Source organism: Pseudoalteromonas sp. SR44-8, from assembly GCF_014163635.1.
Classification (GTDB): domain Bacteria; phylum Pseudomonadota; class Gammaproteobacteria; order Enterobacterales; family Alteromonadaceae; genus Pseudoalteromonas; species Pseudoalteromonas rhizosphaerae.
The window spans coordinates 1-88,523 of sequence record NZ_JACJDS010000020.1 but is presented as its reverse complement, the minus strand read 5'-3'; the positions used below and the strand labels follow the sequence as shown (position 1 = coordinate 88,523).

At 40.6% G+C, this 88,523-nt stretch carries 78 protein-coding genes and 1 riboswitch; of the genes, 26 read left to right on the top strand and 52 right to left on the bottom strand.

The window, feature by feature from the left end; all coding sequences use genetic code 11:
• Positions 1-185: 185 nt before the first annotated feature.
• The 4 genes from H5183_RS11905 to H5183_RS11890 all read right to left on the bottom strand — a co-directional run bounded on the left by H5183_RS11905 (position 186) and on the right by H5183_RS11890 (position 5,027).
• Positions 186-593, bottom strand: coding sequence for a diacylglycerol kinase (locus H5183_RS11905; RefSeq protein ID WP_182731772.1), 408 nt, complete (start codon positions 591-593; stop codon positions 186-188).
• Positions 594-650: 57 nt separating this feature from the next.
• Positions 651-2,639 carry an LTA synthase family protein gene (locus tag H5183_RS11900; RefSeq protein WP_182731771.1) on the bottom strand — a complete coding sequence of 663 codons (1,989 nt, stop codon included), beginning with the start codon at positions 2,637-2,639 and terminating at the stop codon, positions 651-653.
• 164 nt (positions 2,640-2,803) lie between these two features.
• On the bottom strand, positions 2,804-3,475 hold the full coding sequence (locus H5183_RS11895; RefSeq protein WP_182731770.1) for an START domain-containing protein: 672 nt from the start codon (positions 3,473-3,475) through the stop codon (positions 2,804-2,806).
• 31 nt (positions 3,476-3,506) lie between these two features.
• Complete coding sequence (locus tag H5183_RS11890) at positions 3,507-5,027, bottom strand: CYTH and CHAD domain-containing protein (protein ID WP_182731769.1); 1,521 nt, start codon at positions 5,025-5,027, stop codon at positions 3,507-3,509.
• A gap of 214 nt (positions 5,028-5,241) precedes the next feature.
• Here H5183_RS11890 and H5183_RS11885 point away from each other — a divergent pair, with 214 nt between their 5' ends.
• Positions 5,242-5,841 (top strand): TIGR04211 family SH3 domain-containing protein, encoded by a 600-nt coding sequence (locus H5183_RS11885; RefSeq protein WP_145235175.1) that lies wholly within the window; start codon positions 5,242-5,244, stop codon positions 5,839-5,841.
• Between the two features lie 484 nt (positions 5,842-6,325).
• Here the strand turns inward: H5183_RS11885 and H5183_RS11880 are convergent, their stop codons facing one another.
• Positions 6,326-6,808, bottom strand: coding sequence for a winged helix-turn-helix transcriptional regulator (locus H5183_RS11880; RefSeq protein ID WP_145235173.1), 483 nt, complete (start codon positions 6,806-6,808; stop codon positions 6,326-6,328).
• A gap of 170 nt (positions 6,809-6,978) precedes the next feature.
• On the opposite strand from H5183_RS11880, the gene putA reads away from it, so the two are divergent.
• Together putA and H5183_RS11870 are read left to right on the top strand one after the other, a co-directional pair.
• Complete coding sequence (gene putA, locus H5183_RS11875) at positions 6,979-10,782, top strand: bifunctional proline dehydrogenase/L-glutamate gamma-semialdehyde dehydrogenase PutA (RefSeq protein ID WP_145235170.1); 3,804 nt, start codon at positions 6,979-6,981, stop codon at positions 10,780-10,782.
• Positions 10,783-10,890: 108 nt separating this feature from the next.
• Entirely contained in the window at positions 10,891-12,087 is a 1,197-nt protein-coding gene (locus tag H5183_RS11870) for an HD-GYP domain-containing protein (RefSeq protein ID WP_182731768.1), read from the top strand.
• A 47-nt stretch (positions 12,088-12,134) separates the two neighbouring features.
• Here the strand turns inward: H5183_RS11870 and H5183_RS11865 are convergent, their stop codons facing one another.
• Complete coding sequence (locus H5183_RS11865) at positions 12,135-13,160, bottom strand: general secretion pathway protein GspB (RefSeq protein WP_182731767.1); 1,026 nt, start codon at positions 13,158-13,160, stop codon at positions 12,135-12,137.
• Between the two features lie 13 nt (positions 13,161-13,173).
• The gene (locus H5183_RS11860; RefSeq protein WP_145235164.1) at positions 13,174-14,091 is read right to left on the bottom strand and encodes an ExeA family protein; all 918 of its coding nucleotides are present in this window, start codon (positions 14,089-14,091) and stop codon (positions 13,174-13,176) included.
• Positions 14,092-14,219: 128 nt separating this feature from the next.
• Here H5183_RS11860 and H5183_RS11855 point away from each other — a divergent pair, with 128 nt between their 5' ends.
• Complete coding sequence (locus H5183_RS11855) at positions 14,220-15,326, top strand: tRNA nucleotidyltransferase (RefSeq protein WP_182731766.1); 1,107 nt, start codon at positions 14,220-14,222, stop codon at positions 15,324-15,326.
• A 9-nt stretch (positions 15,327-15,335) separates the two neighbouring features.
• Here the strand turns inward: H5183_RS11855 and H5183_RS11850 are convergent, their stop codons facing one another.
• The 4 genes from H5183_RS11850 to H5183_RS11835 all read right to left on the bottom strand — a co-directional run bounded on the left by H5183_RS11850 (position 15,336) and on the right by H5183_RS11835 (position 18,697).
• Complete coding sequence (locus H5183_RS11850; protein WP_145235161.1) at positions 15,336-15,845, bottom strand: DUF1566 domain-containing protein; 510 nt, start codon at positions 15,843-15,845, stop codon at positions 15,336-15,338.
• Positions 15,842-17,515, bottom strand: a complete 1,674-nt coding sequence (locus tag H5183_RS11845) for a DUF1566 domain-containing protein (protein ID WP_145235158.1) — start codon at positions 17,513-17,515, stop codon at positions 15,842-15,844. The genes H5183_RS11850 and H5183_RS11845 overlap by 4 nt, the downstream gene beginning before the upstream one ends.
• Positions 17,516-17,619: 104 nt before the next feature.
• Positions 17,620-17,952 carry a hypothetical protein gene (locus H5183_RS11840; RefSeq protein WP_145235156.1) on the bottom strand — a complete coding sequence of 111 codons (333 nt, stop codon included), beginning with the start codon at positions 17,950-17,952 and terminating at the stop codon, positions 17,620-17,622.
• 16 nt (positions 17,953-17,968) lie between these two features.
• A complete protein-coding gene (locus H5183_RS11835) occupies positions 17,969-18,697 on the bottom strand; it encodes a DUF2982 domain-containing protein (protein ID WP_145235154.1) in 729 nt (242 codons plus the stop codon).
• A 246-nt stretch (positions 18,698-18,943) separates the two neighbouring features.
• On the opposite strand from H5183_RS11835, the gene H5183_RS11830 reads away from it, so the two are divergent.
• The 3 genes from H5183_RS11830 (at position 18,944) to msrA (ending at position 23,785) form a co-directional block, all read left to right on the top strand.
• The gene (locus H5183_RS11830) at positions 18,944-19,996 is read left to right on the top strand and encodes an efflux RND transporter periplasmic adaptor subunit (RefSeq protein WP_182731765.1); all 1,053 of its coding nucleotides are present in this window, start codon (positions 18,944-18,946) and stop codon (positions 19,994-19,996) included.
• 3 nt (positions 19,997-19,999) lie between these two features.
• Complete coding sequence (locus tag H5183_RS11825; RefSeq protein ID WP_145235151.1) at positions 20,000-23,098, top strand: efflux RND transporter permease subunit; 3,099 nt, start codon at positions 20,000-20,002, stop codon at positions 23,096-23,098.
• A 150-nt stretch (positions 23,099-23,248) separates the two neighbouring features.
• Complete coding sequence (msrA, locus tag H5183_RS11820) at positions 23,249-23,785, top strand: peptide-methionine (S)-S-oxide reductase MsrA (protein WP_145235150.1); 537 nt, start codon at positions 23,249-23,251, stop codon at positions 23,783-23,785.
• A gap of 88 nt (positions 23,786-23,873) precedes the next feature.
• Here the strand turns inward: msrA and H5183_RS11815 are convergent, their stop codons facing one another.
• Together H5183_RS11815 and H5183_RS11810 are read right to left on the bottom strand one after the other, a co-directional pair.
• Positions 23,874-25,715: a TonB-dependent receptor domain-containing protein gene (locus tag H5183_RS11815; protein WP_182731764.1), complete on the bottom strand. Its 1,842-nt coding sequence runs from the start codon at positions 25,713-25,715 to the stop codon at positions 23,874-23,876.
• Positions 25,716-25,748: 33 nt separating this feature from the next.
• A riboswitch (cobalamin riboswitch) is annotated at positions 25,749-25,927 on the bottom strand.
• Positions 25,928-26,100: 173 nt separating this feature from the next.
• Complete coding sequence (locus H5183_RS11810; protein WP_182731763.1) at positions 26,101-26,583, bottom strand: YajQ family cyclic di-GMP-binding protein; 483 nt, start codon at positions 26,581-26,583, stop codon at positions 26,101-26,103.
• A 161-nt stretch (positions 26,584-26,744) separates the two neighbouring features.
• On the opposite strand from H5183_RS11810, the gene H5183_RS11805 reads away from it, so the two are divergent.
• Complete coding sequence (locus H5183_RS11805; RefSeq protein WP_145235143.1) at positions 26,745-27,098, top strand: VanZ family protein; 354 nt, start codon at positions 26,745-26,747, stop codon at positions 27,096-27,098.
• The gene (locus tag H5183_RS11800) at positions 27,091-27,993 is read left to right on the top strand and encodes a ketopantoate reductase family protein (protein ID WP_182731762.1); all 903 of its coding nucleotides are present in this window, start codon (positions 27,091-27,093) and stop codon (positions 27,991-27,993) included. The genes H5183_RS11805 and H5183_RS11800 overlap by 8 nt, the downstream gene beginning before the upstream one ends.
• Positions 27,994-28,022: 29 nt before the next feature.
• On the opposite strand, the gene thiI is transcribed toward H5183_RS11800, so the two are convergent.
• Both thiI and H5183_RS11790 read right to left on the bottom strand, forming a co-directional pair.
• Entirely contained in the window at positions 28,023-29,480 is a 1,458-nt protein-coding gene (gene thiI, locus H5183_RS11795) for a tRNA uracil 4-sulfurtransferase ThiI (RefSeq protein WP_182731761.1), read from the bottom strand.
• Between the two features lie 104 nt (positions 29,481-29,584).
• A complete protein-coding gene (locus H5183_RS11790; RefSeq protein ID WP_182731760.1) occupies positions 29,585-30,235 on the bottom strand; it encodes a TetR/AcrR family transcriptional regulator in 651 nt (216 codons plus the stop codon).
• Positions 30,236-30,485: 250 nt separating this feature from the next.
• Here H5183_RS11790 and coaD point away from each other — a divergent pair, with 250 nt between their 5' ends.
• Complete coding sequence (gene coaD / locus H5183_RS11785; RefSeq protein WP_145235133.1) at positions 30,486-30,968, top strand: pantetheine-phosphate adenylyltransferase; 483 nt, start codon at positions 30,486-30,488, stop codon at positions 30,966-30,968.
• Positions 30,965-32,359: a capsule assembly Wzi family protein gene (locus H5183_RS11780; RefSeq protein WP_182731759.1), complete on the top strand. Its 1,395-nt coding sequence runs from the start codon at positions 30,965-30,967 to the stop codon at positions 32,357-32,359. Before coaD ends, H5183_RS11780 begins: the two co-directional genes overlap by 4 nt.
• Positions 32,360-32,375: 16 nt before the next feature.
• Here H5183_RS11780 and H5183_RS11775 read toward each other — a convergent pair whose 3' ends face one another.
• The 8 genes from H5183_RS11775 to argC form a co-directional block, all read right to left on the bottom strand.
• Positions 32,376-32,903 carry a hypothetical protein gene (locus H5183_RS11775; protein ID WP_182731758.1) on the bottom strand — a complete coding sequence of 176 codons (528 nt, stop codon included), beginning with the start codon at positions 32,901-32,903 and terminating at the stop codon, positions 32,376-32,378.
• A 521-nt stretch (positions 32,904-33,424) separates the two neighbouring features.
• The gene (locus tag H5183_RS11770; protein ID WP_182731757.1) at positions 33,425-33,958 is read right to left on the bottom strand and encodes a hypothetical protein; all 534 of its coding nucleotides are present in this window, start codon (positions 33,956-33,958) and stop codon (positions 33,425-33,427) included.
• Positions 33,959-33,972: 14 nt separating this feature from the next.
• Complete coding sequence (locus H5183_RS11765) at positions 33,973-34,185, bottom strand: hypothetical protein (RefSeq protein ID WP_182731756.1); 213 nt, start codon at positions 34,183-34,185, stop codon at positions 33,973-33,975.
• A 272-nt stretch (positions 34,186-34,457) separates the two neighbouring features.
• Positions 34,458-36,323 carry an argininosuccinate lyase gene (gene argH / locus H5183_RS11760; protein ID WP_182731755.1) on the bottom strand — a complete coding sequence of 622 codons (1,866 nt, stop codon included), beginning with the start codon at positions 36,321-36,323 and terminating at the stop codon, positions 34,458-34,460.
• A gap of 57 nt (positions 36,324-36,380) precedes the next feature.
• Complete coding sequence (locus H5183_RS11755) at positions 36,381-37,583, bottom strand: argininosuccinate synthase (RefSeq protein ID WP_182731754.1); 1,203 nt, start codon at positions 37,581-37,583, stop codon at positions 36,381-36,383.
• 10 nt (positions 37,584-37,593) lie between these two features.
• On the bottom strand, positions 37,594-38,514 hold the full coding sequence (locus tag H5183_RS11750) for an ornithine carbamoyltransferase (RefSeq protein ID WP_182731753.1): 921 nt from the start codon (positions 38,512-38,514) through the stop codon (positions 37,594-37,596).
• Positions 38,515-38,521: 7 nt separating this feature from the next.
• Complete coding sequence (gene argB / locus H5183_RS11745; protein WP_145235118.1) at positions 38,522-39,283, bottom strand: acetylglutamate kinase; 762 nt, start codon at positions 39,281-39,283, stop codon at positions 38,522-38,524.
• 6 nt (positions 39,284-39,289) lie between these two features.
• Entirely contained in the window at positions 39,290-40,294 is a 1,005-nt protein-coding gene (gene argC, locus H5183_RS11740; protein WP_182718377.1) for an N-acetyl-gamma-glutamyl-phosphate reductase, read from the bottom strand.
• Between the two features lie 214 nt (positions 40,295-40,508).
• Between argC and argE the strand changes: the two genes are divergently transcribed.
• The gene (gene argE / locus H5183_RS11735; RefSeq protein ID WP_182718378.1) at positions 40,509-41,657 is read left to right on the top strand and encodes an acetylornithine deacetylase; all 1,149 of its coding nucleotides are present in this window, start codon (positions 40,509-40,511) and stop codon (positions 41,655-41,657) included.
• A gap of 60 nt (positions 41,658-41,717) precedes the next feature.
• On the opposite strand, the gene panP is transcribed toward argE, so the two are convergent.
• Complete coding sequence (gene panP / locus H5183_RS11730) at positions 41,718-43,346, bottom strand: pyridoxal-dependent aspartate 1-decarboxylase PanP (RefSeq protein ID WP_182731752.1); 1,629 nt, start codon at positions 43,344-43,346, stop codon at positions 41,718-41,720.
• A gap of 273 nt (positions 43,347-43,619) precedes the next feature.
• On the opposite strand from panP, the gene H5183_RS11725 reads away from it, so the two are divergent.
• Positions 43,620-45,503, top strand: a complete 1,884-nt coding sequence (locus tag H5183_RS11725; protein WP_145235110.1) for a bifunctional diguanylate cyclase/phosphodiesterase — start codon at positions 43,620-43,622, stop codon at positions 45,501-45,503.
• 55 nt (positions 45,504-45,558) lie between these two features.
• Here the strand turns inward: H5183_RS11725 and H5183_RS11720 are convergent, their stop codons facing one another.
• From H5183_RS11720 to mpl, 5 genes are read right to left on the bottom strand one after another with little or no spacing between them, the layout of a single operon-like run.
• Positions 45,559-46,239, bottom strand: coding sequence for a tRNA (guanosine(46)-N(7))-methyltransferase TrmB (locus H5183_RS11720; protein ID WP_145235108.1), 681 nt, complete (start codon positions 46,237-46,239; stop codon positions 45,559-45,561).
• Positions 46,239-47,006: an ABC transporter permease gene (locus tag H5183_RS11715; RefSeq protein ID WP_145235106.1), complete on the bottom strand. Its 768-nt coding sequence runs from the start codon at positions 47,004-47,006 to the stop codon at positions 46,239-46,241. Before H5183_RS11715 ends, H5183_RS11720 begins: the two co-directional genes overlap by 1 nt.
• Positions 47,007-47,939 (bottom strand): ABC transporter ATP-binding protein, encoded by a 933-nt coding sequence (locus H5183_RS11710; protein WP_145235104.1) that lies wholly within the window; start codon positions 47,937-47,939, stop codon positions 47,007-47,009.
• Entirely contained in the window at positions 47,936-48,559 is a 624-nt protein-coding gene (locus H5183_RS11705; protein ID WP_145235103.1) for a flavin prenyltransferase UbiX, read from the bottom strand. Before H5183_RS11705 ends, H5183_RS11710 begins: the two co-directional genes overlap by 4 nt.
• Positions 48,560-48,571: 12 nt before the next feature.
• A complete protein-coding gene (gene mpl, locus H5183_RS11700; protein WP_182731751.1) occupies positions 48,572-49,927 on the bottom strand; it encodes a UDP-N-acetylmuramate:L-alanyl-gamma-D-glutamyl-meso-diaminopimelate ligase in 1,356 nt (451 codons plus the stop codon).
• Positions 49,928-50,517: 590 nt separating this feature from the next.
• On the opposite strand from mpl, the gene H5183_RS11695 reads away from it, so the two are divergent.
• Positions 50,518-53,430, top strand: a complete 2,913-nt coding sequence (locus tag H5183_RS11695) for a TonB-dependent receptor domain-containing protein (protein WP_182731750.1) — start codon at positions 50,518-50,520, stop codon at positions 53,428-53,430.
• A gap of 81 nt (positions 53,431-53,511) precedes the next feature.
• Here H5183_RS11695 and H5183_RS11690 read toward each other — a convergent pair whose 3' ends face one another.
• The 3 genes from H5183_RS11690 to folB are packed head-to-tail and all read right to left on the bottom strand — an operon-like array spanning position 53,512 to position 55,155.
• On the bottom strand, positions 53,512-54,312 hold the full coding sequence (locus H5183_RS11690; RefSeq protein ID WP_145235097.1) for an undecaprenyl-diphosphate phosphatase: 801 nt from the start codon (positions 54,310-54,312) through the stop codon (positions 53,512-53,514).
• Positions 54,309-54,797 carry a 2-amino-4-hydroxy-6-hydroxymethyldihydropteridine diphosphokinase gene (gene folK / locus H5183_RS11685; protein ID WP_145235095.1) on the bottom strand — a complete coding sequence of 163 codons (489 nt, stop codon included), beginning with the start codon at positions 54,795-54,797 and terminating at the stop codon, positions 54,309-54,311. Before folK ends, H5183_RS11690 begins: the two co-directional genes overlap by 4 nt.
• A gap of 1 nt (position 54,798) precedes the next feature.
• A complete protein-coding gene (gene folB, locus H5183_RS11680; protein WP_145235093.1) occupies positions 54,799-55,155 on the bottom strand; it encodes a dihydroneopterin aldolase in 357 nt (118 codons plus the stop codon).
• Positions 55,156-55,424: 269 nt separating this feature from the next.
• On the opposite strand from folB, the gene plsY reads away from it, so the two are divergent.
• Entirely contained in the window at positions 55,425-56,039 is a 615-nt protein-coding gene (gene plsY, locus H5183_RS11675; RefSeq protein WP_145235091.1) for a glycerol-3-phosphate 1-O-acyltransferase PlsY, read from the top strand.
• 2 nt (positions 56,040-56,041) lie between these two features.
• Here plsY and tsaD read toward each other — a convergent pair whose 3' ends face one another.
• From tsaD to H5183_RS11660, 3 genes are all read right to left on the bottom strand, one after another.
• On the bottom strand, positions 56,042-57,055 hold the full coding sequence (tsaD, locus tag H5183_RS11670) for a tRNA (adenosine(37)-N6)-threonylcarbamoyltransferase complex transferase subunit TsaD (protein ID WP_145235089.1): 1,014 nt from the start codon (positions 57,053-57,055) through the stop codon (positions 56,042-56,044).
• A gap of 72 nt (positions 57,056-57,127) precedes the next feature.
• On the bottom strand, positions 57,128-57,718 hold the full coding sequence (locus H5183_RS11665) for a YjaG family protein (protein WP_145235087.1): 591 nt from the start codon (positions 57,716-57,718) through the stop codon (positions 57,128-57,130).
• Positions 57,711-58,067, bottom strand: coding sequence for a DUF2007 domain-containing protein (locus H5183_RS11660; protein ID WP_145235085.1), 357 nt, complete (start codon positions 58,065-58,067; stop codon positions 57,711-57,713). The genes H5183_RS11665 and H5183_RS11660 overlap by 8 nt, the downstream gene beginning before the upstream one ends.
• A 76-nt stretch (positions 58,068-58,143) precedes the next feature.
• On the opposite strand from H5183_RS11660, the gene H5183_RS11655 reads away from it, so the two are divergent.
• The 4 genes from H5183_RS11655 (at position 58,144) to H5183_RS11640 (ending at position 61,872) form a co-directional block, all read left to right on the top strand.
• On the top strand, positions 58,144-58,551 hold the full coding sequence (locus tag H5183_RS11655; RefSeq protein ID WP_145235083.1) for a DUF2721 domain-containing protein: 408 nt from the start codon (positions 58,144-58,146) through the stop codon (positions 58,549-58,551).
• 50 nt (positions 58,552-58,601) lie between these two features.
• Positions 58,602-60,125, top strand: coding sequence for a DUF3369 domain-containing protein (locus tag H5183_RS11650; RefSeq protein ID WP_145235080.1), 1,524 nt, complete (start codon positions 58,602-58,604; stop codon positions 60,123-60,125).
• 120 nt (positions 60,126-60,245) lie between these two features.
• Entirely contained in the window at positions 60,246-61,133 is an 888-nt protein-coding gene (locus H5183_RS11645; RefSeq protein ID WP_182731749.1) for a LysR family transcriptional regulator, read from the top strand.
• Between the two features lie 118 nt (positions 61,134-61,251).
• The gene (locus H5183_RS11640) at positions 61,252-61,872 is read left to right on the top strand and encodes a 2OG-Fe(II) oxygenase (RefSeq protein ID WP_145235076.1); all 621 of its coding nucleotides are present in this window, start codon (positions 61,252-61,254) and stop codon (positions 61,870-61,872) included.
• A 2-nt stretch (positions 61,873-61,874) separates the two neighbouring features.
• Here H5183_RS11640 and ubiA read toward each other — a convergent pair whose 3' ends face one another.
• Entirely contained in the window at positions 61,875-62,753 is an 879-nt protein-coding gene (ubiA, locus tag H5183_RS11635; protein ID WP_145235074.1) for a 4-hydroxybenzoate octaprenyltransferase, read from the bottom strand.
• Entirely contained in the window at positions 62,750-63,295 is a 546-nt protein-coding gene (locus H5183_RS11630; protein WP_182731748.1) for a chorismate lyase, read from the bottom strand. Before H5183_RS11630 ends, ubiA begins: the two co-directional genes overlap by 4 nt.
• Positions 63,296-63,449: 154 nt before the next feature.
• Here H5183_RS11630 and H5183_RS11625 point away from each other — a divergent pair, with 154 nt between their 5' ends.
• The gene (locus tag H5183_RS11625; RefSeq protein ID WP_145235070.1) at positions 63,450-63,857 is read left to right on the top strand and encodes a flagellar basal body-associated protein FliL; all 408 of its coding nucleotides are present in this window, start codon (positions 63,450-63,452) and stop codon (positions 63,855-63,857) included.
• A 21-nt stretch (positions 63,858-63,878) separates the two neighbouring features.
• Here H5183_RS11625 and glpG read toward each other — a convergent pair whose 3' ends face one another.
• The 6 genes from glpG to H5183_RS11595 all read right to left on the bottom strand — a co-directional run bounded on the left by glpG (position 63,879) and on the right by H5183_RS11595 (position 69,139).
• On the bottom strand, positions 63,879-64,700 hold the full coding sequence (glpG, locus tag H5183_RS11620; RefSeq protein WP_182731773.1) for a rhomboid family intramembrane serine protease GlpG: 822 nt from the start codon (positions 64,698-64,700) through the stop codon (positions 63,879-63,881).
• Positions 64,697-65,014, bottom strand: coding sequence for a thiosulfate sulfurtransferase GlpE (glpE, locus tag H5183_RS11615; protein WP_145235068.1), 318 nt, complete (start codon positions 65,012-65,014; stop codon positions 64,697-64,699). Before glpE ends, glpG begins: the two co-directional genes overlap by 4 nt.
• Before the next feature lie 66 nt (positions 65,015-65,080).
• Positions 65,081-66,106 carry an L-threonine 3-dehydrogenase gene (gene tdh / locus H5183_RS11610; protein WP_182718390.1) on the bottom strand — a complete coding sequence of 342 codons (1,026 nt, stop codon included), beginning with the start codon at positions 66,104-66,106 and terminating at the stop codon, positions 65,081-65,083.
• A 54-nt stretch (positions 66,107-66,160) separates the two neighbouring features.
• Positions 66,161-67,357, bottom strand: a complete 1,197-nt coding sequence (locus H5183_RS11605; RefSeq protein ID WP_145235063.1) for a glycine C-acetyltransferase — start codon at positions 67,355-67,357, stop codon at positions 66,161-66,163.
• Positions 67,358-67,511: 154 nt separating this feature from the next.
• On the bottom strand, positions 67,512-68,066 hold the full coding sequence (gmhB, locus tag H5183_RS11600; protein ID WP_182731747.1) for a D-glycero-beta-D-manno-heptose 1,7-bisphosphate 7-phosphatase: 555 nt from the start codon (positions 68,064-68,066) through the stop codon (positions 67,512-67,514).
• Complete coding sequence (locus tag H5183_RS11595; protein ID WP_182731746.1) at positions 68,063-69,139, bottom strand: glycosyltransferase family 9 protein; 1,077 nt, start codon at positions 69,137-69,139, stop codon at positions 68,063-68,065. The genes gmhB and H5183_RS11595 overlap by 4 nt, the downstream gene beginning before the upstream one ends.
• Before the next feature lie 110 nt (positions 69,140-69,249).
• Between H5183_RS11595 and H5183_RS11590 the strand changes: the two genes are divergently transcribed.
• Positions 69,250-69,972 (top strand): 3-deoxy-D-manno-octulosonic acid kinase, encoded by a 723-nt coding sequence (locus H5183_RS11590; RefSeq protein WP_145235056.1) that lies wholly within the window; start codon positions 69,250-69,252, stop codon positions 69,970-69,972.
• A 3-nt stretch (positions 69,973-69,975) separates the two neighbouring features.
• Here H5183_RS11590 and hldE read toward each other — a convergent pair whose 3' ends face one another.
• The 3 genes from hldE to H5183_RS11575 are packed head-to-tail and all read right to left on the bottom strand — an operon-like array spanning position 69,976 to position 73,493.
• Positions 69,976-71,415 (bottom strand): bifunctional D-glycero-beta-D-manno-heptose-7-phosphate kinase/D-glycero-beta-D-manno-heptose 1-phosphate adenylyltransferase HldE, encoded by a 1,440-nt coding sequence (gene hldE, locus H5183_RS11585; RefSeq protein ID WP_145235054.1) that lies wholly within the window; start codon positions 71,413-71,415, stop codon positions 69,976-69,978.
• Positions 71,415-72,005: an SIS domain-containing protein gene (locus tag H5183_RS11580; protein WP_145235052.1), complete on the bottom strand. Its 591-nt coding sequence runs from the start codon at positions 72,003-72,005 to the stop codon at positions 71,415-71,417. The genes hldE and H5183_RS11580 overlap by 1 nt, the downstream gene beginning before the upstream one ends.
• 33 nt (positions 72,006-72,038) lie before the next feature.
• Complete coding sequence (locus H5183_RS11575) at positions 72,039-73,493, bottom strand: capsule assembly Wzi family protein (RefSeq protein ID WP_182731745.1); 1,455 nt, start codon at positions 73,491-73,493, stop codon at positions 72,039-72,041.
• Between the two features lie 153 nt (positions 73,494-73,646).
• On the opposite strand from H5183_RS11575, the gene waaA reads away from it, so the two are divergent.
• Positions 73,647-74,945, top strand: coding sequence for a lipid IV(A) 3-deoxy-D-manno-octulosonic acid transferase (gene waaA / locus H5183_RS11570; protein WP_182731744.1), 1,299 nt, complete (start codon positions 73,647-73,649; stop codon positions 74,943-74,945).
• On the top strand, positions 74,938-75,501 hold the full coding sequence (locus tag H5183_RS11565) for a DUF1415 domain-containing protein (RefSeq protein WP_145235046.1): 564 nt from the start codon (positions 74,938-74,940) through the stop codon (positions 75,499-75,501). Before waaA ends, H5183_RS11565 begins: the two co-directional genes overlap by 8 nt.
• Positions 75,502-75,528: 27 nt before the next feature.
• Here the strand turns inward: H5183_RS11565 and H5183_RS11560 are convergent, their stop codons facing one another.
• The 4 genes from H5183_RS11560 to purL all read right to left on the bottom strand — a co-directional run bounded on the left by H5183_RS11560 (position 75,529) and on the right by purL (position 82,526).
• A complete protein-coding gene (locus tag H5183_RS11560; RefSeq protein WP_145235043.1) occupies positions 75,529-75,864 on the bottom strand; it encodes a YdbL family protein in 336 nt (111 codons plus the stop codon).
• Positions 75,865-75,873: 9 nt separating this feature from the next.
• Entirely contained in the window at positions 75,874-76,056 is a 183-nt protein-coding gene (locus tag H5183_RS11555; RefSeq protein WP_145235041.1) for a YnbE family lipoprotein, read from the bottom strand.
• Positions 76,049-78,511 carry a YdbH domain-containing protein gene (locus H5183_RS11550; protein WP_182731743.1) on the bottom strand — a complete coding sequence of 821 codons (2,463 nt, stop codon included), beginning with the start codon at positions 78,509-78,511 and terminating at the stop codon, positions 76,049-76,051. The genes H5183_RS11555 and H5183_RS11550 overlap by 8 nt, the downstream gene beginning before the upstream one ends.
• Positions 78,512-78,641: 130 nt before the next feature.
• Complete coding sequence (gene purL / locus H5183_RS11545) at positions 78,642-82,526, bottom strand: phosphoribosylformylglycinamidine synthase (RefSeq protein ID WP_182731742.1); 3,885 nt, start codon at positions 82,524-82,526, stop codon at positions 78,642-78,644.
• A gap of 253 nt (positions 82,527-82,779) precedes the next feature.
• On the opposite strand from purL, the gene mltF reads away from it, so the two are divergent.
• Both mltF and H5183_RS11535 read left to right on the top strand, forming a co-directional pair.
• A complete protein-coding gene (gene mltF / locus H5183_RS11540; protein WP_259397229.1) occupies positions 82,780-84,300 on the top strand; it encodes a membrane-bound lytic murein transglycosylase MltF in 1,521 nt (506 codons plus the stop codon).
• Between the two features lie 134 nt (positions 84,301-84,434).
• Positions 84,435-84,602 (top strand): hypothetical protein, encoded by a 168-nt coding sequence (locus H5183_RS11535; RefSeq protein ID WP_169020230.1) that lies wholly within the window; start codon positions 84,435-84,437, stop codon positions 84,600-84,602.
• Here the strand turns inward: H5183_RS11535 and tadA are convergent.
• Complete coding sequence (gene tadA / locus H5183_RS11530; RefSeq protein ID WP_182731741.1) at positions 84,599-85,102, bottom strand: tRNA adenosine(34) deaminase TadA; 504 nt, start codon at positions 85,100-85,102, stop codon at positions 84,599-84,601. The two genes, H5183_RS11535 and tadA, sit on opposite strands and share 4 nt — an antisense overlap.
• A gap of 179 nt (positions 85,103-85,281) precedes the next feature.
• Here tadA and H5183_RS11525 point away from each other — a divergent pair, with 179 nt between their 5' ends.
• Positions 85,282-86,586, top strand: a complete 1,305-nt coding sequence (locus H5183_RS11525; RefSeq protein WP_145235032.1) for an inosine/guanosine kinase — start codon at positions 85,282-85,284, stop codon at positions 86,584-86,586.
• A gap of 20 nt (positions 86,587-86,606) precedes the next feature.
• On the opposite strand, the gene glsB is transcribed toward H5183_RS11525, so the two are convergent.
• Entirely contained in the window at positions 86,607-87,530 is a 924-nt protein-coding gene (glsB, locus tag H5183_RS11520) for a glutaminase B (protein ID WP_145235030.1), read from the bottom strand.
• Positions 87,531-88,523: the final 993 nt, after the last annotated feature.

Genomic DNA, 88,523 nt, shown 5'->3' with positions numbered 1-88,523 from the left:
ATAAATACAGTGATAACAAGGCGTAAATTTTGACATGTAGTTGTTCTACTTGAAAAAATTATAACGCAGTTAGCGCTTTATTTAGCTCGCTAGAATGGTTAAATATTTAAGTCGATTGGTATAACTAGGAGCTTGGGTGTATTCGAAGCTTGTCGCTCAAAGCCAGTGACGTTTTACCTAACTTCCTAACCTATCAATGTAAGTATCTTTTCATACCCAGCCACAGCCCATACAATAAACAACACTATCAGTGCTAATGTTACAGCCGCTGAAGCGATATCTTTCGCACGCCCTGATAGCACGTGGTATTCAACACCTACTCGATCTGTTAATGCTTCAATTGCTGAGTTTAGCAACTCAACAATCAACAATAACAAAAAGCTGATTACAAGAAGTGCCCAGTGCTGCAATGATTGTGCTAGCCAAAATGATAACGGCAATAATACTAGCCCTAGCGCAAGCTCAGTGCGAAAGGCCGATTCTTCCTTAAATGCAGCTTTAAAACCTTTAATTGAGCACTTGGTTGCTTTAAAAATGCGCCCAATCCCTATGCCGTTGGGTTTGTTTACTAAATTAATTTCTGGTTTAGTCATTTTATGATCTTTAGCGTATAGCTTTTGCTTATCGGGTGATGGGCCAAACACATTACCTTAATCCATGCCTTGAGTTAATAACTGCCAGGCTGTCGCCATATACTGGGTATATGCTTGCTCTGCCTGCGCATCAACTTCGACAAATTGCGGTGGTGTTGTCGGTAAAAGCTGAGTTTTATCCCGCTCATTGACCCTATAATACTCATAAAGTGCCGATAAATCACCACGCCAAAGCTGCTCATTGTGACGTATTGTTTGAAAACCAAATACCCTTCGATCTGGCGCTGCATTAAATAATGATTGTCCCATGCTATAAAACTGAGTATTTGCTGGCGCAATTAAATCTAATAATGTTGGAGCGATATCCATATGGCTTGCCACTTGTTGTGCTGGCACTAAATCTGCGCTAACACCTTTGCCATAAATCACTATCGGCACATGGGTTAACTCATATAAATTTGGACGCTTGTGAAAGTTACGACGACTATAATGATCCCCTGTAATGACAAATAATGCATCTGGATAGCGTTGCTCCATCTTAGCCACAAACTCACCCAGCATTTTATCTGCATACCACAAGTGCCCTAATACATACGGATCTAATAACTCCCCTTCTAATCTATTTATCTCTGCAGGGTAATCTGCAGCCGACTTATAAGGGTAGTTATATTTGTCTAAATCGAGATTAAACGGGCCATGATAACTACCAGAGAGAATCACATTAAAACTTTTCTGTGTGGTTTTTTCTGCCACTAAATCAAATAACTGACCATCATCAATGCCCCAGACTCCTGCACTACCTTTACCGCCAGCATCGGTAGCTGAATAGACCTTATCAGCACCTTGAGATAGAACGTACTCACCGACATTCTGCCATGATAATAAACCACCATAAAAAAACTGGCTGGTGTACCCTAAATGCTCTAATTGATTAAATAACGATAACTTGCTGCTTGGTTTTTGTGGCCCAATCAAACTCATATTAACCCCTGCATAAGGGATCCCAGATACAATACTGGATAGCGAATTCATAGTACTGCTAGCTGCAGGTAAAACGTTATCTAGGTAAATACCTTTACTAGCTAGATTTTTTAACTGATTGGTTAAATTAAGCGAAGCATACTTCTGTTGTAACGGCCAAGAATCATAGCTTTCCATAACAATCACGAACACGTGTGACGGTGCAGCTAACAAAGGTGCTGTAGTATATTGACTCAATGCGTTTAAAGGTAAGACATCAAGCACTGAGTTATGATTTAAATATGGATTTTCGCCGTCTACGCCATGACTTTGTAGATCGTTGTAATCTTTAATGGCATATAAAAAGCTGCGAAATGGATTGATCACTAAATTATTAATAAATGGGTCCGGCGTTACCGCAGACCACTTCCGTGAAGCCGGACGTGACTCAAAAGAACCTCGAATAGCACAGATAAATAACACCACTATGATGCTAATTAACAACGTACGCTTCCATTTACAGTCAGTAAAAATGCGCTGTAAAAAGCTATTCGACTGCTTATCAACGCGATGACATAACTTAAATGCAACCACTAACAGTGTAAATAACCCCAGTAAACTTCCCCATGGCCGATATTGTTCAATCACGGTTAAAGCAATTGCTTGCTGATCATCGTGCAACCCTTCAAACATAAAATAATTGAATTGACTGCCGTACTCTGAAATATACGTAATACTAGTTATACAGAGTAAAATAGCGACTACAAAAAAGAGTTTACCTGTAAAGTTACGCACCATTCTTACCCAATGACCTAAGCGCATCGGCTGTAAAATACAATTTAATAAAAAGGGGATGCTAAAACACACACCACTGGCTGCTGAGTCAAAAGCAAATCCTGTTTCTAAGGTGTTTAAAATGACATCAAGATCTATTGGTGCAGTGATTCGGTCATGAAAGTAGACTAAAAAGAAAATCCGAAAGCTCATAAACAATAAAACACCCGCTAGCCATAATGTAGCGATGCGCCAACTTTCGTTAACAAATGAAAACCAACGGCTTGAGCCTGCAAGTGATGAAGCTAACACTATACTGTCCTTAAAGTAGTATGTTCCCAGGGTGGGAATATTACCGATTTAAGTTACAGTAACAATATTTTTTTTGTAATTATTTGTAATAAATATTTAATAAAAAAACAGTAACAAGAAATTAACTAGCCATCTAGATTATGTCGATTGTTAGCATTAATACGCTATTGTTTATTGGTATGACTACAATTGCCAACTTGGCTTACTTGCTGATCTGTTTGATAGGTTTTATTGATTAAGCGTAATTTAAGAGCAAGCAAGGTATGCATCGCACTTTTTAATCCCACTTTATTGCTTAGCCAATAAGGAATTGCACCACCAGGGTTGGCGTATATTTCATATGTTATGGTTAACAATGATTGCCCTTCACTGCTATGCTGGGTTAATAACCAATGTGCTTTTAGATCTGTGATACGGATCACAGCTTGGCGCTTTGCAAGCTCCCCTGTTTTTGCTGCAATCGTTAACTTCGTCTGAGTGTCGTTCAGTTGTTGGTAGCATGAGTAACTCACCATATCGCGATCAGCGAGCGGCCACGGCGAGTCAAACTCGGTATGTACAATAGTTTCTGAGGGGCTTACTCGTTCCAACACTTTCACATGGGTAACATTATCAATCCATAACGGCGCGCTGTCAGTATCACTTAGCAATGTCATAAAGTCATTGGCCGTGACGCCTTCAACAGTGATCTCTGCCTGCACTTCAAAAATACCATTGTCATGTTTTTTGTAGTACACACTTGCACCATCACGCTGTTTCCAGAGTTGCCAATGCTGAACATCACTGATCGCATCAGCACTAAAGAGCAGAATTAGTAATAATACCCGCCGTACCATGTGTATTCCCTATGTACTGGCTTAAAGGCGATTACTGCCAGTAAGGTGATATTTTATATGAAGCTAAGCGGCTTTGTTCCATTGCGTCGACCAAGAATTCAGACTTTCTTTCAAGCCAGCTTTGAATTTTTGCCAGCTCTTCATCATCTTGTCCTGCACATAACTGCTTTAGATACTCAAGCGTGCTGAGCTCGTACATGCCGTGTGAAATATCTAACCATGGAATACGAAACTCACTGCGTTCATCTTTTTCAAATAACGAACCTAAACAGTTACCACTGAGTAAGCTGTTTTCTAAACGCATGCGTAAATCCAAGTAATCCTTAACTGTCAGTGTTTTTTGTTCTGGAAGTAATTGATGAAGGTCTTGCCAATCTTTTTCAAATAATCGATTAGCAATCTCAGCGACTGGTTTTTCAGCTGCTTGAAACTGTACTTGTCCCCAACTTTTACGCCATTGCTTATCCACCAGCCAGGTGGTTAAAGATAATAATAAGCGGTTATAGCGAGCGCTATGAAACAACCGATTAATATCATCAATACTTGGCTGTAGCTCTTTTAAGTCATTAATAACTTGCGTTAACTCAGGTGCACTGTTGATTTTTTTATAGTATGCGTGGCGCTTAGAAGTATATGTTTTTAGTTGAATCGCGTTTTCAACCCATGCTAACTCACTTAACAGCCATTTTAGCTCGGTGCGTAATAGCTCGGTGGTGCTTTTATCAACAATATCGTCAAACAACCAGAACGTATGACGGATTAAACTAATACCATCGGTCACTCGTTTCAGAGTTTTTAAACTCGGTTTATCGAAATAACACTGTTCATGTTTTTGTACAAAACGAATACCAAAGCCAATTGCGGCTACAAGTGCTTGCTCTTGTGTTGCATATTTAGGTAACGATACAAAGCCAATTGATTTACTTGGCTTAAGTGGTTTTTCATCCGCAAGGCGATAACCACGAGCCGCTTTAGAATATAACCCTAAACGAATATTACTTTGACTCACTAACTTATCAGCTAAAGCAAATAATTCATCGCGGCTGCCTTCAACCAGTTCAATTTCAAGCTCACAAATTGGCTCCATCAAACCCGATGCAGATACTTCGCCTTTATCTAACACTACCTCAATTTTAGCGCCACTGTCGGTTTCAATAAGCCAAGTACGACGAATAAAGTTAGTACTAAAAATAGGATAAAGATTAGCGGAAATTGCACTTATTTGCATACCATGCGGCCAAATACTGGCATCAAATGCAGTTATATTTGGTCGGCTACTTTCCAGCGGTAAATTATATTCAGGTCGTTGATGCAACCCGCCCATAACTTCTCCAGCAAGCTTGATAGTTTGCTCACATTGATTATCAGCACAGCGGGTACGAAAACCGATATCGAGCGCTCTTAATTCACGGCTTGGCGTGTCAAAATAAGCATTTTGTAAACTACGCGAAGGTTTATTAGTAACCGTTTTTGCAAATTGAGTAATTAACGCGGGGATCAGTGGGATTACGGCGTCTGACACCAAAAACTTCAGTTCTATCTCAGTATCCATTAGGCTTGAGGATTACCTTTAAAATAAATAAGAGCTCAAAATAAACAAAGCTGCTCAACATTGCAAATTTTTTAGCTTATTTGAATCATGAAACAGCAGCCATGATTACAATATCAGTCTTGCTATTAGGGCGCTAAATCCATACTATCTCAATACTTAACTATGAATAATACGATTGCTGTCCCACAGACGGTTACATTAACAGGGTAGATTGATGTTTAAACATTCTTTATTAGCTTTGCTATTCGCGGCGGCCGCATTTATGAGTCACGCAGAAGAAAGCAATTCAGCTAGCGATGCAAACACCGCTTATATAGTCGATAATCTTTATACATTTATGCACTCTGGCGCGAGTAAAAATTACCGCATTGTTGGCTCTGTTGATGCTGGTACAAAATTAACCCAGCTATCTGCTGAAGAAAATGGCTTTGTTAAAGTTATTGATGATAAAGAACGAGAAGGCTGGGTAGAAGCTAAATTTGTTTCTAAAACTCCTGGTATTCACCAACAATATCGCACGCTCAGTGCTGAAATGGCATCAATGCAAGAGCAACTTCGTCAAGCACAAATTGAATTGCCGCAGCTGCAAGAGCAAAGCCAAACTTTAACTGACCAAAATAGTGCTCTATCAGAGCAGATTACTAAATTAAAAAGTACCTTAGAAGTTGAACGCACTGAAAAACAACAAGCCGGTGCAAAAGAAAAACGTCAGCTACTAACTTATGGCGGAGCAATTGCCTTCATAGGTCTATTTTTAGGTATTATTTTGACTATCGTATTATCGCGCCGTAAACGTTACGACGGCTGGGCTTAATCGATAACCGCTATATTTGATATTAAAAAAGCACCCTTGGGTGCTTTTTTAATGCGTGGGGTAAACCCGCGCCTACGTATTGGTAGCAGCGAGTTTACCTCGCGACTGTTTATACCTTTACACAAACAAACCTATTTAACCACCGAGGGCACAAAGGCGCTGCGCGCTACACAGAAAAACCAAAGTAAAAAATCACTTATTTCTTCTCTGTGAACTCTGTGTTCTCGGTGGTGAATTAATCACTGACAGAACTTGAATCTATTGCGCGGGGTAAACCCGCGCCTACGCATTGGTAGCTGCGAGTTTACCTCGCGATAAAGCCCATTATTTACCACTGAGGGCACAGAGGCGCTACGCGCTACACAGAGAAACCAAAGTAAAAATCACTTATTTCTTCTCGGTGGTGAATTAATCTCTGAAAGAACTTTAATCTAATTGCGTGGGGTAAACCCGCGCCTACGTATTGGTAGCAGCGAGTTTAAATTTAAGTATCGAGTCTGAGCCCAGTGTCTTGTTTAATTTTTTCGATCACCATATAAGTGTGGTGCGTACCAACTCCCGGTATATCGACTAAATCACCAAGCACTTGACGGTATTCATCCATATCCGAAACCCGAATCTTTAATAGGTAATCATAGCCACCAGCAACCATGTCGCACTCAACAACTTGCTTGATTTTTAAAATATGTTCACGGAACACTTTAAATACCGCAGTATTTGACGTCACTAACGACACTTGCACATGCGCGACTAAGCTTTGATTAAGTTTGGCTTCGCTCAACTTGGCAAAGTAACCTTCGATATAACCTTCTTGTTCAAGCCGTTTTACTCGATCAAGACACGGGCTGGGACTTAAGTTAACCTGCTTTGCGAGGTTAACATTAGAAATTCTGCCGTTTTTTTGCAGAACGTCTAAAATTGCTAAATCGATACGATCGAGCATGCGTAATCTATTCGGACTTGTCATAACAGAATTTTATGCGGATAAGTTTAAAGTATGCCCTGTAAATTATCGTAAAACGCTAAATTTAACCAGCATATTCTGCTGGATTTTAATTAGAATGCACGCATTACGTACATAAAAATCGGGCAGCGAAATTTTTTAGCTGCAAGACTCCATACACCAGAGGGTTGCTTATGTTATTTGACGGCGATTTGACAACAACGTGTCCAATCAGACAAAAAATCCGTGACTTTTATCGCATTGACGAAAATGCTGTAATTGATCATATTTTACCGCTTGCTGAAGTAGGCGTAAAAGCTCGCAGCCGTGCTTGGGAACGTGCTCGCCAGATAGTTCACACTATTCGTCGCGATCAAGATGGTCAAAGCGGTGTTGATGCACTACTTAATGAGTTCTCACTCTCTAGTGAAGAAGGTGTGGTATTGATGTGCTTAGCTGAAGCATTGCTTCGCGTGCCAGATAAAGCCACTCAAGACACGCTAATTCGCGATAAGTTAGCCAAAGGCGACTGGAGCTCTCACTTAGGCAGCAGCGACTCACTATTCGTTAATGCGTCATCTTGGGGTCTATTAGTGACCGGTAAAATGGTTAACTACACTGATAAAACCAAAGAACAGCAGTTTGGTGTACTGAAAAAAACCATTGGTCGTTTAGGCGAGCCGGTTATTCGTAAGTCAGTAAACTTTGCCATGAAGATCATGGGTAAGCAGTTTGTTATGGGTCGTACAATTAACGAAGCCATCGAACGCGCTGCAGAAAAAGAGCAAAAAGGCTATGTATATTCATACGATATGCTTGGCGAAGGCGCTCGCACCATGAAAGATGCACAGCGTTACTTTAATAGCTATATGAATGCGATTCATGCTATTGGTAAAGCGGCAAATGGCCGTGGCCCAATTAAGAGCCCTGGTATTTCAGTGAAACTGTCTGCGATCCATCCTCGTTATGAGTTCACTCATAAAGAACGTGTCATGAACGAAATTGTGCCTAAGCTTAAAGAGCTGGCCATGGCAGCTAAAAGCTACGATATTGGCTTTACTGTTGATGCTGAAGAAGCTGATCGCCTTGATATTTCACTTGATGTAATCGAAGCAGTATTTAGTGATGATGACCTAGCTGGTTGGCATGGTTTTGGTTTAGCTGTGCAAGCGTATCAAAAACGCGCAATTTTTGTGATTGAATGGTTAACTGAGCTTGCCAGCCGTGTTGGTCGTAAAATGATGGTGCGTTTAGTTAAAGGTGCCTACTGGGATACCGAAATCAAAACCACACAACAAGATGGTTTAGAGCACTTCCCAGTATTTACTCGTAAGGCAACAACCGACGTATCTTACAAAGCATGTGCTATCAAAATGCTAGAAGCACGTGATGTACTTTATCCACAGTTTGCAACCCACAATGCCTACACTGCGGCAACAATTTTAGAAGTTGCTAAAGGTGATAACCAAGGTTTTGAATTCCAACGCCTGCACGGTATGGGTGAATCATTATTCGACCAAATCGTAACTGAAGAAAAAATTCAGTGTCGTGTTTATGCCCCTGTAGGTCAGCACGAAGATTTATTGGCTTATTTAGTGCGTCGTTTACTTGAAAACGGTGCTAACTCATCGTTTGTTAACGCCATTGTTGATACCACTAAACCTGTTGAATCGTTATTACCGGATCCGGTAGAAACACTGCAAGGTTTGCGTAACAAGTACAACACGCAAATTAAGATGCCAATTGATTTATACGGCGCTGAACGTGCTAACTCAAAAGGTATGGATTTAACCGATATCAATGTGATCACGCCATTCAAGGAAAATCTTGATAACTGGTTTGCAGAGCACCGTATTAGTGAAAGCGATATTCCTGAAGGTTCAATTGCAGTTAAAAACCCTGCCAATCATCAAGAGATTATCGGTCATATCAAGCTACAAAATAGCGATGATATGCTCACTCTACTAAGCAATGCAGAAACCGCCTTTGAGTCGTGGTCACAAACGCCAGTTAAAGAGCGCGCAAACCTATTACGCCGCATTGCTGATATTCTAGAACGTCATCACGACGAACTTGTGGCTATCTGTATCAAAGAAGCCGGCAAAGTAGCACAAGATGGTATTGACGAAGTACGTGAAGCGGTTGATTTTTGTCGCTACTACGCTGCTCGCGCCGAAGAGCTAAGTGAAGATGAGCGTTTTGAAGCCCGTGGTGTGATTTTATGTATCAGCCCATGGAACTTCCCACTAGCAATCTTCTTAGGTCAAGTTGCTGCAGCAATCGTAACTGGTAACACTGTTATTGCAAAGCCAGCTGAACAAACTAGCTATATTGCACTGCGTACTATTGAGCTTATGTTATCTGTTGGTTTACCAGAGCATGTGGTACAGCCTGTTATCGCACGTGGTAGTGAAGTAGGAAAAACCATTGTTCCTGATGAACGCATTCAAGCGGTTATGTTCACAGGCTCTACTGAGACCGGTACCATCATTTCTCAAACACTTGCTGCACGTAATGATCTTCAAGTACCGTTGATTGCCGAAACAGGCGGTCAGAACTGTATGATCGTAGATTCAACAGCACTGCCAGAGCAAGTCGTTGACGATGTGATCAGCTCTGGTTTCCAAAGTGCTGGTCAACGTTGTTCTGCACTGCGTGTATTGTTCATTCAAGAAGATATCGCAGATAGCGTAATTGAAATGATCAAAGGCGCGTTAAAAGAGCTACACATTGGCGATCCATCATTACTATCAACCGATATCGGCCCTGTAATTGATGAAAAAGCCTTGAAGAACTTAAACGAACACGTTGAGTACTTAAAAGGCAACGCAACACTGCATTATGAGTGTGATATTCCAGATAACAGCGAAAACGGAGCGTATTTCTTTGCGCCACGTTTATATGAAATCAAAGATCTATCTGTACTGAAACGTGAAGTATTTGGCCCATGTGTGCATATCATTCGCTTTAAAGGCACAGAACTTGATAACGTGATTGACCAAATAAATAACACTGGGTTTGGTTTAACCATGGGTATCCATTCACGCATCGAAGAGCGTTGTGAATACTTAGCAAAAATGTCGCGTGCCGGGAACGTCTACGTTAACCGTAATATGATTGGCGCGATTGTTGGCGTACAACCGTTTGGTGGTCGTGGTTTATCTGGCACCGGACCTAAAGCAGGTGGCCCTAACTACTTAACTCGTTTAGTTAAAGAAAAAGCATCGCCTGAAAACGTGCAAATGACTAACTTGACGCCAGACGAGCTTGACACTCACCACTATTCAGGTGCTGCTGAGCAAGTCGAGAAGTTAATGGCAAATTCAATGCGCGATGAAAAAATTTGGCGCGCAACACCACTGAACGATCGTGTTTCAGCGGTACGTCAGCTATTAGCTAAAGTTGCCACAGTCGATATTATCGATGAACTAGCCGACGATTTAGCATTAACACTTGCCGATGCACGTGCCCAGCTTAATCGCCTTGAAAAGCACATGCGTAAGTTTACTACTTTGCCGGGGCCAACAGGTGAATCAAACACCCTTCACCTTGAAGCGCGTGGTTGTGTGGTTTGTTATGCAGATAAGAGTACCTCGTTTAACTTCTGGGCTATTTCGATCATCACAGCTCTTGCTGCTGGTAATACCGTGATCACCGTAGCATCTGAGTTATTCTATGACGAAGCGGTAGCCTTTAAAGATAAATTTATCTCAACTGGTATTGCTGAAGGGGTATTCCAAGTAGCTAAGCCGAATCAGTTACAAGCTATTTTGGCGCACCCTCATTTAGCAGGTGCTGTTGTTGCAGCGCGCTCATCGCGCTTAGGTTACTTCAGTCAACAGCTGGCACAACGTAAAGGAGCTATTTTGCCAGTGATCAGTGCTGAGTACTACGACACGCTAATCAAACGCTTAGTAACAGAAAAGACCATAAGTATTGATACAACTGCTTCGGGCGGTAATACATCACTAATGACTTTAGTTGAAGATGACGAGTAGAGTTTAAGTAGATATTAACAAAGGGCGCTAATTAGCGCCCTTTTTACTACTTATCCAGTAAAAAGTTTGCTAGTTTTGTAGTACGTTATTTATTATGAAGTAAATACATTGAAAATTATCCCAATCGATCAGCTTATGCCAGGTATGTTTGTGCATAGCGTAACTAAACAAACTGGTAAAATTAAAATCAAAAACCAAGGTTGGGTAAAAACGCAAGCAGGCGTGCAGCAGCTTATAAAAGCCGGTATCTTAGAAATCGAAATTGATCCTGATAAAACCATCGTTGAACTCACTCCTATAGCCACAACAAACGATATAAAGGTTGAACCGCCTAAACAACGTGATCCTTGGTCTACAACACACAGTGTTGAGCAAGAGATGGACAAAGCATTTAAGCTCTACAGCGAAGCAAAACAACTGCAAAGCAAAGCATTTACCGATATAAAAGCCGGTAACACTATAGATATTGCCCCCTTTAAAGAATTAGCTAGCGGCTTTATTGATTCGGTATTTCGTAATCAAGATGCCCTAGCATGCATCACCCGTATGCGTGAAAAAGACGCCTACCTACTAGAACACTCGATCAACGTCTCGATCTTAATCAGTATTTTTGCCAAACACTTAGGTTTTGAACGAGCGCTTATTGAAGAACTTGCCACCGGTGCGCTGTTACATGATATTGGTAAAATTCAGATACCGGATGACATTCTTAATAAGCCGGGTAAGTTAACCGATCAAGAATATAAAGTGATTCAGGATCATGCGCGCTTTAGTAAAGAAATTTTAGAACTGGCGGGCCTTAAAGGCATTGCTGTCGATATTGCAAGCTTTCATCATGAGCGACTAGATGGCACGGGTTACCCGTTTGGCAAGCGAGCTGATGAAATAAGCCAGTACGTGCGTATGGCATCGATTGTTGATGTCTATGACGCACTTACCGCAGAGCGTGTTTATAAGGCCGGCATGGAGCCAATCAAGGCCTTTAAAATACTCAAAGACGGTTGTCCAGATAGCTTTGATGGCGAGTTACTGACTAAATTTATTCAGTGTATTGGCGTTCATCCAGTTGGCACGTTAGTTAAACTGTCGAGTCAAAAAGTCGGCCTAGTGACCAAAAGCAACCCTAGCAGCCCTCTTAAACCTCAAGTGAAAACTTTTTACAATGCAAAACACGCTCACTACACACAAGTTCAAGATATAGATCTGGCGCACAACCGAACTCAAGATTCGTTAGAATCCGCCATTAAACCAGCGGATTTCAACATTGATTTAATTAGATTTTTCAAAAATTCAATTTTGCCGTAATAATCGCCGAAAACGAAATTGGCCTGCGCGAAGTAGCTATCTAATCTTCACTCGGGCCAATCTTGCAGCGCTTTTAAGCTAAATTCATAATCATCAAAGCTCAGCACCGTTTGCTCTGGAGTGATCTCTAATACTCTTAAGTCCCCAATGCTATCCCCCTCATACAACTCCCGATTATTGAGCTTAACCCAACGTTTATCAGGTGATGATGAGTAAATATGCGCTTGGTATTTAATTTCTGGCATCAATGCCAACAAAGCATCAGGTAGTAACTCAATCGGCTCAGCATAAGATGAATTTTTAGTGCCTTGCGTTACTTGATGAGATTGGGTGCTTTGAGTATCTTCGATAGCGCGAGCAAAGGCATTTTTAAGCGCCGTTGGCACAGTTTCAAGTTCTTCATCGCTTACCGTTGCAACCGGCTTTGATTTCTCACTAGTCGGTTCGCCAAGAGGCTTCCCTAATACTTTGTATTTACTCATATCGATATTGCTAGCGCTATTGTTAATCATTGGCTGCATTTGCACTGCATTAGGATTATATTGCTGCTGAGGCGCTGCATATACTTGCTGATAACCATTAGGTGTTTGCACCAGTATTGGCTGACCTTGCGGATAAGCTGGTGCAGTATTTACTGGCACTTGCACCCACTGATATTGCCCTGTTGCTTGTTGGTATTGCTGAGGTTGAACAAATTGCGGCTGAGACATCGGCTGCGTGCTAGCAACTTGCGCTGGGCTAGTTTGTACTGGATTTGTTTGCACAGGTATCGATTGCTCAGGCTTCACTGTGGCAGGCACAGGTGTTTTGTCACCAACAGGCTCCACTGATTGATCCTGAACACTCGTTACCATTTGTTCAGGGGTATTTAAATGATTTTTTTGTAACCATTTACCAATTGAAAACCCTGCCATCAAGGTCAGTAAAAAAGCAACCAACAAGCCAAGCGAAATCGCAATAAAACGATAACGCTGTAGTTCTTGCTGCTGTTTTAATTGCTCAGCGTTTCTGTCATGTGCTGACGCTTCATCATGTTGTTCTGATTGTTTTAAGGCATCTAATAAATACGACATATATGACCATTAATTAAAGAATGAACGACAAACCAATACCCAGACTGAGCACAGTTAAAAATGCCAACGGATAGAGCCAATTAAACGACGACTGCTGCTCTATGCTAACGGAACTTAATGCACTCGGCGGTAACGCTTCTTGTGCTGAGCGCATTACTATATCACTATCAATCATCGTTAGCTGCTTAGAAAAAGCTCCCATTAAACAGCGTTCACATAATAAATTTACTAAACGCGGAATACCTGCAGTAACTAAGTGAATCGTTTTTAACGCATCATTTGAGAATAGTCCCCGATCACAACCTGCAACATACAAACGATGTTTAACGTAAGCAAAAGTTTGTCCTTCAGTTAACGGTAGTAAATGATAACGAGCAGTGATCCGCTGCGCTAACTGACGCAACTCATTACGCTTTAATAAAGCCTGTAATTCTGGCTGACCAACCAATACTATTTGTAGTAATTTTTTATGATTTGTTTCTATGTTAGTTAATAAACGAAGCTGTTCTAGTACGTCAGGGGCTAAAAGCTGAGCTTCATCAATAATCAAAATAGTGTGGCCACCAGCTTGATGATTTGCTTCAAGATGCTTTTTAATTGCATCAGTTAAGGTTTTTAACGTCGCATTTTGCTCGTCATAAACAATATGAAATTCATCGCAAATACTCGCTAACAGTTCCAATTGTGACAGTGCTGGATTATGGATCAACGCCACTTGTGTGTTTTCAGGTAACTGCTCTTGCAAACTGCGGGTTAAGGTCGTTTTCCCTGTTCCCACCTCACCGGTTAACAATACAAACCCACCGGCTTCACCTAAGCCATAAGTTAAATGCGCCAACGCCTCTTTATGGCGTTCGCTTAAAAATAAGTACTGTGGATTTGGCGCGATTGAAAACGGTTTCTCTGACAAGCCAAAATAGCTTAAATACACCCTAAATTTCCTTACTGATTAAATCACGGCCTATAATGGCAAAAAAACAGCGTAAGTGAAAACCTTGTTAGCGTTTTATTAGCTAAATAACGTAAAATAGTTTGCACAGTTAATATTCAGGGGAAATTATGCAAGTTTATTTGGTCGGTGGAGCAGTTCGTGATGAGCTATTAGGGCGAATCATCAAAGAGCGCGATTATGTGGTGGTCGGTGCAACTCCTGAGCAACTGATCAAACAAGGCTATCAACAAGTTGGTAAAGACTTTCCCGTTTTTTTACACCCAAAAACTAAAGAAGAATACGCACTAGCTCGTACCGAGCGAAAACAAGGCCAAGGTTACACGGGCTTTGTCTGCGAGTTTTCAGCAGATGTTACCTTAGAAGACGACTTACGCCGCCGCGATTTAACCGTTAACGCTATTGCAAAAGCACAAGATGGCAACTTAATTGATCCTTATGGCGGCAAGCAAGATTTAGACAACCGCATTTTGCGCCATGTATCTGACGCATTTAGCGAAGATCCACTACGTATATTACGCGTTGCCCGTTTTGCAGCTCGTTATCATTATCTTGGTTTTACGATTGCCGAAGAAACCCAGCAATTGCTAACACAGATGATCAACCAAGGTGAGTTACAAACACTCACCGCAGAACGCATTTGGCTAGAATGTGAAAAATCATTAACGGATGGCGCATTTGCTGAGTTTTTGAATATTTTAGCGCAGTTAGGCGCGCTTAGTGCAATCAGCCCTGCCTTAGCAGGTAACTGGAGCGATGAGTTATATCAACAACTAAAAAACCGTTACGCTTACGCACAAAGCCAAAATATAACCGATCAGGCATTATTGTTTGCACAAGCCACTGCATCATTGACGCAAGAAGAGATTAAAATTCTCAGTCAAACTATTCGTTTACCAAATGACGTACGCGATTTGGCATTACAACTTAATGCCCACCAAGCAACCTTAAGTAGCCAAACAATCACCGCACAGCAACTACTCCGTTGCTGCAATCAACTCGATTTATGGCGCCGCCCTGAACGGTTCGAGGCAGTTCTTAAAGCCGTTGAGATTAACCAATCAGCATCACTGGCTAATCAAAAATTATTAACAGCAACCAAAGCAGCTAAAGCAATTAACCCGCAGCAATTTATTACGCAAGGCATTAAGGGCGCAGCAATAAAAACCGCGCTAGAACAAGCGCGGTTAGAGATATTGCAGCAGTATTTCAATTAACTAAGCTAGCTACTTTTCATAACGTACTAGACGTAGGTACACAAATGAGGTTTTATCGTGCAAACTGTTAAGGCCTCTGTCAAAGGTGTATACCCAAGCTGAAGTTTTATCGGCAATACCTGAAGTATTTGTCCAATAGTTTTCACTTTTATTACCTAAAAATACAGACTGATTAATACTTGGGGTAACACAGCTGTGCTCTAAAATACTAGCAAGCTCTTTATTATTAGGTACTTGCCAATCTGTATATGCACCTGTTCGGTCATTCACTGCGGCTCTTAGCGCCTCTTGCCAATTTACTTTTACAGCACTATTAATACAGCTGTTGGTGGCAACATCATAACCTTGTCCATAACTACAGGTTTGCCACATTAGCCCGGTTACACTGTCGCTAACGGTGCCATCAACACTAACTGTAAAACGGGTTGCGGGTGTTGTTTCGGTCACACCAGTGTAGCAAGTCTGCACAGCCATCACGGCAGGACTAAGTAGCAGTAAGCCAACTAATAATGATTTCATTGCGATGCTCCTGCAGTTCTAACCAAGCGCACAAAGGCGGTATTACCTTTTGGATAAGCCAGATCATTGCCGTTACTCATATCAAAAACATACGCTTGCGATAAACTGGTACCATCGGCCGAAGTTTGTGAGGTCCAATAAATTAGTCCATCCTCTAATAAGTTGCTATTAGGCGTATTAGGAAAATAATTCTCATCAAGCAATATTGATTGTCCATGCTTGCCATAATTAAGTAGCGTTAATAACTCTGTGTAAGTAGGCACTCGCCAGTTGGTACCACCACAATAATCGAGTGTATTGACGGCATTAATATACACCTGCAAATTACAGTTACTACTACTTGGGCAAGTACTATTCGGTGTCCCTTGTACACTCCCCGTTTGTACGCCATCGCCACTATTTAAATACCATGTGTAGTGATTTTGACCTTCACGCAACGCCGTATTTGGCAAAGTGCCTGTATTAGGGCTTTTTACTTCCCAAATCAAACCCGTTACGTTATCGCGAATACAACTAAAGTTGCTTGCAGAATCACTCAGTTCATCTGCGAACTCATTTAATTTAGTAAAATCAAAAGCCAATTCACCTTTACCGACTTTTTCTATATGTGTAGTTGCGACGCTGTCACGACCCAAAACAGCATCTTGGCGAGGAAAGTCAGGGCTCGTACAGGCTATTTCTTGGGTGTTGTTGTAACATTTATCCATACCGGTATCATTGAGCAAACCAAGCGGTTTTGATTTAACCACGATATTGACGGTGTCTGTATCTGTGCGCCCTTTGCTATCAGTCACGGTTACTTCAAAGGTATGCGTGTTAACCGCTTCGGTCGCTGGTGCAGTAAAAGAGGTAATGCATTGTTGCTGATTATCAAGTATTGCATTGCCAGATATTTGTTGCCAATAGCATTTAAAGGTGTCTGTTACTGTTTCTGAACCTGTAGCATCTAAGGTCACTTTTTCCAGCTCAATAGCACTCTGATCAATACCAGCATTGGCAATAATCACATCGCTGGTTTTATTTAAGGTATGTGAATATTGCGTGCTTGCTTCTCCCCCCTCATCATCGACAACTGTTAACAGCCAAGTGATCTGCGTGTTGGTATCAAGTAACGGATGAGTGAAACTAATTGTTGCATTGCTATTACTATCTACAGCAAGCGTTGGCCCTGCAATTTGTTGCCAGTTATAGCTATTAATTTGGCCATTTTCATCCGGATCAACTGAACTGGCGCCACTTAAGGTAATTGTATCTTTATAATCAGAAGGCAGTGTTTCGGGTGAAGTTTGAGTAACAATAACCTGAGGAAGCTGATTATTTGACTCAATTTCGATCAGTAAGTCATCACTTACTAATTGACCATCTGTGGTTTGATAACTAACACGCAATAATAATTCGCTGTTTGCTTTAATATCGGGGGCGGTAATTGTTTGTAGTGCACCATCAAGGGGGAAACTGTCAATAATTGGTCCACTTACTCGCTGCCACGTAAAAGTACCATCAACAGGCGAACCTTTGGCTTCAATAGTAAATTCACTTTTTTCAATAATGCGCTGATCATCGCCAGCAAAAACGGATGCTGCAACCACGGGATTATCGTTGCCGCCTCCGCCGCCACCGCATGCTGTCAATACAGCTAATAACGGTAAAACTATCAAGGGGGATTTCATGCACTGATTCCTCATTTAAAACTGAAATTACATAGCCTTAATGTTAATAGCCACGCCAATCAATAAATTAAGCAACAACAATGCCAGATACAAAAGAGAGGATGTTATAAATAGCTATCTTGGTGAATACGGACAAATAACTTTGTGCCTATTTTACTATAATCTATCTTATACTCACGGCCATCTAACGCCTGAATAAACAGTAAACGCTTCTCTTCACCAAATACGTCTACACTGCCAACATAGACCATTTCTAAATAGCGTTCTTTAGCTTCACGACGGTTTTTTGGCAACTCTTCTTTGAATGGTTCTAAACCATGTTGAGTTACCTTTATTTTTGGGTGCACTTCAGAATTCACGATCACTAAATCGAGTTTTTTATCTTTATGGATTATGGTATTTCTGCCACTTTTAATAAAAGATCTATCTTGACTCATCGCTTCATCCTACTAACTAACGCCTATTTTCAGGCGTCTTACTCTCTAATTGAGATTCAATAAATACTACTGGGTTATTCCGCCATGCATTTAAGCTGTGGCTAAAATCCCAAATACTTCTATCCAATACACTTGCTGGTAACAGTAAGTCATATCCTGTTAATTGTCGTAGATGTCGCATTCTATTAGCAAACATGGCTATAAGGCCATTAAAACTGCGACCATTCACAGAAGTGTAATGATTATCCTCAACTAACCATTCTGATGGGCAATTGCCATTTTTGCAATGTTTTTGAATTACTTGCATAAATAAATGTCGTTGTTCGATCAATAATTTACCTGCAATTCTTGGTCCTAGTTGTAATAAAAATTCATCGGTGTCGTTAAGTTTGATACCTACAGCATTTAACTCAAGTTGCTCAAGTTCTTGTTCTACTTTAGGAATACCACTGTAATTTAGATTTTCTTGCTTAACACACCAGCAGCCATACTTATGCTGGTAAGTAAGCTCCTTTTCTGTAATAACTAAACTGTAAAATGGCTCTTGGGTTTTTAAAAACCCAACAAAAATGGCAGCCAAACATAAACTCACCAAGAAAATTTCGAAAATGCTAATTTCGTCGGGCCGCAGTAAATTAACTAGCATTATAAATAAAAGCCCAACCGCACCGACAGTGAGAGTTTCGATACCATTGCGCGCACCTTGCGCACGCAATTTCAAAACAGCGTTTTTGCGTTTAACCATAACGATAAAAAACAATATAAAAAGCGTACATAATTATAGCCCAAATTATCAATTTACGTATTTTCATACAACGCGGACATTTGCTCGTTAACTTCATAACTCTCTCACACACCAACATAAAATGGGAACAAAATGAAAAACAACTGAACTTTTACGCCTAACCGACAGATTTATGAGATACGCGGCCGCCAATTCACGCTGTAATTTTGTACACTAGAGGCAATTAATTCTCCGGTATTTTTAACAATGTATGCAAAGCAATCTGGCAAAGCGCTCTTTCCATTTATTATTACTCTACTTTTGGGGCTATGTGTTTATCTTTATTTACCAAGCAGCCAAGGTGAGCAATCTGACTTCACAGTTAATGCAACGCAAGTAACCGCTCACACTGTTGCAAGTGAAGAAAATGCTGTCCTCATTGAGGCTATCGGCAGTGCCCGCGCTAATCAAGCAATTTATATACAAAGCGCACAAAATGATTACGTAACTGACATTTATTTCAAAGACGGTGATTTAGTCAGTAAAGGTCAAAAGCTCGTACAATTACAATCGCAGCAAGAAGAGCTCACTGTTAAAGAGCTGGCAATCAACTTACGCGAAGAAAAACGTCAACTTGAACGCTTAACAGAGCTTTCTCGCTCACAAGCAACTGCAAAGTCATTACTCGAAGAGCAACTTTCTCGCGTTGATGCAACCGAAGCTCAGCTTGAAAACGCCAAAACAAAATTATCTGAAATGACTATTACCGCGCCTTTTTCAGGTATTTTAGGTAAGCGTCAGATCTCAGTAGGTGCGTATGTAAATAACAGCACAATTATTACAAGCTTAGATGATATAAGCATTATTAAAGTCGATTTTAAAGTCCCAGAAAAATACCTTGCGCAATTAAACGTTGGCATGAAAGTAATGACCCAAAATGATGCTTACCCTGAAAAAACCTTCACCGGTAAAGTAACGCACGTTAGTGCTCGGATTGATTCAATCACCCGCAGTGTTGAAGTCACAGCAAGCTTCGCGAATAAAAGTGGTTTATTACGCCCTGGCATGTTGCTCAAGACCGCGTTACAACTTAGCTCGAATCAAGCGATGATGGTGCCAGAGAAAGCGGTGATCCCACAACAAGATAAACATTATGTTTTTCAAATTGAAGACGGAATAGCCACTAAAGTAGAGGTTCACGTTGCAGGTCGTCACAATGGTTGGGTTGCCATTGATGAAGGTATTAGTAATGGGCAACAAATTGTTACTGAAGGAATTATTAAAATTCGCTCAGGCAGCAAAGTTACTGTGAAGGGGTAAACTGTGAAAATTACTGATACCAGTGTCAAACGTCCCGTTTTTGCAATTGTAATTAACCTACTGTTACTAACCTTTGGCTTAGTGGCTTTTTCGATGTTACCGCTGCGCGAATATCCTGATATTGAATCACCCATAGTCAGTGTAAGCACTGAATATACGGGAGCGTCAGCCGAGATCATTGAAACAAAAATTACCCAAGTGCTGGAAAACCGTATTTCCGGTATTGAAGGCATTAAAAGCATTAATTCATCAAGTAGAAATGGCCGCTCAAATATTACCATTGAGTTTAATATCAGCCGTGATATTGATGCCGCATCAAACGATGTCCGTGAACGTGTAGCGCGCGCACTTGATAGTCTACCTGAGCAAGTACGCCCGCCAGAAGTATCTAAATCTAACAGTGATGAAAGCCCTATTGCATGGTTTTTACTCAATAGCGACACAATGGATTCATTGCAACTGTCTGATTATGCACAGCGCTTTATTGTCGACCGTTTAGCTGTGGTAGATGGTGTTTCCAATGTACGTGTTGGTGGTGAACGTAAATATGCCATGAAAATTTGGCTCAACCGCCAAGCAATGGCTGCTCGTGGCATAACCAGTAGTGACATAGAAAACACCCTACGAACTGAAAATGTTGAGCTACCTGCAGGTGAGATAGAATCTATCGACCGTGACTTTACAGTTCGAACAGCGCGTAGTTACAAAGAGCAGCGTGATTTTCAAAACCTAGTAATTAAACGTGGCGACGATGGTTACTTAGTTCGTCTTGGTGAAGTCGCTGATGTAAAATTAGAAGCCGCTGACGATGAAAGCTTATTCCGAGGTAATGGCCGCAATATGGTTGGCCTTGGTATTGTTAAACAAGCTAAAGCGAATACACTTACCGTGGTTGATAATGCCCGTGCTGAACTTGAAAAAATCAAACGCAACCTGCCAGAAGGCACAACTATTCAAGACAGCTACGACTCGTCAATATTCATTAAAGAATCAATTAACGAGGTTTACAGAACCTTGGCTATTTCTATGGCCTTGGTGGTATTAATTATCTTCTTATTTTTAGGGAACATTCGCGCCACCTTGATCCCAGCGGTAACAGTCCCAGTTGCGCTGGTCGGTAGCTTTATGTTCTTATTGGCGATGGGTTACTCAATTAACTTATTGACACTACTGGCGCTGGTGCTAGCAATTGGCTTGGTTGTTGATGACGCGATTGTAATGCTAGAAAACATTCACCGGCGTATCGAACTGGGCGAACCTGCCCTACTAGCCGCTTATCGTGGCGCCCGTGAGGTTGGCTTTGCAATTATTGCCACCACCTTAGTGCTGATCTCGGTGTTTGTCCCCTTGGTATTTATGGATGGCCGTATCGGCGCATTATTTACCGAGTTTGCGATGGCCGTGAGCGCCGCGGTATTCTTCTCAAGCATTACCGCATTAACACTCTCGCCAGCGTTGTGTTCATTAGTACTTAAACCATCCTCAAAAGAGAGTAAATTCAGCCAATGGATGGACCGTATCTTTAGTAAGATTGAGCAAAGTTATAAAAACTCTTTACGCTCAAATATGACGCGTTCAGGTGGTTTAACAATCACCCTACTGCTGGCTGGTTTTGTTAGTTATTTACTGTTCCAACAAATTCCTTCAGAACTTACGCCAAAAGAAGACCGTGGTACTTTCTTTATCATGATGAGTGGCCCTGAAGGGGCAAGTTATGAAAATAACGCCGCCAACATGGCAAAAATTGAAGAACGTTTAATGCCTTATTCCGAAGCGGGCGAACTAAGTCGAGTGCTGGTACGCGTTCCTGGCTGGGGTGGCAGCGGTGGTGTGGCAATTGTTGGTATGGCAGACTGGGATGAACGTAAACGTTCAACTTGGGAAGTAATGGATGAGATCAGTGCAAAAATGACTGAAGTCACCGATGTGCGCGCGTTTGCTATTATGCGCCGTGGTATTGGTGGCGGTGGCTCATCACGGCCCATTGAGTTTGTCCTGCAAGGTAATGATTATGCACAATTAGCTGATTGGCGAGACCGGATCATTGAACGTGCAGAGAAAAACCCAGGACTGGTGCGTATTGACCATGACTACAAAGAAACCTTTCCGCAATTTTTGATCAGTATTGATAAAAACAAAGCGGCGGATTTAGGGATTTCAGTTTCGGATGTTGGCCGCACCCTTGAAACCATGTTAGGTCAACGCCGTGTTACCACATTTATTGACCGTGGTGAAGAGTACGATGTGATCTTAAAAGGCACTAAAGCTGACTTTGCTGATCCTACCGATATATCAAATATTTACTTAAAATCTCGCAGTGATGAACTGGTTCCTCTAGATAGCTTAATTAGCTTAAAAGAAGAAGCCACTGCATCAAGGCTAAATCGTTACAACCGAATGCGTGCTATTACTTTGAGCGCTAACCTCGCCGATGGTTACACCCTTGAAGAAGCGCTTAACTTTTTAAATAAAGTGGCAATGGAAGAAAACGAAATTGATGGCGCCATTGATTATAAAGGTGAATCGCAATTATATTATGAAGGTGCCTCAGCGATGACGTATGTTTTCATTCTAGCGCTTACTGTTACCTTCTTAGTTTTAGCCGCTCAGTTTGAAAGCTTTATGCACCCCTTTGTGATCATGCTCACTGTGCCACTGGGTTTGATGGGCGCAATGTTTGGTTTATGGGTTGCAGGACTAACCATAAACATTTACAGCCAAATAGGCATTGTAATGCTGATTGGTCTTAGTGCTAAGAACGGTATATTGATTGTCGAATTTACCAATCAATTGCGCGATAAAGGCGTAGAGTTTAGTGAAGCTATTTTACAAGCAGCAACCCAAAGATTGCGACCAATTATTATGACCTCTTTGACTACGGTAATGAGTGCGGTGCCACTAGTGCTAGCCTCAGGCCCTGGTGCAGAGAGCCGTATGGTAATTGGTGTAGTGGTGTTTACTGGTGTTATTGTCGCAACCATACTTACGCTATTTGTTGTTCCTGCGGCGTACTATGCGCTGGCTCGCAATACTCAGTCTCCTGAGTTTTTACAACAAAAGCTCAACCAACAAGAAGCTGAAAGGCCGCTAAAAGAGCTTTAATCTCATCGTAGCGTTGCAAACCCATAGCAACGCTACTTTTCACTTCAACACACTTCCCTGCCGTAATTAAATGAAATAATAAACCTCCTTGCTCGTTCTTCTGTTACGCTAGATAATCCGTGTAATTTAACAGCTTTAAGGAACAACTAAATGAGTATAACAAATGAAACTGCAACATTTGGTGGTGGCTGCTTTTGGTGTATTGATGCCGCGTTTAGGCGCGTGAAAGGCGTTTTACAAGTAAGCTCTGGCTATACTGGCGGCGAAACAACTGAGCCTACGTATAAACAAATTTGCACTGGCCTCACCGGCCACGCAGAGGTTGTACAGATTAAGTTTGACAGTAGCCTGATAAGCTATGAAACCTTACTGGCGATGTTTTTTACCCTGCATGATGCCACTCAGCTAAACCGCCAAGGTAATGATATAGGTACCCAATATCGAAGTGTGATTTATTATCATGATAGCGAGCAGCAAGCGCAAACTAATCAATATATTGCAAAATTACAAAGCCAAATACGCGAAGATATCGTCACTGAAGTTAGCCCTGCAACCACTTACTACCCAGCAGAGCAGTATCACCAAGACTACTACAACGAAAACCCTGAGCAACGCTATTGCAGTTTATTGATAGCACCAAAGCTGAAAAAGTTTGAAAAAGACTATAAACAGTTTTTAGTAAACTAAGCAAAGTGCTAAATAAGCATTTTCATCTAAATATAAAAAAGCCCGACAAACAAAAGTGTCGGGCTTTTTTATTTAAGCTAGAACGAGATCAGAACTGGTAACTTGCGCCAACAAAAAATTGTCGCCCTGCAGCATTGTAGCCTAGCAGTTCACCGTTAGCAGCAGCCCTTATACTAGCCGCAAAATATTCTTTATCAGTAATATTTTCAATGCGAGCTTGCAATGATAACTCATCCATTACTTGATAATTTACTGATAAATTAAATACCGTGAAAGAAGCTAACTCTGTATCATAGATTGAAGGACGCGACGAACGATATTGCATTGCTATATTAGCATCAAAATCGCCCCAGCTTTTACCAAGCGCATAATTAAACATTTCAGATGGTCTACGCGGTAAATCCGTATTGGTTGTTTCATCTTTGGCATCTAACAAGCTCAAATTAACATTATGTTGAAAGCCCAAACCTTCAAACTCGGCTGATAATTCAATACCTTGCATAGATACTTTTTCGACATTAGTCGCCATATACTTACTCGTTCCAGCAACTATTTTATTCTCAATTAAGTTATCGATCTTATTATCAAAAATAGCAATATCATAACGACCCCATTTAGTATCTAAGGTGATACCAAATTCATTATTAACAGACTCTTCCGGTTTTATATCATTGTTAGGTATATACCATTGACTATCTGTAACAAATGCATTGATCAATGATGGTGCTCTAAAGGCTGTACCATGACTTAAGCGTAGTGTTATGTATTTATTTGCTCGATAGCCTAAGCCTGTTGTGTAAGTATTTGCACGACCATGAAAATCATAATCATCGGTTCTTACTACTGCATTTCCTAACCAAGTATCATCATCATAAAATACGCCAACGAAGAGTGCTGTGTTATCACGCTGTTCTTCAGATGATTTTGCCGAAGAGCCTGATAAGTCTTCATTCAAAAAATTAACACCACCGGTAATATCAACCGTATTAGTTAGTGTATATAAACCACTGTATTCAAATTCAACTCGCTCTGTACTGTAAACCTGCTGATCTTCGGTACCTGTTTGAATATTTTCTTCTTGAGAAGTACTCACAGAGGCACTTTGTGTATAAATCTCAGAGCTTTTTTTCCAGCCTAATTTAGCGGTGTAGTTTTCAAAGTCATATGCGTCATTGCCGTAAGCGTTGTCATACTCGCCTTGGCCTTTGCTATACTGGCTTAGCAAACTAAATACACCGGCATTTTCAGTTTTATATGCTAAGTTAAAACCAATATTTTTATTGGTATAACCGTCGTCATCATGATCTTTTGTTACTGGCTGTGATGGATCTTTACCTGTTACATCATAGCCGTCAGTATTTTCATAGCCTAAGTTATAATGAAAAGTAACGGCATCTTTTACAATCCCGCCTGCTAACTGGTAGTTTTCATAGCTATCAGTACCCAACGTAGCAGATAGTGTATTATTAGTTGCTTGACGAGTAATTATATTGATAACACCAGCGACAGCATCAGAACCATAAATTGCAGCTCTCGCACCTTTTACAATCTCAACTCGCTCAATGCTGTTAACCGGTATATTGGTTAATGATACGCTACCAGAACTTGCATCACTGACACGTACGCCATCAACCAGCACCAAGGTATACTTTGCCGTGGCGCCACGAACAAATACATCAGCCTTTTGACCAAAGCCACCGTTGCGTACAATATCAACACCTGCAATGTTGCTTAGTATTGATGGTAAGTCTCGATAGTTATTTTTTTCAATATCACTGCGCTCAATAACAGTTACACTGGCAAGTACATCAGTAATTGATTGTTCAAATTTATTAGCGGTTACCGTCAGGCGTTCTATTGATTGCTCTGCAGACACAGAAAAAGACAACGCAGCGGCAATTGCTACGCCTAAAGTAGATTTGTTTAACATGATATCCCCTGACCCGCGCCCACCGCACAAGTGATAGTAAATTGACTTCAAGGCCGGTCTCCGGACTTAACATAACTTGCTAATAAATTTAGCTAAAAGTATGTATCACCGTTGCGGGGGCAGTGTTGGACTTCGTTTATATCCTATAAACGCCACCAACTTCCCGATTATCTTGCTTTACTTAATCAACAACCTTGAAAAGTAACCACAAGCACCTTGAAAATAGGTCGCTATTGTGATTATTTTAAGCACAAAAGTCAATGGACGGCTATACATCTAAACACTCTAGGTTCTAGGTATAATCATAAGTTCTAAACTAAAAAAGCCAAACTACATTGCTGCAATTTGGCTTTTTCTAGCACCTAGAAACCTAGCTCCTAGCTTTCTAATCTCTAAAGTTTTTAAATTGAAATGGCTGCCCTAAATCGGCACTGCGCACTACTTGCATGGCTTCTTGTAGGTCATCACGCTTTTTACCCGTTACACGTACTTCTTCGCCTTGGACCGCGGCTTGTACTTTTACTTTAGAGTCTTTAATGGCTTTAACGACTTTTTTAGCCATATCTTTTTCGATACCTTGCTTTAGCGCAACATTACGGTAAACATTTTTTCCCGCACGTGAAATATCTTGCAGCTCTAAACTTGATACGTCCATACCGCGTTTTGATATTTTGCTCGCTAAAATATCAAACAACTGCATAACCTGTGAATCAGCTTCTGCTTTTAATTTAATGGTTTTATCATTAAGCTCTATTGACGCATCAACGCCTCTAAAGTCAAAGCGAGTTTCAAGTTCACGGTTAGCGTTATCAACAGCATTTTTTGCTTCGTTCATTTCGACTTCCGAAACAATGTCAAATGAAGGCATAAGTCTCTCCTAACAAGATATTTTTAATTCAAATTTATATTGTCGATAATTATACTATATAAATTTTATAAATCTTTACACTTTTCTATGCTTTGTTCAGGTGCGATACGAAATTTGTTTGATATACTGCGGTTCTATTTTTAAACGATTTAGGATTTTTCGTGACTCGGCGTGTTTATCAAACTCTATTTTTAATCAGTATTCTGGTATTTACCTTTTTGTTTGCCCGCGATTTTAGGGGCGTTGGGGTATCGTCACTGCCTCATCTAGATAAGTTAGTGCATTTTATTATTTTCTTTGTTCTGGCAGCCGTCATGGTCAGAGCGTTCAAGCTACCTGTATTCGTTCACCTCGTGTTATTAGCATTTTATGGCATCGCTATTGAGCTAATGCAAAGCACAATCCCTTATCGTAGCGCATCTGTTGCTGATGTTGTTGCTGACTTTTCTGGGGCTGCTAGTTTCTTTTTGTTGTTCGGTATTTATTCTCGTTTTAAAAAGAATCAAAATGGCTAATATATTCGTCGTTGGCGATGGTGCCATTGGGCTGCTCTATAGCCATTATTTGAGTCAACAGCACAGGGTTACCCTACTTACCAAGCATGCTATTGACGAACCTCGTTTTTATCAACAAGCAAACGCGCCAAAACAAGCAATTAATTGCCAACTGACAAACCTGACTCAATTATCTGAGCACGGCCAAGTCGATGTTGTTATTTTTACTGTTAAAGCATATCAAGTTGCCACCGCATTTAGGCAACTAAAGCCTTTTTTAAGCGCTCAATGCCAATTGATTTTATCTCACAATGGCATGGGTAATGTAGATGAAATAAATAGCGAACTTACAAAACAACAAGGACTATACTTTTTAACAACACGTTTAGCGGGCTACAAAGATACACCTTTTAGTGTGTTGCATACTGGTATCGGGAGCAGCATTTTAGGTGATTGTAACCAGCAAGCAAAAACACAACTCGCTGAAGTTAAAAATCTACTAAACGCTATTCCTGAATTAACAACCACAAATAATATACAACAATTACGCTTTGAAAAATTACTCGTTAATATTGCTATTAATCCACTCAGTGCGCTGCACAATGTGAAAAATGGCGCACTGACTGCACCACAGTTTAGTGGCATAATTTTAAATATCTTAAACGAAGCGTGTACCGTAGCAAATAAACTAGGTATTAATGTGCGACTTGCTGAAGCATTAGCGAACGCCTATCAAGTGATGAGTGATACCAAAAACAATTACTCATCAATGCATCAAGATGTCGCCCATAATCGCATCACAGAAATTGACGCGATGTGCGGTTATATTTGCCAAAAAGGTAATCAACTAGGTATTAATACCCCTCACAATCAATCTTTACTCGATGCTATCAGACATAAAAAAAGCGCGATTTAACTCGCGCTTGTTATTAATAACTATCAACCTTACGGGCGATAAACTTTAACATTGGCAAAGCCATTTTCATGTAAAATAAGCGCCTGTAGCTGACTCATTACACCTTTAGTGCAATATAAGTAGTAGTCTTTGTCTTGCGGTAGGTCTGCAAATTTGGTCGCTAAGCGGAAAAATGGCAAATGCACAACTTCTATCCCATCAATTTCAAGCGGTGCTGCATCTTCTTCTTCCGGCGAGCGAATATCAACAACAACTGCATCAGCTGGTAAATCAGAAACTGACTCTGCCTCTTTTAGCTCTTGTTTAGCTTCAACGTCAATGTCACGAATATCCATAATACGTGCGTTTTCAATAACAGTATTGAGCACATCAAAATCAAACTTTTGCTCTTCAGCTTCTACTACGGCAATTTTAGCTTTAACTGTAGGCTTTTTAGAAATCACACCACAGTATTCCGGCATAGTTTCGGCCATTTCTGCGGTGCCGATTTTACGAGCGATGTTTATAATTTCTTGTTTGTCGTGTTGGATCAGCGGGCGTAATATAAGCGTTTCGGTAACACGGTCAATCACACTTAAGTTGGCTAATGTTTGACTTGAAACTTGGCCTAGACTCTCACCGGTAACAAGCGCTTGAATCCCCATTTTTTCAGCTATTTGGCTGCCTGCACGCATCATCATACGTTTGAGGATCACACCCATTTGACTGTTTTCAACATTTTCTAAAATTTCGGCAACAACGGGCTCAAAGTCAACACTGATAAATTTAACTTTATGGGTTGAGCTAAACTGCTTCCAGATATAGTAGCTGGCTTGTTTAACTCCAATCTCGTGCGCTGCACCACCTAAATTGAAGAACAAAAAGTGCGTACGAGCGCCTTTACGGATCATTTGATAACTAGCAACGCCCGAGTCAAATCCACCTGACATTAACGACAAGACATCTTCTTGCGTTGGTAATGGGAAACCGGCCATACCATGATGGGTGTGCGTTACTACGTAAGCTTTATCATCTTTAATTTCAAGGCGAATAGTTACTTCAGGATTTTTCAGTCTTACGCTGGCGCCATCGACGTGTTGATTTAACCCACCCCCAACATAACGCTCTACATCGGTAGAAGTGAAATCATGCTTACCTTGGCGTTTACAACGCACACAGAATGTTTTGCCAACAACAGTGTGACCAACCATATCTAGCGCTTTTTCGTAAATATCGTGCAGGTTTTCGTAGTTAGTTTCGGTCACTTCAATAAACTGCACGATACCTGGGATCCGTTGTAAGCCATCGATAAAATCAATACGCATTTGCGCGTCATCTAATTTAGTTACGACGGATATATTGTCCCAGTTATTTTGTACTTGTACTTTTTCGTCAAGCTTGCGTAATACAATTTTAATGTTGTTCTCTAACAACTTAGTAAAACGTTTTCGCACAGAACGGCTTTTAATGGCTATTTCAGGATGGAGTTTGACGATAAATTTAAGCATAGTTTACTCGTTAGACAATATTTAGGATTCACGCACCCACGTGTTGGGCGCGGGATTATAACAAAAAATCTAACGTCTAGGAAATAAACAACCGCTGCGTTTAATTAAACGGCACCTGCCTGTGCCGCTAATTTACTGTATTTTTCGCGTAACAAGTTAATTTTTGGGATGCTTTGCTCTGTACCAAATGCTTTAAAAAGTGCTAACACTTTTAAGATACCATTATAAATATCTTGCTGAATTAACTCACCGCTTAACCGTCTAGCTTTAATGTAAGGAGTCCAAAAACTGACAGTAATTTTTAGCATGTGAGCAAGCTCAACAGCATCTTCATCGTCAATTGCAATCATACCAACTTCACGCAGGCCAATTACAATTTCGCGCACTTGGCTTAACAAAGCTGCTTGGAACTCAATATAGTCTTTTTTCAGTACTTCGTCGCGAGATAAAATATCACCCAAATTGTCATAGAAAAAATGAAAACGCCACATCAACTCAAACAAAGCATCAAGATACCCAGTTAAGTGTGTCAGTGCTTCATCCTGCTTATCCATTGGCACAAACTGAGTGTGCAAATGCTTACTATATAATGCAAAAATATGGCGAATAATGTCTTCTTTATTTTTAAAGTGATAATAAAGATTACCGGGACTGATGCCCATGTGAGAAGCGATATGATTGGTTGTTATCGCGCGCTCGCCATGTTGGTTAAATAGCATTATGCTAGTTGTAATTATTTTATCCTTGGTACTCATATCCTGCGACTCTGATTATTTTTATTAGAGTAAATGACCATAATTCACTCAGTATTATTAGCCGCGCAGTATATACAAATATAATCCAATAAAATACTACCTTGAAAATTTCTAATCCATAATTCGTAGTTATTGTTTCTTATTGAAATAAACTCATTTACAAATGAAAATATGCAGTCGCAATTTGCAGGCTGATCTGGACAACAAAGACTGTTAATATAACCCTCAAAATAACACTAAGATGATATTTATGAAAGTCACCGCAATTTACCCTGGTACCTTTGATCCATTAACCAATGGACACACAGATCTGATCCAGCGGGCAGCTAAAATGTTTGATACTGTAATTGTTGCAGTTGCTCACAACCCTAGTAAAAAACCCTGCTTTAGCCTTGATGAGCGGGTAGCAATTGCCAATAGTTTACTCACTCATTTAGATAACGTCAGTGTTATTGGCTTTTCTGGATTATTAGCTGATTTAGCACGCGATCATAGTGCGAATGTGTTGATCCGCGGTATTCGTGCTGTGTCTGACTTTGATTATGAGTTTCAGCTTGCCAATATGAATCGTCGTTTAAATCCTGATTTAGAGAGTGTTTTTTTAACCCCAGCTGAAAAAAACTCATTTATCTCTTCAACCCTCGTTAAAGAAGTCGCCCGTCATAAAGGCGATGTCAGTGAGTTTGTACACCCTATTGTAGTAAAAGCATTGCAGGAAAAGTTACACGGATGAAGTTAAATATCTATTTAAGCGCCTTAATTGCCATTGCTACACCGGCGTTTGCAACACCTTGGATTGAAAGTGACGACCCTTTATTACGCGCTTCAATTGAAATGCTCTTTAACCAAGGTGTGATTAAACAACCGATCAATAGTTATCCCCTAATGTGGCAAGGTATTGCCAGAGATTTAAGTACAATTGAAAGCAGCAGTTTATCAACACAGAGTCAATTTGCTTATCAACACGTAAAACATGCCTTAAATAGAGCTAAACAAGGCAGTAGCTCTGGTGTCAGGCTTAACTACAATAGTGAGCCAGCTTTGCAACAAAGCTTTGGTAAGCGCGATCAACAAAAAAGTGGTATAAATAGCTATGGCTCTATCACTGGCGACCGTGTTAGCGCCAAAGTCAGTGTTAATTACGCTGATGAGGCACTAGATGATGAATACATAAACTATCATGGCAGCTACTTAGCAGTATTAATCGGCGGCTGGTCTGTTAGCGCCGAACAAGTAAGCCATTGGTGGGGACCAGGTAACGACAATGCATTACTACTGTCGAATAATGCCGCACCAATGAAAGGGCTAAGAATTAACCGTGCTAACACCCAATATGTCGGCCCAAGTTGGTTATCATTCATAGGTAACTGGCAGTTGACTGGTATTTACGCAAAACAAAAACCACATTTAAGTAATGGTGAAAAAGGTGACTACTGGGCTATGCGCTTTGCCAGCACACCACTACCAGGACTTGAGGTTGCATTTAGTACCGCAAGCTCTGATTATTTAACCAATACAGAAGTAAATCCTAATACGCTGGAAGTAATAACAACTAAGCAACGCTTAACAAGCTTAGATGCCAAATACTCAACCACTATAGCAGAGCAACCGATTGCATTTTACACCGAGATAATGGGAAAAAATGACAGTGGCTTAGCGCCAAGTGATGCTTTTTATACAATTGGCGTTGAGAGTTTTTTTGGTGATCAAAAACAGTTATTAAAAACCTATTTTGAATATTCAAATACCCAACAAGATTGTACGGCCCAACTTAGCTGTAATGAGGCTAATGAAAGCTTTACGAACTATGCCCAAGCCTATAATCATAAAGACCGCTTAATTGGCTCTGCAACACCACAGCAAAGTAAATCAGCAGTATTAGGTGCGCATTATCATACTATGAACGGTTATGGCAGCTATGCGAAGTTACGTTGGTTTAAAACTGACATCACCGACTTGACTCAAGTCGCTGAAACGTTTGAACGCTTACAATTAGAGCTTGGTTATCAGCAGGCTATTTTTAGTGGTTTATGGAAGATCAGCGGCTCAGTGTATAAAGACGAACTTGCTAACGAGTCTGATACCAACAGCGCATTAAAAACCAGCTGGGAGTATCGATTTTAATTTTTAGGCGAGGCTTCTAGTTTTTTAAGCCTCGCAATCGGTTATAACCACGGACTAAACATAAAAAATCTTTATTGCAAAATAAAGCAATAATCATCATCACATCCATCACATTAACCGTGACAGAATAAAAAAACCAAAACCACCAAGGCTCGTAATGCTCAAAAAGTGCTATGTCTGTATACATAGCAAAAAACAACAGCATGTTAACACTAATACCAACTACTATATAAAGCTTAGCTGGGTAGCTTCGTATTGACTTTCTGCTTGTAAAAAATAGAATTATGACTAATGTAATAAAATCCAATGAAGCCCAAACTAAATAACCTGTAAAATTAGACGTTATCTCAATCCCCAGTGAAAGATTGAGCAAAGGATCAGCGAGTAAGTAAGAGAAAAATATTATAAATGATAACCACATAATTGTGGCATCATTATTTGGTTTCGAAGATTTCTTTACTAAATTATATAAAAAAGCCATCAAAAAGCCCCACATGATCAGTGAAGCTAAATAAACATTAAAGTATTGCTCTAATAACTCCATAACTTACTCAAATCCATGGCGGTTATATAGATAAAACTTATTCATTTTATTAATAAACATCCGTAAGAATAAAAAATCCTTCTCAGCAACCAGAGCAAATATCATTAATAAATCAACAATATTTACTCCATACGAATAAACAGTCCACAACCACCATGACTCAAGGTTATGCAAAATATAAATATCATAATGAGTTACAAGCATCAAAAGAGAATTAAGTGTCAAGCCAAGTAAAATATAATATAGCGCGGTGAATCGCTGTCTTTTACAATATATAAACCATACAAATATTACAGCGATGGTGAGTAAATCATAGATAAGCCAATTTAGATAATTTGAGTAGGATAAACGATAAAAATCACTAACCATGTAGGAAAATGCCATCAGAAAAGATAGCTGAACAACTGCTTTGTCAGGATTATTAAGTCTAGAAACAAGGTTGAATAGGAAGGCCATTAAAAACCCCCACTCGATAAACACACCGATATACGGGCCGATCGTGTCGTTAATAAACATAAACGCTAAACAAGATGCTTTTGCTGTTGTCCTTTAAATAACGCTTTAATTCCATTTTTAAGCTTAATCAACCCTAAAATGTCACGATCGACAATTAAGGCCACTATCATTGTAAAATCAACGATATTAACCCCAAATGAGTAGATGTCCCACAATAGCCAAGGTGAAGTGTTTCTATAGATATATAAATCTATGTACATGAATATAAAAAAGATAATATTGAAAGACAATCCTAAAATTAAATAGATAAAGGATGGTGTTGTTTTATTAATGAAAAAAAATACAACTCCCAAAAATCCAAGGGTGACTATATCATAAATAGCCCAGTCTAAATAAGTGGCAGGTGTTGGAGATAGCCAAGTAAAGAAATGATCGCCAATCAAATACGAGAATGCCATTACAAATGAACTGAGCAATAAAGTGGTGTTTCTTTTAATACCTAAAGAAAAAATAAAGATATTAAAAAAAAAGGCCATTAAAAAGCCCCAGACAACTAGGGCTGATAAGGAAAACACACCAAATAACTCAGTTAATAACATGAAATACCATATTCCTACTTTGGTTTTTTATCTGGGAACGGAAAAACGGCACCGCCTCCACGCTGAATTTCAGCTTCGCCTTTAGACGCTAATAGAGCTTCATTAGATATAGACACTGTATCAGATTGTAGGGTTTTATTACTAGCGCTTTGTTCAAGTACTGGCTTTGATTGTTGCATAGAATTGTATGCTTGCATTTGCAGTTGGTTGTTAGCAGTAATTTGCATTAGATTGATCCTTTCAATAAATGTTGAATTAATAACTTGTTTAACAAGTTACCGTTGCTTTAGCGCTCTGATTATTTATTGGCGCTTTTTAAGATGAACCCACACTGAGCCATCGTATACTTTATAGGTAGCAATTACCGATCCAACATTTTTAAAAAACGATCTTTTTTTGATCTTGACAATAAACAGGTAAAAACAACAGGTCATACCAGATGTATTTAGACATAAAAAAACGCACAGGGATAACCGTACGCTTTTTATATCCAGGGATTTTAAGCCACGTTTTTACACGGGATCTCCGTACTCGTACTTAGCTTTAAAATAAATTCCATTGCGACTTCGTCACAATTGTCTCTGCGTAAACACAGTTCACAATCTTTCATTACCTTTTCCGGTAAGCTGTCTTTAGTACAGAATGTGAAACCTTGTTTTTCAAAGAAATCAGGTACTCGCGTCAAAACAATGATGCGATTGAGTGCCAATTTTTTGGCTTTAACTAATAAATGTTCAACTAACTGACGACCTTGCCCTGTAATACCTGTTTCAGGATCTATACCTAGTGAACGAATTTCAGCAAGACCAGTATCATAAATATACAATGATGCGCAGCCCGCGACTTCTCCAGCAACTTCGGTAACTGCAAACTCATTGATTGAATGTACCATGTCGCTTTTAGCACGCGGTAAATTTTCACCTACTGTAGCCCAGTGCTGGATCAATTTAGCAATTGACTCTACATCGTCAAGATTAGCGTCACGAACTGTTATTTGCTGTTTTTTTTTGGCATCTTTAACTGCAACTGTAACTTGCTCTAAAGATGTACCACCAAGTGCTTGGCGCGCTTTTATACATGCGTCTATCTCTAGTACAGCATATACGTCCTGTGCAAAAATACTATGCACCGATTGGAATTGTTCTAAACTTAAATCTTCTAAGTTATTCCCTTGTGCGATAGCCATTTGTACCAACACACCAACAATATGATGACCTTCCCTAAAAGGGATCCCTTTGGCGACTAAATAGTCAGCAAGCTCTGTCGCATTTGAATGCCCGCCCTTAGCAGCGGCTAAAGTACGATCGCCATTTACTTTTATACCTTTGATACACGCTTGCGCCATATGAATACAAGCTAGCCACGTTGGCATGGCATCAAATAAGCCTTCTTTATCTTCTTGCATATCTTTATTATAGGCAAGTGGCAGTGCTTTTAACGTCATCATCATGGCACTAAAGGCACCAAATACACGCCCTGTTTTGCCGCGAATAAGCTCTAGCGCATCGGGGTTCTTCTTTTGTGGCATCAATGATGAGCCTGAAGTAACATTATCTGCTAACTCAATGAAACCCGCTTCACCCGAATTATAAAAGATCAAATCTTCTGACATACGCGATAAATGGATCATAGAGATTGATGCACAGCTTAATAGCTCAACCACAAAGTCACGATCTGATACGGCATCTAAACTATTTTTAGTCGCAGCGGTAAAACCTAACCCCACGGCAAGTGCTTGCCGATCAATTGGGTACGCAGTACCGGCAAGTGCCCCACTGCCCAAAGGGCAAAAATTCATTCGCGCTTTAGCATCTGCTAAACGGCTTTCATCACGTTCGATCATTTCCACGTAAGCCATACACCAATGACTAAACAACAATGGCTGAGCACGTTGTAAATGGGTATAACCAGGTAAGATAGTGCCCAGCTCACGTTCAGCTAAAGCGATAAACTCACATTTTAACTGACCAAGCGCCGTAAGTATGTGAGCGGCGGTATCACGACACCATAAGCGAAAGTCAGTAGCGACCTGATCGTTACGACTACGTCCGGTATGTAATTTTTTAGCTAAGTCACCCACTTTTTCGATCAATGCAGCTTCAACATGTGAGTGAATATCTTCAGCTCCTGACGTTGCCACAGCTTGTGGATCAGCTTTTACTTCGTCGAGTAATTCATATAATGCAGCGACTAACTTTTTGTGTTCGTCACTACTTAATACGTCAACCTGCTTAAGGGCACCTGCCCACGCTACAGAGCCAACTATATCTTGCTCTGCGAGTTGATAATCGAAGGGAAGTGAGTCGTTAAATTGTTTAAACGCCTCATCTGGACCCGTAGAAAAACGTCCGCCCCATAATGCCATGAAATCTCTCCAAACCCTGAAATTGCCCCGCCTTATTGTTACGAGGCTGTAGTAAAATTACTTCTTCGCTAGTGCTGAAATTCTGCTTGAAAGCGAGAATAAACGAATAAAGCCTTCAGCATGCGATTGGTCGTAAACATCATCTGCACCAAACGTTGCAAAATCTTCGCTGTATAAGCTATTTGGTGATTTTTTCTGAACCGCAGTTACTTGGCCTTTATAGAGCTTAAGAATAACTTCGCCAGTAGCCACATTTGATAACGCTTCTGCACCCGCTAAGATTGAATCTTTAAGTGGTGTAAACCAACGACCGTCATATACTAAATGTGAAAACTCGCCGCCCAGTACTTCTTTCCATTTGCGGCTTGCTTTATCAAGTACTAACTCATCAATCGCTTGTAATGCCGCCATGATCACTGTGCCACCAGGGGTTTCATAACAACCACGGGATTTCATGCCCACTAAACGGTTTTCAACGATATCAACACGACCAACACCATGTGGGGATGCAATATCATTAAGTTTAACTAGACAATCATACGGTTTAAGCTGCTCGCCATTGACAGCAACAACTTCACCTTCAACCACGTTTAAGGTAACAAATTCAGGCTCATTGGGTGCTTGCTCTGGTGAGCTAGTCCAAGTCCACACTTGCTCACTTGGTTGACACCACGGATCTTCAAGCTCGCCACCTTCGTGAGAAATATGCCACGCGTTTGCATCACGGCTGTAGATTTTAGTTGCCGATGCAGAACATGGAATATTACGCTCTGCCAAGTAGTCAAGTAATGACTCACGGCTTGATAAGTCCCACTCACGCCATGGCGCAATAACTTGAAGATCAGGCGCAAGGGCCGCAAAACAAGATTCAAAGCGCACTTGGTCATTACCTTTACCAGTACAACCATGAGAAAGTGCATCAGCACCTACTTTACGAGCAATCTCAACTTGCGCTTTAGCAATAATAGGACGTGCCATTGACGTACCTAATAAATAAGTACCTTCGTAAATTGAACCGGTTTTTAACGTTGGGTAAATATAATCACTTACCATTTCGTCTTTTAAGTCAACTACATAACATTCAGACGCACCAGATGCGATCGCTTTTGCTTCAACGCCTTCAAGTTCTTCAGCACCTTGACCTACATCGGCAACAAACGCGATAACTTCACAACCGTAGTTTTCTTTTAACCATGGCACGATGGCTGACGTATCTAAACCACCAGAATAGGCTAATACAACTTTTTTAATAGAACTCATTGGTGATACCTTACACAAAATTTGGATTTAATAATGAAACAAGCAATGCGTTTTGCGCATGCATACGGTTTTCTGCTTGTTGTATAATTTTTGACGCCGGACCATCCATTACCTCAGAAGTAATTTCAAATTCACGGTGTGCTGGCTGGCAATGCAGTACAGTGTCAGCCCCAGTCTGTTTAAGCAACGCCGCATTTAATTGATACGGCATGTACTTTTCTTTTACTTGTTCAAGTGGCGTATCATCGCCCATTGATACCCATGTATCGGCATACACTGCGTTAGCGCCTACAGCCGCTTCAACACGATCACTCACCATCACTGATGCACCATTCATTGCGGCAATTTGCTCAGCCTGCTTTAAAATTTGCGAGTCTGGTGAACTGCCTTTAGGGCATACGGCAACAAAATCTGTGCCTAAAGTAGCCGCAAGTAACATCAGCGAATGCGTTACGTTGTTGCCTTCACCTAAATAAGCTAATTTTAGCTGGCTTACATCGCCATATACTTCTTGCAGTGTTAGAAAGTCAGCAAGTGCTTGGCATGGATGATATAAATCGCACAAACTGTTGACCACAGGTACGTTTGAAAATTCAGCAAGTGTGGTTAATGTTTTATGCTGATATACCCGCGCCACAATACCGTCAGCCCAACTGGCAATGTTCAATGCAAAGTCTTTTACTGATTCACGTGCGCCCATGGCGCCATTTTGTGAATCAAGATACACCGCATGTCCACCTAACTTATTAATACCTATATCAAATGACAAACGCGTACGTAAGCTTGGTTTTTCAAATAAAGTAACCACCGATTTGCCAGCCAGTGCTTGACTAAAATCAGCGGGGCTTGCTTTAATTTTTTGCGCTAAGTTAAGTAATTTAAGTGCGCCTTGTTGGTCTAACTCTAGACCCGATAAAAAATGATTAAACATATAAAACCTATGGTGTAATTTTTGTTCCGACGTGCTCACCCGCGAGTAGAGCAATTAAGTTTTCTGGCTTTTGCCAGCTCGAAATGTAAACGCCACGTCGTAAGTGCTGGGCAGCAAGAAGGCTGGTCTTTACTTTGACCTCCATCCCACCCAAAATTACTCCTTCTGCAATTAAAGTATTGATCTGGTTTGTGTCAAGTTGATGTAACGGCTGTTTATTTGCATCAAGTACAGCTTCTACATCAGTCATAAAAATAATTTCCGCATTAAGCTCTTTAGCTATTGCCGCCGCCGCTTCATCAGCGTTTACGTTATACCAAAGGCCATCTTCACCAAAGCCGATAGAGCTGACCAGAGGTAAACGACCGAGTTTTAATAACTCCGGTATCACACTTTGCACACCGCCGTCACAATTACCAACTTGACCAAGTGCTTTGAGTTTTTGTGACGAAATAATGCCCGCTTCGTATAAACTAAGCCCGACGGGTTTATGACCTGCGATAATTGCTTGGCTCATTAATTGTTTATTAGCACACCCAGCAAGCGCGCCAACAATATAAGGCATTTGCTCTTTTGGACTGATGCGTAAACCTTGATGTTTCGCACTAGCAAAACCAGCCTCAGTCAACCAATTATCAACTAGTGAACCGCCACCATGAACGATGACAAATTGTGCTTGAGTTTGCGATGCAAGCGCCTCAAATAACGCTTTAGCCGCGTCTTCTGTATTGAGTACTGCACCACCGAGTTTAATGACCCATGTTTGCATTACTAACTACCCTTTTAAACCTGTACTATGGGCAATACCCATGGCTAAATTAATGCACTGCAATGCTTGCCCTGCAGCACCTTTTAATAAGTTATCAATAGCTGCCATCACAATTAGCTGCGTACCTTGCTGCTGCCATGCAATATCAACGTAAGGCTGCTTTGCAACTCCTTTAATTGATGGCATTTTATTACCAAGCAATCTGATCAGTGGCTCATCAGCAAGCACTTGATAAGCTTGTGTAACTTGCTCTGGTGTAACTCCAGGTTTCAATTGCACATAAATAGTTTCTAAAATACCGCGTGGAAAATTACCTAAATGCGGCGTAAATAACACCTTGTGACCTAAATGCTGCTCAATCTCAGGACTGTGTCTATGATTAAACAATCCATAAGGTGCTAACGACACTTCACAAAAATGCGTGGCTACACTAGCTTTACGCCCCGCACCGGTTACACCCGATACAGCATTAATAATAATGGTTTGATCGGCTAATAAGCCGGCTTGTTGCAAAGGTTTTAACGCATTCAGCGCTGCTGTTGGATAGCAACCAGCCACAGCGACTAACTGCGCTTTAGCGATTGCTTCACTATTCCATTCAGCCAATCCGTAAGCCGCTTCACTGAGTAATTCCGTATGTTGATGCTCAAAACCATAATAAGTTTGATAATCTTCATTACTGCTTAAACGGTAGCCACCCGATAAATCAAATACTTTTTTGCCCATGCTTAAAAAACGTGGCGCTAAGTCAACACTCACTTTATGATCAGTACACAAACATACAAAATCGGCCGACTTTTCAATATCGTTATAAGCGCTATCACTAAGAGGCAATAAAGGAGAATCAAGCAAACCTAAATGCTCAGGATACAAGTCACTTAATAATTTACCCTTATCTAAGCTTTGCTCAGATACATAGCAACCAGCTAAGGTTAATTGCGGGTGTTTTACTACCAAACTTGCTAATTCTGCGCCGCTATAGCCACTTGCGCCAATAATCACTACTTTCATTCGTTACTCTTTTTGGTTTTTTGTTACTACATATATATTCAAATCGGGTTTAACAGTGCATAAAACACTATTTTATGAATGAAATCTGGTTATCGTCGTTTTATATTCATTGCGTCGCTTTAATATATTTATGCTTAAAAAGTGAATTGATATTCATCATAAATACTTTTATATTGTTATGCAATTAGATTGAATACTTATTTTGGATTTTTTTATGTCATTACCGTCTTTTTTATCTATGTATCAGCAATTGATTGCTGCACCTTCAATTAGTGCCATGGATGAGTCATTGTCTATGAGCAATAAAGGGGTGATCGATTTATTAGCTACTTGGTGTACAAGTCTTGGATTTGAATGTGAAATTACTGAGTTGTCGGGCCCTAAAGGTCGTTTTAACTTACTCGCAAAACGTGGCCAGGGGGATGGTGGTTTAATGCTTGCCGGTCATACCGATACAGTCCCATTTGATGATAGTCGTTGGAACTATAATCCGTTTAAATTAAGTGAAGATAACAATAAATTATATGGTCTAGGCAGTATTGATATGAAAGGTTTTTTCGCTTTTGTATTACAGGCAATCAGTGAACTAGATAAGAATATTCAAACACAGCCAATTTTGATTCTAGCTACTGCCGACGAAGAAACTACCATGGCCGGTGCACAGCAAGTTTGTCAGCATAAAAACTTAAAGCCAGCTCGGTGTATTATTGGTGAACCTACTGATATGACACCTGTTTTCACACATAAAGGACATATGAGCAGCGCGATTCGCGTAGTCGGTCGTTCCGGACATAGCTCTGATCCTGAACGTGGTTTAAATGCCATTGAAGTGATGCATAAAGTTATTGCAAAACTGTTAACTTTAAAAGAGCAATTAAAGAATAAATATGCAGTTGAGCATTTTGTTATTCCTTACCCTACTTTAAATCTAGGACACATTCATGGTGGCGATAATGCAAATCGCATATGTGGCTGCTGTGAAATGCATATTGATATGCGCCCTTTACCGGGTCTAAGTGTGCAAGAACTGCAAATGATGCTGTTAAAAATAGCCACAGAGATCAATAACCAATATCCAGATTCAGTCAGTGTAATGGATATGCACGAGCCAATCCCCGCTTTTACCGGCAGTACTGATTCGGCATTAGTTAAACTGGCAGAAAAAATATCAGGAGAGCAAGCAGTTGCAGTGAACTACTGTACTGAAGCGCCATTTATTCAACAATTGGGTTGTGAAACGATTGTGATGGGACCGGGTTCAATTAATCAGGCTCACCAACCCGATGAATTTTTGGCGATGGAAAAAATTAAACCATCTCAACATATTATCACTGAAATGATCAGAACATCGTGTTTTAGCTAACAAAGAAAGTGCTGCTTGCGTTATCCCCACGCAACCTGGGAATAACGCAACTGTTACTGCTCAGTCCATGTATTTCTTAAGATATTTCTTAAATACAGGATCTGTTTTAGCCAGCTCTTTTTGCTCAGCAAGTATATCTTTTAAAATACTCTCTGATGTCAGCGGATTTGCAAGTACGACTCGAAATACCACTGTAGGTTGATGATCATACTGCGCGGGAGTTAAACGGGTACGGGATACAAATGAACGACCGGCTTCACGTTGGCGTTTTTGCATACTGGCAGTAAAACGATTTAACGAGGCAAAGATATCCAAACGCGTTTGTTCATCTGCTTGAGCTATTTTTTGTTTTATCTGTTTTGGCACATAACGGTATGTCAGTAAACATAACTCAGGTTCTGATATCAGCTCAAAGTCGTCATCTGCTTTCACTAAATCAGCAAAGTAACGGGCTTTTTCAATTCCTTTATCTATTAAGATTTCGTAGCCTTTACGGCCAATAACGCGTAAGCAAGCATGCACTAACATAGCCATACCAGGACGACTACCTTCAAGTGTGTGGCTGCCTAAATCTTTAGAGCCTTTACGTAAAATATATTCTGCATGATGTTCTATAGCATCCGTAGCTGTAGGATCTTTAAATAGCACTAACCCAGCGCCCATTGGCACATACATTTGTTTATGAGCATCGATGGTAATTGAATCTGCTCGCTCAATACCTTTTAGTAACGAGCGGTATGTACTAGAAAGCAGCGTAGCTCCTCCCCATGCTGCATCTACATGAAAATGGCAGTTAAGTTCAGCGCTTAAATCAGCCATAGCATCGAGAGGATCAATATTACCGGTTTCAGTCGTGCCAGCGACCCCAACAATGGCCATCACTTTTATACCTTGTGCTGCTAGCTCATGGGCTTTGGCGCGCATTGCATCAACATCAACCTTATTGTTATCTGCAGTTTTAATGGCAATAAAGTTATCACGACCAATGCCAAGTAAATCAGCTGATTTTCCTAGCGAGTAATGGCCACGTTCGGAAATAAGTACTGCAAGGCCTTTATATCCATAATGCAACATTGCACTGATCAAACCTTGTGAACCAATCCCTTTAAATTCATCGTCCGCTTTCAGTAAGCGATTACGAGCAATCCACAATGCGGTAATATTGGCGATTGTGCCACCCGAACAAAAAGCACCTAGCGACGTTTTCGCACTGTGCATCCATTTGCTATAAAAACTGTCATCTTGCCCGTATGCCAAATGATGCATCATACCAAGCACTTGGCGCTCAAGTGGAGTAAATGCTTTGGAGGTTTCTATTTTTACTAAGTTTTGATTAAGGCCAACCATCAACTTAGAAAGTGGCAATACAAAATGCGGTAATGCTGACGTCATGTGACCAATAAAGCTTGGCGCAGCCGTATGCACTGAATGAGCGACAAGTTGCTCCATAATATCTTGCGCATAAGCAGATACAAAAGTCGGATCTTCTGGGATCGCTGCCGATTGAAAATCTTTTTCAATCTCATGCAATGGCTTTTCAATTGCCGCTATGTTCTCATTCAAAAAACCTGCTAAATTGCTCGAGATCTCAAGTTCGATTTTACTCAAAGTTGAGTCTGGTGCTTCAGGCACAGTAAATATACGCATCAGAGTTTCTTTAGAGGCGACGGCACAACGCTTTTGATCCATCTTTATACCCAGTGAATGTAGCTTTGTTTAGCTGAAGATCCATATCAATGAACTCCATCGCTAATAACGCCAAAACTACAATGATTCTATGAAATGCGTTAACTTTACTGTAATAGAGTAGAAATGTCTCGTATAAAGCCACAAAAGTAGCCAATTGCATGACAAATTAATGATAAGTTGATTAATATTTATCATTAATTTGGCTAACTATATTTTTATAGGCGATACAGCCTTTTTTTGTATAATAGAAGGGCTAATAAATCAAGGAAGAGCATGATAAATACAAATTTACGGACAAATTGGATAATCGCGGGTTTCATACTGTTTTTTATCAGTTTATTAAGCTACATCTATTACACCTACAACAGCACCCGTAACGATATTATGCACAGCGTCGATACTCGATTACTCAATGCCGCATTAAGTGTCAAGCATATACTTGGTGATGACTATCATCAAAAAATCAATGCAGGCCAATATATATCATCAACCGAATACCAACAAAAAAGTCGGCAACTTTCAGAGTTTGCTAATGCGTTAAATATCGCTTATGTGTACGCCATGATATTAAAAGACGGTAATGTACATTTTAGTGCATCGAGTTACACTCAAAACGATCAAAATACCGGTAGAATCACCCAATTACTCGATCTTTACCCTGAAGCAACTGCCGCTAATATTGGCGCATTTTATTCAACAGAGCCGGTGTTTGAAATATCAAAAGATCAATGGGGACATTTTAAAACAATTTTTGTCCCTTTCGTGGATGCCAATGGAGTCACCTACTTAACAGGGGCCGATATCACCATATACGATCTCAATCAGCGATTAGCGCAAAGTGTATCTAAAGCTGCGGGCATGGCCATTTTTTTCTTTTTTATTGCTCTGTTGGTAGCCGGTATTTATGTGTATTTATTGAAACGTGCAATTTCAACCGATACCAGTAGTGGCTTTGCCAATCATATTGCACTTGAATATTATATTAAAAACTCCCCTAATCATCATCTGCAACTTGCTGTTATTTGGGTAAATGAAGTTGAAGATATAAGCAGTTTTTATGGTACTGAAGTAGGCGACCGCGTTATGAAAAACTTGTTGCAGCACTTCAAAAAGCGCCGCCCTGCGGGTAGTCAGATGTTTCGTCTCACGACCAACAAAATAGTCCTCATCGCTCCTTTGGGTAAAGATAATGCAGGTTTTCTCGAGGTGATCCAAGCCTATAATTGCAGTACCCCATTACTTACCGACCCTTTTATATACATCACCTTGTGCGCAGGCATCGCCAGTGGCAATAAATCAATGTTACTTGAAAATGCCCATATTGCCGCATTACAAGCCAAGCAGGGGCGCCACACTGTGGTCAATTACTCCAGCGCACTGCATGATGTAAAAAACCAATATCAGTATAATGTAGCAATGGCAAAAGAAGTGCGTGAAGCATTTGAAAACAACAGAATTGTGCCTTATTTTCAGGCAATTTATGATAATGAAACGAATGCCATTATTCAGTATGAATGTTTGGCTAGAATGATCACCTGCCATGGTGAAATTCTTAAACCAGAATCGTTCTTAGATGTCGTTAATCGCTCTCGCATGGATGGCATGCTCACCCGCACTATGCTCACACAATGCTTTGCACGATTTAGAAAAACCAGTACGTGCTGGAGCATCAATATTACAGCCCAAGATATGCTTGATCCAAGCCTTGCTGAATTTTTGGAAAACGAATTTAAACGCTATCCACTACCGAGTAATATTACCTTAGAACTATTGGAAACCGAAGCTATCGCAAATTTTTCTGAAGTAAAAGCATTTATAACCATGGTTAAAAATCGTGGTATACGGGTAATAATTGATGATTTTGGTACAGGTTATTCGAATATCTCTAATGTACTAAAATTAGAAGTAGATGGTATTAAGCTTGATGGTAGTTTGATCAGACAGATCATTCACGATAAAGACATTTATCTATATGTTGAGCATATTGCCAACTTTGCAAAGCAACTCAACTTACAGCTAATTGCTGAGCATGTAGAGAGTAAACCTATCGCCAACGCGCTTAAAAAAGCAAATGTGACGCTAATGCAAGGCAATTACTTTGCCGAGCCTGTGCCACATATTACTGCAAATAAAAATCAACCGTATCCAATCTCTTAACCTGAACTCAGGTTAAGAGATATACGAAAACATTAACTTATAAAACACTTAATTTTTATTTCGAGCCAGCATTTAAATTAATCACTAAACGGTGACTTTGTTGACCACTTGCCCAATATTTACGTTCAAATGGCGTAACTGCCAGGTCATTTTGATAAAGTTCGACTGTGCAGTCGTGTCCGGTGAGCTTCAGTGCTTGAGCAAACTCTTTAACATAAATATCCCAATTGCTGCGAACTTCTAACAGCCCACCTAATTTAACGATAAATGGAAAAATAGCAGCGCCATGCCAGCGACGTTGAATATGCTTCGCTTTTGGCCACGGATTTGGATACAGCAAATAATGATGTGTGGGTTGCCAATTAGCCGCCACTGCGAGTCGCCAAAAGTCATTTAAATCGGCTTGCACTAAAATGTACTGACCTGAATCGGTTTGTTTATATTCAATATCATGCTTATCCAAACGATGCGATGACTTATCAATTCCTATAACTAACGCATCAGGGTGTCGTTTAGCTAAATTAGCCGTGCTTTCACCTACCCCACAACACGAATCTAAAATAATGGGCCCATTAAAAGCCTGCACTTTTTCATTTACTTGATCAAACGCCGTTTGCGTATGAGCTGCAATGGGTTTTTTAAACTGGGCAGTTAAATGCTTGTTAACTATATCATCCAGCTTTTCATGTAAGCCTTGTTGATTCGATACAATACTTCGTGAATTTGCATCACTCATTAGTGTCTTAACCCCACACCTTTTTTAATTAACGTTAAAGCTAATATAAATAAGGCTGTAATAAATAATAACAACACGCCAAATGCGACAGTTAAATCAACATCCGACACGCCTAAGAAACCATACCTAAAGGCATTAACCATATAAATAATTGGATTAACCTGCGATACGCCTTGCCAAAACTCTGGCAATAAAGTGATTGAGTAAAACACACCACCTAGATAGGTCAATGGCGTTAAAATAAAGGTCGGAATTATACTGATATCGTCAAAGCTATTAGCATAAATAGCATTGATCAAACCGCCTAAAGCAAATACCGCAGAAGTTAAAATTACTGTCGCGATGATCACAAAAATATTATGGATTTGAATATCAACAAATAATAACGACACACACGTAACAATTAATCCTACCAGCATGCCACGGGTCATGCCGCCACCCATATAGCCAAGCACAATAATATAATTAGGCACGGGTGCAACTAACAGCTCTTCAATGCTTTTTTGAAACTTGGTTGAATAAAAGCTTGATGCCACATTAGAATACGAATTAGTGATCACCGACATCATGATAAGACCCGGTACAATAAACTCCATATAACTAAAGCCCCCCATATCACCAATACGAGAGCCTATAAGATTACCGAAAATCACAAAGTACAAACTCATAGTGATTGCCGGCGGCACGAGTGTTTGTACCCAGATACGCAAAAATCGAATGCACTCTTTAAACCATAAACTCTTTAAGGCTACGCCATATTTAAACATCTACTTGCCCCGCCCTTGCTCTAGTAAACCTACAAACAACTCTTCTAATCGATTAGCTTTATTACGCATGCTAAGCACGGTATTGCCCTGCTCGGTTAATGCTGTAAATACTGCATTCAAGCCCTGTGATTTGGCTACTTCAACCTCAATAGTATGATCATCAGCCATAGTAAACTTATAACCATCAAGCGTAACGGTAACTGGCTGGACAGGCTGTTTTAAATCAAGAATAAAGGTTTCTTTATCTAGTTTGGCAAGCAGTGCTTTAATGGTGGTGTTTTCAACGATAATGCCGGAATCAATAATCGCGATATTTTTACACAGCAGTTCGGCTTCTTCTAAGTAATGGGTGGTGAGAATAATCGTCACCCCCTGCTCATTAATTTGTCTTAAAAAATCCCACATCGAACGGCGTAATTCAATATCAACACCGGCGGTTGGCTCATCTAAAATTAGCAGTTTTGGTTCATGCATTAACGCGCGAGCAATCATTAAACGACGTTTCATACCGCCTGATAGTGTTCGTGCTTGTTTGTCTTTCTTTTCAAGTAAGCCTAATTGCGCTAAATATTTATCCGCTCGTTGATGCGCCACCTTACGGGGAACTCCGTAATAACCCGCTTGATTTACCAGTATTTGCGTCAACGTTTCAAACTGGCTAAAGTTAAACTCTTGTGGCACTAAGCCTAGTTGTGATTTAGCGGCTTCTAAATCTGAATCTATGTTGTGACCAAACACCTCTACTAAGCCTTTGGTTTTATTGACCAATGATGAGATTACCCCAATGGTAGTTGACTTACCCGCGCCATTTGGGCCTAACAAGGCAAAAAAATCACCTTCATATACTTTTAAATCAACGCCTTTAACGGCTTCAACACCATTTTTATATACTTTGGTAAGGCCTTCAATATTCAAAGCCAATGCTTTACTCATGATTTACCCTCCCCATAACCCCAACGTTTAGTTAGTGTGTGTGCAATATTTAAATGATCTAAAATACGTGCAACCATAAAATCAACTAAGTCATTAATAGTTTGCGGTTGATGATAAAACCCTGGTGCAGCTGGCATAATTGTTACCCCGAGCTTTGCGAGCTTTAGCATGTTTTCTAAATGGATTTCACTAAATGGCGTTTCTCGTGGCACTAAAATTAACTGACCACGCTCTTTAATCACGACATCAGCGGCGCGCTCTAATAAATTATCAGAGGCCCCCATCGCTATTGCAGAGACAGAGCCTGCACTACACGGGCACACGACCATTTTTTTCGGCGCTGCAGAGCCAGATGCCACAGGGCTAAACCAGTTATCTTTACCAAATACTTGTAACTGTCCTGGCTGTGCTTTAAATAAGCTACTTAATTGTTCGGTGGCTTTATCTTCATTGGCTGATAATTTAATGTTTGATTCAGTATCTAGCACTACACGCGCCGCGCTTGAGATCAATACATACACGCGAAACTGCTGCGCGAGCAATACTTCAAGTAATCGTAAGCCATATGGCGCGCCTGACGCACCACTAAAGGCCAGCGTTATGGTTTCTTTATATTGCACTGTCGCTCCGGTTTATTGCTGGATAAGTTTATGCTGCAAAGCTGTTATCAATGTGTCGTGGAGGCCATTAAAGCCACCATTACTCATGATTAAAATATGTTGCTGCGGTTGCGCTTGGGAGACTACTTGTTCAACGATCTCATCGGTATTACTCAAGCATAACATACCAGCCTGTTTGGCCTGCTCACTTAATGACCAGGTTAAATTATCTGGCTCGAATAAATACACATCATCAGCATCAGCTAATGACGCCAATAACGTATGTTGATGTACACCCATTTTCATAGTGTTTGAGCGCGGCTCTAATATCGCAATAATTTTTTCATTGCCTACTTTTGCACGCAACCCAGCAAGCGTTGTAGTGATAGCTGTTGGGTGATGAGCAAAGTCGTCATACACTTTAATATTGGCAATATCGGCTTTTAGCTCCATCCTACGTTTAGGACTAATAAATTCCCCTAACCCTGCAATGCTATGTTCAATTGCAATCCCGACATGGCGCGCGGCAGCAATAGCCATAATAGCGTTTTTAACATTGTGCTCACCAAACGCTTGCCATTTTACTGAGCCTTGGTATTCATCATTGAGTAACACTGCAAATTCACTGCCATCGGCATTAATCAGCTCATATCCCCAATCAGCGCCCAGTGTTTCACTTTCGCTCCAACAACCTTGGTTAATCACATCTTGCACAGCATCGTCTTGTTGTGGCCAAATAACTTTGCCGCTACTTGGTAGTGTACGCATCAAATGATGAAATTGTTTTTTAATAGCGTTTAAATCTTCAAAAATATCAGCATGATCAAATTCAAGATTGTTTAAAATCAGTGTGCGCGGTAAGTAATGAACAAACTTACTGCGTTTATCAAAAAATGCAGTGTCGTATTCATCAGCTTCAATAACAAAAAAAGGCGTTTCGCCAACCCGTGCCGACAAACCAAAATTTTGCACGATACCACCGATCAAGAATCCTGGCTTTAAACCCGCAAATTCTAAAATCCATGCCAGCATACTTGCAGTGGTGGTTTTACCATGAGTTCCAGCAACCGCCAGTACCCAGGAGTTTTGTAATAAATTATGCTTTAACCATTCAGGGCCGGAAGTATACGCTAAGCCCTTGTCCAATACATATTCAACACATGGGTTACCACGACTCATTGCATTGCCAATAATCACCATATCTGGTGCAGGTTCTAACTGAGAGACATCATAGCCTTGGGTTAATTTAATACCAAGCTCTTCAAGTTGCGTGCTCATTGGCGGATATACGTTTAGATCCGAGCCCGTGACTGTATGGCCTAGCGACTTAGCTATCGCTGCAATACCACCCATAAAGGTGCCGCAAATGCCTAAAATATGAATATGCATATTATTCCTTTGCCGCCACACATAGCTTACGCAGCACTAAAAAATAGATAATAGATGAGGTGCCATAATGCCAAAAATAGCGTTCAGTTACCATTGCCATCTAACACAACACTTGTGCTAAATGACAACGAATAAGTATATAAGTTAAATAGTTCCCTTACTTATGCCTAACCGCTCAAGTATTGCGCGACACTTTTTAAACAAAATTAACTTTAAAGCTCATTTTACAAACAAAATAATTGATAGTTAATTGCAAAATAGTTAATGAGCAAGATAACTCAATGTTATGAAAATACTAAAAACAAAAAACGTAAAGCTATGAATACAAATAATATAATTTAAAATCAAGATGATACCAACAAATACCCATAATAAAAACAAAAAACACTTTTTAGCAACAAAAGACATATTTGCCCCACAAAAGACTCTATTTGGGTACTGTGATAAAACATCGCACTAAATTACATTTGGTTACATTGAAAGGCATATATTTAACCTCAAAGTTAATATGGCTAACAATGTAAGTCCTTTGTGAATTCCATCAAGTTAAATTACCCACAGGGTAAACCTTGTCGAAATTAAAAGGTGTTATGTTGAAAAAATTAAATCTTATTACAGCTGCAATTAATGCAGTATTAATTACTGGTACTGTTGGTGCTGCCAATGCATTTGCACAAGAAGCAACTGACGTAAAACCTGTCGAGCGCATTCAAGTAACAGGTTCGAAAATAAAGCGATTTAACCTTACTTCACCGACACCAGTTACGGTGATCAGTGGCGTTGAGATGGAAAACGCCGGCATTACTAACGTTAATGATTTATTAGCTGAGCTACCGCAAGCAACGGTTGGCCTATCTCCGGAAACCACTACTAGCTTTATTTATGCATCAGGATTAAACACCACCGATTTACGTGGTTTAGGGTCTGAGCGCACACTGGTATTAGTAAATGGTCGCCGCTTTGTCGCAGGTTCAGTAGGCAGCACTGCGGTAGATTTAAATAATATTCCAACAACTCTGATCGAACGAGTAGAAATCGCCACAGGCGGTGCAGCAGCAGTATATGGTGCCGACGCTGTAGCAGGTGTCGTAAACATCATCACAAAAAAATCATTTGATGGCATTGAAATTGATGCATCTACGATTCGTCCAGAACAAAGCGGTGGCGAGCAAAACTTTTTCTCTATCACCGGTGGTATGGAAGGTGATAAGCTATCGTTTGTAACGTCTCTTAACTACTCAAAAACAGATAGCTATAACAAGTTAAGTCGTGATTTTTACCGTAATCCTGTAACTTCATACGCAAATCCAGCCAATAAATCTGGTACCGATGGTATTCCTGAGCGCGTTATATTAGGTAAGCAAAGTACCCTTGGCTATTACTCTGAAGGCGGTGACTTTTTCAGTAAAACAGGCTCGCTAACTGACGATCATTACAACAACCATCACTGGGCATTTGATAATAGCGGTAACGTACAAGCATTTGATTATGGTCTAGGTCGCGTAGAAAACTCTGGTGTGCCTAACGCATCAGCTAATAACCGTTATTACGCAGATGCTAATAACCCAGGCGATGGTGTTTTTAGTCATGGTTACAAAAGCTATTTTCAAACTCCATTAGAGCGCGCTATTTTATCAACGTATGGTACATACGAAATTAATGACGACCATGCTGCAACATTTGATTTTACTTGGTCTGACTCAAAAGCAACTACTGAAAGCTCGCCAGCTTTCTTTGCTCACACGATTCGTCGTGATAATGCCTTTATCCGCGATGATATGGCTAAGATTATGGATGCTAACGGGTTAGATAAAGTTACTTTGCGCCAAGCTAACGAAAATCTATGGGGTGATCGCGCCTATCAACAAGATCGTTCGGTGATCCGTGCATCTCTTGGTTTTGAAGGCATTTTAAACGATGACTGGGGCTACAGCACCTATGTGCAGTATGGCCGTATCGAACAAGATACCTTATGGCGCGGTGAAGTATTAGAGCAAAATTTAGTCAATGCAATAGATGCTGTAGAACTTAATGGCCAAATCGTGTGTGCAGTTCGTGATGCCGATGGTAATGTCACAGGTGAACGTGAAGGGTGTGTTGCTTTTAACCCTATGGGCGCACAAAGTGCTTCTCAAGCACAGCTTAATTATATAGCAACGAATGCTACGCGTACTGCCAAACAAGACCAGCTAGTTGTTGCTGCAACATTTGATGGTTTATTATTTGAATTACCAGCAGGTGCTGTCGCTGCCGCATTTACCGTTGAACATCGCCGAGAAAGCGCCGAGACTCATCCTGATCACGCAATGCAAAATGGCCTTATTTTTGGGAACTCAAGCTTGCCAATGAAAGGTGATATCGATGTAAATGAATTCTCAACAGAGATCTCAGTGCCATTGCTTGTAGATCATTTTTTAGCAACTGACTTAACCTTTGAAACTGCGTACCGTTATATGGATTACTCGGTTACTGGTGGTGATGATGCGTGGAAGTTATCATTAAACTGGGGCGTTACAGACGAAGTACGTGTGCGTTTAAATCGTTCAAAATCAGTACGTGCACCAAGCCTAAGTGACTTATTTACGCCAAGCTCACAAACGTTTAATTCAGGCCGTAAAGACCCATGTCGTGCTGATGAAATTACCAGCTCAGGTAGCGAATATAAAGCAAATGTAATCGCTAACTGTCAAGCGGACGGTTTAGCTGAAGGTTGGATGCCAACTGCCGATTGGCAAGCCGCTGGTAGCCTGCCAGGTTTTGTACAAGGTAACCAAGCACTAAAAAACGAAACATCAAACGATTACACTATTGGCTTGATCTACACTCCTGAATTTATTGAAGGCTTAGATTTAACTCTTGATTACTGGTCATTTGAAATTGAAGGTGCGATTCAATACTTTGGACGTGATAGCGTAGAACTATGTTATGAGTCATCATCGCTAGACAACCCATTTTGCTCAAACTTCGTACGAAATAAAGAAACGGGCGACATCATTAACTATTATGAGCGTCCAATTAATGCTTCTATCATCGCCAAAAAAGGCCTAGATATTGAAACAGCTTACCGCACAGAATTAGGGAATGGTGATTTAGCAATTAAACTTACTGCAACTTACCTAGAAGAAGACAGTGAAAACCCAACCGGTCGTACGGCAGATTTCCGCTCAAATGTAGGTGAAATGGCAGATCCTCGCTGGAAAGGTCGCTTTAACGCAATCTACTCACATGATGATTCAAGTTACATTTTAACGGCTAATTACCGCCATAGTAGTGTAGAAAGTAATGAATGGAACATTGAAGATAATAACTACAATGATATCCCGTCTTACACAACGTTCGATTTTATGTACAAAACTTATCTATTAGATGAATTACAAGTACGTATTGGTGTAAACAATATCCTAGACCGTGCACCACCTCGTAATCCATTCACTTATGATAATGGTGAGTTCTTTGACGTTAAAGGTCGTCGCTTATCGATGGGTGCAAAATACACTTTCTAATTGAAGGGTATATTGGCTTATAAAAAAACGCCTTAGCTCATTGAGCTAAGGCGTTTTTATTTATCTTTAATAAACGCAGTGCTACATCATCAAAAATACAATTAAACCTACGCCCAATAATAATCGATAGATAACAAATGGCATCATCCCCATACGTTCAATTATTTTTAAGAACAGGAAAATACACGCATACGCAGAGATAAACGATAAACCGGCACCTAAAATTAACGTTGTCCAATCAACTACATGATCCCCTAATGCCAGCTCAATGGTGTAATACAAGCCCATCATTGAGATCACTGGAATTGCGAGTAAAAATGAAAAACGCGCAGCGCTTTGTTTATTCATCCCCAGCATTAAACCGGCGGTCATAGTAATACCCGAGCGTGACGTACCAGGGATCATCGCCATCGCTTGCGCCATACCGATCATCAGTGCTGATTTCCAAGTTAATTGATAAATTGTTTTAGTTTGCTTACCTTTTACGTCGGCATACCAAAGTAATAAGCCAAACAAAATAGTGGTGATTGCAATTACCCACGCACTGCGTAAATAGAGCTCGATTAAGTCTTTAAAAATTAAACCCAGTACAGCGGCTGGTATAGTGCCTAAAATAATCCACCAGCCAAGTTTACTATCATCTGTTGCACCTTGTGCACCAAATGATTTAAACCATGCCGCAAGTATTTCTACCACTTCTTTGCGGAAATAAATCACCACCGCAATCAAGGTACCAACGTGCACCGCAACATCGAAGGCAAGGCCTTGATCTTGCCAACCAAGAATTTGTGAAGGGAGAATGAGATGAGCTGAGCTTGAAATAGGTAAAAACTCAGTTAATCCCTGGATCAGGGCTAAAACAATAATTTCGATAATACTCATGGGTTAGTAAACTCCACCTTCCATAGTTTTTGCTTAGGGTTGTTGTAAGTATTCCACAACTGGGCAATTGTTTGCTTTGCTGTAGGATGATAAAAATCGGGGGCTATTTCTGCCAATGGCTGCAGGACAAAGGCATTTTTGGTGATTTCATCACGGGGTAACTGTGCAGGAGAATCACACACTACATCATCGTAAAACAGTAAATCTAGATCGAGTGTACGCGGGCTAAATTTTTTATCGTTATTTGTACGACCATTCTCTCGTTCAATCTGTTTGAGTAACTGACATAACTGGGGAAGCGGTATCTGTGTTTGTGCACCAATGACTGAGTTGTAAAAGTTATTACCTGCAAAGCCAACTGCTTCGCTTTCAAAGACACTGGAATGCTCGAATTCTACAAGGTGTGCTTTTAGGGCGATTAACGCTTGGCGGATATAATGTTCTTTATCAACATTAGAGCCAAGGCTAATATAAATTTGCGCCATCTTAACGTGCCTTGAGTCGGGTAATTTCAACACCTACAGTGCGTGCTTGCGCGACGGCTGCGGGTTTACTAACTCGAATGGTAACTTGTGTTGTAGCAAACTCGGTTAAAATGATAGCCGCTAGTTGCTCTACTAAGGTCTCCAATAACTCAACAGGCTTTGCTGTCGTGTGCGCGATTACTCTCTCACTTACCTTTGCGTAATCAAGTGCTAAGGCAATGTCATCGGTTTTTGCTGCGGGTTTAATATCACACAGCATCTCGATATCAAAATACAAACTCTGTTTAGTTTCTTTTTCAAAATCGTACACGCCTATGATAGTGTCAACATGTAGTTGCGATATAAAAACCTTATCCATAACTGCTCCAACTGGCAAAAACTTAAAACTCATTGACTTGAGTCTACATCGGCTATAATTTGCATTTATAGCCTTTATACACTTTAACTGTGTTTTATTATGTAAAAATTACCCATACAATAGCCTATAGGTACATCATGTAAAAATTACCCATATGATATAAGCGTATAGATACATTATGTATCTGCTATTTGAACCACGAAAAGTATGAATGCAATTTTTGCGGCCAATGATAGCCGAAAAACTGCGATTAAAAAATAAGGAAGCGCGTGATAGCCGTTTTAATGTTAGTTTTAGCCTATTTACTCGGGTCGATTTCATCAGCCATTTTAGTGTCTCGGCTATTTAAACTACCCGATCCTCGCAGCAATGGCTCAAACAACCCTGGCGCAACTAATGTTTATCGTCTTGGTGGCGCTGTTCCAGCCTGCTTAGTCTTAGTGTTTGATATTCTCAAAGGGACTATTCCTGTCTGGGGCGCTTATTTTTTACAACTTGAACCACTAATGCTGGGATTGATAGGGGTTGCTGCGTGTTTAGGACATATGTTTCCGGTATTCTTTCACTTTAAAGGCGGTAAAGCAGTTGCAACTGCATTTGGAACATTGCTACCCATTGGCTTGTTGTTAGGCGGGTTATTAATTTCAACCTGGGTGGCTGTTGTTGCTATTACACGCTATTCGTCACTTGGGGCATTAGTCGCCGTTTCTTTAGCGCCATTATACACTTGGTGGATCAAACCGCTTTATACCTTACCAGTAACATTTTTAACTATTTTGATTATCTTTCGCCACCACGCCAATATTAAACGTTTATTTAGTGGCAAAGAACCTAAAATTGGTGACAAAAAAACGCCACCAACTAAAGATGATAACAATACCTAAATTTAAATAGCCTCTAAACTATCTATCGGCCAACGTGGTTTCGTTTTCATATCAAGGCTGGCAAACTGCCCAGCCTTTAAGCGCTGCATACCCGCATAGGCGATCATGGCACCATTGTCAGTACAAAACTCTGTGCGCGGATAATAAACCTGTCCTTTCATGCCTTGCATTACACGCTCTAGTTGCGCACGTAGCTGTATATTGGCGCTTACACCACCGGCAATTACTAAGCGATTTATACCCGTTTGCTTTAAAGCACGCTTACATTTAATAACTAATGTATCAATAACTGCGGTTTGAAACGCATGAGCGATATCGGCTTTGGTTTGCTGATCATCGTCATTATTACGAATAGTAATTGCAGCCGCCGTTTTCAAGCCGCTAAAACTAAAGTCAAGGCCCGGTTTATCTGTCATTGGTCGTGGGAAAATAAAGCGCTTAGGAACACCTTGCTCAGCAAGTTTAGCTAACCGTGGCCCACCAGGGTAATCTAAACCAAGTAACTTAGCTGTTTTATCAAATGCTTCGCCTGCAGCATCATCTACCGATTCACCCAATACTTCATACTGACCAATCCCAGCGACTTTAACCATCATGGTGTGTCCACCTGATACGAGTAAAGCAATAAACGGAAATTCAGGCACGTTTTCTTCAAGCATTGGCGCCAGTAGATGGCCCTCCATATGATGAACAGCCACTGCTGGAATATTCCACCCATAGGCAAGTGAGCGTCCAATTGAAGTACCCACTAATAATGCTCCCACCAGTCCTGGGCCTGCAGTGTAAGCAATGCCATCGATATCTTCAGGTCCGCAACCGGCCTGTGCAAAAGCAGCATCGATTAATGGCAAGGTTTTACGAACATGATCTCGAGATGCAAGTTCAGGCACTACACCGCCATAATCTGCATGCACTTTTACTTGGCTATAGAGTTGATGAGCAAGTAGACCTTGTTCATCATCATAGATTGCAATTCCCGTTTCATCACACGACGATTCAATGCCTAAAATTCGCACTGCAGTTTTCTCCCATGCCCTTTGGCACTTTTAAATTCTTAAAATAAATCTCTTAATCAGAGTTTTGGTTACTTAAAGTGTAATACCAATGTTTGTTTGTCCATCAGCGATAGCATGTTGCTTTAACGCTTTCACATTTTCAGCTGTTACTCTGCCCATCTGCTCAACAAAATCAATTAACTCGCCTAACACTTCAATTTCGTATTGCATTAACGGATGTTCACGTACCGCTGTATTATCAGCCAGCTCACCTTCAACCGTTAATTGATATTCAATAAAACGCGCAACAGTCGCCTGAGAGATTTTACTAATGCTGATAAATTCTTGCTCATCTTTGGCAATTAAACCATGCATTAAACCTAATAAGGCAGTGGCGGCATCTATAGCAGGATAAGTACCGAACATATCAAAATCAGCGAGTTCTGGAACATTAGGCTCTATTTTCTCAATTTGCTTTTCAAGGCTTATTTTACTTTTCGGCAGTAAGATTTTTTCCCAACACAAATTAAGTGCACTGCGTAAAATAGCTTCGTCACCAAATCCTGTTGCTTCACTAAATAAACCATAATTAGGTAGCATGCGTTCAATTAATGCTGCCGCCAGTACCGCTTGCTGCAAATAGTTAAGCTCTCTTATACGCTGAAAATTATTCGCTTTAGTCATTATTTGGTGTCCTACAAGACCAACAAATTTCAAATGTTGGCCCATTATGCTCATTACAGTTGGGGCATACCCAATCAGGAGCGGATTGTTGTACTTGAGTGTAGTTTACCAATATTTGCCGCGCCTGGCGCTCTTTAATCACAAAAACCTGCACTCTCACTTGAGTTTGATCTAAAGGTATTTCGCCAGCAGCTCCTTGCAAGGACTCACCAAGTAACTGGCACTCAATATTGCTGTTAAGTAATAACCCTTTGACAATGTTTGCCTCTACCGCATTTGCAGCGCAATAGATTGTTAACCATTGAAATGGTGTTTGCTCTGTATTGTTGTTATTTATTCTATTTTGCAATGACAACCTCTTTTACTTTGCGATTAAATTACCCTAAGCTACTCTAAGCGAAGTAATTGTTATATAGGAAATAATCATGACCCTCACAACACCTGGACTGCTGTTCCCTGCAATCTCTTTGTTGTTATTAGCATATACCAACCGGTTTTTAGTGCTAGCACAATTAATTCGTGAACTTAACGCCCGCGAAGGAGAGACTATTCGACCATTAGTCGTTGCGCAAATAACTAACTTGAGAAAACGCATTAGACTCATTAGAACCATGCAAGTCTATGGCGTTGCATCTTTTTTAATGTGTACACTTTCAATGTTTGCATTATTTATCGAGTTTAAAACCACTGGCGTAATTTTATTTGGTATTAGCCTAGCCTGCCTTGCTCTATCGTTGTTAACCTCTTTATATGAAATACATATTTCATGTGACGCAATTGAAATTGAACTTAAAAACATTGAAAAAAAACCACTGAGCAACAAGGCAGACTAAAAAACAAGCACTATACTATTTAGGAGAATGATAAAACTAAAGGTGTAAATGTGAACGACTTTTTATTTTCAGAAAATGCCATTGAAGAGTCAGAAACTCAGTCACCACAGGCGTTTTGGAATATTCTCGTGGTCGATGATGAAGATGATATTCACCAAGTCACTAAGCTTGTGTTATCAGGATTTACTTTTGAAGATAAAGCCTTATGTTTGCACCATGCTTACTCAGCGCAAGCCGCAAAAGAATTATTACAACAAGATCTCGATTTTTCGGTTGGCCTAATTGATGTAGTCATGGAAACTAGCCATGCGGGTTTAGACCTAATAAAATTTATCCGTGATGATATCAATAACCACGACATCCGCCTTATTCTTCGAACAGGTCAACCTGGCGAAGCCCCTGAAGAAGCTGTGATACGTGAATACGACATTAACGATTACAAAAATAAAACTGAGCTGACGGCAATAAAAATGAAAACATTATTGTATTCAGCTCTGCGTTCACATCGTGATATTCAAATTATTGAGCGTCATAGAAAAGGTCTTGAAAAAATAATCAACGCTTCTAGCTCATTTTTAAAATGTGATAGTGTCCATGAATTTGCATCAACAATTTTATCCCATGTAACTAATGTTATGGGCTTAGATGACACTGAAATTTATTGTGCAGCAGCTGTTAACCAACAAACATCTCCTGCCACTGATTTTAAGCTACTGGCAGCCTCTGGTGTTGAGCCTGAACCTAATGCCAATATGATCCCCGAAGATGTAAAGCAATTATTTGTTGAGGCACACAATCGCAAATCATCCCAAAAAACCATGCATGACTACATTGGCTATTTTCCAACTCAGGCAGGCCTCGAAACAATGCTGTATGTACGTAAAGGCTCGTTATTAGGAACCACCGATTATCAACTTTTGGAGTTTTTTGCCAACAATATTGCTCTGGCTTACGATAACCTGAAATTACGCGAAATGATGAAGGATTCGCAAAAAGAGCTATCGTATATCCTCGGTGAAGCCGTTGAAAAACGTTCAAAAGAAACCGGTTCACATGTTAAAAGAGTTGCGCACTATAGTGAACTGTTAGGTAAGTTATATGGCTTAAATAACTTTGAGTGTGAAGTGATAAAACTCGCCTCACCCTTACACGATATTGGAAAAATAAGTATTCCAGATCATATTCTCAATAAACCCGGTAAGCTGGATGATCAAGAGTGGGCCATTATGCAAACTCACGCCGAAGTTGGTTATGATATTCTGAAGAGTTCGAATAATGAAATCTTAAAGTGTGGTTCAATCATTGCGTATACACATCATGAAAAATGGGACGGCTCTGGCTACCCAAATCAACTTGCAGGTAAAGATATTCATATTGTTGGCCGTATTACAGCTCTAGCGGATGTTTTTGATGCCCTTGGCAGTGATCGTTGCTACAAAAAAGCTTGGCCACTTGAAGAGGTGCTCGATTTGCTCAAGGAGCAGAGTGGCAAACAGTTTGAACCTAAACTTGTGGACATATTTCTTAACAATTTAGCACTTTTTTTGGAGATAAAAGAGCGTTACCCTAACTGATAGTTGTAAAAATTATGTGAAATACACTTTTCAAATTGGGTACAATGGATTACTATCCATTAAATTAATATCAATTATGTTCGCCAGTAGTGCGGCTTACTTATACAAAGGACTATAAAAGTGAGATTTGAACAATTAGAGCAATTTGTGGCTTTAGGTCAGCTACGACATTTTCGCCAAGCGGCCGAAACAACCAAAATTAGCACCTCAGCATTGACTCGCAGCATTCAAACCTTAGAGGACGAAGTTGGCTATGAATTAGTTAAACGCTCGACCCGCTCAGTGAAACTAACAACTGAAGGTGAGCTGTTTTTAGAGTACGCACAAGACACTTTAAGCAAGCTCGAAGAAACTAAAAAGCGTTTATTCCAATCAATTAATGGCTGCGCCAATGAGAAATTGGTAATTGGCTATACCAATCATGCAAGTGCAATAGTGCCTATTTCATGTGGCCAATTTCTAGCACAATACCCTCATGTAAAAATTGAAATGCAACTACAAGAACAAAGTGAGTTGGTGCGTAAGCTACAGTTAGGTGAAATTGATATTAGCGTTTGTTCGCAAGCAGTTAATAGTATTGGCAATGACATACACTTACCTGATCAACTTATTTTATTCGTTGCAAAAAGTCATCCTCTTGCGAATAAGAACAATCTTTGCAAACAAGATTTAAACGATTACCCTATGTATAGTTGTTTTTCACAATCAAAACAAATTCAAGCTATGCTGAATGAGGCTGTCGATAGTTTGAACAAGAGCAGCAGTATAAAAGTTGGCAGTATTGAGCAAGTAATGGACGGGTTGTGTAAATCAAACCATATTGCAATTAGCAGTATTGAACATGCAAGTTCGGTCGCAGAGAATAATAACCTGCTCCAGTTAAAAACCAATAAGAACTTAGCTCATGAGCAATTGATTGTACAAACCAGCCAGCAAGTTACTGCTGACGACCCAATAAACCAGCTCCTGTCATTAATAGAAAAGACAGCGTTATCAATTAATTCTTAAGTAACAGCATGAAAACCAAGCCTAAAGCAGAACTCTGGCTTGGTTTCTAAATCTTCAGTAGTACCTTTGCATCATTTTAAGCTAAACTACGCGCCTTCCCTGCTATATAGTACAATTAATGAGCCTTAACCTGATCCCTGGACGTTATTTAACTGACATAGAAACTCATGGCTACGCCGTGATCGAAAATATGTTTGATGAAACACTGACTAACGCGTTGATAGAAGATTGTTATTGTATCAACCCCAATTTTAAATCAGCAGGAATTGGCCGTCAGCAGGATTTACAAATAGACAAGAGTATACGCACCGACAAGACCTTTTGGTTTGATGGTAGTAGCCAAGCTCAAATTGATTATCAAAATGCGCTAGAAGATATTAGAGTAAACTTGAATCGTTATTTCTTTTTGGGTTTATTTGATTATGAGTGTCACTATGCGAAATACCAGCATGGCGACTTTTATAAAAAGCATTACGACGCATTTAAAGGGCGATCGAACCGTGTATTTACTACTGTATTTTACTTAAATACAGTGCAATCTGGTGGTGAGTTAGTGATTTACAAACCTAAAAGTAAAGACGTTGAAATCACTATTCAGCCTAAAGCTGGTACGTTCGTAATGTTTGAAAGCGAACGCTTTATGCATGAAGTACTGCCGACAATTGATAATCGCTATTCAGTTGCGGGTTGGTTTAGGAAAAACACTTCAATCAGTGGCGTCATTGATCCACCTCGCTAACACTATAGATTAAATGGCAAGGACGCCACTAAGCCAATAAAAACGACCATACCGACATAATGGTTATTTAAAAAAGCTTTAAAACAATGCTCTCTATTACGACTATGAATTAGAAATTGTTGGTAAACCAAAAAGCCACATGCCACACATAGACCAAGCCAATACGGCATTGCTAATTGACTCGTATAACCAATTAAAGCCAACAAACCTATAAATACACCATTTAGCGCAAAAATAATGATTCGATCGGCACTACCAAACAATATCGCTGTAGACTTTACGCCAATTTTCAAATCATCATCTCTGTCTACCATGGCATACATAGTATCGTAGGCCGTAGTCCACGCAATATTAGCGATAAATAACAACCAGCCAAGCAGTGGGATAGTACCTGTTGCAGCCATAAAAGCCATCGGAATAGCCCAACCAAAAGCTGCACCTAGCACTATTTGCGGTAGATTAGTGTAACGTTTCATAAATGGGTAGCTAAATGCCAATAGCAATGCCCCGACTGACAATAATATGGTTTGCCAACTGAGTAACAACACCAGTATGAAAGCAATTATGATAAGCAACAAAAATAAGCTTAATGCTTCGCCACTACTCACCAAGCCAGAAGCTAAGGGTCTTTGTGCTGTGCGTTTTACCGCGCCATCAATTTTACGATCTGCGTAATCATTAATAACACAACCTGCGCTGCGCATAACAAATACACCAAAGCTAAATACCACAAAATTAAGTAGGCTTGGCATACCATCACTTGCAAGCCACAATGCCCAATATGTAGGCCACAATAGCAATAAAGTACCGATAGGCTTATCGGTGCGCATTAACTGCTTATAATACGGTATATGAGCAATGTGCAAGGCGGCAAATTTCATAGATATAGATAAGCCTCTGGTAAAAATATTTCAGCTACTAAAAAACGGCTTTGCGCCAACGAAAAAATACTGCGACGCCCCCACAAGGGTTTTACAACTACAGAGTATTGGCTAACAAGTTGCTGTACTGGGTGCTGACAATCAAAACGCGCTATTTCAATTTCGGTACGTTTTAAGTCCGGATGTTGAAAAATAACATCACCTAAAGGCCGATTACCCAGTGCCAATAATTGCTGTTGTTGCATATCATCGGTGGCAGGCAGCCAGCTTTGTGCGTATACCATAGGGATGCCATCACAAAGCAACAAAACCTCACGATTAATACCAATACGTTGTGAACAATCTAATAATTGTTGTTGTGAAATACTCAATTCAAACTCTTTCTCACTAAGCACTTTTACAGAGAATTCACCACACTGTGTTTTTAATTTAGCCGTCAGTGAGTTGGGCTCAAGTAGCCAGTCTTGCTCGTTACAAGACAAAGAATTGATTGATGTACCTAACTGCCAATCCGCAGTTACAGAAACAGGAAATGTGATCACGATAACTCTATTTAATAATAACCCTTTAAATGATACCACTGCCCGCGTCGGGGAAAAAGTGATGATTAATGAATATAATAGCTGCATCAGCCTGTATCTTAGCCATTATTACGTATAGACTAATAACAATTAATTACAGGGCTCTCTACTGAATATGAAAAAAACGCTTTACGCTGGCATATTAATTAGCACTTTCTTTATTAGCTTGTTTAGCAGCTTTGCAAGCAAAGCTGAATCAACTGTGGGCTACTTTGGTTTCGAACCCGATATCATTACCAACTATATTGGTCAGAGTAATAAAAAGTTAGGTTATGTGCGTATTACTGTAGATTTAATGCTCAGTGATATGTCAAACATTGCTATTGTTGAGCATCACACCCCGTTACTTAGAGATGCATTGGTAGAAATTTTATCAAAAGAGCCTGAAGAAAAAATTAAATCACTCACCGGCCGTGAAGAGATCAGAAAGCGTTGTGCCGAAAAACTCAAAACCCTGTTAAAACAAGAAACAGGGCAAGAGATCATTCGCGAAGTATTATTTACTAAATATTTATATCACTAAGTACTTATATAACTGAGTATCTTAAGCTGTTTTTTTAGTAAACAATTGAGCGGTAAACGCGTAAGCCATACCGCTTAATAGCCCACCTAAGTGCGCCCAGTTAGCCATACTTACAAACAACATGTCAGCAAAGCCTAGTACCAGCCAAATCAGCATAAAACCAATAATACCATTAGTTACTAAAGCCGGTTGTTGCGGGTTCAATGCCCGATGGATCCAACAAAACCCAAGTAAACCATAAACAACGCCACTTAAGCCGCCAAAGTTAGGGCCAACCATAATAAACTCAGCCCAATTACTAAATAGCGCGGTCACTAAAAAAAGACCTACTAAAGTACTTTTACCACTGAGCTTTTCAATACCATCGCCTAGCATGATCCACCACATAATATTAAACACTAAGTGCACAGCAGTAAAATGCACAATTGCAGGTGTAAGCCAAGTTAATGGTTGATCGGGTTTAAACTGTAATACGCTATAAATTGACTCAAAGCCACCGAGTAAGAAGGCAATGTAAATACCTACACATAATAAAGTGACCGTTTGGTTTAACCAGCTCAATGATTTAAAGCGTGCTTTTAAATTTAATTCTTGGCCTTGATAGCTCAACGGTGACTGCGTACTTCCTACTTGCCAAGATGCCTCTTGATAACGGGCATGATTGGGGTTTTCTACAAACGCTTGCCATAATGGCTGAGCTTGATGGAAATGCTCTGGGGCAACACAAATAATTACCGTTTTTCCATCTTGCGATCGAAGCTCGCCCTGTAAGCCTTGGCTTTTTATATAATCAATAAAGCCTTGTGCTGCACGTGGATTATTTATACTACCCAGTTCGATCATCGTTCCACTTGCTCCGGCAATTGGGTTTCCCACTGGGTAAAACCACCATCCATACTGTATACATCTTCAAAGCCTTGCTCAGCTAAGTAGCTGGCTGCGCCTTGTGAGCTCATACCATGATAACAAACAATAATAATTGGCTGATCAAACTCTTTGTTCATCATAAATTCGCCAATATTGGCATTTGATAAATGCTCTGAACCCGGAATATGCCCTGCTTGATACGAATTAGGATCGCGAATATCAGCAATCACGACATCATCTTTATTAAGTAGTGCTTGAGTTTCGGTAATTGAAATATGCTTAAATGCCATAGTACTCTCTTATAATTACAAAAAAGGCGACAAATGCCGCCTTTAATTCTCTTAACAAGTGGATAATTAATCCCAGTTAAGAATTACTTTCCCCGATTGGCCTGAAATCATCATATCAAAGCCAGCTTGGAAGTCATCTATTGAATATTGATGAGTGATGATTGGGTTTAGATCGAGCCCTGACTGAATAAGACTGGCCATTTTGTACCAGGTCTCAAACATTTCACGGCCATAAATCCCTTTGATCACTAAGCCTTTAAAAATCACTTGGTTCCAATCAACCGCCATATCAGATGGTGGAATACCTAGCATGGCAATTTTACCACCGTGATTCATGTTATTTAACATGCTATTAAATGCAACCGGTACGCCTGACATTTCTAGACCAATATCAAAGCCTTCTGTCATACCAAGCTCTTTAATAATATCTTCAAGCTTTTCATTAGCCACATTAACTGCACGCGTTGCGCCCATTTTACGCGCAAGGTCTAATCGGTATTCATTGACATCGGTGATCACTACATGACGTGCGCCAACATGTTTTGCAACTGCAGCAGCCATAATACCAATTGGGCCTGCACCTGTGATCAAGACATCTTCACCCACTAAATCGAATGACAGTGCTGTGTGTACTGCATTACCGAATGGGTCAAAAATAGAAGCTAACTCATCACTGATATTGTCTGGAATTTTAAATGCATTAAACGCTGGGATCACTAAATACTCGGCAAAAGCCCCCTCGCGGTTAACACCTACACCAGTGGTGTTACGGCATAAATGAACACGCCCAGCGCGACAGTTACGACAATGGCCACAGGTAATATGCCCTTCGCCCGATACTCGGTCACCAACACTAAAACCGCGAACTTCTTGACCCATATCAACCACTTCACCGACATATTCATGACCTACTACCATAGGCGTAGGAATGGTGTTTTGCGCCCACTCATCCCACTTATAAATATGTACGTCAGTACCACAAATAGCGGTTTTACGAATTTTGATTAATAAATCGTTATGCCCAACTTCAGGTTTTGGCGCATCCGTCATCCAAATACCTGGTTCTGCTTTTAATTTAGATAATGCTTTCATGAATCACACTCAATAAAAAAACCGCTGCGAAGGCAACGGTTTAAAATAAATTAATTAGATAATGCCCATTTCTTTACCAATACGGGTAAAGGCGTCAATTGCGGTATCTAATTGCTCAATGCTGTGCGCAGCAGAAATTTGTGTACGAATACGCGCTTGGCCTTTTGGCACCACTGGGAATGAAAAACCAGTGACGTAAATGCCTTCTGCTAATAACTTATCAGCCATTGCCGACGCAACTTTAGCATCACCTAACATTACTGGAATAATCGCGTGATCTTTACCCGCACAGGTAAATCCAGCCGCTTCCATTTGCTCACGGAAGTATTTAGCGTTTGACCATAACTTAGCACGCAATTCACTGCCATTTTCGAGCATTTCTAATACTTTGATTGATGCTGTAACGATTGAAGGCGCTAATGAGTTTGAGAATAAATATGGGCGAGAGCGCTGGCGTAACCATTCAACTATTTCTTTTTTACCTGATGTATAACCACCCGATGCACCGCCAAGCGCCTTACCTAAAGTGCCGGTAATAATATCAACACGGTCTAGCACGTTGCAGTACTCAGGTGTGCCTTTGCCGTTTTCACCGACAAAGCCAACGGCATGAGAGTCATCAACCATAACAAGTGCATTGTATTTATCAGCAAGGTCACAGACCGCTTCAAGATTACAAATAACCCCATCCATTGAGAACACACCATCGGTGGCGATTAATTTTGTTTTTGCACCCGCTTCATCGGCAGCAATCAATTGCTTTTCAAGATCTGCCATATCATTATTTGCATAACGGAAGCGCTTTGCTTTACATAAACGAACGCCATCAATGATAGAAGCATGATTTAACGAATCAGAGATAATCGCATCATCAGCGCCTAAAATTGTTTCAAATAAACCGGTATTGGCATCAAAACATGATGAATATAAAATCGTGTCTTCAGTTTCTAAAAATTCACTGATCTTCTTCTCTAATGTTTTATGAATGTCTTGTGTACCACAAATAAACCGTACTGACGCAACACCAAAGCCATGGTCATTTAAGCCGTTTTGTGCAGCCTGGATCAGCTCGGGGCTATTCGCTAAACCTAAGTAATTATTTGCACAGAAGTTAATAACTTTATCACCAGAAGCAACTTGAATTTGTGCTTGCTGCTGCGAAGTAATAATACGCTCATTTTTATATAAGCCTTCGGCTTTTACATCTTCAATTTGCTGCTGAAGCTGAGTAAAAAACGCAGATGCTCTCATCTGTAATCTCCAAATTATTGAACGGGGTGAGCGTACTTAAGTTAACACGGCTCATCTTTGTGGCTATTGTAAAAGTTTAGTCAAACAAATGCACTGTTTGTAGTTCATCGCAGAAATAAGGAACTGACAACTTATGCTGCCAGTTTACATTGGGCTATAGCAGTATTGAGGGTAAGTCTGCTAACGAATCACAAACATGATCTGCCGAGTCGATGGCTACCGCATCAAACTCCTGCCCGGATCGTACAAGCACCCGAGTGCCAATAACCGCTTTACTTGCCGCTTGCATGTCGCTTAGTTTGTCTCCAACCATAATGCTGCAAGCTGGATTGATATGATGATCAGCGATACCTTGCAGTAACATGCCCGGAGCTGGTTTACGACAATCACACTCTTTGAGGTATTCGGGTAATGCTTTTTTCGGGTGGTGTGGGCAAAAGTAAACATCCGTCACCTTTACTTGATGCGCAGCAAATTGGGCTATCATCCACTGTGTTAAAGCGTGAAAATCCGCCTCTGAATAGTAACCACGGCCAATACCAGATTGATTAGTCACTATGATCAGTTTATAGCCTGCATCAGCAAACGCCTTACATGCAGTAAATACGTCTGGCACAAATTCAAATTTATCCGACTCATAAACATAACCATGATCGATATTAACCACGCCATCACGGTCTAAAAATAAGGCTTTATTGATATTGCTCATAATTGCTCTTTCTCAACCACAAGGTCAAACATCAAAGCTACTTCATCAACACTTATTTGGCTCATTAGATCACTGCCTTTAACCCGCGTACCCCAAGGTAATCGCTCAGCGGTTTTACCAGTTTGCTTGAGTAAGTTTTGGTGATATACCTCAACCACGTAATTTTGATATAAATAGGGTCCAGTGCGTTTCGGGTTTGAGTGGGCATATAAACCAATAACGGGAGTGCCTACGGTGACGGCCATATGAGCAGGGCCTGTATCAGGTGCTAATACCAATGCAGCTCGTTTAAGTACGCAAAGCAACTCTTTGAGTTTGGTTTTACCCACTAAATTAAGGATTGGCGTTGTAGTGGCTGCAATAATGTCATCACTGAGCGTCACTTCAAGCTCTGTCGGGCCACCCGTGATCACCACATGAAACCCTTGCTTGTAGGCATGTTCTGCAAGCTTAGCATAGCGTTCAGCCAACCAATTGCGTTCTTTTTTACTGGCAGCTGGAGAAATCACAAAAATTCGCCCCTCTAATCGCTCCGTACCAAGTAATTCATCAGCATTACTTTGATCATGTTCGCTGACTGGCATTTGCCAGTTTGGTTGATAATCAGGTACACCTATCGCCTGCGCAAAGCCTTTAAAGCCTTCTAACACATGAGCCTGCTGCTGTGGTGCAATGCGCTGGTTAATAAACAAGCTATGCAATTCTTTTGAGCGCGCCCAATCAAAACCAATTTTAACTTTTGCAGGAATACAACGCGCCACTAAGTTAGCTCGAAGTGCCACTTGCATATGCAGCAACACATCAAACTTACGCCCTTTAAATTGTTGTTTTAATTGCTGATAGGCTGCTTTGCCTTGTTTTTTATCAAACACCACCAGCTCAACACCGGGTAAATCAGCTAGTAACATGGCTTCAATTTTGCCGACCACCCAGGTAACTTTTGCATTGGGGTGCGCTTTTTGAATTGCCTGCACTGCAGATACGCCATGGCAAACATCACCAATTGCTGAGAGTCTTAAAATACAAATATCTGAATAGGTGGTTAAGTCAGTCACAGGTGTCCTTTGCTTCATGCTGGATAATTATCATGATCTTAAATTAACCACCCACTATTGCAAGCACTTATGCTCGGCTTTAAAACAGGTTAAGATAGCACTATCACCTGCAATAAAATAAGTACGCCATGTTTAACCAGCAAACCATCAATGAACACATTATTTTAAGCCATCCTGAGCATAGTGCCGAAATTAGCTTAAATTGGTTTGATAATGAATATTGGCAGCAGCAAGGAAAAATTGTCGGCGCCAAAAAAGGTCGCGCAACTGCATGGTTTTTCTGCCATAACGGACTAACAGCAGTGCTCAGGCATTATTGGCGTGGCGGTTTAGTGGGTAAAGTGCTAAGTGATCAATATGTGTTTTTTGGACTGGAAAAAACCCGTGTTTACCAAGAGTTTTCATTAATGATGAAACTGTGCGAATTAGGTCTAAATGTACCAAAGCCGATTGCAGCTAAAATATCGCAAGCTGGCTTAATTTACCGTGGCGATATAATTACTCAAGCTGTTGCAGGCGCACAAAGTGTGCTTGATATATTAAAACAACGTCCCTTTAGCGCACAAGAGTTAATTAAAGTAGCACACACGATTGCGGATTTTCATAATCATGGGGTGTATCACGCTGATTTGAATATTAACAACATTCTATTTGATGAAACGGGCGAGATATACATTATTGACTTTGACCGCGGTGAACTAAAACTCCCCGCCAGTAATTGGCAACAAGCTAATATGACCCGCCTTGCTCGTTCGTTTCATAAAGAGCAAGGCCGAAATAAAGTAATGCATTGGCAAACTACAGACTGGCAGCAGTTACACACAGCATACCAGTCCACTCTTAAAATATAGCCGTTAAGCCTTTATTTTACTGATCACTTTTGACGTAGAGCAGCCATTTAAAAACTCAAGTACTTCAACTTTTCCGCCATGGCGAAGTACATGATCAGCGCCTGCAATTTGTTCAACAGTGTAATCTCCACCCTTTACTAAGATATCAGGACTGATCAGCTCAATTAATTTAGCGGGTGTATCGTTTTCTTCAACTGCACCAAATGGAATTACCCAATCAACTGATGCCAAAGCGCTCAGCACCATAGCACGCTCATCAAGCGGGTTAATAGGGCGCTCAGGACCTTTTAAACGCGTTATTGATTCATCATTATTTAAACCGACGACTAGACGATCTCCACGTGCTTTGGCTTGTGCTAAGTAACGCACATGCCCCGCATGTAAAATGTCAAAACAACCATTGGTGAACACGATAGTTTCACCATTTTGCTTTGCAAACTCAATATGCTGAAGCACATCATCAAATGGGGTTTGATAATGCTCGCCGGTTTTTTGTAAGTATTGACCTAACTTACGACTTAACTCTTCAGGCGATACCGTAGCTGCCCCTAATTTACTCACTGCAATTCCAGCCGCAAGGTTAGCAATTTCCACAGCATCTTTAGGCTGCATTCCTGCACCTAACATCACCGCCAGAGTTGCAATAACAGTATCACCAGCGCCAGTAACATCACTGACTTCAAGCTGTTGCGCTGCAAAATCGTGTTTTTCATCGGCACTAATAAGTGACATACCTTGCTCTGAGCGAGTCAATAGCATGGCCGCGATCCCTGCATTGCTGATCAGTGCTCGAGCACTGTCTGCTAAATGCTGTTCCGAATCTGTTTTACCACCGGCAAGCTTGAATTCATTCAAGTTAGGAGTAATAAAATCAGCACCGCGATATAAGTTTAAGTCTGAGGATTTAGGATCAATTAGAACTGTTTTTCCAGCACCTTTAGCAAGTTTTATCATTTGCTGGATCAAGCTTAATGAGCCTTTGTTATAATCTGAGAACAAGACAAAGTCGTACTCATCTAATACTAATTCCAGACGGTTTAAAAGTAGTTGACTGTGTTGCTCAGTAAACATCTCTTCTAAGTCAAGTCTAACGACTTGTTGATGACGGCTAATCACACGCATTTTTGAAATAGTTGGCAAATCACAAACACTGACTAATTGTGAATCTATACGTTCATCAGCAAGAATTCGCTCTAATATTTGGCCGCTTTCATCTTCACCAATTAAACCCAACAAGCCAACTTTACCATCTAAACGGGCAATATTTTTTGCCACGTTTGCGGCGCCACCGGCTTTATCTTCAAATTTACTTACTTTAACTATAGGCACAGGTGCTTCTGGCGATATGCGCCCTGAATCACCATGCCAATAACGGTCAAGCATCACATCCCCAACCACTAATATTTTAGCGTTAGACAGTTTTTTTAATAACGCTAAATCCATTAACTCTGCCCCGCTACAACCATATCAATGGCTTCACATAACCAATGACCAATAAACATATGTGCTTCTTGAATACGTGCGGTTTCGTCATCTTTAATAATAATGGATAATTTAGCGATATCTTTTACTTTACCGCCATCGCGGCCTGTAAATGCAACTGTATAAGCACCTATTTCATTTGCAGCAGCTAACGCTAAATTAATATTAGCGCTAGTACCAGAGGTAGTTAAACCAATCACTAAATCCTCAGGCTTACATAACGCAAGAACTTGACGCTCAAAAACTGTGTCAAAGTGATAGTCATTACTATGCGCAGTTAAGATGGAAGTGTCGGTTGTTAGCGCCATAGATGCTAATGGGCCACGTTCTAATTTGTAGCGTACGACGAACTCTGCTGCTAAATGCTGAGCATCTGCTGCGCTGCCACCATTACCAAACCAAACTACTTTTCCACCAGCTTGCAAAGTACTGTGGCAAACTTCAAGCAATTGCATTACTTGAGGGTGATATGTTTCCATCGTTTCAAACAATACTTGGTGACGGGTTAAACTTTCAAGGTAGCTGCTCGCTACAGAATCAATATTAGACATGGGTAATCCTCTCAAAATTAGTCTGACTAGCTACTACCAAAAAAGTGCCACTGACAACCACGTATAGTTATCACCAAATACATCTTCGCCGTAAGTTAAAGTTGTTTCAATATTATATTCTTGCCACTTTCGGTTGTTACTAATTTGTAATTCAATGCCTTGCTCGTAATGCGCACTCTCATTACCATAATCATTAATATAGCCGCTTTCATTATCAATTAAAGTAAATTTTGCACGCCAAAATGAACCTGTAGTGGCAGCATAAGCGGCTTCTATACTATGAATGTTCGACGGCACACCATCACCGAAATAACGCTGATCGGCAGCATAATGGCCTACTACATAACCATCATTAGTATTACCAAACGTCGGGTATATGTAATTCTTATACCAAAGACTATGCATGTTAGTATATTCATAGCGAAGTGATAAACCATTAGTTAATTGAGGTAAAAATACCCCATAGCTATATACAATATTACCAAATTGGTAGTTTTGGTGCTCTTTAGTATCTTCACCACCATACTCAAAATAAAGCTCTGTTGGTATTCCCCAATTAAAGTTCACAACACTTGTTATTGAAGCAAACTGGTCGCCAAGCTCATTATCAGGACCTCCAGCAAGTTCGCTATTATCATTTCCAGCCGGATCAAAAAATGCTTTAACTACATCGCTAAAGCCAACATCGCGAGGCCCACCACCAAATTGCATCATACGATTAATGCCGATTTTCCAACCCTCTACAGGCTCTAAACTAATATGTGTGCCAGCTAAACGAGGTGTGCCATCATGTAATTCATTTTGATATAATATGCCTTTTTCAACATGCTCAAGCTCAGAATAGTAAAGCTCAAAATCAAAGTTCCACCAATTATGAGCTGGTGCCACCATCCCTAATGAAATAGATGGCGAGGTACGGGCATTAGTAGAAACAATCTGAGCTGATTGTTTGAACGGCGAAAACCAATGCTCTTTGTAACCAATATTTAACTGCAAGTCATCGCCAGCAAAGCTGACAAAACTATTATAATTAATAAATTTATTTTGCTTCGCGCGATAATCGACACCTACTTGCATCAAGGTATAGTCATTAGGACGCCAAATACCCTCAAAGAATACTTGCCCCCACTCATCAGAGCTCAAACCACGTTGATTGGCAAGTTTGGTTGCATTGCTGCCATCAGCACGCACCTTAACACCTACTCGAGTAATATTATCGCTGCCTTGATAAGGCTTAATTTTAGCACGTATTGCCGCGACTAAACTTGGCTGTGCATTTTGCAATTTAGTAAGTGCCGCTTCAACTTCCTTTAGGCGATAAGGCTTTGTCATCGGTGTGCCTGACGTCAATGCAAATAACGTATCGAGTTGATGATCAAGCTGTGCATCCATGCCAATTGGTAAGTAAGCAGTTGGTGTTGCAAGTGAAGGCAATGCGCAACTCATAAAACTGGTTAATACCACGGCTTTTATCAATTTGAATTTCATAACGACTATATTTTTCATTAAGGGACGCAAATATTACCAAATTAGCCGTAACTAAACACCCAAAACTCTCTATTCTAACGCTTTTTAACAATTTCGCATTTTGCTTAAAGTGTATCCGCGTTATCATTAGTGTTTATAATTCGAGGCTGAAAAATGGCACGCTTTTTTTATTCACTGATTCTTTATTTGCTAAGTCCTCTCATAACCTTTTATTTATATATACTTAGAGGTAAAAAGAACGCAGGTTATCGCGCGCACTTTGCTGAACGGTTTGGCTTCATTACAGTAAAAAACACCTCACAAGAAAGTACAGTATTAAAAGATGATCTAATTGTGATCCATTGCGCTTCAGTTGGTGAAGTACTTGCTGCAACGCCTTTGCTTAAAGAGCTACAATACCAGCAGCCAAGTAACTCATTTATGATAACCTGTAATACCCCTACAGGCCGTGAACAAATACATAATAATTTTAAAGACTCGGTACAGTGCGCCTATTTACCTATTGATTACCCTTGTGCTACAGCGCGCTTTTTAAAGCGTGTTAAACCCACGTTAATGTGTATTTTAGAAACCGAACTTTGGCCTAATCTTATGGCGCAGTGCAAACAACAGAATATTCCTGTACTGGTACTCAATGCGCGGCTTTCAGCAAAATCACAACAGGGTTATCAAAAAGTAGCGCCATTAACTAAGGTTATAATGCAATCAATTACCGCTTTAGCTAGTCATAATCATGAAGACGCTAAACGCTTTATTGAGCTTGGCCTCAATGAGCAAAAAGTGCATATTACTGGCTCAATTAAATTTGATATAAAGCCAACTAGCGAGCAGTTAGACAAAGTCGACACCCTAAAAAGCCAATACAATAATCAGCGTTTTATCTGGGTTGCCGGTTCCACGCACCCTAGTGAGCATGAGCTAATATTAGCTGCTCAGCAGCAGCTGCTAAAACAGATTCCAGATGCACTGCTAGTTATTGCGCCGCGCCACCCAGAACAATTTGATAAGGTCGCCACATTGCTTGAAGACTCACCATTGAGCTTTAGCCGCCGCAGTAAAAATAACTATCAAAGCGAGCAAGTACTCCTTGCTGATACTTTAGGTGAATTGCAATGTTTATATGGTATGGCCAACATCAATTATATTGGCGGCAGTTTAATTGCACGTGGCGGGCATAACCCTCTCGAGTCAGCGGCATTTTCTGTCGGTGTTTTAACAGGCCCGCATACCTATAATTTCAACCATGTTTACCCTGAACTGATTGCATCAGGTGGGTGTATACAAGTAAGCGATACAACGAAGTTAGCGGAGCAACTATACGAGCTTCATCAGCAACCAGCGTTTTGCCAGCAGCTAGGTCTACAGGCAGCACAATGTGTTGCTAACAACCAAGGCGCCATCGCGAAAACGATCACCATCATTAATAAATTTTTAGAGCCACACAATGACTGAACAAACAAAATTAACCTTACCAGAACAACAAACCCGCTTATGGGTAGCTAATGTCATTGTTAAATATAACTTTTGCCCCTTTGCCCGTAAAGAAGTTGAAAATAATTGCATTCATTATCAAACTAGCCAAGCAACCAGCATTGATGATGCTGTGATGGAGATGATCGAACAATGTATTGAACTTGATCAACAACCGACTCGAGAGACTACATTATTGATGTTTGAACAAGGCTTTACTGACTTTGAGGAATTTTTAGATTTAGTGGATTTAGCCAATGCGCTATTAGTTGCCCAAGGCTTTGAAGGTAAATATCAAATAGCCAACTTTCATCCTGACTATGTGTTTGCCGATAGTGATGACAATGATGCAGCAAATTACACTAACCGCGCGCCTTTTCCTACCTTACATCTAATTCGTGAGGCTAGTATGAGTGCAGCACTTGATGATTATAATGAACCTGAATCAATTCCAGATCACAACATCAATTTAGCTCGCCGAAAAGGCATCGACTTTTGGCAACAATTACTTGCTGGATGCAAAAAGCCGAGCGCTTAGTCACTCAGCTTTTAGCAAAAAGGAATGTTACTTTTTAACCCATTCTCCGTTCACTTCAACAAAGTGACCCGATTGGGTTTTCTCAATCGTTTTAGCAGCTGCCAGCGCTTCTACTTGAGAAAGCGACAAGTTGTTCTTTTTAGCGAGCTTTAAATATTGTGCTTTACGTTTTGCATTAATTTCATCAACCACCGCTTTTGCCTCTGCATTTTGCACCACAAGCCCTAAATAGCCCGAGCTATCCTCACCTACTAGCCCTTGATTTTTTGCATCATCTAACGAAATGGCCCAAGCCGAAAACGACAAACACACCGCACTTAATAAAGTGACAATGCTTAGTTTTTTATTTTTTACTATATTCATACTTGCTCCTTAAAATAATTCGCTGTCATCACTAAATAAACTGTCGAGTTCTTTATCAACTTTTACGCGGATTTCATGATCGACCTTAACATTTAAGTTAATTGTTATAGGCTCCTTGGCGGCCACCTCAACACGATGCGTACATGCACTGAGTAATCCCAATGCGGTCAATATTACTAACCATTTAGTCATTATTACTTCCTTTTGTTGAATACTCTTGTTCAACTTTTTGCGTAATTTCATCACTTAAGCGCAGTGCTCGTAATAGTGTGAACACGTTTTCTTCATGATTATAGTTAAAATTAACTTGCTGTGCTTGCTGTTGATTATACCCTTGCAAATTAACGCCTAAGGTCATCCAGCCGTCAGGTTTTAAGTTAACACTACTTTTAATACTCTGAATATCTAAATTTTCAAGCAAGCCAAGTATAGGCCCTAACTCTTGTTGTTGAGCCTTTACCGAATTAAAAGCTGCATTATCAGTGATAAGTAATTTAGCAGCACCTTGATTAACAAGCTGCCCACCTTTAACCTCAATACCCGCTTTTGTGAAGTAAACAGGCAAGTGTCCAGCTACATTTCCAGTTAAGCTAATACCCGATTTAGCATCAAGGGTAATGACCTTGCTAGCATCTATATTGTCAAATGTAACTAATGCTTGTTGCGGCTCTTCTGTAAGGCGATATTTATCCAGCAAGAAATGCCCTCCCATAACCTTCCCTGTAAGCTCCGTAACAGCAAGTTCATTTGCCCGTACTTGCCAAAACCCTGTTAGCTGCTTCACCACAGCACCAGCTCGTAATTCACTTAGTTCAAATGTAGAAGGCACAACATTAAGCTGCCCTGAATCATAACGACCTATAAATTGAGTATTAAAATGCTTAGCAAGGTAATCTGTGTATAAACCACTTACACCGACTAGCTGTAAAGAGAGATCGGCCTGTTGCAGATTAATATCACCAGCAATACGGCCACTGACTTTACCATCTGTTAAGGTTGCAAGCGGCACAAATTGATGAAGCAGTGGATTAAGCTTAGTAACTAACTGCTCTGAAATTATCACCTCAAATGGATGAGCTGTGCTTGTTATATTATGCATTGCCACAAGCTCTATCCCTTCTACATATATATGATGAGATGCTTGCAGGGCACGACTTTGTAAACCTGTTGAGCTTATACGAATATCGTTAAGTCGTAATTCTTCCGTTTGTAGCTTGGCTAACTTTGTTTCACTGGTTAAATCAAAAAACAATTCCCCTGCTGACAAACTTCCTGCAGCTGTTAGCTGATTCGCCAGCTGAGATAGTTTAATATTCCCCATATTAACAGTATCAATCTGACTCGATAAGCTAGCGGTTAAGTATTGATTACTTTGTAGCTTCGCCTTAAAAGTTGCTTGGTAATTATCAATGCCAATATCATTAACTTTTAATTGCCCCAGCGCTAATTTTGCTGACAATTCGAGAGCAGGCTGTGCAGCCAATATGCTATTTATTGAAAAATGCCCTTGTGCACTAATATGCTGCGCATCAACATCGATAAAATCAGGCAGCGTAGCCACTTTTAACTGATAGTTACCATCAATATCACTGCTAACAACACTCGCGGCTATATCTAATAATGCAATATCATCACTCGAAAACGACAACGCGAATTGTGCCAATAGGGTTTCTAAAGGATTCTTTATATCAACCGCTAACTGTTTAACATTCATTAGCAGTTGTGATCCTGCCTGCAATGTTAGCTGATCTAATGTCAATTGAGTGTCTTGCACAATGATCTTACTAGGTAAAACTAATCGCCAATTTAACGGTATTTGCCGAGTAACAAATTGCTGCTGTGCATCATCATCGATAACACCACCCAAACTTTGTAAACACTCATTTTTGCCATTGAGTGTTGTTGCTAATTGCTGAGCATCTAGGGTTAATGTTTTTGAATTTAAGTTATAGTGACTACTGACTTTGCCACTACTTTTAATTGTCAACGAGCAGGTATTAATGGCGTAAGTGAAATCAGCACCTAGCTGAGTGTCTATATCGAGTGCAATACCATCAAAAACGAACCTATGTTGGCTAGTTAAATTAAGTCCTGCAATCGAGTTTACAGTCGCAGCCTTAAATGTAGAAAGTAGTCGCTCATCAAGCTCAATATTTCCTGCCAGCTTGGTATTTTTAACGTCAACCTCAGCTTTTACATCACCAGTAACAACAAACTCATTTAACATCGGCTCATTTATGCTGATAATAAGTGGCTTTTTTAATTGAGACTGAGTGATCACTAAACGTTTTAGGTGTAACAACGGGCGAGCTTGCGGTAGCGCCAAAGCAAGCTTTTTAGTCACACTAGGCTCAGTCGAAGAATCATGGTTTACCAGTATTAAATTTGCACGGTTAACCGTGATGTTTTGAGTATTGGCCGTAATATCAGCTAATTCAAGCAACTGCCCTTGATAGCCAATACATGCTCGCTGTACATGGAGATCCAGATTGGTTGTTAACGACCAATCCAAACAATGCAGTTCAACTCCAGCTTGATGCAGTGGAGGAGCAACAAAATGCAAGGTGATCGGCATGCGAAAAATATAGCCAAGTGAAAGTACACTTAGCACTAGAATTAATAACCCCCAACCTACACGCTTAAACATATTATCCTTAAAATACCTTTGACCTTTGACCTTTGACCTTTGACCTTTGACCAGCATAAACAAAAAAGGCTGCACAGTGCAGCCTTTTATTCTAGTACTAGATAATGAATCTAGTGTGTATAAATATAGTTTAACCTACATTTTTACGTGCATTGCGGAACATACGCATCCATGGGCTATCTTCGCGCCACTCATCTGGGTGCCACGAGTTAGCAACCGCACGGAATACACGTTCAGGGTGAGGCATCATTACAGTAGCACGGCCATCAGCTGAAGTAATACCTGTGATACCTTCTGGCGAGCCGTTCGGGTTAGCAGGGTATTGTGTTGTAGGATTACCGTAGTTATCAACAAACTTAACCGCTACAGTACCTGACTCAAGCGCTGCTTTCACTGCTGCATCATTAGCAAACTCAGCATGACCTTCACCGTGAGACACAGCGATAGGCATACGAGAGCCCGCCATATCGTTGAAGAATACCGAAGGATTCTCTTGCACTTCAACTAAGCTAAAACGTGCTTCAAAACGCTCAGATTTATTCGTCACAAAGCGTGGCCAATGTTCAGTGCCAGGGATCAACTCTTTTAATGTTGATAACATCTGACAACCGTTACACACACCTAAACTAAATGAATCTTGGCGCTCAAAGAAGCTTTGGAACTGCTCACGTGCCATATCATTAAATAAGATTGATTTAGCCCAACCTTCACCAGCACCTAACACGTCACCGTAAGAGAAGCCGCCACATGCCACTAAGCCTTTAAACTCTTCCAGACTTAAACGCCCTTCAAGAATATCGCTCATGTGTACATCAACTGCCGCAAAACCAGCACGGTTAAATGCTGCTGCCATTTCTAAATGCGAGTTAACACCTTGCTCTCGTAAGATAGCCATTTTAGGCTTAGCGCCTGTCGCAATATACGGTGCTGCCACATCTTCATTTAAATCGAAGTTTAGTTTAACGTTAAGACCAGGGTCTTTAACATCAAACTTGGCATCAAATTCTTGCTTAGCACAATCAGGGTTATCACGACGTGCTTGCATTTGGTAGGTGGTTTCTGCCCAAATAGTACGTAATTCAGTACGCGTATTACTAAGTACAGGGTTACCAGCGCGGTTAAATACCACACTGTCGTCACTGTTAAGTGTGCCAATTTCATGGCTGATTGCAGCTATGCCATGTTCAGCAAATACTGCGTTCACGACCTCTAAATCACTGTTAGCAACTTGGATTACCGCTCCGAGCTCTTCATTATAAAGTGCTTCAATGTCAGAACCTGTTAAACCATCTAAATTAACAGTCACACCAGTATGACCCGCAAATGCCATTTCAGCCACTGTGGTAAATAAACCACCGTCTGAACGGTCATGATAAGCAAGTAACTTATTATCAGCGACTAACGCTTGCATTGCATTGTAGAAGCCTTTTAGTAATTCAGGGCTATCTACATCTGGCGTTACATCACCTAATTGCTTATAAACTTGCGCTAAACTTGATGCACCTAGTCGGTTTTTACCAGCACCTAAGTCAACCAAGATAAGTGAGGTTTCACCTTTATCTGTACGTAGCTGCGGAGTAACCGTTTTACGTACATCGTCAACACGACCAAACGCGGTGATAATAAGTGATAATGGTGCTGTTACTGACTTCTGCTCGCCATTCTCATCCCACTGGGTTTTCATCGACATAGAGTCTTTACCCACAGGAATGGTTAAACCAAGCGCAGGACAAAGCTCTTCACCCACCGCTTTAACTGCTTCGTAAAGACCCGCATCTTCGCCAGGGTGACCAGCTGCTGCCATCCAGTTAGCAGACAACTTAATGTTTTCAAGCGGTCCAATGTTAGCACAAGCAATATTGGTTAATGATTCAGCTACGGCCAAACGTGCTGATGCACCGTAATTAAGCAATGCTGCAGGTGTACGCTCACCAAGAGACATTGCCTCACCATGGTAAGTGTCATACGTTGCTGCAGTTACGGCACAGTTAGCAACTGGCACCTGCCAAGGACCAACCATTTGGTCACGAGCAACTAGCCCTGTTACTGAGCGGTCACCAATGGTGATCAAGAACGTCTTTTCAGCAATCGCAGGTAAACGTAATAAACGTGTTGCCGCTTCACTTACGTCAATATTTGCAGTATCCAGCGCTTTACCAATAACTTGTTGAGATTGCGCTTCACGGTGCATTTTAGGTGCTTTGCCTAATAACACATCCAGTGGTAAATCAACGGGGTTGTTACCAAAATGGCTATCTGCAACGGTTAAATGACGCTCTTCAGTCGCTTCACCTATTACAGCATATTGCGCACGTTCACGCTTACAAATGGCTTCAAAACGGTCAAAATCTTCAACCGCGACAGCAAGTACATAACGCTCTTGAGACTCGTTACACCAGATCTCATGCGGTGCCATGCCCGGCTCATCATTCGGAATATCGCGCAGTTGGAATTTGCCCCCACGACCACCGTCATTAACAAGCTCAGGGAATGCATTTGATAAACCGCCCGCGCCCACATCGTGAATAAACGCGATTGGGTTAGCATCACCTAACTGCCAGCATTTATCGATGACTTCTTGACAACGACGTTCCATTTCTGGGTTTTCACGTTGTACTGACGCAAAATCTAAATCTTCATTTGATTGGCCTGACGCCATTGATGAAGCAGCGCCGCCACCTAAACCAATGTTCATCGCTGGGCCACCTAACGCAATCAACTTAGCGCCAACAGGAATTTCACCTTTTTGTACATGGTCAGTACGAATATTACCTAAACCACCTGCAAGCATAATTGGCTTGTGGTAACCACGCACCTCAAGGCCATTATGACTGGTTACTTGCTCTTCATAAGTGCGGAAGTAACCGACTAAGTTTGGACGACCAAACTCATTATTAAACGCAGCGCCACCCAATGGGCCCTCAGTCATAATATCTAATGCTGTAACGATACGAGCAGGCTTACCAAAATCAGTTTCCCACGGTTGCTCGTAACCAGGAATACGTAAGTTTGATACAGTAAAGCCAACTAAACCTGCTTTTGGCTTAGAGCCACGGCCTGTTGCACCTTCATCACGAATTTCACCACCTGAACCGGTAGCAGCACCAGAAAAAGGTGCAATCGCAGTTGGGTGGTTATGGGTTTCAACTTTCATCAAGATTTCAATGTTCTCTTGATGATATGCATATTCACCTTCAGGATTTGGGAAGAAACGACCCGCTTTCGAACCTTTCATTACTGCGGCGTTATCTTTATAAGCAGATAATACGTTTTCAGGGTTTAGCTCGTAGGTATTTTTAATCATTTTGAATAGCGATTTAGGCTGAACTACACCATCGATGGTCCAATCTGCATTAAAAATTTTATGACGACAATGCTCTGAGTTTGCTTGTGCAAACATAAATAATTCAATGTCGTTCGGGTTACGCCCTAACTTTTGGAAGTTTTCTACCAAGTAATCAATTTCGTCATCAGCAAGGGCAAAACCTTGCTCAACGTTTGCAGTTGCTAGCGCTTCACGGCCGCCGGCTAAAATGTCAACTGATGACATTTGACTCGGTGCATCAGTACGGAATAACGTCGCAGCGTCGTCCATTGCGCTGTGCGTTGCTTCGGTCATGCGGTCATGTAATAAGGCTGCAACTTGATTTAATTGCTCAGCGTTTAAGTCACCTTCAACATAATAAGCGATGCCGCGCTCAACACGGTGTACTTGAGTTAAGCCACAATTATGTGCAATATCCGTCGCTTTTGAAGCCCATGGCGAGATTGTGCCAGGACGAGGCGTTACTAACACCAAAGTGCCTGCAGGTGTATGTTCGGCAATCGTTGGACCATAGGTAAGTAACTTCTCAAGCTTAGTTTGCTCATCACTTGACAGCTGTGCGGTTAGATCTGCAAAGTGTGCATACTCAGCGTATACATTAGTGACTGGAAGTTGCGCCTGTTGGCAACGGGCTAAAATTTTCTGAACTCTAAAATCGGAAAGTGCTGGTGCACCACGAAGGATCAACATAGGTATTTTCATCCGGGGTTAGGGATTGAACGATATTTTAGGCGGGTATTATATACTCAAGTAACTCGGAAATACAGGTTAAGCAGGGAATTAAAATTGCGGCAAGAGCGCTATAAGTTAGCATCGTTTATTACTAATAATGCCTAGTGGCAGATGAAATATCAAACACAGTAAAGTCAACTATGACAAATCGCCAAGTGACGTCATCGCAAAGTTTTGATATAAGGGTGTAATAGCATTCAAGGGGCACAGTATGTTTAAACAAAAGCTAATAACAATCATTACGTTAGTAATGCTTTTGTGTGCCTGCGATATGCAGCAGCAGCAATCTCAACTTAGCCAAATAAAAACTCAAAACAAAATCAGAGTGGGTACGTTAGCTGGAGCAAGTAATTATTATCAAGCAGTGCAAGGTGAACAAGGATTTGAATATGAGTTAGCCCAAGAGTTTGCAGATCACCTTGGGGTTGAACTGGAGATGGTGCCATTTTTTAACTTATCCGACATGTTTTCACGCTTAGATAGCGGCGATTTAGACTTAATAGCCTCTGGTTTAACGTACAATAAAGTACGCGCCCAAGATTACCGTTTTGGCCCAACCTATCGCACAATTAGCCAAAAACTGGTTTATAAACAAGGTAGAGTAAGACCTCGTGATTTTGATGATCTAACCGATAACCTGACAGTACTTGCCAAAAGTAGCCATTCATTGGCACTGCAACAAATTAAACAAACTCACCCCAATTTAAATTGGCGCGAAACAGAAGATCTCGACGAAGAAGAGCTATTACAAGCAGTGATCGATGGTGAAATTGATTACACTCTTGCCGACTCACATACCCTATCGTTGTTTCGTCGCTATCACCCTAATCTTAGTATTGGTTTTTCTGTTACTCGTAACGATCCCATTGCTTGGCTGCTGCGCAAAGACGGCGACGATTCGTTATATGCGTTAATGGTGCCGTTTTTTGGTGAAGTAAAACAAAGTAATCAGCTTTATGTACTTGAAGAAAAATATTTTGGCCATGTCCGCCAATTTAACTACGTTAATACCCTTGCCTATATTGAAGCAATTAAAGAAACACTGCCAAAATATCAACCTTGGTTTGAGCAATATGCAGGCAGCCTAGATTGGCGATTACTTGCAGCTTTAAGTTATCAAGAATCAATGTGGAATCCGCGAGCAAAATCCCCCACAGGAGTTCGTGGTATTATGATGCTCACTCGTGATACTGCAAAGCAGGTCGGCGTAACTAATCGTCTTGCTCCTGAGCAAAATATCAAAGGCGGCGCAGAATATTTGACGAAGCTAGAAAAACGAATTCCCGACCGCGTTCCTCAGCCAGATCGTACTTGGCTAGCTTTAGCATCCTATAATATTGGTTGGGGTCACGTGAACGATGCTCGTATTATTACCGAGCAGCAAGGTGCTAGCCCTGATAAATGGGCTGATGTGAAAAAACGCTTACCGCTATTAATCAAAAAACGTTACTACCGTAAAACCAAGTATGGCTATTCGCGCGGTGACGTTGCAGTCAAGTATGTGGATAATATTCGTCGTTACTACGATGCACTAGTTTGGTTAGATGAAAATGACGCGATCAGCACACCGACTACTGAACCCGATGATGCAGAACAAATAGATCAACCTACTACCCAAGCTGCTGAGATTAAAAATCCAAAGCCTGCCACAATACAAACCACGGTCTCCCCAACAAAAGATGACAGTATCGATGAGCAAGCACCGCAAAAAAAAGATAACGGCGAACAATAAAAATAACTTTAAATGCGATAGGTACGCGCAAACTAAAATATCTATTTACTTGTCATCAAATGATCACTAATGTGTAGTATCAAGTATATAATTAACTTATATCTTTTCTCACTCTCACATTTTCAGGAGAAACCATGCTGAAACGTCGGCGTACACATTCGTTCAAACGAAATGTTATTTATTCATCATCTACCCGTCGCAGAATAATGCTGCGTAATTTACATAGAAAAGTAATTTGGCGTCGCAGAATGTTTGCAATGCAACAAATGGCAGAGTTAAGCATTGCAGCACCTGCAGGTTAAGCCTTCAGGTCACGCAAAGCTTTCTTTGCAGCTTTTATTTCTTGACGGCGGCGTTTAAAAAAATCAGAAATAGTTTGCCCACATAACTCACCTAGTATTCCGGCCTCAACTTCAACCTGATGATTTAATCTAGGATCTTGTAATAGATTCATAATAGAGCCTGCTGATCCTGTTTTTTCATCCGCAGCACCAAACACTAAACGTTTGATACGACTGTGTACTAGCAACCCGGCGCACATAGAGCATGGCTCCAACGTGACGTATAAAGTACAATCAATCAAGCGGTAATTATTAACGACCTTGCCACCTTCGCGTATCGCAATCATCTCTGCATGAGCAGAAGGATCGCTATCGGTAATCGAACGATTATAGCCAGCTGCAATCAACTGATTATCTTTGACCAGTACAGCACCGACAGGAATTTCATTCAACTGCTCCGCTTTTTTTGCATACTCTAGAGCTTGCGCCATCCAATATTGATCGTTCAATTGTTCACTCATTGACTTAATCTTTAACTAATTATTGTTTAATTATACTCACTTAGGCCATTAAAACGCTAAATATACTGATTAGTGATAAAAATAAAACAAATTAAAACAGCTTTAACATGGCTCACCCCGTGCGATTTACGATATAATCTCTCGCTTTTTTTATTTAGCTCACAACACACGGGTAGCAAATGAAATTTCCTGGACGCCGCAGGCATAAACATTATTTTCCAGTGGAAGCCAAAGATCCACTTACTAATCAACTCAACGCCAGTGATAAGTTGCAACGCAGCTACATCACAGGGATAGATCAAATCGTAGTTGATATAGAAGCTAAAGTCGATCAAGCTTTCCTTGACGAATTTCAACTGCGCCGAGGTATGTCGCAAGTTATTGATAGTGATATAACCAATGCATTATATGACCGCTTAAAACTCAACGATATGATCGATTATGAGTTTGCAGGCGGTACTATCGGCAACACTATGCACAACTACTCAGTATTAGCGGATGACCGCTCTGTACTACTGGGTGTGATGAGTGAAAACATTAAAATTGGTAGCTACGCTTATCGCTTTTTATGTAACACCTCAAGTCGTGTCGATCTCGACTACTTACAACCGGTAGATGGTCCGATCGGTCGCTGCTTTACACTCATTGACGATACTGGTGAACGTACTTTTGCGATCAGCGCAGGGCTGATGAACCACCTACGACCTGAATCAATCGATCAGGAGTTAATAGAGAACTCATCGGCATTAGTGATCAGTGCTTACTTAATGCGTACGCAAGGTTCTGAGACGATGACAGAAGCAACAATGCAAGCTGTCAAATATGCCAATGATGCTGGCATCCCTGTCGTACTCACTCTTGGTACTAAGTTTTTAATCGAGCAAGACCCTACTTGGTGGGCTAGTTTTGTTGAAAAACATGTTGATATTTTAGCAATGAATGAGGAAGAAGGGCTGGCAATAACTGGCTTTGAAGACCCTCTACTTGCTGCTGATAAAGCACTTGATTGGGTAGATTTAGTGATCTGTACCGCAGGTGAAAAAGGCTTGTTTATGGCAGGCTACATCGATGAGCAATTTAAACGAGAAACAGAATACCCATTGCTGCCTGGCGCAATACCAGATTTCAATCGTTATGAGTTTTCGCGCGCTATGCGCAAAGTTGACTGTCAGCAGCCAATTCGTGCATACAGCCATACAGCGCCATTTATGGGTGGTCCAGACTCTATTAAGAACACCAATGGTGCAGGAGATTGTGCATTAGCGGCGGTACTACATGACTTATCGGCAAATGTTTACCATAAGCTCAATGTTGGTAATTCAGCTAAACACCAGCAACCGGCAATGACCTACTCATCATTAGCACAAATTAGTAAGTATGCTAACCGTGCCAGTTTTGAGGTGTTAGTACAGCATTCACCGCGCTTATCTCGTGGTTTACCTGAGCGTGAAGACTGCCTCGAACAGGTTTATTGGGAGCAGTAACAACTCCCAATACATATTAGTTAAAAAATAGAGATATCAAGTTTTTTAGATAGCAGCTCAAGGGCTGCTATTCCTGCCACCGAGTTGCCAAATGAATTTAACCCAGGCGACCATACTGCCACTGTAAACTTATTCGGTAACACCGCTAATATAGTGCCCGATACTCCTGATTTACCCGGCATACCAACCCTATAACCAAAATCGCCCGCCGCATCATAGAGGCCGCTGGTAAATAATAATGAGTTGAGCTGTTTGTTTTGCAGACTTGAAAGTACGCGTCTATTAGACACGTTATCTATCCCTTTATTGGCCAGAAAGTTATATGCTTTAGCCAATTCGACACAATTGAGCTCTATTGCACAAAAATTAAAATATGCCCATAACACATCATCAACTTCGTTTTTAAAGTTACCAAAGGACTTCATTAAATGCCCCATTGCAGCATTACGATGACGAAATTCATACTCAGAATTAGCGACCTTCTTATCAATCACTATGCCCTTATTTCCAGACAATAACCTAAATGTTTCTAACATTGAATGCATAGGTGCAGACAAGCGGCTATATAACGCATCACAGGTAACGATAGCACCGGCATTTATGAAAGGGTTACGCGGTATACCCTTTTCAAACTCAAGCTGAGTCAAAGAGTTAAACGCAGTACCTGACGGCTCTTTGCCGACTCGTTGCCATAATTCATTACCATAGCGCTGCAGCGCTAACGTTAACGTCATTACTTTAGAAACAGATTGAATTGTAAAGCGTTGCGAGCAATCGCCTGCGCAAAATGTCTGGCCATCAGTCGTATATATAGCAATAGAAAATTGGTTAGCATCAACCTCAGCCAATGCTGGAATATAATCCGCCACTTTACCTTGTGATAACAGTGGTTGCACCTCAGCGGTAATTTCATTTAAGACTTGTTGATAATCAGAGGTAGGCAAGGTAACCCTCATTGGCATTGAAAACAGAAATAAAATTCTACCATATTAGAAGAAAAGCAGACTGACTTTATTACTCAAATAATACCTAATAAAACACGCTTACAGTCACTTATTAATAATGCTGATTTGCCTTTTACTTACAAAGAGTGCGAGCTTGCCTATCACTTATAGAGGGCGCTAGTTTTCAAGATTAGAAAATGACAGTACACGCATGTCAAAGGTTAACACTGACGGCTCGAAGCCATTAGCTTTCCTACAGACGTAAAAAAGCCGCTTCATTTCTGAAGCGGCTCTCTCAATTTGGAGCCATGGTGCGCTACGCACTAGGATGTCGTGGTGCCTACAGCGATAAAAAGTCACATAGCTAATGTATAGAGTAGGCTTTAGGCTCTTATTCTTTTCCTTTAACCTATTACCTTTCACCTCGAACCTTTATTTTTACTTTATTCCAGACGTAAAAAAGCCCGACTATTTCTAGTCGGGCTTTCTCAATTTGGAGCTTGGCGATGTCGTAGTGCCCACAGCGGTAGAGAGCCACATAGCAAATGCGACACTATCTTTGTGTCGGGGCGGCCTTGTGCGGGGCTCGCCTTCGAGCTGTGTATAGGAATACGAATGCCGTGGAGCATAGGATTGCAAGAGCGGTCACTAGTGAGTTCGGCATGGGGTCTTGGCTTGGTGTTTTCATTTTATTCCAGACGTAAAAAAGCCGCTTCATTTCTGAAGCGGCTTTCTCAATTTGGAGCTTGGCGATGTCGTGGTGCCCACAGCGGTAGAGAGCCACATAGCAAATCTATAGAGTCGGCTTTAGGCGCTTATTCTTTTCCTTTAACCTATTTTTCACCTTGAACCTTCTTTTTACTTTATGCCAGACAACAAAAAACCCGTCACATCGCTGTAACGGGTTTCTCTTATTTGGAGCCTGGCAATGTCCTACTTTCACATAGCAAATGCTACACTATCATCGGCGCTGTTTCGTTTCACTACTGAGTT

Bases quoted from the DNA above. Each gene is read 5' to 3' on its own strand.
- H5183_RS11605 (WP_145235063.1), bottom strand. From the start codon at position 67,357: ATGAGAGCATCTGCGTTTTTTACTCAGCTTCAGCAGCAAATTGAAGAT.
- H5183_RS11790 (WP_182731760.1), bottom strand. From the start codon at position 30,235: ATGAGTACCAAGGATAAAATAATTACAACTAGCATAATGCTATTTAAC.
- H5183_RS11895 (WP_182731770.1), bottom strand. From the start codon at position 3,475: ATGGTACGGCGGGTATTATTACTAATTCTGCTCTTTAGTGCTGATGCG.
- coaD (WP_145235133.1), top strand. From the start codon at position 30,486: ATGAAAGTCACCGCAATTTACCCTGGTACCTTTGATCCATTAACCAAT.
- H5183_RS11625 (WP_145235070.1), top strand. From the start codon at position 63,450: ATGAAAAAAACGCTTTACGCTGGCATATTAATTAGCACTTTCTTTATT.
- H5183_RS11780 (WP_182731759.1), top strand. From the start codon at position 30,965: ATGAAGTTAAATATCTATTTAAGCGCCTTAATTGCCATTGCTACACCG.
- argH (WP_182731755.1), bottom strand. From the start codon at position 36,323: ATGGCATTATGGGGCGGACGTTTTTCTACGGGTCCAGATGAGGCGTTT.
- argB (WP_145235118.1), bottom strand. From the start codon at position 39,283: ATGCAAACATGGGTCATTAAACTCGGTGGTGCAGTACTCAATACAGAA.
- H5183_RS11750 (WP_182731753.1), bottom strand. From the start codon at position 38,514: ATGTTTAATCATTTTTTATCGGGTCTAGAGTTAGACCAACAAGGCGCA.
- H5183_RS11580 (WP_145235052.1), bottom strand. From the start codon at position 72,005: ATGTCTAATATTGATTCTGTAGCGAGCAGCTACCTTGAAAGTTTAACC.
- H5183_RS11850 (WP_145235161.1), bottom strand. From the start codon at position 15,845: ATGAAATCATTATTAGTTGGCTTACTGCTACTTAGTCCTGCCGTGATG.
- H5183_RS11665 (WP_145235087.1), bottom strand. From the start codon at position 57,718: ATGACTAAAGCGAATAATTTTCAGCGTATAAGAGAGCTTAACTATTTG.
- mpl (WP_182731751.1), bottom strand. From the start codon at position 49,927: ATGCATATTCATATTTTAGGCATTTGCGGCACCTTTATGGGTGGTATT.
- H5183_RS11695 (WP_182731750.1), top strand. From the start codon at position 50,518: ATGTTGAAAAAATTAAATCTTATTACAGCTGCAATTAATGCAGTATTA.
- putA (WP_145235170.1), top strand. From the start codon at position 6,979: ATGTTATTTGACGGCGATTTGACAACAACGTGTCCAATCAGACAAAAA.
- H5183_RS11550 (WP_182731743.1), bottom strand. From the start codon at position 78,511: ATGTTTAAGCGTGTAGGTTGGGGGTTATTAATTCTAGTGCTAAGTGTA.
- H5183_RS11575 (WP_182731745.1), bottom strand. From the start codon at position 73,493: ATGAAATTCAAATTGATAAAAGCCGTGGTATTAACCAGTTTTATGAGT.
- H5183_RS11690 (WP_145235097.1), bottom strand. From the start codon at position 54,312: ATGAGTATTATCGAAATTATTGTTTTAGCCCTGATCCAGGGATTAACT.
- H5183_RS11810 (WP_182731763.1), bottom strand. From the start codon at position 26,583: ATGCCTTCATTTGACATTGTTTCGGAAGTCGAAATGAACGAAGCAAAA.
- H5183_RS11855 (WP_182731766.1), top strand. From the start codon at position 14,220: ATGCAAGTTTATTTGGTCGGTGGAGCAGTTCGTGATGAGCTATTAGGG.
- H5183_RS11655 (WP_145235083.1), top strand. From the start codon at position 58,144: ATGACCCTCACAACACCTGGACTGCTGTTCCCTGCAATCTCTTTGTTG.
- H5183_RS11890 (WP_182731769.1), bottom strand. From the start codon at position 5,027: ATGGATACTGAGATAGAACTGAAGTTTTTGGTGTCAGACGCCGTAATC.
- H5183_RS11710 (WP_145235104.1), bottom strand. From the start codon at position 47,939: ATGAGTAAAGCATTGGCTTTGAATATTGAAGGCCTTACCAAAGTATAT.
- H5183_RS11555 (WP_145235041.1), bottom strand. From the start codon at position 76,056: ATGACTAAATGGTTAGTAATATTGACCGCATTGGGATTACTCAGTGCA.
- folK (WP_145235095.1), bottom strand. From the start codon at position 54,797: ATGGCGCAAATTTATATTAGCCTTGGCTCTAATGTTGATAAAGAACAT.
- H5183_RS11880 (WP_145235173.1), bottom strand. From the start codon at position 6,808: ATGACAAGTCCGAATAGATTACGCATGCTCGATCGTATCGATTTAGCA.
- H5183_RS11815 (WP_182731764.1), bottom strand. From the start codon at position 25,715: ATGTTAAACAAATCTACTTTAGGCGTAGCAATTGCCGCTGCGTTGTCT.
- H5183_RS11800 (WP_182731762.1), top strand. From the start codon at position 27,091: ATGGCTAATATATTCGTCGTTGGCGATGGTGCCATTGGGCTGCTCTAT.
- H5183_RS11770 (WP_182731757.1), bottom strand. From the start codon at position 33,958: ATGTTATTAACTGAGTTATTTGGTGTGTTTTCCTTATCAGCCCTAGTT.
- H5183_RS11755 (WP_182731754.1), bottom strand. From the start codon at position 37,583: ATGAGTTCTATTAAAAAAGTTGTATTAGCCTATTCTGGTGGTTTAGAT.
- panP (WP_182731752.1), bottom strand. From the start codon at position 43,346: ATGGATCAAAAGCGTTGTGCCGTCGCCTCTAAAGAAACTCTGATGCGT.
- H5183_RS11865 (WP_182731767.1), bottom strand. From the start codon at position 13,160: ATGTCGTATTTATTAGATGCCTTAAAACAATCAGAACAACATGATGAA.
- H5183_RS11775 (WP_182731758.1), bottom strand. From the start codon at position 32,903: ATGGAGTTATTAGAGCAATACTTTAATGTTTATTTAGCTTCACTGATC.
- glpG (WP_182731773.1), bottom strand. From the start codon at position 64,700: ATGATCGAACTGGGTAGTATAAATAATCCACGTGCAGCACAAGGCTTT.
- H5183_RS11595 (WP_182731746.1), bottom strand. From the start codon at position 69,139: ATGAAGCAAAGGACACCTGTGACTGACTTAACCACCTATTCAGATATT.
- gmhB (WP_182731747.1), bottom strand. From the start codon at position 68,066: ATGAGCAATATCAATAAAGCCTTATTTTTAGACCGTGATGGCGTGGTT.
- waaA (WP_182731744.1), top strand. From the start codon at position 73,647: ATGGCACGCTTTTTTTATTCACTGATTCTTTATTTGCTAAGTCCTCTC.
- H5183_RS11715 (WP_145235106.1), bottom strand. From the start codon at position 47,006: ATGTTTAAATATGGCGTAGCCTTAAAGAGTTTATGGTTTAAAGAGTGC.
- H5183_RS11840 (WP_145235156.1), bottom strand. From the start codon at position 17,952: ATGAGTCAAGATAGATCTTTTATTAAAAGTGGCAGAAATACCATAATC.
- H5183_RS11885 (WP_145235175.1), top strand. From the start codon at position 5,242: ATGTTTAAACATTCTTTATTAGCTTTGCTATTCGCGGCGGCCGCATTT.
- argE (WP_182718378.1), top strand. From the start codon at position 40,509: ATGTCATTACCGTCTTTTTTATCTATGTATCAGCAATTGATTGCTGCA.
- H5183_RS11905 (WP_182731772.1), bottom strand. From the start codon at position 593: ATGACTAAACCAGAAATTAATTTAGTAAACAAACCCAACGGCATAGGG.
- ubiA (WP_145235074.1), bottom strand. From the start codon at position 62,753: ATGAAATTTGCCGCCTTGCACATTGCTCATATACCGTATTATAAGCAG.
- H5183_RS11525 (WP_145235032.1), top strand. From the start codon at position 85,282: ATGAAATTTCCTGGACGCCGCAGGCATAAACATTATTTTCCAGTGGAA.
- H5183_RS11535 (WP_169020230.1), top strand. From the start codon at position 84,435: ATGCTGAAACGTCGGCGTACACATTCGTTCAAACGAAATGTTATTTAT.
- H5183_RS11640 (WP_145235076.1), top strand. From the start codon at position 61,252: ATGAGCCTTAACCTGATCCCTGGACGTTATTTAACTGACATAGAAACT.
- mltF (WP_259397229.1), top strand. From the start codon at position 82,780: ATGTTTAAACAAAAGCTAATAACAATCATTACGTTAGTAATGCTTTTG.
- H5183_RS11720 (WP_145235108.1), bottom strand. From the start codon at position 46,239: ATGAGTGATGCAAATTCACGAAGTATTGTATCGAATCAACAAGGCTTA.
- H5183_RS11765 (WP_182731756.1), bottom strand. From the start codon at position 34,185: ATGCAAATTACTGCTAACAACCAACTGCAAATGCAAGCATACAATTCT.
- H5183_RS11845 (WP_145235158.1), bottom strand. From the start codon at position 17,515: ATGAAATCCCCCTTGATAGTTTTACCGTTATTAGCTGTATTGACAGCA.
- H5183_RS11725 (WP_145235110.1), top strand. From the start codon at position 43,620: ATGATAAATACAAATTTACGGACAAATTGGATAATCGCGGGTTTCATA.
- hldE (WP_145235054.1), bottom strand. From the start codon at position 71,415: ATGGATTTAGCGTTATTAAAAAAACTGTCTAACGCTAAAATATTAGTG.
- H5183_RS11830 (WP_182731765.1), top strand. From the start codon at position 18,944: ATGTATGCAAAGCAATCTGGCAAAGCGCTCTTTCCATTTATTATTACT.
- folB (WP_145235093.1), bottom strand. From the start codon at position 55,155: ATGGATAAGGTTTTTATATCGCAACTACATGTTGACACTATCATAGGC.
- thiI (WP_182731761.1), bottom strand. From the start codon at position 29,480: ATGCTTAAATTTATCGTCAAACTCCATCCTGAAATAGCCATTAAAAGC.
- purL (WP_182731742.1), bottom strand. From the start codon at position 82,526: ATGTTGATCCTTCGTGGTGCACCAGCACTTTCCGATTTTAGAGTTCAG.
- H5183_RS11590 (WP_145235056.1), top strand. From the start codon at position 69,250: ATGTTTAACCAGCAAACCATCAATGAACACATTATTTTAAGCCATCCT.
- glpE (WP_145235068.1), bottom strand. From the start codon at position 65,014: ATGGCATTTAAGCATATTTCAATTACCGAAACTCAAGCACTACTTAAT.
- msrA (WP_145235150.1), top strand. From the start codon at position 23,249: ATGAGTATAACAAATGAAACTGCAACATTTGGTGGTGGCTGCTTTTGG.
- H5183_RS11835 (WP_145235154.1), bottom strand. From the start codon at position 18,697: ATGGTTAAACGCAAAAACGCTGTTTTGAAATTGCGTGCGCAAGGTGCG.
- argC (WP_182718377.1), bottom strand. From the start codon at position 40,294: ATGAAAGTAGTGATTATTGGCGCAAGTGGCTATAGCGGCGCAGAATTA.
- tadA (WP_182731741.1), bottom strand. From the start codon at position 85,102: ATGAGTGAACAATTGAACGATCAATATTGGATGGCGCAAGCTCTAGAG.
- H5183_RS11560 (WP_145235043.1), bottom strand. From the start codon at position 75,864: ATGAATATAGTAAAAAATAAAAAACTAAGCATTGTCACTTTATTAAGT.
- tdh (WP_182718390.1), bottom strand. From the start codon at position 66,106: ATGAAAGCATTATCTAAATTAAAAGCAGAACCAGGTATTTGGATGACG.
- H5183_RS11565 (WP_145235046.1), top strand. From the start codon at position 74,938: ATGACTGAACAAACAAAATTAACCTTACCAGAACAACAAACCCGCTTA.